Origin of the sequence: Paraburkholderia unamae (assembly GCF_003268775.1) — a bacterium.
Taxonomy (GTDB): Bacteria; Pseudomonadota; Gammaproteobacteria; order Burkholderiales; family Burkholderiaceae; genus Paraburkholderia; species Paraburkholderia unamae.
Genome location: NZ_QLSU01000008.1, coordinates 1 through 113996, shown reverse-complemented (window position 1 = coordinate 113996; position 113996 = coordinate 1). Strand labels below are relative to the sequence as shown.

Here is a 113996-nt window from a genome sequence, read left to right as displayed (position 1 = left end):
CTCGCCGCGCACGCCTCGCCGGGTTACTCGTTCTCGGCGCGCCGGGGCGGCGGCGCGGCGTGCGCGGCCGCGCGCGCTTTCGCCACGTCGGCGGCCTTGACGGCCGGCGCATGGTTGCCCCAGCTTGCCCGCACGAAGGTCAGCACGTCGGCGATATCGCGGTCGGTGAGGCGCGCCGCGAAACCGGGCATGGCGTAGTGCGTGGGCGCGGCCTGGGTCGACGGCATTTCGCTGCCGAGCAGCACGATGCGGATGAGCGAGGCGGCGTTGTCGCTGTTCACCACAGAGCTTCGGGCGAGCTTCGGGAAGGTATCGTCGTAGCCGGCGCCGCTCGTGCGATGGCAGGCCGCGCAGTTGTCGACGAAGGTGAGCGCGCCGTTGCTGCGGTCCGCGCCCGAGCGCAGCGCGGTGGCGGCGGTGTCGTCGGCCATCAGCGCGTCGCCGTTCGGGTCGAGCGGCGAGAGCGACTTGAGGTACGCGGCGATCGCGGCGAGGTCCGCGTCGCTCATGTACTGCGTGCTGTGCGCGACCACTTCGGCCATGCCGCCGAACGCCGCTGCATCGTCGGAGCGGCCGCGCTTCAGGAAGGCCGCGATGTCGTCCTCGCTCCATGTGCCGAGCCCGTTTTTCGGGTCGCCGCGCAGGTTCTTCGCGAGATAGCCGTCCACCACGGCGCCCGAGAGATACGTTTTCGTCGTGTCGCTCAGGGCTTTTTCCTGCAACGCGAAGCCGCGTGGCGTGTGGCATGCGCCGCAGTGCGCGAGGCCTTCGACCAGGTAGCGCCCGCGCAGGACGGGGTCGTCGCTCGCGGGCTCGCTTGTATTGGCGTTGCCGTCCATGTTGCCGTCGGCACTGGCTTGCACGGGCCTGGGCGCGAACGCCATGCGCCAGAACCGCAACGGCCAGCGCATGGAAAGCGGCCAGCGGATGCCCTCGGCCTTGTTGGCCTGTTCGACGGGAGCGACCGCGTGCATGAAGTACGCATAGAGCGCCTGCACGTCCTGCGGCGCGACCTTCGAGTACGACACGTAAGGCATGGCGGGGTAAAGCGTCGTGCCGTCCTTCGCAATGCCGTGGCGCAGCGCGCGATCGAAGTCCGCGAGCGTGTAGCCGCCAATGCCGGTGCGCGGGTCGGGCGTGATGTTGGTCGAGTAGATCGTGCCGATGGGCGAGGCGATGCCGCGGCCGCCCGCGAACGGCTTGCCGCCCTTCGCGGTGTGGCAGGCCGCGCAGTCGGCGACGATAGCGAGGTAGCGGCCCTTTTCGATGCGCGTCGTGTCGGCCCCCGCCGCGGCCTGTGTGCACCAGCCGGCCAGCGCGAGCGTCAAGCCGGTGGCGGTGAATCGTAGGTAATTCGTCATCCGTATTAATTTCATTGTCATGCCTGGACCAGTGGGCCGGGCTGCTTCAGGTATTGCTCGCGGATCGCCTTGGCCGTGTGCCAGGCGAGCGCCGCGACGAGGCCGGTGGGGTTGTAGCCCATGTTCTGCGGAAACGCCGATGCGCCCATCACGAACACGTTGGGCACGTCCCAGCTTTGCAGGTACTTGTTGACCACGCTCGTGCGTGGCGACTCGCCCATCACCGCACCGCCTGTCGTGTGCGTCGACTGGTAGAGCCGCGTGTCGTAGTGCTCGCCCGGCTTGCGGATCGCGCGGTAGTACGCCTCGTGCGGCATTGCCCGGGCGATTTCCTCCACGCGTGTGCCTACGTGATCCAGCATGCGGTATTCGTTCTCGTGCCAGTCGAAGGTCATGCGCAGAAGCGGGAGCCCGAGCGCGTCGCGGTAGGTCGGGTCGAGGTCGAGGCAGGCGTCGCGATAGGGCATCACCGAACCCGAAATGCCGATGCTCAGGTAGCGCTGGTAGGCGTCGGCCACGCCTGCCTTCCATTGGCCGCCCCACGCGGGCGTGCCGGGCACGGCGGCGGCCTGGCCGATCGGGCGGCCGCCGGTGCGCACGTGCCGCACGCTCGCGCCGCCCAGAAAACCGAGCGCGCCGTGGTCGAACTGGTCGCCGTTGAGGTCGTCCATGGCCACGCCGCCCGCGCCCGAGCCAATGAACGGGTTGAGCAGCGTGCCTTTGGGCAGCAGCACGTTGATCGCGCCGTTCATCTGGTAGGCGTAGTTGCGGCCCACCACGCCTTCGCCGCTCTTCGGGTCGTAAGGCTTGCCGATGCCCGAAAGCAGCAGCAGGCGCACGTTGTGCATCTGGAACGCGGCGACGATCACGAGGTCGGCGGGCTGGTCGACTTCCCGGCCCTGGGCGTCGACGTAGCGCACGCCCGTGGCGCGCTTGCCGCTGCCGTCGAGCAGCACCTTCGTCACGTAGGCATTCGCGCGCAGCTCGAAGTTCGGCTTCTTGAGCAGCACGGGGAGGATGGTGGTTTGCGGCGAAGCCTTCGCATACATGTAGCAGCCGAAGTCTTCGCAGAAGCCGCAGAAGTTGCACGGCCCGAGGCGCACGCCGTAGGGGTTCGTATAGGCCTGCGAAGCATTGGCGGCGGGCGCGGGGTAGGGGTTGAAACCCGCTTCGCGCGCGGCCATTTCGAAGAGTTGCGCGCCGGGCGTGTTCTTCAGCGGCGGCGTGGGGTACTCGCTGCTGCGCTTGCCTTCGAGCGGGTTGCCGCCGCTCTGGAGCTCGCCGCCCAGGTTGCCGGCCTTGCCCGACGTGCCGAACACCTTCTCGGCGAAATCGAAATGCGGCTCCAGTTCATCGTAGGTCACGCCGAAGTCCTGCACCTGCATGCCCGCCGGAATGAAGCGCTTGCCATAGCGCGTTTCGTAGCTGGTGCGCAACTGCAACTCTTCGGGCAAGACGCGGTAGTGCATGCCGTTCCAGTGGAAGCCCGCGCCGCCCACTCCGTTGCCGAGCAAAAACGAGCCTTGCTGGCGGTAGGGCACCGCGAGGCCGTTCGGGTTATGGCGGATCGTGACGGTTTCGCGCGAGAGGTCCTGGAACAGCTTGCCGCGCACGGCGTACTTGAGTTCGTCGATGACCTGGGGATACTTCGCGTCGGTGGGCGTGTCGCGCACCGCGCCGCGTTCGAGCGCGACGACATGGAGCCCCGCGGCCGTGAGTTCCTGCGCGAGAATCGCGCCGGTCCAGCCGAACCCCACGATCACGCAATCGGTTTTTTTCATCGTGATGGTCATCGCTCAACCTCTGCTTCCGTCGATAGAAACCGGGCCATAGGGATACTTCGCGCCGGGCTGGTCGAGCCAGTCGGCGAAGTCGGCGCGCGCGCCGGGAAAGCCGATCGTCTTCCAGCCCGCCATGGCCTTGTTGCCGCCGTAAAGCGGATCGGCGAAAAAGCCTTCCTTCGTGTTGGCGAGCAGGAAGCTGAAAAACGTGGCGGCCGCAACGGTATCGAAATGCGCCTTGCCGTGCTCCATTTCACCGAGCAGCGCGTCCTGATCGGCAGTCGTAAGCTCTGCGAATGATTTTCCGCCGTGGTGCGCACGGCACCAGTCGTCGCAGGCCTTGATGCCGTGGCGGTACAGATCGCGTGGCGCGAGGTTCATCTGGTAGCCCAGTTCCGGCGCTTCGCTCACGTGGAACGGCCCCTGCATGTACCAGAGCTTGCCGTGGCCCCAGGGCGTCTCCATCTGGCGGTCGATGAATTCGGGCACGCCCGCCTCGCGTGCGCCAGGGCCGAGGCGGTCGGCGGGAATCAGGCGATCGACGGCGGCTTCGAGAAAGCGCCACTCGTCGGCAGTGAAATAGTCGGGCTGGTAGGGCTTCGGCTCGGAGGCGGGCGGCGCGGCGGGTTTGCAGGCCGACTGCGAGAACGCCGCGCCGGTCGCCAGCGAAGCGGTGGGGACCGCGGCGAGCATGCGCCGCAGGAATTGACGGCGGGGTTCCTGTTCGTTGGACATGGTCGGTTTCCCTCTGCGTTGTTTTCGGGTATCGGGAGGCGGCGCGGCAGGCGCGTGGCGACGCGCGTCCGGCCGGCGATCGCCGGATCGGCGCGATGGTAGGGGAATTGGATAGCGCGCATCGGTCGCGCCGCGTTATCGAGATAAGGGCGATGCGTGGCGGAAAATCCCTGTTTTCATGGGATTTTTTCTTGGGCGAAGTCGGATGGCGACTCGCGCGCCAGGCGCGTTTGCGGTAATTGCAAGTCGATCGATTGATGCGTCGCAAGCGCTCGTGATTTATCGGCGGCGCTGCGTTTGTCGAAAGGCGGATCTCCACGTGCAGACCCGCATCGAAATGCAAAAGAATGAAACGAGCAACGCGTCGATGGGCCCGATCCGGAGCAGTCGCGTTGAAGGGAAGTCAGGCGTAGGATTGGTGGAATCGCGCGGTAGTAGATGACCGCATGACTCAAGGGAGGGCCGTTATGAGACGCCTCTATTTTCTCGCTCCCGACACGACCACGGCGCAGGCGATCGTTGACGACCTCCTGCGCGCGCGCATCACGTGGCGGCATATCCATGTGCTGGCCAATCACAGCGTGGGGCTCGAACGCTTGCCCGAAGCGTCGTTGTTGCAGCGCAGCGACGTAGTGCGCGCACTGGAGCGCGGCGTGACGTTCGGCGGCGTGACCGGTGCGCTTGTCGGTCTCGTGGCGCTGGCGTTCCCGCCCGCCAATCTCGACATCGCGGGCGGCACGGTCGTCCTGCTGACCCTGGCGGGTGCGGTGTTCGGCGCGTGGACGGCCGCGATGATCGGCGTGGACGAACCCAACACGCGCCTCGCGCGCTTTCGCGGGGCGATCGGCGACGGCCAGTTGCTGGTGATGGCCGACGTGCCCGGCTCGCGCGAAGCGGAGATCGAGGAGAGCATCGCGCAGCACATTCCGCGCGCCGACGTGGAAGGCGCCGAGGCGACCTCGCCGATCTTTCCCTGAACGGGAAAGGCCCAAAGCGGCCTGAGCGGCTGCGGGACGCGGTTCCGGCCCGGCCGCTCGCGGCTTCGCGCGCACGCAAGCCGCTAATCAAACCCCATTTTTTATACCCTGCGCCCCGCGCCGGCGGCCCCGCGCGGGGCCTCGCGTGGGCTCCGAATCGCCACGCCGCGCGCGCCAATCCCCCGTTCAATCCCGCTTTTTGACCGGATCCAGCCCGCGACAAGGCAAAATACGGGTTTTGAGCCCGCGCCGGGCTCGAGTTTTCCCTGCCGGCCGCCTCCTTCCAGGCATCGATCGGGCCTCGTCGCGAGCCCGGCAGGCCGGCTCGCCTTGTCTGCGAGCCTCAAGCGATATTGGAGTCGTCTTTATGCCCGAATCGAATCTGTCTTTCTTCGGCCGCCTTTCGGTCGCGCTGGGATCGTTCTTCGCGATCCTCGGCGACGGCGAGCTCGCCGCCAACGTGCGCCGCTTGCGTGAGGGGGGCTTTACGCCCGCGCCCGCCGCCGCGCCGGTGGCCACGCCCGCACCGGCCGCCGCGCCCGTGGCACCGCCCGCGCCGGCTCCCGCGCCCACCGTTATCAAGGAAGCCACGCCCGACGCCGCGCTCCAGCTGCTCGGCCTGCTCCAGCGCAACGCGCGCTTTGTCGATTTCGTCGAGGAAGACATCGCCGGTTACGCCGACGCCGAGATCGGCGCCGCCGCCCGCATCGTCCACGAAGGCTGCCGCGCCACGCTGCGCGACCACTTCGCGATCCGCCCGGTGCGCAGCGAGTCCGAAGGCTCGCGCGTGACGCTGCCGGCGGGCTTTGACGCCGCCGCCGTGCGCCTCACCGGCAACGTGGTGGGCGAGGCGCCGTTCAGCGGCAGCCTCACGCATCGCGGCTGGCGCGTCGAGGAGGTCAAGCTGCCGCAACTCGTCAAGACGCACGACGCGCGCATCATCGCGCCCGCGGAGGTGGAGCTGTGAGCGATTCGCGATATTCGATTGGCGTCGACCTCGGTACGACGCACTGCGCACTGTCCTACGTCGACCTCGCCGCCAGTGACGGCGAAAAGACCCAGCAGGGCGTGCTGAACGTCACGCAACTCACGGCGCCCGGCACGCTGGAGTCGCCCGACCTGCTGCCTTCGTTTCTCTACCTGCCGCACTCGGGCGAGCTGACGCCGGGCGACCTCACGCTGCCGTGGACCACCACGCGCGACTACGCCGTGGGCGAACTCGCGCGCAGCCGTGGCGCGGGCACGCCCATTCGCCTCGTCTCCAGCGCGAAAAGCTGGCTGTGCCACCCCGGCGTGGACCGCCGCGCGGCGATCCTCCCGAACGACGCGCCGCCGGAAGTCGAGCGCGTCTCGCCGCTCGAAAGCTCGGTGCGCTATCTCACGCACCTGCGCGAGGCGTGGGACCACGCGCATCCCGAAGCGCCGTTCGTCGACCAGGAAATCACCGTCACGATCCCGGCCTCGTTCGACCCGGCCGCGCGCGAGCTGACGGCCGAAGCCGCGCAGGCCGCGGGCTACGTCAACATGACGCTGCTGGAGGAGCCGCAGGCGGCGCTCTATAGCTGGATCCAGAAGAGCGGCGGCGCGTGGCGCAAGGAAGTGAAGGTCGGCGACATCATTCTGGTCGTCGACGTGGGCGGCGGCACGACCGACCTTTCGCTGATCGCCGTGGTCGAGCGCGAGGGCAATCTCGAACTGCACCGCGTGGCCGTGGGCGAGCACATCCTGCTCGGCGGCGACAACATGGATCTCGCGCTCGCACACGTGGTCGCGCGCAAGCTCGCGGCCCAGGGCACGCAAGCCGATCCGTGGCAATTGCGCGCGCTGACCTACGCGTGCCGCTCGGCCAAGGAAACCCTGCTGAGCGACGCTTCGGTCGATACGGTGCCGCTCGTCGTGCCGAGCCGCGGCTCGAAGTTGATCGGCGGGTCGATCCGTACGGAACTCACGCGCGCCGAACTCACGCAGATCATCCTCGAAGGCTTCTTCCCGCAGGTGGACGCCGCCGCGCGTCCCGCCGTGCGCACGCGCGTGGGTCTCACGCAGCTCGGCCTGCCGTACGCGCAGGACGCGGGCGTCACGCGCCATCTCGCGGCCTTCCTCGGCCGCCAGGTGCAGGCGCTCGCCGAACTCGAAGGCTTTGGCGCGCCGCCCGAAGGCGCGACCTTCCTGCATCCCACGGCGGTCCTCTTCAACGGCGGCGTGTTCAAGTCGCCGCTGCTCTCGCAACGCGTGCTCGATATCCTGGGCGGCTGGCTCGCGGCCGAGGGCGCCGCGCCCGCGCGTTTGCTGGGCGGCGCGGACCTCGACCTCGCGGTGGCGCGCGGCGCGGCCTATTACGGCTACGTGAAGCGCGGCAAGGGCGTGCGCATTCGCGGCGGCACGGCGCGCGCGTACTACGTGGCGGTCGAGTCGGCCATGCCGGCGGTGCCTGGGCTGGAGCCGCCGGTGTCGGCGCTGTGCGTCGCGCCCTTCGGCATGGAAGAGGGCACCGATGCGGCGTTGCCGCCGCAGGAGTTCGGCCTCGTGGTGGGCGAGCCGGTGCATTTCCGGTTCTTCGGTTCGTCGGTGCGGCGTCAGGACCAGGTCGGCACGATGCTCGATTACTGGTCGGCGGAAGAACTGCAAGAGCTTGAGGAAATCCAGGCCACGCTGCCCACCGAAGGCCGCACGCCTGGCGAAGTCGTGCCCGTGAAGCTGCACGCGCGCGTGACGGAAGCGGGCACGCTGGAGCTCGAAGCCATGCCGAGCGGCACGAACGAGCGCTGGAAGGTCGAGTTCGACGTGCGCGGCACGGCAAGCGACTGAGCCCGATGAAGCAATACGTCGTCGGCATCGACCTGGGGACGAGCAACACGGTCGTGGCGTACGTCGAGCATGGCGGCGACGCCATTCGCGTGTTCGACGTCGAGCAGCTCACCGCGCTCGGCGAAGTGGGCGCGGAGAAGATGCTGCCTTCCGCGCGCTATCACCCGGCGGCGGGCGAACTCGCCGCCGGCGATCTGCGCTTGCCGTGGAGCGCGCCTGCGCCGGACGATGGCGCCGTGATCGGCCGTCTCGCGCGCACGCTCGGCGCGCAGGTGCCGGGCCGGCTCGTGGCGAGCGCGAAAAGCTGGCTCTCGCACGCGGCGGTGGACCGTCTCGCGCCCATCCTGCCGTGGGGCGCGCCCGACGACGTCGCCAAGGTTTCGCCGGTGGCCGCGAGCGCGAGCTATCTCGCTCACGTGCGCGCCGCGTGGAACCATCGATTCCCGCACGCGCCGCTCGAAGCTCAGGACGTGGTGCTCACCGTGCCCGCCTCGTTCGACGACGGCGCGCGCGCGCTTACGCTCGAAGCGGCGCGGCTCGCGAAACTGCCTGCGCTGCGCCTGCTCGAAGAGCCGCAAGCCGCGTTCTACGACTGGCTGTATCACCATCGCGCGACGCTCGATGCGCAGCTGGGCGCGTCGCGCCTCGTGCTGGTGTGCGACGTGGGCGGCGGCACGACCGACCTCACGCTCATCAAGGTGGGGTTCGAGAACGGCGAGCCACAGCTCGCGCGCATTGGCGTGGGCAACCATCTGATGCTGGGCGGCGACAACATGGACCTCGCGCTCGCGCATCTGGCCGAAAGCCGGCTCGCGAGCGCGCAAACCCGCTTGAGCGCGGCGAGCCTTTCACAACTCGTGGAACGCTGCCGGGTGGCGAAGGAGCAACTGCTCGACGCCAATGCGCCCGAGTCCGTGCCCATCACGCTGCTCGGCGCGGGCGCGCGGCTCGTGGGCGGCGCGCGCACCACGCAGCTCGGCCGCGACGAAGTCGCGCAGATCGTGGTGGACGGTTTCTTCCCGATGGGCGGCGCGGGCGACCTGCCGCGCCGCTCGCGCGCGGCGATCGTGGAGTTCGGCTTGCCCTATGCCGCCGATCCGGCCATCACACGCCATATCGCGGCCTTCCTGCAACGCTTCGCGGCGCAGTCGCGCGAGGCGTTGGGCGGCGAGGCAAGCGGCGCGCTGCCGGTGCCTGACGCCCTGCTGCTCAACGGCGGCGTATTCCGCGCGCAGGCGCTCTCGCAGCGCCTCGCGGATACGCTCGGCGCGTGGCGCGGCGAGGCGCTCAATGTGCTGCAAAACGATCAACCCGACGTGGCCGTCGCGCGCGGCGCGGTCGCCTACGCGCTCGCGCGCGCGGGCCACGCGCCGCGCATTGGCGGCGGCTCGCCGCGCAGCTACTTTCTCGTGCTCGACGAAGCCGCGAGCGATGCGCCACGCGGCGTGTGCGTGCTGCCGCGCGGCACGGAGGAAGGGCACGAACTGCATCTGGACGACCGCACGTTCGCATTGCAGCTCGGCCAGCCGGTGCAGTTCCACCTGGCGTCGACGGTGGCCGACACCGCATGGGCGCCGGGCGAGCTGGCCGATCTCGCGGCGGGCGACTTCGTGCGCCTGCCGCCGCTCGCGACGGTGGTGCCCGCGAGCGACGGCGGTGCTGCGAAAACGGCGCGAGAGCGCCCTGTCAAGCTCACGACCGCGCTGACCGAAGTGGGCACGCTGGAGATGCACTGCATCGCCACCGACGACGCCTCGCAGCGCTGGCTGCTCGAATTCGCGCTGCGCCGCGCGGAGCACGAGGGCGACGCGGCGGGCGGCGCCGCGAACCACGCGGGCCTGGGCGACGCCATCGAAGCGATCGAGCGCGTGTTCGGCGCGCGCTCCGCGAAGGTCGACGGGAAGGAAGTGAAGCGCCTGCGCGCGCATCTCGAAGAGCGGCTCGGGCCGCGCCAGAACTGGGACGGCCCGCTTCTGCGCGAACTCTTCGGCGTGCTCTGGGAACGCGCGGGCAAGCGCCGCCGCTCGGCCGATCACGAACGGCTATGGCTGAACCTGGCGGGCTTCAGCCTGCGTCCGGGTTTCGGCTATCCGCTCGACGAATGGCGTGTCGAGCAGCTCTGGACGCTGTTCGACGACGGCATCCAGTTCGTGAACGACGGCCAGGTGTGGTCGGAGTGGTGGACGCTCTGGCGGCGCGCGGCGGGCGGCCTGAACGAGGCGCAGCAGCACGAGGTGCTGGAGGCGATGACGTACCTCGAAGAGGCGGCCGGCTCGAAGCGCCACAAGCTGCCGTTCGATCCCGCGAAGCTCGGCGCGCCGGACATGATCCGGCTCTACGCCTCGCTCGAACAGATCGCGGCGCAGCGCAAGATCGAGATCGGCGAGCGGCTGTTGCAGCGGCTCCAGAAGTCTTCGGAGAATCATCAGACGTGGTGGGCAGTGGGCCGCATCGGCGCGCGCCAGCCGTTCTACGGCAGCGCGCACGGCGTGGTGCCGCCGGAAACCGCCGCGCGTTGGCTGGACGCGATTCTCGCGCTCGACTGGAAGAAGGTCGAACCGGCGATGTTCGCCGCCGCGCAGATCGCGCGCATGACGGGCGACCGCTCGCGCGATTTGCCGCCCGAGCTGCGCGAGACCGTGGTGCGCAGGCTGGAGTCGGCGAATGCGCCGCCCACATGGGTGACGATGGTGCGCGAAGTCGTGGCGCTCGATACGGCGGACACGGGCCGCGTGTTCGGCGAGGCGCTCCCGGCCGGGTTGAAGCTGATCGCGGCGGGCTGATTCGCGCCGCCTGGCTTCTGCGGCAGGCCCGGCGCGCGTATGATCGAACGCCTGATTCCAACATGAACCACAGCGAGCCTGATCTGCCCATGAATTCTCCTGCCGATGCCTCCTCGCCGCGCGCCTTGCGCGCGCTCACGCCGCTCGAGGCGCGTATCGTCGGCGTGCTGGTCGAAAAGCAGCACACCGTGCCCGACACGTATCCGCTCTCGCTCAACGCGCTCACGCTGGGCTGCAACCAGAAGACCGCGCGCACCCCGGTCATGAATGCGAGCGAAGCCGACGTGCTGGCCGCGATCGAGGACCTCAAGCTGCTCAGCCTCGTGTTCGAAGGCAGCAGCAGCCGTGTGCCGCGCTTCGAGCACAACCTGAACCGCGTGCTCGGCGTGCCGAGCCAGGCGGTGGCGCTCCTCACGGTGCTGTTGTTGCGCGGCGCGCAGACGGCGGCCGAGCTGCGCCTGAATTCGTCGCGCCTGCATGGGTTCGCCGATGTCTCGTCGGTCGAAGGCTTTCTCGAGGAACTGGCCGAGCGCGAGCCGCCGCTCGTGATCAAGCTGCCGCGCGCGCCGGGCGAGCGCGAGAGCCGCTGGATGCATCTGCTGTGCGGCGAAGTGAACGTGGCGAGTTTTGCGGGCGCGGGCGGCGCGGCTTCGAGTGCGCGCGAGGACGCCGGCGAGGGCGTCTCGCTCGCCGACTTCGAAGCGGTGCGCGCCGAGCAGCAGCGTCTTGCCGAAGAAGTCGCGCGCCTGCAAGCGCTCGTCGCGCGCATGGCCGCGGAACTCGGCATGTCGCTCGACTAAGCGGCGTTGCCCCATGGACGCCGCCGCATCCACCGCCCGGCGCCCGCGCCAGGTGCGCCAGGTCCATGATTTGCCGAGCCCGCGCGGCTTGCCGCTGCTTGGCAACCTGCATCAGTTGAACGCGCCGAAGCTGCACCGCGTGCTCGAACACTGGGCGGCCGAGCTTGGCACGCCGTATCGCTTCCAGATCTGCGGCATGCCCGTCACGGTCTGGAGCGACGCGGAACTGAGCCAGAGCGTGATGCGCGAGCGCCCGCACCGGTACCGGCGTTATGCGGCGCTCGAACCGGTGCTTGCCGAGATCGGCTGCAACGGCGTGTTCTCGGCGGAGGGCGCGGCATGGGAGCCGCAACGCCGGCTGGTGATGCAGGCGCTGTCCCTGCCGCATATCCGCGCGTTCTATCCCACGCTGGAAGCCATCACGAAGCGGCTGCACGCGCGCTGGCAACGCGCGGCCGAACGCGGCGAGGTGGTCGAGATGACCGACGACCTCAAGCGCTACACGGTGGATGTGACGAGCGCGCTGGCGTTTGGCGAGGACCCGCGCACGCTCGAACAGGAGCGCGGCGTGATCCAGGAGCAACTCGCGCAGATTTTCCCGACGCTCATGCATCGCGTGAATGCGCCGTTTCCGTACTGGCGTTATGTGCGCCTGCCGCGCGACCGCCGCACGGACCGGGCGCTCGCCGAAGTGCATCGCACGATACGCGCGATGATGGCGCGCTCGCGCGAGCGCATGCGCGACGACCCCGCCGAGGCGCCGCGCCATCTGCTCGAAGCGATGCTCGCTCTGCGCGACGCGCCAGGCGCCGACGTGACCGACGACATCATCGCCGCCAACGTGCTCACGCTGCTGCTGGCGGGCGAGGACACCACGGCCAACGCGCTCGCGTGGTCGCTCTACTATCTTTGCGCCGACGAGCCGTTGCAGGCGCGCCTCGCCAACGAAGCGCGCGCGGTGCTGGGCGAAGCGGCCGTGTGCCCCGACTATGGCCTGATGAAGGATCTCGATCGCTTCGAAGCCGTGTGCACCGAAACGCTGCGTTTGCGCCCGGTGGCCGCGATCATGGCGTTCGAGCCGGTCGAGGACGTGCAGGTGAGCGATGTCGCGCTGCCCGCGGGTTCGAAGATGTTCTTTCTCACGCGCCCGCCCATGCTCGACGCGCGTCACTACTCGCAGCCCGGCCGCTTCGATCCTGAGCGCTGGCTGCGCGGCAGCGGTGCTTCTGCCGCGCAGCACGTGCACGACTCGCGCGCGTGGGTGCAGTTCGGCGCGGGGCCGCGCGTGTGTCCGGGGCGGCATCTGGCCGCGGTGGAAATGCGGCTCGTGCTCTCCATGCTGATGAATCACTTCAAGGTGAAGCTCGCCGCCGATCCCGCGACGATCGAGGAGGTCACGTCGTTCGCGATGGTGCCGAACCGCATGCCGGTGCGGCTCGAATGGCGTGGGGGCGCTAGGGCAGATTCTCGCGCAGCACGATACTGAACTGGATCGGCTTCACATCGGCGAGCGGGTCGCGCCGCTCGGCGACGTTGCGAAAAATCTTCAGACAGTTGCCGACCATCGACTGCGGCGTTTGCGTGATGAGCGCATCCATGGTGCCGTCGATGAGCAGCGCGCGCGTGTCGGGCGTGAGTCCGTGCCCGATGAAGAGAATCTTCTGCTCCGCCTTCGCCTCGACGATCGCGCGGCCCACGCCGTCCGAGCCGCCGCCGCTGTTGTAGACGCCCGCCAGATCGGGATGCTGTTCGAGCAGCCTGCGCGTTTGCTCGTAATTGCGCTCGCTGTCGTCCTGGCCTTCGCGCAGGCCGATCACGCTCACCTGTGGAAACATCGACTCGACGAGATGCAGAAAGCCGATCTCGCGCTCCTCGTGGCCGCGATAGTTGAGGCTGCCCGCGATCATCGCGATCTTGCCGCTCGGGCGCGGGCCCATGAAGCGGCCGAGCAGCAAACCGGCCGTGCGGCCGGCCGAGCGGTTGTCGATGCCCACGTAGGCGAGGCGGCGCGCATTGGATAGATCGGAGATCAGCGTGATGGCGGGCACGCCCTGGTCGGCGAGCGTGTTGACGGCGTCGCGCACCACGGGGTGCTCGAGCGCCATGAACACCACGCCCTCCGAGCGCTGCCCGGCTTGCAGCAGGCGCAGCGCGAGTTCGTTCGGATTGAAGCTTTCCACGTACTGCACGCGGCACTTCATGCCGAGCGCGCTCCATTGCTCGTGAGCGAATTCGATATAGTCGCCGAGCATGCGCAGGTAGCGGTTCGTGCCCGCCGGCAGCAGGAACGCAATGCGCAGCGGCCGGGCGGGCTGCCCGGCGGGCGCGTCCTGCGCGAGCACGTAGCCGAGCTGCGCGGCCGCTTGCAGCACGCGCTGGGCGGTGTTGGCGCGCACGCCTTCGCGGCCGTTGAGCACGCGGTCGACCGTGGCGGTCGAGACGCCCGCCGCGCGGGCGACATCGGGGATGCGGGCGCGCGCGACGAGCGGGGAAATCGTTTCAGACATGACGTCGTTCCGATCGGAAATCAATCAAAAACCATCAGGCGCGAGGTTTGACAGCTTTTGCCGCGCCACCTAGTCTTGCAGCTATCGCGCCGCTGCATCATGCAAGGATGTGAGGATGATAGTGCAAAGCGTAGCGCGGACGGAATGATGGTTTTTGATGTGCCACGGGAAGCCATCAATCACACAATAAAACTGTTTGGAGACACGTCATCATGACCAACCAGGTGAGGCGCACCCTGCTGCGCGCCGCCGCCGCGGCGCCGATGGCCGGCGCGTTCGGCTTTCCCGCTATCGTCCGCGCCGCTTCGGCTCCCGAATTCGTCTTCAAGTACGGCAATAACCTGCCGCTCACGCATCCGTTGAACATCCGCGCGCAGGAGGCGGCCAACCAGGTCAAGGACGCCTCGAAGGGGCGCATGGAAATCCGCATCTTCCCGAACAACCAGCTAGGAGGCGACACCGACATGCTCGCGCAAGTGCGCAGCGGCGGCATCGAGATGTTCACGCCTTCGTCGCTGGTGGTTTCGACGCTGGCGCCGGCGGTGGCGATCAACGCGGTGGGCTTTGCGTTCAGCGACTACGACCAGGTGTGGAAGGCGATGGACGGCTCGCTCGGCACGTTCGCGCGCGACGCGATGCGCAAGGCCGGCCTCGAATCGTTCGAGAAAATGTGGGACAACGGCTTTCGCCAGACCACCACGAGCAGCGGCCCGATCGCGAACGCGCAGAGCATGAAGGGGCTCAAGATCCGCGTGCCGGTGAGCCCGCTGTCCATCGACATGTTCAAGGGCCTGGGCGCCGCGCCCACGAGTCTTCAGTTCAGCGAAGTGTATTCGTCGCTACAGACGCATATCGTCGATGCGCAGGAAAACCCGCTGCCTATCGTGCAGGTGGCGAAATTGTACGAAGTCCAGAAGTATTGCTCGCTGACCAACCACATTTGGGACGGCTACTGGTTCGTGCTCAACCCGCGCGCGTGGCAGCGCCTGCCGAAGGACTTGCAGGGTATCGCGAGCGACGCGTTCAACCAGGCCGCCGTCAAGCAGCGCGAGGACGTGGCGAAACTCAACGGGGCCGCCGTGGCCGACCTCAAGAGCAAGGGCCTGGCGATCAACCAGCCGGCGCCCGACACGTTCCGCACGGCGTTGCGCCAGGCCGGCTTCTACGCGCAGTGGAAGGGGCGCTTCGGCAACCAGGCGTGGGACCTGCTCGAACAGACGGTGGGCAAGCTCGCCTGAGGCCGCCAAGGTGGAACGATTGAGCCGGGAAACGGCGCGAGGAACCCGCAACATGACCGATCAGGCATTGCACCCGGCCGAAGCCGCCGATCCCCTCGACGCGGCGGCCGCGCGCGCCGCGAAAAGCGCATGGCGGCGCGCGCTGCGCGGGTTCGACCGGGCGCTCGTCGGGCTCGTGGAGGTGTGCGCGGCGGCGCTGCTCGCGGTGGAGATCGTGGTGCTGCTCGCTGGCGTGATCTCGCGCTATGCGTTTCATGCGCCCTTTGTCTGGTCCGACGAACTGACCGGCATTCTCTTCATGTGGCTCGCCATGCTCGGCGCCGTGCTCGCGCTGCGGCGCGGCGAGCACATGCGCATGACGGCGTTCGTCGGCCGGCTCTCGCCGCGAGCGCGCGCATTCGTCGATACCTTCGCGATCTGCGCCTCGATCGCGTTTCTCGCGCTGCTGCTGCAACCGGCCTATGACTTCGCCTCGGGCGAGTTGCCGATCCTCACGCCCGCGCTGCAAATCAGCGACGCCTGGCGCGCGGCGGCGCTGCCCATCGGCGCCGCGCTCATGCTGATCGTCGGGCTGATCCGCCTCGCGCAAGTGGGCCGCGCGCGCGACGTGCTCGTCATGGCCGCACTCGCCGTGGCGATTGGCGTGCTCGCGGTGCAGGCCGCGCCCTGGCTGCAAACGCTCGGCAAGCTCAATCTCGTGATCTTCTTCGTGGGCGTGGTGGCGATCGGGATCTTTTCCGGCGTGCCCATCGGCTTCTCGTTCGCGCTCGCGACCTTCGGCTATCTGAGCCTCACGACCTTCACGCCCATGGAAGTGATGGTCGGCCGCATGGACGAGGGCATGTCGCATCTCGTGCTGCTCGCCGTGCCGCTTTTCGTGTTCCTCGGACTCCTGATTGAAATGACGGGCATGGCGCGCGCGATGATCGAATTTCTCGCGGGTCTGGTCGGGCACCTGCACGGCGGTCTTTCGTATGTGCTGATCGGCGCGATGTATCTGGTCTCGGGCATTTCCGGCTCGAAAGTCGCGGACATGGCCGCCATCGCGCCGGTGCTGTTTCCCGAGATGAAAAAGCGCGGCGCGAACGAGGGCGATCTCGTCGCGTTGCTCGCCACCACGGGGGCGCAGAGCGAAACCATTCCGCCGAGCATCGTGCTCATCACGATCGGCTCGGTCACGGGGCTGTCGATCTCGGCGCTGTTCACCGCGGGCATGCTGCCGGCCGCGTTGCTCGCCGCCATCCTCTGCACCGTGGTGTGGTGGCGCTATCGCAAGGAGGACCTGAGCGGCGCGCAGCGTTTTTCGCGCCGCGAGATCGGCCGCATGCTCGTGATCGCCGCGCCCGCGCTCGCGCTGCCGTTCGTGATTCGCGCCGCGGTGGTGGAGGGCGTGGCGACCGCCACCGAGGTATCGACCATCGGCATCGCCTACACCATGACGATCGGCTTGCTGGTCTACCGGCGCTTCGAATGGCGGCGCCTCGGCCGCATGCTCGTGGACGCCGCCACGCTTTCGGGTGCGATCCTCTTCATCATCGGCTGCGCCACGGCAATGGCCTGGGCGCTCACGCAATCCGGCTTCTCGCAGGATCTCGCACAGTGGATGGGCGCGATGCCGGGCGGATCGTATGGATTCCTTGCGGTTTCGATCGTCGTGTTCACGCTGCTCGGCAGCGTGCTCGAAGGCATTCCGGCGATCGTGCTGTTCGGGCCGCTGCTCTTTCCGATTGCGCGCATGGCGGGCGTGAACGAGGTCCACTACGCCATCGTCGTGATTCTTTCGATGGGACTGGGGCTGTTCTCGCCGCCGTTCGGCGTGGGCTACTACTCCGCCTGCGCGATCAGCAAGGTCAATCCCGACGCGGGCATCCGGCCGATTGTCGGCTACATGTGCGCGCTGTTCGTGGGGCTCGTGCTGATCGCGGCGATTCCCTGGATTTCCACCGGCTTTCTCTGAACCGTTCATTACGGGTCGTGGCTTGCGGCGTCGCGCAGCGGATTGCGCCACGCCGGGGCGGCGCTCGTCCTTCAATCCTTGCAGCAGTGTGGAGAGTGTTATGAGCCGCTTCTTCGGCGAGATTCGTCAGGCCGGTTATGTCGTGCGCGACATCGAGGCCGCCATGGACTACTGGAGCCGCGTGCTCGGCGTCGGCCCCTGGTTCTACAACGAGCGCGTGCCGATCGAGAACTATCGCTATCGAGGCGAGGCCTACGAGGTGCATAACTCGGTGGCGCTCGCCAATTCGGGGCCGTTGCAGGTCGAGCTGATCCAGACGCGCAACGACGCGCCTTCCATGTACCGCGATTTTCTCGCGGCGGGGCACACCGGTTTGCAGCACAACGCCTACTGGACCACGAATTTCGACGCCGATCTCGAACGCCTGCTCGTGCAGGGCTTCAAGGTGGCGATGAGCGGCGAGGTGGGGCGCAACGGGCGCTTCGTCTACTTCGACACCGAAACGCATCCGGGCACCGTGATCGAGCTTTCCGAAGTGGCCGGGCCGAAGGGCAAACTCTTCGACCTCATCCGCTCGGAGTCGGCGGGCTGGGACGGACGTGATCCGGTACGCGCCTTTCCCGATCTGGCGGCGCTATGAGCACGAGCATCGAAGCCGACTATCTGATCGAAACGCCGCTCGACCCCGCGCGCGTGGCCGACGTGATGGCGGGCGAACAGTCGAGCGGCACCTTCGTGCGCGTGCACAACGAAACCGACGCGCTGCGCGCGCGCAGTCGCGCGAGCGTCTTGCGCATCGACGAGCACGAAGCGGCGCAACAGCCGAGCCTGGCCAGCGCGTGGCTCGCGCGCGAAAAAATCGGCGGTCCGTACCGCCGCGCGCGCGTGACACTGTCGTTCCCGGTGGCGAATATCGATGCCAACTTGCCCACGCTCGCGGCCACGGTGGCCGGCAATCTCTACGACCTTGGCGAGACGACCGGGATGCGCCTGCTCGCGCTGCGTCTGCCCGCCGCGTATCGCGCGCGCTTCGAGTTGCCGCGCCATGGTGTGCGCGGCACGCGCGCACTGACCGGCGTGGCGCGCGGCCCCGTGATCGGCACCATCGTCAAGCCGAACGTGGGCATGGACGCCATGGAAACGGCCGCGCTCGTGCGCGACCTGTGCGAAGCAGGCGTCGATTTCATCAAGGATGACGAAGTTTGTGCGAACCCCGCGCATGCGCCGATCGAAGCCCGCGTGCGCGCCGTGATGACCGAGGTGCGGCGCTACCGCGAGCGCACGGGGCGCAACGTGATGATCGCCTTCAACATCACCGACGAACTGGACGCCATGCGCCGCCACGCCGACCTCGTGGAGCGCGAAGGCGGCGCCTGCGTGATGGCGAGCATCAACTGGTGCGGCTTCTCGGCGCTCCAGACGCTACGTCGCGCCACGCCGCTCGTGCTGCACGCGCACCGCAACGGCTACGGCATGATGTCGCGCGACCCGGCGCTCGGCATGTCGTTTCAGGCGTATCAAACGCTCTGGCGGCTTGCCGGCGTCGATCACATGCATGTGCACGGCCTTGGCGGCAAGTTTGCGCAGAGCGACGCCGAGGTGATCGAGTCCGCGCGCGACTGCGCAACGCCGCTCACCGACGCGTTCGACGATGCGGTGATGCCCGCGTTTTCTTCGGGCCAATGGGCGGGCACGGCGCGCGCGACTCATGAGGCCGTGCCGAGCGCCGACTTGCTGTTCATGTGCGGCGGCGGCATTCTCGCGCACCCGGACGGCGCGGCGGCGGGCGTGACGAGCGTGCGTGAAGCGTGGGCCGCGAGCGAGGCGGGGGTCGACCTGGAAACCCATGCGCACGAGCGGCCCGCATTGCGGCGCGCGCTGCAATTTTTCGCGGCCAAACGATGAACGCGCCCGCCTATGCGTTCTACGGCGACGATTTCACGGGCGCGACCGATACGCTCGCGCATCTCGCGCGCGCGGGCCTGCGCACGCTGTTATTTCTTCGCATGCCTGATGAAATGCGACTGGCCGATGCCGGGCCGCTCGACGCCATTGGCGTGGCGGGCGCGGCGCGCTCCATGGACCCGGCGGCCATGCGCGCGGAACTCGCCGTGGCGGGCGCGCGCTTCGCGGCGCTGGGCGCACGCGTGATGCACTACAAGGTGTGCTCCACGTTCGACAGCGCACCGCAGGTGGGCAGCATCGGCGTGGCAATGGCCACGTTGCGCGCGTATTTCGCGAATCCGCTGCGCGTCGTCGTGGGCGGTCAGCCCGATTTGCAGCGCTACTGTTTATTCGGGCAGTTGTTCGCCGCGACGGGGGCTGCCGAGGGCGAACCGGTGTTTCGCATCGACCGTCATCCGACCATGAGCCGCCATCCGGTCACGCCGATGCACGAGGCCGATTTGCGTTTGCATTTGCACGCGCAGGGGCTGGCGAACCTCGGCGCGATCGACTGGCGCGCCTATGGGCGCGGGGAGGCCGCGCTGGCGGATCACGTCGACAACGCGCTACGCAGCGCGCCCGACGGGCTGCTGTTCGACGTGCAGGACGCAACGCATCTGCGTGCGATCGGCCGGTTGATGCGCGATCGCGCCGCGCGCGAGCCGCTGCTGGCGGTGGGGGCGAGCAGTGTCGCGCAGGCGTGGGTGTTGGCCGATGACGCTCGCGCACGCGCCGTGGTGAGCGAAGACGTGCGGCCGGAACTCGCGCAGGGGCCGGTTTTCGTGCTGGCGGGCAGCCTCTCGCCACGCACCGAGGCGCAGATCGAAGCGGCCGTGTCGTACACGCGCATGCGCCTCGATCCAGCGTGCTTGATCGACGAAAGGGAAGGCAATGCGTATCTGCATCGGCAGATCGACGCGATGGTGGCGTTGCTGAGGCAAGGCCGCCATGTGCTCGCCTATACGGATCGCGCGCGCTCGGCCGCAGGCGCGGGCAACGCGCTCGCGCTCGCCTGCGGTGCATTGCTGGAGGGGGTGCTGCGCCGCGCGCCGGTGCGCCGGGCCGGGGTGGCGGGCGGCGACACGTCGAGCCACGCGGTGCGCTCGCTCGGCGCCTGGGCGCTTTCGTGGCGCGCGACGCTCGCGCCCGGTGTCGCGCTATGCCGCCTTCATGCCGACGACGAAGGCCTCGACGGCATCGAGCTCATGCTCAAGGGCGGGCAGATGGGGGGCGTGGATCTATTCGAGCGCCTGCTCACAGGGTAATGCGACCGTCGCCGGTGCATTGCCCGCGCGCTTTACCGCTCAACCCTGCGTAATGAACGTGTGAACGTGGGTGTTGAACAGGTCGGGGTGCGTGCCGTTCATGCCGTGCGTGGCGCCCTTGATGGTCACGCGCCGCGCGAACTCGATCCACTCGGAGAGCGCCTCGACGTTGTTGCGGAACATGAGCGGGCTGCGCTGGCCGTCGATGAGCAGCGTGCGGCACTTGATCTCGCCGGCGGCGCGCGGCGCGTACGGCGGCAGCGGGTCCTGAAGCTGCTTGGGCAGCGTCGTGGCGTTGGCGATGGCCATCTGGCGAAAGCCCGCCGGGCTTTTCTTCCACGCGCCCGGCATGCTCACGGAGTCCACGAACAGTTCGAGCCCGGCTTCGACTTCGCCACCGTGGATCAGGTCGGCGGCGCGGTTGCGCAGCGCATTGGTCGCGCTCGGCAGCGCGGCTTCATCATCGTCCACGCGGGAGAGCGGGCCGCCAGGATCGGCGAGCACCAGCGTGCGCACGAGGCGCGGATAACGGCGCGCCAGATGCCAGGCGATGCAGCCGCCGCGCGAATGGCCCACCAGATGCACCGATTCGAGGCCCAGCGCGGCGATGAAGTCGGCCAGCTCGGCCACGTGGCTCTCCCAGCCGAAATCGCCCTGGATGCAGGCGTCCGCTGCGGGCCAGTAGTGGCTCAGGCTCGGCGCGATGCAGCGGAAATGCTCGGAAAGACCGTTCAACTGCGGCGCCCAGTACCGGTAGTCGCACAGTGAACCATGGACGAACAGCAGCGGCTCGCCGTCGCCGCGTTCGAGGAACGGCAGGGCAATGCCCGAATGCAACGTGGCATACGAGAGATCGGGCGCGGCAAGCAGTGAGGGATCGATGCGTTGGTTCAAGGAGAGACTCCGGGCGTATGAGCGTCACTTTGCCGCAACCGCATAATTAAGGGAAACTCAATTAACTGATGAGATCGATAAGGTTTTCTGATTCAAAAGGGGGCGCAACGCGGCGAGGCATGGTTGCCGGGGCTGCTGTCTTTCAAAGATGAAAGCAAGCCGATCAGGTGCGTCGGCTCGGCGTGCGCTTGGGGAGGATCCGGCGATCCGCTGATCGAGGCGCGTCCAGGCGCAAATCAGGCAGGCCGCGAGCGCGCGCGCAAAGCGCGAGTTCGACGCGCACGCCGCCCCGGGGCCAGCGGCGAGGGCCGCCTGGCGTGCCGGTCGTATGCATCAGGCGGCCCGGTTCGCGCTATTCCTTCGCGGCCACGAGATTGGCGTCGCGCGCAAGCAGCCAGCGGCCGCTCGCGTCGCGGCGCACCAGCGTGAGCGTGTAGCCCGCGCGGCGCATGGGCTGCGCGGCGCCCGGCGGCGTGATGGAGAGGTCGATGCGATTGCGCAGGAACGCCCAGTCGCCCAGCACCTGAAGCTCGACGATCTCGGCCGTGCCGTCGATGCGCATGCCTTGCTGCGCCTGCGAGGCGGCCGCGAATTCGGCCTTGCCGAAGGGCGCCTGGCCGGGGACGGTGAACACCACGTCGTCGGTCATGAGGCTCAGTACCGTGGCGGTGTCGCCTGCGCGGCTGGCGTCCATCCAGGTCTGCACCAGCTCGCGAATCGCGCGTTCGTCATCGGTCATGCTGGGCTCCGTCGTAGTCCGGTTATGGACGTCGCCACGAGCGTGAGCATGGCGGCGAGCGACCTTAAAGGCGAATGGTAGCAGGGGCGGCGCGGCTCGCGCAGGCACGCCGCGCTTCACGTCGTGTCCATCTGGCGGAAGCCGTTTGCCCGAAATTGCGGGTATTCCCTGGCGGGTAAATTTATAAGCCGTTATAAATTTCTCGTGACTCGCGAGCGCTCCGGCGGCTCGCTCATGAAACAGGGGAATGGCAATGCAAACGGTGAGGGAAGCGGCCAAGGAGGCGCGGCGCGAAGCGATATTCGCGGCAGCGGAAGCGCTCATCCGGCGCACGGGCCACACGGACTTTTCGATGCGCGATCTCGCCCAGGAAGCCGGGCTCAGTCTCGCCACGGCCTATAACCTGATCGGCTCGAAGTCGACGGTGCTCTACGCGCTGCTCAACCGGCGCGCGGACGCGCTGGCCGAGCCCGGTGTCGCACCCAAAGCCGGCGTGGCCATGCACGACCATCTGGGCAACAGCGCGCGGCGAGCCGTGCGCCAGTTCACCGGCGATCCTGAATTCTTTCGGCCGCTCATGCGCTTTCTGCTGAGCGTGCCGGACCCGGTCCATCGACCCGCCTTCATGGCGCGCGGCCTCGCGTACTGGCGCGGCGTCATGCAACCGATGGAAAGCGCCGGCCGCTTGCCCGACGGCATGCGGGCGAGCGACTTCGCGAGCGTCGTGCATCTCGTGTTCACGGGCGCGCTCGATATGTGGATTCATGAGGAATACAGCGCGAGGCGTTTTCAGCAGGAACTCGACAAGTGCCTGGCACTGCTGATGCTCGCGATCAGGAAAGACGGCAACGCGCGCCCAGGGCGTTCGGCGGATTGATTCAAACAGCAACGCGGGCGCAAGGCGTGCCCGGCAAAACAGGAAACCCATGAATAAGACTGTGGAAACCGAAGTCCTGATCGTCGGCGGTGGCGCGACGGGGCTGACCGCATCGATGCTGCTCGCGCGTCACGGCGTGAATAGCTGGCTCGTGAGCAAGTACAAGCAGACATCGATGTTGCCCAAGGCGCACCTGCTCTCCATCAAGACGATGGAGATCTACCGCGAGCTGGGCGTGGAGGAGGCCATTCGCGCGCAGTCGTGCCCCGACGCGCACATGCGCTACGTGGGCTGGTATGCGGGTCTCGCGGGCGCGGACCCGGACCACGGCCGCGAAATCGCGCGCCTGGGCGCGTTCGGACGCGGCGGCGAGGACGGCGACTGGCGCGCCGCGAGCGACAACCGCTACGCGAACCTGCCGCAAGCGCGGCTCGAACCGCTGCTGCGCACGCACGCGCAAGCCCTCGCGCCGGGCGCGGTGCATTTTCACCATGAATTTCGTGGCTTTCGTGAAGAGGCGGACGGCATCGTCGCCACGATTCTGGATCGCGATACCGGTGAGCAATACGAAGTCCATGCGCAGTATCTGCTTGCCTGCGACGGTGGCCAGATCGTCGGCCCGCAGCTTGGCGTCGAAATGGAAGGCGAAGCGGCGGTGGCGACGACGGTGTCGGTGCACTTCAGCGCCGACCTCGCGCGCTATGGCCGCGCGCACGAAAGCGAAGACGTGCTCAATCGCACCATCCTCAATCCCGAGACTGGCGAACCCGGCGTGCTGGTGCCGATGGGCCCCGACGCCTGGGGCATGCGTTCGCGCGAATGGGTGTTCAGCATGATTGCAGCGCCGGGCGACCACAAGCAGGACAGCGACGACGAAGCCGTCGCCAAGCTGCTGCGTACGCTCGGCATCGCGCGCGAGGGGCTTCAGGTGCACCAGGTCACGCGCTGGCCGCTCAACGCGGTGGTGGCGGCGCGCTTTCGCGTGGGCCGCGCCTTCATACTCGGCGACGCGGCACACCGCATGCCGCCGGCGGGCGCGCATGGCCTGAACACCGCCGTGCAGGACAGCTACAACCTGTGCTGGAAGATCGCCATGGTGCTGCGCGCCCAGGCGGGCGAAGGTCTGCTCGATTCGTACGAGGCGGAGCGCCAGCCGGTTGCGCGCGCAACGGTCGATTCAGCGTATGGGAACTGGCGCAACGCCTGGCGCATCGCGGCGTCGTTCGGCTTTTCCGCTGCGAACGGCGCGCAGCAGAACTGGCAAAACCTGCGTTTGCAATGGGCCGACGGACCCGAGGGCGAGGCGGCGCGGCGGCGCGCGACCCAAGGCATCGGCATTGCGTGCTCGACCTATCACCACCTCAACGTCAACTACGGCTACACCTACGCGAGCGGCGCGCTCCTCGCCGACGAGATCCCCGCGCCCGCGAGCCTCGACAGCCACGGCGAATTCCGCCCGAGTACGAAGCCGGGCCACACGGTGCCGCACGCCTGGCTGGAAGACACGCGTGGCCGCTATTCGATCAACGATCTGCTCGGCCAGGGACGCTTCGTGCTGATCGCGGGCGAGCAGGGCGACGCCTGGTGCGAAGCGGCGCGCGCGCTCGCCGCCGAACGCGGCTTGCCGCTCGACGCCATGACGATAAGCGTGCGCGAAGGCGAGCGCTTCGACCTGCGCTGCGAATGGCTGAAGCGCCGCGAGCATGGTCCTGCGGGTGCCGTGCTGGTGCGGCCGGACCGGTTCGTGGCGTGGCGTTCGATGACGCTCGCGCAGGACCCCAAGGCGGCGCTCGCCGCCGCGCTCGATCGCATTCTCGCGTGCGGCTGAGCGCGGCGTTGAACGGGCAGGGACAAGTGGCGCGTCAGAACGCGCTGCGATAGGCGAAGAGTCCTGGCAGGCCGCCGCTCATGATGAACAGCACGTTCTCGCCGGGCGCATGCTGCCCCGAGCGTGCGGCCTGAACGAGACCCGCAAACGCCTTGCCGCTATAGACCGGGTCGAGCAGCAGCCCTTCCTTCGAGGCCATGAGGCGCACGGCTTCGCGCATCGCATCGGTGGGGATGCCGTAGCCCTCGCCCAGTTGCGTTTCGTCGATCGCGATCGCGTGGTCTGCGATGCGCCGCGCCGGATCGATCAACGCGAGCGTGTCGCGGGCCTTGTCGAGCGTGGCGGCGTGTGCCTGCCCGGCCTTCGAATAGACCGTGTAGGCGAGCACGATGGCCGGGTCGAGGCCGAGCGCCGCGAAGCCGGCCGCGAGCCCCGCGTGCATGCCGCCGCTGCCGTTGGGCGCCACGATGCGCGAAAAGCGGATGCCCTGCGCGTGCGCTTGCGTCATGATTTCGGCCGCGCAGGCCGCGTAGCCCAGACAACCCACCGGGCTCGACCCGCCGAGCGGGCAGACATAAACCTTGCGCCCCTGGCCGCGCAGCTCGTCGGCCCGCGCCTCGGCGAACGCCAGCGCGTTCGCCGTGCCGGGCAGGTCGTGCACGCGCGCGCCCAGCAGGTCGTCGAGCAGGATGTTGCCGTTCTCCAGATACTCGCTGTCCTCGCGCGGCACGGCGCGCGTGAGCACCAGTTCGCATTGCAGGCCCAGGCGCGCGGCGGCCGCCGCGGTCAGGCGCGCGTGGTTCGACTGGCGCGCGCCCACGGTGATGATCGTGTCGGCGCCCATGGCCAGCGCCTCGCCCACGAGGAACTCCAGCTTGCGCAGCTTGTTGCCGCCGCCGCCCAGACCATTGAGATCCTCACGCTTGACATAGAGATTCACGCCCCCACATTCACGGCTCAATCGCGGTAATGGCTGGATTGGCGTGGGCCCTTCGAGCAGCGGCTGGCGGGCGTGCTTCGAGAGGTCGAGCCGGTACGGGGGCGTGGCATTCGTTTCGGTGGTCATCGGGGTCTCGTGGGTTCGATGGGGGCGTGGCGGCGTGTGACGGCGTGGCTTTAGCGCACAGCGCGCCGCATGATAACCAGGGCAATGACGCCGCGCCCGCGCACCAACATGATGCGCATTACGTCAGGGTTCTCACGTCCATGAAAATCCGTATTGCGTCGCAGCAAGGTCATTTCTTAAACTGGTCTCATTCAGGCAATCGTCCGAGACGATATTCCCACGACGGGAGGCTTTACATGAGCATATTTCAATCGCTGAGTCAGTCATCGATCCCAAGGCTGCACGTCTTCGAGCAGGAAGGCGGCTGGCACTGGGGCATCACCATTCCGCGTTCGGCGGGCTGCGGGTTCAAGGTCATCGCGTATAGCGAGAGGACGTTTCGCGCCGAAAACGAAGCACAAACCGACGGCGATCGCGCCCTCGTCAACCTGGCCGAAATGGCTTGAGCCGCGCGCCGCGCGGCTTCGAAGTCACGGCCTGTCCCCACGGTTCTTTCTTCGCGTGATTCCACGCTTGCGGTCACCTTTCTGGCGGCGCGCCGCGGCCGGTCTCTTTGTGTCTCTTCGCTTTGCTGGTCTACGTGGCTTGAACCGGTGCGCCAGGGAGCGACCATTGGTCCCGGCGGGTATCGGCTGTCTCGTGCGCGGCATTTGCTCAAAGTCAGCGTAAATACCAGGGCGCCTTGTTATCTTGAAACTTTGCCCGCGCGCGTTTCAAGCGCGCATTGCATGCCGACTGCCTTCTCGCTCATGACCTCATCCGTACCGCGCCGCGCGCCCGCTCTCGCCCCCGATTTGCATCTGGGGGAACCCATCACCGATACGATGCACGAGGAATTCGTGCAGCTGCTCAACGCGGCGGCGAGCGCCCCCGACGACGCGCTTGCCGCCGCGCTGGACGCCTGGATTGCCCACACGCGCGAGCACTTCGCGCAGGAAGAAGCGTGGATGGAGGCGATGGACTTCGGTCCGCGCCACTGCCATGCGGGACAGCACCGGCAGGTCCTCGACGTGGCCGCCGAGGTGCGCAGGCAAGTCGCCGACGAGCACCGCTTCGCCGCGGGGCGGCAACTGGTGAGCGAAGTGCGCGAATGGTTCGCGTGGCACGTGAGCGCAATGGATTCGATGATGGTCGAATCGTTGCGCGAAAGCGGCATGGTTCAGGCCGTTTGAGTCATCCCGGGACCAGTCGATTCATGCAAGCAGATATCGTAATCGTGGGCGCGGGCCCGGTGGGGCTGTGCCTCGCGCGCGCGTTGAGCGGCCAGGGGCTGCGCATTGTCGTCGTCGAGCGGCAGCGTCTTGAGGACATTGGCGAGCCGCGCTTCGACGGGCGCGAGATCGCCCTGACCCAGAAGTCGGTGCGCCTGATGCAGAAGCTCGGGCTGTGGGACGGCATCGAGCCCGATGCGCGTTCCGCGCTTCGCAGCGCGAAGGTATTCAACGGCGCTTCGCCGCATGCGCTCGATATTGGCCATGAGTTGAGCGGCCACTCGGAGCTGGGCTGGCTGGTCTCCAATCACCTGATCCGCAAGGCCGCCTATGACGCGCTGTGCGCGAGCAACGCACAGCATGAGGACGTCACGCTGCTCGCGGCCGAAACGGTGAGCGGCGTGAAAACGGGCGATGCCTGCGCGCGCGTCACCCTGGAAAGCGGCAAGACGCTCACGGCGAATTTGATCGTGGCGGCCGATAGCCGCTTCTCGGCCACGCGCAAGATGATGGGCATTCCGGCGGATTTGCACGACTACGGCAAGGCCATGCTGGTTTGCCGCATGACTCACGAAGCGGCGCACGGGCACGCGGCGTGGGAGTGGTTCGGCTACGGCCAGACGCTCGCGCTGCTTCCCTTGAATGCCGACCGGGCGACGCATGCGCCTCAGTCGTCGGTCGTGCTCACGCTGCCGGTGGGCGAAGTGAACGAAATGGCCGCGCTGTCGCCCGAGGTATTCAGCCGCGACATCGAGCGGCGATTCGCACGGCGCCTGGGGGCAATGACCCTGACGAGCACGCGCCACGTTTATCCGCTGGTTTCGGTTGATCCCGAGCGTTTCGTGGCGAAGCGCTTCGCGGCGGTTGGCGACGCGGCGGTCGGCATGCATCCGGTGACCGCGCACGGTTTCAACTTCGGGCTGCTCGGTGTCGAAACATTAGGTAGCCTGATCGTTTCCGCGCAGGGCGGCGGGCTCGACGTAGGCGCCGCATCGGTGTTGCGACGCTACGAGGATCAGCACCGCCGCGCGACCAGGCCGCTTTTCCACGCCACGCGCTTCATCACCGACGTGTTCACGAACAACACCGCGCCGGCGCGGTTCGCGCGCGTTTTCATGCTGCGCGCGGCTTCGCGGCTCGCGCCGTTCAGAAGGGCGATTGCGGCTTCGTTGACCGGCTAGGCTCACCGCCTGCCCGCGACGATGCGTTCGAGCGCCGCTACGGCGTTCGCCACGCCGTTTTCCGCACGCATCGCTCAACGCAACACGCTTTCGGCCATCCCGCCCGCAACGCAGAAAGCGACGACGGCGAGCGGCGGCACGCGCCAGCGCGTCAAGAGGATGAAGCCCACGCAAGCAATGGCGAAATCGGCCTGCGAGAGCACAGCGCTGGTCCACACCGGCGAGTAGAGCGCGCAGGCCAGCAGGCCGACCACGGCGGCATTGACGCCCGCAAGCGCCGAACCCATGGCCGGGCGGGCGCGTAGCGCCTGCCACCACGGCAGCGCGGCAATGACCAGCAGCAGCCCCGGTAAAAAAATGCCCGCGGTGGCCAGCAGCGCGCCGCCCCAGTGCCGGGGCGGTCCGGCCATCATCCAGCCGAGGAAGGCCGCGAACGTGAAGAGCGGCCCCGGCACGGCCTGCGCCGCGCCGTAGCCCGCGAGAAAGTCGGTGGGCGTGACCCAGCCCGTGGCGACCGTTTCCCGCTGCAACAAGGGGAGCACCACGTGGCCGCCGCCAAACACGAGCGCGCCGGACCGATAGAACGCCTCGAACAGGCGCACGCCCTGCGCGCCGACCGTGGCTCCGAGCGCCGGCAGGCCGAACAGCAGCGCGCAGAACACGATCAACGCGGCGAGGCCGAGCTTGCGCGACACATGAAACCCGGCGCTGTTCGCGGTTTCGGCGCGTGGCGGCTCTGCGGCATCGGCGCGGCAGAGCGCGAGACCGAGCAACGCGCCCACGCCGATCACGATGAGCTGCGCGAAGTCGGTCGACAGCACGCTCAGCAACGCGATGGCCGCGAGCGCGATGGCCGCGCGCCGCCGGTCGGGGCACAGCCGCCGCGCCATGTCCCAGACGGCTTGCGCGACGACGGCCACGGCGACGAGCTTGAGCCCGTGAATCATGCCCCCGCCTAGCGGGCCGCCGAGATCGGGTGCGATAGCGGCAAAGGCGATCATCAGGAACATCGAAGGCAGCGTGAAGCCGCACCATGCGGCCAGTCCCCCGGCCCAGCCCGCCCTGAGCCAGCCGATCGCAAACCCGGTTTGACTGCTGGCCGGTCCCGGCAGGAACTGGCAGAGCCCGACGAGATCGGTGAACGCCTTGTCGTCGAGCCAGCGGCGGCGCTCGACGAACTCGCGGCGAAAGTAGCCGATATGCGCGATCGGGCCGCCGAAGCTCGTCATGCCGAGCTTGAGAAACACGGTGAGAACTTCGAAGGCGCGGCCAGCGCGGGACTGGCGCTGCGTCGACATTTCAGTATCCATGGATGCGCGAAGCGGATGGGAAGATGAGTGATGCCGATGTTAGCGCGAGAAGGTGGCGAATCTTCGGCTCATGCGGCCGACGAGCGTCGAGCTTGCCAGGCGGTGGGCTGATGCGCGCAGGTGCGGCGGGCAGTGCCGCCGCCGGTTCGGTCGGCAATCTCGGTCAGCAATCTTCAGTGATGCCCGAAAAGCGTGTCCTGGCGAGCGCGGGCGTCTCCCGCCTGCGCGTAGGTCTGGCCGGACCACGGCCACGGGAAGCGCTTTCCGGTTCCCCCCTTGTGCTCGGCGCTGGCGAGCGCGAGCAGATGCTTCGCTTCGCGGCTCGATGCGTCGACGTTCGCCGCATGCCCCGCGTCTTGCCGCACGCAAGCCCATTGGCGCGCGTGCGCGCATTCGCGTGCGCGGCCGATCAGCGCGTCGCGCTGCTGCTCGCGCGCCACCAGGTCGGCGCGCATTTGCTGCGCCTCGGCGTTGCCGGGCTGTGCGGCGAGCGCCGTCATGATGGACCGGCGCGCGGGCCAGAGATTGTTCTTGTCGAGACTGGCGCGCGCGCTGGCAAGCTCGCGCGCGACGTCGGGACGGGTGTTTGCGAATCCAGGCGAGCCGGGGGAGCCCGGCGCGAGTTCCAGCGGCCGTGCCTTCTGTAGCGAGGCGGTTTGCCCCGGCGGCCCCTGGCGCGGCAACGCGGCCATGGGCGGCGTGCCGTGTCCGGCGGCCGGTCGGGCGCTCGGGCTCGCAAGTTTGCCGTGCGGGCCGACCACCGAGCCTTCCACGACCTGTACGCCGAGCCGGGGCTCCCACGCGGCGCGATTGGCGAACGCATAGCCGCCGAGCGCGACGATGCATACCGCCGCGCCGGCCCAGGCCAGGCGCGGCACACGCGGGCGGCGTGCCACGCGTTCTTCGTCGATCGAAGGATACTCGCCGTCGAAATCGCCGGGCCGGCCGTTCAAGTGTGTGCGCAAGCGCTGGGCGATGCCGCCGGGCCGCTCGCCCGACGCGGCGTTGCTGGCCGCCGCGATGCGCGAGGCGGCCGCGACGAGGTTCGCGCCGCACTCGGGGCACAGGACCAACTGCGCATTGAGTCTGGTCCCGCAGTAAGGACACTGCCACGGACCAGAATCATCGTGACCAGGTTCGTTGAACATGGGCTGAGGTTGTTCGCTTCGATCGCATCAGACCGGCTTTCGCCGCCAAAGGGCGTTGCACGGCGTTTCGCGACGTTTAGCGACGCACGACAACGTCACACGAAAACGGTGCCGGATTTGGCGGGACCATTTGAATATGGGCCAGTTCGCCGTGAAGATCAATCGGCGAAAACCGCCAGGTTGGCGGAATAAGACAGGCCGCGAGTCAATGGCTGACGGGCAGCGCCGAGAGCATGCGGGCGAGATCCTGAAGGCGCCGCTCGCCCCTTGCGTGAGCATGATGGACCTCGACCTCGACCTTGTTGCATTTCTGTGGGCGCGCCCCGCATCATCATCGCTTGCTGACGGGGCGCGGTCCCGCCATCGCCCATTGCACGGCGAGCACGCTGCCGAGCACGGTCACGAGGCCGAGCAGCGAGACGCCCCGCAATGCCTGGCCGAGCCACACCCAGCCCAGCACCACGGCCGTCAACGGACTCAGCAAACCCAGCGACGAAACCGCCACCGGCGAAAGCATCGCGATGCCGCGAAACCAGAGCGCATAGGCAAGCAATGCGCCCGCGAGCGACAGGTACGCGTAACCGGCGATCTGCGCCGCGCCCAATGCGGGCAAGGGCGGATCGAGCCACCACGCCGCGGGCGCGAGCAACGCGCCGCCGATCAGCAACTGCCAGCCCGTGAACGCCAGCACCGGCATGGCCGGGCGCCAGCGGCGCGCGAGCCAGGTGCCGCACGCCATGCTCAACGCGCCCGCGAGCGCGGCGGCGACGCCGATCTCGTCCCATGTCGCGCCGGGCGAGAGCAGCAGCGCCGCCATGCCCAGCACGCCGAGCGCCGCAGCGAACACGGCCATGCGTGCGGGGCGTGCGCCATCGAAGCCCCACGCGAGCGCCATGACCACGAGCGGCTGCAACGCGCCCACCACGGCGGCAAGGCCGCCCGGCAAGCGATACGCGGCGACGAAAAGACAGGCCTGGAAAAAGCCGATATTGAGTGCGGCCAGCGCAACGAGTCGCGGCCATTCGTGAGCGCGCGGCAGGCGCCGGCAATACAGCGCGAGCAGCAGGCCGGCGGGCAACGCGCGCAGCAGCGCGGCCGTGAAAGGGCGATCGGGCGGCAGCACCTGCGTCGTGACGATGTAGGTCGAGCCCCAGATGGCGGGGGCGATGGCCGTAGCGAGGATGTTGGCGCAGGTTCGCCAGGCGGGCGGAGAGGACGAGGAGGGCGAGGCAGCGGAGGTGTCCATGAATTTATCTTCACGTTGAGATAAATCGCATCTTATATAATCTTGACGTGAAGATAAATTGGTAATCGCTATGAAGACGATAGTGCGACCCGACGCCGTGGACGCGATCCTCGCGCAGTGGCGGCGCGAGCGGCCGGATCTCGATGTCACCGCGATGGGCCCGATCGGGCGGCTCAAGCGTTGTTCGGTGCTGTTGCAGCGCCGGATCGAAGACACGTTCGCGGAGTTTGATCTGAGTCGCTGGGAATTCGACGTGCTCGCCACGCTGCGCCGCTCGGGCGAGCCGTTTCGCCTCGCGCCCACCGAGCTGTTTTCGACGCTCATGATTACGTCGGGCGCCATGACGCACCGGCTCAAGGGGCTGGAAACGCGTGGCCTGATCGCGCGTGTGCCCAATCCCGACGACGCGCGCAGTCTGCTCGTGGAACTCACGCCGGCGGGCTACGCGTTGATCGAACGGGCGGTGGAGGCGCATGTGGCCAACGAGCAGCGCATTCTCGCGCCGCTCGGCGCGCGCGAGATCGCGGCGCTCGACCGGCAGTTGGCGCGCTTGCTGGCGGTGCTGGAAGCGGCGGATGGCGCCGGTATGGAAGAAGACGCGTGAGGCACGCCCGCAACGGGCGGTCTTATGAGCGGACGCGTTCGCTCACGCGGGAATAGCGACGGGCGGCGACGTATTGTTCGCCACACGCGTCGGGGCGAGGCCGCTTGCGCCGGGCAGGGTGGTTGGGGGCGCTGCGCACATCAGACAAGGGGAACCGGCGTGCGTCTCCTGCATACGACGCACGAAACGGCCAGAGCAAGCGGCGCAGCGCATCAGCGTGAGCAGGCGGCCCTCGAAAAAGCGCAGCAGCGACCATGCGCGCGTGAAGCTCAGCACGCGTTCGATCTGCGCGGACTCACAGTGTTCGAGGTAGAGGCGATACGCGCGCGTGAGCGCGTCGAAACGGCTGCACTTCGCTTCATCGCGGAGAAAGAGATAAATGTTGTAGAACAGCGAAGCATGAATGTTCGGCAGCCGCGCGAAATACCAGTCCGTTGAAAACGGCAGCGCGCCTTTGGGTGGCAACGCGCGTTTGGTTTCGCGATAAATCCGGATGATGCGATCGCGCGAAAGCGCGAGCTCTCTTTCCAGCACCGGCATGCGTGCGCCAAGCCGAATCAGCTCGATTGCGCGGAGCACTTCGCGCGCCTCTTCGGCCACACTGCCTTTGTACATGACGTTGTATTCCCAGGGACAGCCGCAAGCTGCATTGACGGCCAGGCGAATGCCTGAATTCACGGGCGATTATAAAAGCGCGTGAATAAGCGTCAAGAATAATATTTAGAAAGAATTTTCGATTTTCAGAAAGAAAAGAATCCGCGTGAATTGCACGGAAATTACGCGTTAAATGCCCGTGCGCGCTTGCGGCGAATCTCCCCGCGATGCCTCACAACCTGTTGCGTCTCCCTACGAATTATTACAGTGTTTTGCCGCGTAAACTTTTCGCGCGCATCTCGCGGTAAGCTTCGCCCTTCCTGAAAGCACGCGATTCACGACGTTGCAGCGGCTCGCTGCGTGCGCGGGCTCCTGCATCAGCCGCTCATCAATGAATCCTTTTATTTCCGCCTCAACCTCTTCCCGCGCGCGTAGGCGCGGGTGCGCGACCGGCCGCGGCGCGCCGGCCAGTCCGCCACGCCGCGCGCTGCTGAAGGGCACCGTGAGCGCGCTCGCGCTGGGCGGCTGTGCGAGCACGCTGCTGAGCGCATGCGGCGGCGATTACGCGGGGGGCGACGGCTCGCAGGACGCGGCAACGCCCGTCGTCAAGTCCGTGGCGAATTTCCGCGACGTGGGCGGCGCGGCGCCAGGCTACAGCACGAGCGACGGCGCGCACGTGCGGCGCGCGCTGCTCTATCGTGCCGACACCCTCACGCCGAACGCCGCCGACGCGGCCACGCTCGCGCGCATGGCGCTCGCCTGCGTCTACGATCTGCGCACGCCGGCCGAAACCGGCAGCACCCCCAGCCAGGTGCCGGGCACGGCCAGCTATCTCACGCTCAATGTGCTGGGAACGCTCGCGCCGCCGTCGTTCGAGGGCATGGGGGCCGCCGCGCTGGACGCCGCGATGCAAACGCAGTGGCGCACGCTGGTGACGGGCCGCGCGCAATGCTCCGGGTACGGTGCCTTGCTCGAACATATCGCGGCCACGCCGGGGCCGCAGATCATCTGCGGCGGGACCGGCGTGGATGTCGTGGGATGGGCGAGCGCCTTGCTGCTGCTGATCGCGAACGTGCCGCTCGAAATCGTCGTAAAGGACTTTCTGCTCACCAACGCGTGGCGCTCCACGAACGTGGATGCGCTCAACGCCGCGCCGCCGGTGCAGGCCAGCTATCTGCAAACCGCATTCGATGCGTTGCAGACCGGTTACGGCGACCTGAACCGCTATCTGACCGCCGGGCTCGGCCTGGCTTCGGCCACAGTGGACAGCCTGCGCAGTCGTCTCGTGGCGTGAGCCGCGCGCGCAGGCGGCGCGCAAGCGCGCTTATGCAACGGGCAGCGCAATGCGCACGCGCAGGCCGCCTTGCGGGTGATTGGACAATTCGCAGCGGCCGCCCTGATTGCGCACGAGCCGCGTGACGATCGCGAGGCCCAGCCCGCAGTGGCCTTCGCCGCCGCGTGCTTCGTCAAGGCGTACGAACGGTTTGAGCGCCGCGGCCACGCGTTCGGGCGGAATGCCGGGGCCGTGGTCGCGCACCTCGATGATCCAGTGCGCGCCTTCGCGCCACGTGGCGAGCGCCACGGGCGGCACACCGTGTTCGAGCGCATTGTCGACGAGATTCGACACGAGCCGGTCGAGGAAGGTGCGCGGCAAACGAAACGCGGGACCGGCGCGCAGGTCGAGCATGAAAAGCGCTTCATGGTCGTCGCTGTCGTCCGAGAAGAACTGCTCGCGCAGCAGCGTGTCCACCTGCACCTCGGGCCCCGACTCGGGCCGCTGGCGCGCGAATTCCAGGAACTGCTGAACGATATCGTTGAGCGAATCGACTTCGCGAATGAGCTGTTCGCGCTCGCGCTCCAGACCGAGCATGCTCGCGCGCAGCTTCAGGCGCGTGAGCGGCGATTTGAGGTCGTGCGCGACGCCCGCGAGCATGACAGCCTGATCGTCGTCGGCTTCGTTGAGCTGTTTCATCATGGCGTTGAACGCGCCGATCAACTGGCGCAGTTCACGCGGCCCGTGCTCGTCGACGGGCGCGGGGCGATGGCCCGTGCCGAACGCGCGCGCGGCGTGCGCGACGAGCGAGAGCGGCCGCTGCATTTGCCACACCGCGAGCAGCGCGAGCAAGAGCGAGATGGCGAGCATCGCGCCGAACTGCGGCAGCAGGTTGAGCGCTGGCGGCAGATCGACCGGCGCGACGATCCACGTGGGGCGGCCCGGAAAGCGTACCCACAGCGCGTCGTCACGCCGTTTGGCGGCGAGAATCTCGGTGCCCGCAGGCAGGTCATGAAGCAGTTGCCGGCGCAAGTCGGCGAGCGGCTCCACGCGCGGCTCTTCGAGCCGCACGTCGGCGGGCATGTTCCAGGTGGGCACGAGATGCACGCGCAACGCGGGCGCCAGTTCGACTTCGTTGGGCGCCGCGTTGGTGGCGGCGTGCAGCATGAGCAGCAGGCCGCGCTCGAAACCTTCCACTTCGTGGCGGCGCGGCTGCGGCGCGAACACCGCATACCAGCATGCCTGAATCGCGAGCAGCACCAGCACCGACATCAGCGCCATGCGCCCAAACAGCGTATTCAACGGGTTGTTCATGCGTTCAGGCGATCATGCCGCGCGCCGCGTGAGTGTCGCAGCGGGGATGAGTCGTGAAAATCTCGGGTAAGGCGCGATCGCCTTCGACGATGAGGACGTGTGGACTCATCGCGTCATTTTATTGGATATCGACGGCTTTCAGGACTGCAAGGGACTACTGATTTCTTGCATCTTCTTACATGTGCGAGGGAAAGGAATGGTAAGGCGCGGGGTCTATGCCGGCCAGTTTTAGTCCCTTACGATCTACGCATGACTAACAAGATTTTTCTCGTCGACGACGACCCGGTCGTGCGCGACGTCACCGCGGAATATCTCCAGACGCGCGGATTCTCCGTGACGACGCTGCCTTCCGCGCGCGCCATGCAGTTGCAGTTGCGCACGGAGCGGCCGCAGGTCGTGGTGCTCGACATCATGATGCCGGAGGTGGACGGCATCAGCGCGCTGCGCACGCTGCGTGACAGCGGCGACGACTTGCCCGTCATTTTGCTGACCGCGCGCAACGACGTGATCGACCGCGTGCTCGGGCTCGAATTCGGCGCCGACGACTACGTGGGCAAGCCCTTCGATCCGGGCGAACTCGTGGCGCGCATTCGCACGGTGATGCGCCGGCGCAGCATGGCGAACTCGACGGGCGCGCCGGAAAGCCGCGCATCGTTTCGCTTCGGTCCTTATGAGCTGGATTTTCGTTCGCGCGAACTCTATCGCGACGAAGTGCGCATTGCGCTGCGATCGAGCGAATTCACGTTTCTCAAGCTGTTCGTCAATCACGCGATGACGATTCTTTCGCGCGAGCGCATTATCGAAATCGTCTATGGCGAGACGGGCCGCTATCGCAACCGCAGCCTCGACGTCGCGATCTGGCGGTTGCGGCGGCTGATCGAAACCGATCCTTCCGAGCCGCGTTATCTACAGACCGTATGGGGGCACGGCTACGTGTTCGTGCCCGACGGCGAAGTGGGTTTCGCGCAGCGCTACGGCGATCATGCGGGCGAATTTTCCCGCGACCACTGAGCGCATGCGCGCGCCGCTTATGGGGCGATCCACTTGCCGCGCCACGCCCCGGCATCGAACGTGAAGCTGGCGCGAACATGGCCAGCCGGGTTCAGATCGAGGTAATCGATTTTCGACACGGCGACGTCGATCAGGCAGAAGTTTTCGAATCCGGCCGAGGAATCGATGTCTTCACCGGCTGTCGTTGCGTGCGCCTCGGCCGGTGACGCAACCGGCGTGGCGGGCGCGAGCGGTGTGCGGTAGACGATCAAGGTTCGTGGCCGGCTCGCATTCCAGATGTCTCGCGTTTCGTGGGGCGCATCGACGATGCGCGCGCTGCCGTGCAGGCGTATCTGAATGCCCGTGTCGAGGTCGCAGCCGACCAGTGCAATGCGCGCGTCCTGGCGCAACTCGGCGACCTTCGCGGAGCGCACGTCGGTATGGAACATCACCGAGCGTTGCTCGCGGCAGACGCGCCGAAGCACGACCGTGCGCACGCGAGGCGAACCATTGAGGCCGATGGTCGCCGCCTGGAGCATCGTGAAAGGCGAGCGCGTTTTGCCCGCATTGGCACCCGCGTTCAGCAGGCGCCATACCTCATCGGCGATCGGGTCGAGATGCGGTTTCGGCATGCCGGTCACAGCGCGCGCACGATGCCGCCATCCACGCGAATGTTCTGCCCCGTGATGTAGCCCGCGCCATCGGAGAGCAGGAATGCCACCGTCTTAGCGATCTCTCCGGTCTTGCCGAAGCGGCCAACGGGAATGCGGGCGACGATATCCGGCGTTTCGGGCCAGCTGTCGATAAAGCCTGGCAGTACGGAATTGATACGGATATTGTCTTTGGCGTAGCGATCGGCATAGAGGCGAGTGAACGAACTCAATGCGGCGCGCAGCGCGGAGGAAACGGGCATGGCCTGCTCGGGCGCGTCGGCCGCGAAGCTGGAAATGTTCACCACCGCGCCGCCGCCCTGGGCGAGAAACGCAGGCGTCACGCGACGCAGCACGCGGGCGACATTGAGCACGATGATGTCGAGCCCCAGGTGCCACTGTTCGTCGTCGATCGAGAGCAGGTCGCCCTTGGGCGGGTGGCCGGTGTTGTTCACCACGGCGTCGATGCGGCCGTATTTGTCGAGCGTTCCCTGGACGAAGCGGTCGATGTCGGTGGCCTCCGTGACCGAACCGGTCATGCCGAATCCGCCCAACTCCGTGGCGAGCGCGCTCGCGCTGCCCGACGGCGACATCAACGCGAGGCGGTAGCCCTGCGCCGCCAGTTCACGCGCGATGGCCGCGCCCATGCCTTTGCCGGCGGCCGTGATGAGTGCGACTTTTTCTACTGCCATCTTGCTTTCTCCTTGAGTGGATTGCGCGCGCCGTGAGGGCGATCTGGCCGCAATCGGCGGGTGTTCATGGGGAATTTATGGCGTTATGATCGAATTGTCGAATGATGTTTTTTACGGTCTGACAGTAGAATATCTACTGTCTCGATTCCCTGCTGCCTCATGTATACGCTGAAGTCACGCCGCCTCCCGCCGCTCAATGCCCTGCGCGCATTCGAGGCCTCCGGCCGGCACCTCAATTTCCGGCTCGCCTCCGAGGAGCTTGGCGTGACGCAGGGCGCGGTGGCGCAACAGGTGCGTCTGCTGGAAGAGTCGCTGGACCTGCCGCTCTTCGAAAGGCTATCACGGGGCCTCGCGCTCACCGCGGAAGGTCACACGTACTTCGTCGCCGTGCAACGCGCGCTCACGATCGTGTCCGACGCCACCGAGGCGCTGAACCGGCGCTCGGCTTCGCTCACCATCAGCACGACGCCGTCGTTCGCCTCGAAATGGCTGATCCCGAGGCTGGCGGACTTCGGCGAGGCGCATCCGGAGATCGATGTCCGCGTGATCGCGGACGTCGCGCTGTGCAGCTTCAAATCGGACGGCGTGGATATCGCCGTGCGGCTCGGCAAGCCGCCGTTCGCCAAGGGGCTCGTGAGCGATCTGCTGTTTCCGCTGCATGTATTCGCCGTCGCGAGTCCGCAGTTGTTCAAGCACGACGCGCCCGTCACCACGGTCGCCGACCTCGAAAAGTATGTGTTGCTGCACGACACCCATGATCTCTGGCCGGAGTTCTTCAGCGCGCTCGGCTACACCAGGCCGATGGGCGCGTTGAAGGGGCCGCGTTTTAGCCAGTCGTCGCTTGCCATCGACGCCGCCATCGCGGGACACGGCATTGCGCTGACCAGCGAGCAGTTCGTCGAGCGCGATATCGCGGCGGGCAGACTGCAACGCCTGTTCGACTTTTCGCTGCCGTTGTCGCTGGGCTATTACGTCCTGCTGCCCCAGGCGAGCGCCCGGTGGGAAACGAGCCAGAAGATGCGAAGCTGGCTGCTCGCGCAATACGCGTCCTCGCTCAAAGACAAACCGCTCGCCGGCTCGTCGGAATAACACGCTCGATCGCAAATGGTGAGCGCCGGTAGTGGCTTGCCGGTCGCTTGCCGAACGCCTCGCCCCCTCAAGCGGCGCGCGGTTTTTGCCGATATGCATGCTGGCTCCCTTATCGCGCCCATCGACCCGTTTTCCCTCGTGGTTGCGATAACCCGGCACGCTTAATCTGGCGGGCGTGAGAGATGTGCGGGACTCCCGACGCCCAAGCCGCTTTTCCCGAACTCATACGCGAGCGTGACGTGCAAGGAATCAAGTTTGCCTGGCTGCTGTCCGGACTGATCGGCTTGCTGGTTCTCGCGGGTTGCCATGAGCGCAACGCGACTCAGGGCAGCGAGCCGCCGCCCGCCGGCACGACCATCACCGCGCTGATATGGGCGCCCGACTGGCCGGAAGAGATGCTCGAGATCGCTTCCGAGTTCGGCAAGCGCAATCCCGACGTGCACGTGAACGTTCAGTTCATGATCGGCAACTCGGTCGAAGAAAATATCAAGCCGCGCGTGGCGGCGGGCACGCTGCCCGATCTCGTCAGCATCAATCCGAACGCTTACGCAGCCGAACTGGCCGACCAGGGCGTGCTGGCCGACGTCAGTCAGACGGCGGCGTGGAAGACCATGCTCGCGCCGCTCAAGGGCGACTGGACGAGCCGCCGCGGCAAGGGGTTCGGCGTTTCGGGCGGCGTTGCGACGACGATGATCTATTACAACCGCGAGATGTTCGCGAAGGCAGGCATCAAGGCGCTGCCGACGAATTTCGCGGAGTTCATGCAGGTGTGCGCCCAGCTCAAGCGCGCGGGTCTCGTCCCCATCATGTGGAACGGCGGGTTTCCGAACATGCTGGGCAACGGCCCCTTTGCTTCCGGTTTCGCCAACAACGTCGTGGCGCACGAACCCGACTGGAAAGCGAAAATGGCGGACGGCACGTTGAATCTGAATACGCCGGCCGTTGCCGAGATCTTCGCGAGGCTCGCCTTGCTGCCCGAGCGCGGCTACGTGCAACCCGCGTTCATGACCACGGGCTATGACGAAGGCATACGCCTGTTCAAGGAAGGGAAGGTGGCCATGGCGTTTCAGGGCAGTTGGGCCGCCGGGCTCATGATGCATGGCAACCGCTTTGCGGTGGGCGTATTCATTCCGCCATGGAACGCCAAAGGCGAGACAGTCGTGCCCGTGCTGGGCAGCGAAACGGGCTTCGCGGTTTGCGAAACGCCCAACCAGGCCGCCGCCATGCGCTTTCTGGAATTCATCGCCGCCAGGGGTTTTCCGATTCTTCAGAGGAAACGCCACAACATCTCGCCGTTTCAGCAAGGCGCGGGAACGGTCGTGAGCGACCCGGAAATCGTCGACTATACCAATGCGGTCAGTCGTTTTCCCGTAACGGCCAGCCCCTATTATTCGTCGCTCCCTTCCAATACGATTGAGCTCCTGCACAAACTGATGCAGGACGTGCTGCTCAGGAAAATGACGCCCAGGCAGGCCGCGCAGCGCCTGGATGAATCGGTGAAGACTGAAGCGAAGATGCATTACAAATGAATTCGATTTCCGCGCTGTTGCGGCGCGCTTTCGACCACCTGAGCCAGGACCTGCTTCGCAGCGTTGAAATCCGGTATCGGCTGATCACGGCTTTCATTTTGCTGTCGCTGTTGCCCATCTTTATTTCGGGCTGCATTTCGTATGTGAAATCGATCGCGGCGATCAAGGAGAATGCGGAGATATTCTCGAAAGAGGTCGTGCGCCAGGTTTCGAGAAACGTGCAACTGCGCATGCAGCAGATCGAAACCGAGAGCAACTTGCTGGTGCTCTCGAACCGGGTGCAGGGCGCGCTCGCGATGGCGGCGAGCGGCAGCGCGAGGGAGCAGAGCGAGGCGCGACAGGATATGGCGCGTTTGCTCCTTGAGCACTACGGGTCGGTCGATTTCATCAACCAGAAGTATTTGCTCGACGGGCAAGACCGGATTCTCGACACGCAAGCGTTTGCGCAGTTGACCCAGGGCGTGACGAGTCTCGTGCGGCGTGCGCAAGCCGCGCACGAGCGCACCTACTGGGGCAGCTACGACAACGGCGTCGGGCAGCAGAACCTGGGCATGGTGCGCGCCATCTACGACAAGAGCAACAACAGGAAGATCGGCAATCTGGTTCTGGTCGTTCGTCCGGAATACTTTTCGACCATATTCAATGACGTCGCTTCGGGCAGCGGCACGAATATCTTCGTGTTCGATTCGAGCCACGACAAACTGATCGTCAGCGCCGAGAACGCGTTGGCCGCCAGTGGCCGCGACACGCCCGAGGCGGGCCTCGTCCAGGAGATCGCGCGCAACGGCGCGTCCGGCGAGGCGAGCCGTTGCTTCGCATTCGCAGGCCGTCACGGCGAGCGCTACCTGGCCGCCTATGCGCGCATTCCCGGCACCGCCTGGTTCGTGGTGAGCACGATTGCCGAAAAGAATCTGACCGCGGAAGCGCAGGCGGTGCGCAACCAGATCGTGCTGGTGGGCATCTCCGGTTTTCTGCTGTCGATCTTTCTGGCCTGGTTTATTTCCCATAGTATTTCGGCGCCGCTTCGGGATCTCGTGCGCAAGATGCACGACGCCGGCGACGCGGCGGGCGCGGCCGAAGACGAAGCGCAGGACGCGCAAAGCCCGGCCGGCGGGCGCGATGAACTGGCGAGGCTTGCGCACCGCTTCGAGCGCATGCGCGGCGCGATCAAGCAGAAGATCGAGAAGATCAACGAGATCAACGCCTCGCTCGAACAGACGGTGGTCGATCGCACAGCGGAGCTTGTCGCGCGCGAGCGCGAGTCGCGCACCCTGATCGAAAACTCGCCAGACACGATCACGCGCTACGACCGAGACCTGCGCCGCACTTACGCGAACCCCGCGTTCTGTGCCTCGGCCGGGTGCCATGCGGCCGACGCGTTGGGCAAGCGGCCCTCGGAGCTGCCGGGTGGCCCTAACGCGCTGCTCTATGAAAAGAAAATCGGCGAAGTCCTGGCAAGCGGGAAAAGCACGCAATTCGAGCTGAGATGGTCCGGCAAGGATGGGCAGGAGCAATGCACCCACATTCGCATCACGCCGGAAATCGATCGTGACGGCACGATCACTTCGGTGCTGGCGGTGGGCCGCGATCTCTCCGACCGCATGGCGTTCGAGGCGACCATCTGGAAACAGGCCAATTTCGACGCGCTGACGAACCTGCCGAACCGGCAGATGTTTCATGATCGCCTCAATCAGGACGCGGCCCACTCGCGCCATCTGGGTCGGCGCATGGCCTTGATGCTGATTGACCTCGACCGTTTCAAGGAGGTCAACGACTCGCTGGGGCACGACACCGGCGACGTGCTGCTGATCGAGGCCGGACGGCGCATCAGCGACAGCGTGCGCGAGCAGGACACGGTGGCCCGGCTTGGCGGCGACGAGTTCACGGTGATCCTGCCCGGGCTGGAGGACATGGAGGTCGTCGAGCGCATAGCGCGCAACATCAATCGTAAGCTAACCGAACCATTCAAGCTCGGGGCGGACGAGGTCTATATCTCGGCGAGCATCGGCGTAACCGTGTTCCCCGACGACACGAGCGAGCTCGACGCACTGTTCAAGAACGCCGACCAGGCCATGTATGCGGCCAAGAGCGCCGGGCGCAACCGCTTTAGCTATTTCACGCCCGATTTGCAGGTGGAGGCGGAAACGCGCCTGCGCCTCACGAGCGACCTGCGCGCCGCGTTGCCTCGGCATCAGTTGCGCGTGCTTTACCAGCCGGTGGTCGATCTCGCCACCGGACGCGTCTGCAAAGCCGAGGCGCTGATACGCTGGCTGCATCCCGAGCGGGGCACGGTCAGTCCGCTCGATTTCATTCCGCTGGCCGAGGATACGGGGCTGATCGTCCCGATCGGCGACTGGGTGTTCCGGCAGGCGCTGGAACAGGCGCGGCAATGGCGTGAGCGCTACGACGGGTCGTTCCAGATCAGCGTGAACATGTCGCCGGTGCAGGTTCGCCAGGACAGCGCGATGTGCGCGCGCTGGCACGACTATCTCGACCAGGTGGGCATGCCGGGGCAGTGCATCGCGGTGGAAATCACCGAAGGCATTCTGTTGCACGCCGAATCGAAAATCGACGAGAAGCTGCTGGATTTTCGTCGCTCGGGCATTGGTATTTCGATCGACGACTTCGGCACGGGCTATTCGTCGCTGGCTTATCTCAAGCGCTTCGATATCGATTACCTGAAAATCGATCGTTCATTCGTGCAGAACCTGAGCGTCGACGAAGAGAATCAGGTGCTGTGCGAGGCGATGGTGGTGCTCGCGCACAAGCTGGGCATCCAGGTCATTGCCGAGGGGGTGGAAACGGTCGAGCAGCGCGATTTTCTCAAGGCGATCGGCTGCGACTTCGCGCAGGGCTTTTTGTACTCCACGCCGATTGCGCCGGATCAGTTCGAAACGCTGGTCTGGCCGTCGATCCCCTCTCACGCCGATGAAGACGGTCGCGCGCAGGCGAGGGCACGGGCGCGCAATGCGGGTGTCCTGGACGGCGTATGACGCGCCGCTCGATTCGCGAGGCTGAGATTTCAGCCTGCGAACTTCTCCGATTCTGAAATCTCAGCGTGCAGAGCCGCTGCGCCGCTCAGGGTCACATCAGAAGGATTCATATAAATCAATGGGTTAGGCGGATTTTCAGCGTTTGGACACGGGTTGGCACGACTGCTGCTTTATCAAGCTCCGGCGGCCTTCAGCCGGTCGCCTTTTTCAGAACGAGCACCGGCAAAGCGACCCGTCCGGCAGCGAAAACGAAGGAGACATCCGTGCAGAACAGTGCATCCGCATCCGCCCCATCCCACGCGCTGCCCGAGCAGGCCGCCGCCAACAAGACCCGCTTCTGGCCCGAAGGCTGGTGGAAGCTCATGGAAATCCGTATCGGCATCATTCCGCTGCCGATCTACGTGATCCTGTTCGCGCTCATCTGCGGCTTCGCCGTGACCGGCAAGGTGCCCGGCGAGATCTCGATGGCGATCGCCGTGCTCGCGTTCTTCGGCTTCACCTGCGCCGAACTCGGCAAGCGCCTGCCGCTCCTGCGCAACATCGGCGCGGCCGCGATCCTCGCGACCTTCGTGCCCTCGGCGCTCACTTACTATCACGTGCTGCCCAAGCCGATCCTGCACGTCACGGTCGAGTTCACGAAGCAGACCAACTTCCTCTACCTGTTCATCGCGTCGATCATCGTCGGCAGCATTTTGAGCATGGACCGGCGCGTGCTGATCCAGGGTTTCCTGAAGATCTTCATTCCGCTCGCGGCGGGCACCGTTGCGGCAACCATCGTCGGCACGCTGGTGGGCACCGCGCTCGGCCTCGGCGCGAAGCACACGCTGCTGTACATCGTCGTGCCGATCATGGCGGGCGGCGTGGGCGAGGGCGCGATCCCGCTTTCCGTCGGCTATTCGGAGATCATGCATGTGGCGCAGGGCGATCTGTTCGCCCAGGTGTTGCCGCCCGTGATGCTCGGCAGCCTCATTGCGATCATTCTCTCCGGCGCGCTCGACATGGTCGGCAAGCGCTTTCCGCATCTGACCGGCAATGGCCGTCTGCAAGTCGGCGAACTCGGGGAAATGGCGCAGTCGAACGAGGAAGCTCGCGGGCACGTCGACGTGGGCCATATCGCGGCGGCGGGTATTACCGCGATCACGCTGTACCTGATCGGCCTGATGGCGAACAAGCTGTTCGGCCTGCCCGCGCCGGTCGCGATGCTGTTCCTCGCCGTGCTCGTGAAGCTCGCGCGCGCCGTTTCGCCGCCGCTCCAGGAAGGCGCGTTCGTGGTCTACAAGTTCTTCTCCACGGCGGTCACGTATCCGCTGCTGTTCGCGATCGGCGTGGCAATGACGCCGTGGGACAAGCTGATGGCCGCGTTCACGCTCGTCAATGTCGTGACGATCGCGGCGACCGTCGTGACGCTGATGGGCACGGGCTTCGTGGTCGGCCGCCTGATGAAGATGTACCCTATCGACACCGCAATCGTGAACGCGTGCCACAGCGGCCAGGGCGGCACCGGCGACGTGGCGATCCTCACCGCCGCGAACCGCATGCAACTCATGCCGTTCGCGCAGATCGCCACGCGCATTGGCGGCGCGATCGTCGTGACCGTGACGCTCATCCTGCTCGCGCACTTCGGCGCTTGAACGCCGTCTGCTGTGAACGCCCTCGCGATGGCGGCGCCGGCGCATCCGGCGCGCAGCCGCTGCGCCGTCCGCTGCCCGGCGGCGGTCCATCGACGAGGGAGAACGTGCACAAGCGCTACAAGGGAATCGCATGGTGGGGATGGGCGGCGGCGGCCGTCCTGTATGTGGGGGCGGCGTTCGCCGCCGTCGAATTCGCCTGGAACCGGGCAATCGATGCGCTCGCCGATGTCGGCGCGCACCGGCTCGACCTCTACGCCTCCAGCCTGACGAGCGAGCTGGGGCGCTTCGAAATGGTGCCTGCGCTCGTCGCGCGCCAGGACAGCGTGCGCGCGTTGCTCAACGCGCCGCCCAACGAAAAGGCGGGCCTGCTGCCCGCGGTCAACACCTATCTCGAAGCCGTCAACCGTGACGTCGGCAGCGGCGCCGTGGACGTGATCGACGCGCACGGCACCGTGATCGCCGCGAGCAACTGGAACCAGCCGGTGAGCTTTGTCGGCACCAACGTGTCGTATCGCCCGTACTTCCAGGACGCGCTGGCGCGCGGCCGCGGGCGCTTCTTCGGCATCGGCACGAACACCGGTGTGCCCGGCCTGTACTTCGCGAACGTCGTGCCCGAAGGCGGGGTGGCCGGCGACATGGCGGCCGGCAGGCCGCTCGGCGCGGTGGCGGTGAAGGTCAGCGTGGACGCGCTCGAAGTGGCGTGGCGCACGCCCGCCGAGGCGGCGCTGGTGGTGGACGGTAACGGCGTGATCGTGATCTCCACCGAGCCCGCATGGAAGTTCAGCGCCATGCGCGCGATCACCGCGCAGCAGCAGCGCGGCATCCAGGCGTCGCGGCAATACGCGGGGCGCGTGGTCGAGGTGTTGCCGTACCGGCGCATGGGCGACTGGAACGGCGCGGCGTGGTTCGGCCTGTTCCCCGATCCGCATCGCGCGGGCCGCACCGCCCGCTATCTCGTGATGTCGCGTCCGGCGCCGCAGGGCGGCGACACGATCATGGTGCTGCTCGACACCGCCGGCGCGCGGCGTCAGCAGCGCATTGCGTTCGGGTTCGTGACGGGCATGTTTCTGATCGCCGTGCTCTATGCGCTGTACGCGCTCCAGCGCCGCCGCACGATTCAGGAAAAGCTCAATGCGCAGGAGGCGCTGCGCCGCGCGAACGACCAGCTCGAAACGACCGTGGTGCAGCGCACCGCCGCGCTCACCGATGCGAACGAACGGATGCAGCGGGAAATCGCCGAGCGTGAGCGCACCGAGCAGCGCCTGCGCGCCACGCAGCAGGAAGTCGTGCACGCGGGCAAGCTCGCCGTGATCGGCCAGATGGCCGCCGGTCTCACACATGAACTGAATCAGCCGCTCGTGGCGATCCGCACGCTTTGCGACAACGCGCGCACGTTCTTCGAGCGCAACCAGCCCGCGCAGGCGAACGCCAACCTGGAGCGCGTCGGCCGTCTCGTCGACAGCATGGCCGTGCTCACCGCCGAGCTCAAGGCGTTCGCGCGCAAGCCGGAGGTGGAGCGCGTGGCCGTGTCGCTGGCCGAGGCGCTTGCGCACGCGCGGCTCATCTACGACGCGCGCATTCGCGACGAAGCGGTGCGCCTCGCCGTGCGGATTCCGCCCGGCACGACCGTGTATGCGGAATCGAGCCAGCTTCAGCAAGTGATCGTCAATCTGCTCGGCAACGCGCTGGACGCTGTTCGCGACGCGCCTGCGCGTGTCATCACGATCGAGGCGAGCGAGCCCGACTCGCGCGGCATCGTCCGCTTCACGGTTGACGACAGCGGGCCGGGCATCGCGGCGGAGGTGCTCGCACATCTGTTCGAGCCGTTCGTCACGACGAAGCCGCGAGGGCAAGGCCTCGGACTCGGGCTCGCGATCACGTCGCGCATTATCGAAGGGTTCGGCGCGAAGATTTCCGCCGCCAACCGCGACGAAGGCGGGGCGCGCTTCACGATAGAATTCGCGGCAGCCGAAGCGCAAAGGACAGAACATGGAAGATGAGATTCGGGTGCTGGTTGTTGAGGATGACGAAAATGTTCGCATCGGCGTCGAACAGGCCGTCGCGCTCGCGGGCTTTCCGGTGAGCGCATATGCCTCGGCCGCCGAGGCGTACGCCGAAGTCGCGCCGGGCGCGCCGGTCGTGATCGTCTCCGACGTGCGCATGCCCGGCATCGACGGGCTGCAACTGCTCGACCACGTGATGTCGGTCGACGCGCAGATTCCGGTGCTGCTCATCAGCGGACATGCCGATATTTCCACTGCGGTCAGCGCCATGCGCGTGGGCGCCTACGATTTCATCGAGAAGCCGTTCTCTTCGGACGTGATTGCGGGCCGGGTGGCGCGCGCCGTCGAGAAGCGCCGGCTCACGCTCGAAGTCGAGGGGCTGCGCGCTACGCTGCGCAACGGCCAGGGCATCGAGGCGCTGGTGCTCGGCAAGTCGCCGGCCATGGCCGACGTGCGCAAGAAGATTTTGCGGCTCGCCAATACGTCTGTTTCGGTGCTCATCACCGGCGAAACGGGCACCGGCAAGGAACTGATCGCGCGCAGCCTGCATGATTTCAGCGCGCGGCGCGACGCGCATTTCGTCGCGCTGAACTGCGGCGGCCTGCCCGAACAGGTGTTCGAGAGCGAGTTGTTCGGGCACGAAGCGGGCGCGTTCACGGGCGCGATCAAGAAGCGTATCGGCAAGATCGAGTGGGCCAATGGCGGCACGCTCTTTCTCGACGAGATCGAAACGATGTCGGTCCCGCTACAGATCAAGATGCTGCGCGTCTTGCAGGAGCGCGTGGTCGAACGGCTGGGCGCGAATGAGCTGATTCCGGTGGATTGCCGCATCGTCGCCGCATCGAAGGCGGACCTCACCGCGCTCTCGGCCGAAGGTACGTTCCGTTCGGACCTGCTCTACCGGCTGAATGTCGCGCAGATCGAATTGCCGCCGCTGCGCGAGCGGCGCGAGGACGTGCCGCTGCTGTTCGAGCATTTCGTGCTCGCGGCCGTGCGCCGCTTCGGCACGCCCGCCCCGTTGGTGAGCGCGGCGCAGATGTCCGAGCTGATGATGCACCCGTGGCCCGGCAACGTGCGCGAACTCCAGAACGTCGCGGACCGCTTCGTGCTCGGGCTGACCGGCGACAGCCTGCTTTCGGCGGGCGAGGGCACGGCCAAAGGTGGCACGCTCGCGGATCAACTCGCGTACTTCGAGCGCATGCTGATCGAGGACGCACTGCGGCGCAATCACGGCAACGTCGCTGATGCGAGCACCGACCTCGGCATGCCGAAGAAGACGCTTTACCACAAGCTGCGCCAGTTGAAGATCGCGGGCCGCGATGCGCAGGGCGAGGGCGCCGAAGCCTGAATACGTAGCGCAGCGCGGTTCGATAATGTGAATTCGCGTTGAATATTCCTGGGCGATTTATCTGCGTCTGGAATATCGATAATTATTTTTCCGCTAAAATACCCACATCCGCCCCGGAATCGCACCGGGGCGCGAGCCGTCATATTCCGTTCATAACCCTGTTGCCGACCCCGCCAATCGCGAGGCCGCACACGTTTTATTCTTTGATGTTAAGTTAAACGCCATTCCCCCGCGCTCAATTGAATTGGCGAATATCGCCGATTTTTAGCGTGTATTTTCCGAACAATCGATTTTATTATTCGCCCTCCACCCAACAGTCATCGAATCATGAACGACCGTTCACCCATTCTCGCACCCCCACAGCACGACGAAACAACGCTGCGCCAATGGCTGTCGGTTTTTGCCGTGGCGATCAGTGCCTTTGCGTTCGTGACATCCGAGTTTCTGCCGGTGGGCCTGCTCACCCAGATCGCAAACGACCTCCACGTGACGCCCGGCACCGCCGGGCTGATGGTGACCACGCCCGGCGTGATGGCCGCGATTTTCGCGCCCGGCCTCATGATATTCGCCGGGCGCATGGACCGGCGGCAGGTGTTTCTGCTGCTCACGGCCATGCTGCTCGTATCGAATATCGTTTGCGCGATCTCGTCGAACTTCGCGGTCATGCTGATCGGCCGCGCAATGCTCGGCGCGGCGCTCGGCGGCTTCTGGACGCTCGCCACCGCCGCGGCGGGGCGCCTCGTGCATGTCAGCGACGCTGCGCGCGCCACGGCCATCATCCTCACCGGCGTGACCTGCGCGACCGTGATCGGCGTGCCGCTCGGCACCTTTATTGCAGGCTTTGCGTCGTGGCGCATGTCGTTTTTCGTGACGGGCGGGCTCGTCGCGCTGGCGCTGATCGCGCAGGCGCTGCTGGTGCCCTCGCTGCCATCGGCGGTCGCCTTGCGTATTGCGGACTTTGTCGCGCTGCTGCGTCGCCCGCATACGCGCCTGAGCATGCTGATGGTCGCGCTCGTGTTCGGCGCACACTTCTCCACCTATACGTTCATCACGCCGCTGCTTCAGCAGGACTTCGCGATGAGCGCCATCACGCTGCTGCTGCTCGCGTTTGGCGTGATCGGCTTTTTCTCGAATGCGCTGACGTCGCTCGTGATCGCGAAGCGCCTGAAGTCCTCCGTGGCGACAATGTCGGCGCTCCTGCTGTGCGCGCTCTCGGCGATGATCGTGCTCGAACATTCGCGCGTTGGCGAAATCGCCGCCATGCTGATGTGGGGCATCGCGTTCGGCGCGATTCCGCTGTGCTTCTCCGTATGGATCCAGCGCGGCACGGCCGATTTGCCGGAAGCGGGGTCGGCGATGTTCGTAAGCGTGATTCAGGTGGCGATCGCGCTGGGCTCGTCGGTGGGCGGCGCGATCGTCGATCGCTCGGGCGTGCGCGCCGACTTGCTGCTCGGCTGCGCGCTGGCGGTGTTCGGACTCGTGGCGTTGCAGCGGCTCGCGGCGATGGAGCGGCCGGCGAAAGTCGCTGAGATGGCGCGTGAATGTAGTCCGTCGCTGGACTGAAGCGGTGGGGCGCATGCCGCTCCCGCGCCACCCGGAGCAAAATGCCGCAGTCGCTCCCACATCGTGCCGATCCATATAAGATGCGTTAAAAATGCATCTTTTCATGGAGCGGCCATGAACGTCTATCGAATCGAAGAGCCCGCCCCGAAGTCACGGGGCGGTTTCGCGCTGTGGGCGCTGGGGTTCCGGCCGTTCTACCTGGGTGGCGCGCTGTTCGGCATCGCGGCCGTGCTCGCGTGGATGGCTGCTTATTCCGGTCATCCGCTGCCTGGCTTCAGCTCGTATCTGCCCGGCGTGTTCTGGCACGTTCACGAGATGATTTTCGGCTTTGGCGCGGCGATCGTGGCGGGCTTTCTGCTCACCGCCGTGCGCGCCTGGACCTCCATCACGCCCGCGCAGGGGAAATCCCTCGCCGTGCTGTGGTTGCTGTGGCTCGCCGGACGCGTTGCCGTCGCATATGGCTCGCCGCCCGTCGCGGCCGTGGTCGACAGCCTGTTCCTGCCGGTGTGTGCGCTCGTGCTGCTGCGCGTGCTGATCCACGCGAAAAACCGTCACAACATCTTCCTGCCCGTTGCGCTCGGCCTGCTTGCCGCGCTGAACGTCACGTTTCATCTCTCGATGCTGGAAGGGCGCGCGGACCTGGCGCTGCACAGCGCCTACCTCGCCGTGGGCATGCTCGTGCTCTTCATCACGATCATCGGCGGCCGCATCATTCCTTCATTCACTGCCAACGCTGTGCCGGGTTACGCGTTTCGCCGCTGGGACGCGATCGAGCGCGCGGTGATGCCCGTGAGCGCGCTGGCGTTTGTGCTCGACGCCGCGCTCGGCTCCGGCGTGCTGGTCGCGCTGGTCGCCTGTGCGGCGGCGTGTGCGCAGGGCGCGCGCCTTTGGGGCTGGCGGCCGTGGCGGGTCGGCAACCGGCCGATTCTCTCCATCCTGCACATCGCCTATGCCTGGATACCCGTGGGCTTCGCGCTGCTCGCGCTATCCGCCCTGGGGCTCGTCGCGCATACGCTCGCCATCCACGCGTTCACAGTGGGCGCGATTGGCTGCGCGATCATGGCGATGATCACGCGCACGGCGCGCGGACACACGGGGCGCAAGCTCGTGGCGGGCGGTATCGAGGTGGGCTGTTACGGATTGCTCGTGCTCGCCGCGCTCATCCGCGTGATCGGGCCCTGGCTCGCGCCGCAGTGGCTCACGTTCTGGATCGAAGCCTCGGGCGCCTGCTGGGTTGTCGCCTTCATGGCGTACTGCTATCGCTACGCGGGCTGGCTCATGACACCACGCGCGGATGGTAAGGAAGGCTGAGTTTTCAGGTTCGCTATCCGCAGAATGAAAAACCCGCGAGCAAGGCAAACAGTGTGGACGGCTTCAACCAGTTCGCGAACGTCCACACTGTAATCACGCCGATGCCAAGCACGATCGCGGTGATACTGGCGAACCGCCCGACACGATGCGCTTGCATGCTCATGCCGCCTGCAAAGCCGTACGGTCCAGACGCGCAACACGCTGATCGTCGATCGGCAGATGCAGCACGCCGGCAATCACGCCGAGCGCGATCGATCCATACCACAGCAAGTCATACGAATGCGTGGCGTCGAACACCACGCCGCCCAGCCACACGCCGAAAAAGCTGCCGAGTTGATGCCCGAAAAACACGAAGCCGAATAGCGTCGTGATATAGCGCACGCCGAACACCTGAGAGACGACACCGTTCGTGAGCGGCACCGTGCCAAGCCAGATGAGGCCCATCACAAACGAGAAGACATAGAGGCTCACGGGCGTGAGCGGCAGCGCGATGAAAAGCGCCATGGCGCCCGCCCGCACGAAATAGATCGCGGAAAGCAGATACTTGCGCCGCAGGAAGCCGCCCGCGTAGCCGCACAGGAACGTGCCCGCCGTGTTGGCGAGGGCGATGGTCGCGAGCGCGATGCCGGCTTCGCGCGCGCCGAGGCCGCGATCGAGCAGCCACGCGGGCAGATGCGCGGTGATAAAGGCAAGCTGGAATCCGCACGCGAAAAAGCCGAGATTGAGCAGCCAGAAGCCGCGATGCGAGAGCGCTTCCGTGATGGCGGCGCGCATCGGTTGTGCGTCACTCGGCGCGTCATCGAGCACGGCGCTTCGTGCGTTGCCCGCATGGGTCGCGCCGTGCGGATGCGGCGTGGGCGTGTCGCGCAGCCAGTGTGCGAGCGGCGCGGTGGCGGCCACGATGGCGGCGAGCACGACGATGGCCGCAGCCCAGCCGAAATGGCCGATCATGTCCTGCGCGAGCGGCACCATGCAGAATTGCCCGAGCCCGCCTATCGTGCCCGCGACGCCGAGCGCCCAGCCGCGCTGCTCCGCCGGATAGAGGCGTGAAAGCGCACCGTAGACCGCGCCGAATGCGGTGCCCGACAACGCGATGCCGACCATGAGCCCCACGCCGAGCGTATAGAGCCCCGTTGTCGTCGCATGCGCCATTACGAGCAAGCCGAGCGCATAGAGCACCGCGCCCACGAGAATCACGCGCGCCGAGCCGAAGCGGTCGGCGATCATGCCCGTGAGCGGCTGGGCGACGCCCCACAGCAGGTTCTGCAACGCGAGCGCAAGCCCGAACACCTCGCGCGACCAGCCGCGATCGAGCGTGACGGGCAGCAGGAACAACCCCTGCACGTTGCGCGCGCCAAGCGCCGCGCCCATCACAATGCCGCCTGCAATCACGGGCAGCCAGCGGGTTTGCCACTGCCGGATTTGCTGCTGCTTTGGCTCGCGTGTTTGGCCTGTTTCGACCGGTACGCTCATGTTCGCTCCCTGGCGCGTGCGCCGCGTGTGTCGTGTAAGGGGCGTGCAGAAGGCGCACCCAGGCGCATTCGCCGCGAGGCCATTTAAGCTCGTGCGGCGCTGGTGCTCAAGCGAGTATTTGGCGCGGTTCGCATGCGTTCAACGCATGCGAACCGGTTCTAGGCGATCAGGACAGGCCTGGCTCGCCGGGCGCGGCAGCGCCGCATTCTTCGCAGATCCAGTCGATCACCGCACGCACGTCGTCGCGCGGGACGTCGTCCGCCTGATCGAGGAAGTAGGCATAACCGGACACGCGGCTCGCGCCGTTTTTGCCGATGGTGGCGAGCCGCCCGTCCGCGAGCATCGGCTCGACGAGCGCGTGGCGGCCGAGTGCCAGGCCCCGGCCCGCGAGCGCGGCCTGGACGACCTGGTCATACTGATTGAAGCGCAGTACGCCGCGCGGCCGCGCGTCGGCAAGGCCCAGCGCGCCGAGATGATCGGCCCAGCGCAGCATCGGCCGCCTGGGCCCGTCGAATTCGAGCAGGACGTGCCGGGCGAGCGTCGCCGCGTCCAGCTTCGCGATGCGCAGCGACGGGTGCGCGACCGGCACGATGGCTTCGTCGAACAGCCGTATCGACGCCGGTGAGGCGCTGCGCGCGCTCGCGTAGCGAATGGCGAGGTCGATGCCTTCGGCGCGCAGGTCGAGCACCTTGTCCGTGGCCGCCACGCGCAGATCGATGTCGGGATGCCGTTGCTGGAGCGCGCCCAGGCGCGGCAGCAGCCAAAGTGCCGCCACGCCGATGCTGGCCGTGATCGTTACGGGCTGGCGCGCCGCGCCCTGCGTGAGCGCCTCCAGCGCTTCCTGTAGCTGTTGGACGGCACTGTCGGCGGTGCGGAACAGCCGCTCGCCCTCCGGCGTGAAGGCGATGGAGCGATAGCCGCGATGAAACAGGCTCAGGCCCAGGGTCTCTTCGAGCGCTGCGATCTGGCGGCTCACGGCCGATTGCGTGAGACAGAGATCCTGAGCCGCGAGCGTGATGCTCATGCGCCGCCCGACCGCGACGAAGCCGCGTATCAGGTCGAGCGAAGCGAGCCGGACGAGCGGGACTGCCATGCGTGCTCCTCATGCGAAGAATGCAGGAAGATTGATTGAGCGAGCGGGCGCAGTCAAGTGAAATGGCGTATCGCACATTACTGGCGGGGGAGATGTCGCATGAGCGAGGCGGATACGTATCACGATACGAGGCAGCAAGAGAGATGCGAACCGGAGCCGTTCACGGCGATGGCGGCCGACGGTTATCCCATCCGTGGATTCGCGTGGCGCCACGGCGTGCCGCGTCCCGTCGTCATCGTGAACGCCGCGACGTCGGTGCGCTGCCGGTACTACTTTCGTTTTGCCGCCTGGCTGCATGAGCACGGCTACGATGCGATCGTCTACGACTACCGTGGCATCGGCGAGTCGCGTCCGGCCGATCTCGCGCGGTTTTCGGCAAGCTGGCTCGACTGGGGCGAGCGCGACTTCGAGGCGGTGCTGTGCTACGTGGGCAAGGCGTTTGCGGGGCAGCCCGTCGATGTCGTCGCGCATAGCATTGGCGGGTTCGTCGTGGGGCTCGCTGCTTCGAATGGGCATATTCGAAGGGTGTTCACGGTGGGGGCGCAATACGCGCACTGGCGCGACTATGCGACACGCAGCAAGCCCGCGATGCTGTGGAAGTGGCACGTCGTCATGCCGGTGCTCGCCGCGCTGTGCGGCTATTTCCCTGCGCGGCGGCTCGGCTGGATGGAGGACACGCCGCGCGGCGTGGCGCTTTCATGGAGCCGCAGCGAGCGCAATTTCGAGGACACATACCGGCGCAGGCCCATCGCGCGCGCACGCGAGCAGCGCGACGCGCTCGTTCGACGCTTCGCGGCCATGCGCGCGCCGCTGCTCGCCGTGAGCACGACCGACGACGCGTTCGGCACCGTGCCGGCCATCGAACGGCTCCTGCGTTACTTCGTGCATAGCAGGGTTGCGCATCTCCGCATCGCGCCCACCGATATCGGCGTGGAGCGCATCGGCCATTTCGCGTTCTTTCACAGCCGTTTCGAGGCGAGCCTTTGGCCGGTTGCGTTGCATTGGCTCGTCAATGGCGCGATTGCGCCGGGCGCGCCGGGGCGCATCGTGTCGTCGCGCAGCGGGCTCGACGAGACCCAGGGCGAGTCGTGCGTGCCGCTACGGCGTGCTCATGAGCCTACGACAAAACCGGCCTGAAAAAGCTGCGCTCGTAGCTCATGATGCAACGCGTATCGGCTGCGTAGCGAAACGCCGCCTGGCATTCGGCGTCTTTCATCGAATCGGCGCGATACGTTTCATAGGCCGCGAGGCTCGGAAACGAAAACAGCGCGAGCGCGATATTGTTGGCGCCCTCGGAAGGCAGGAAGTAGCCATGATGCGTGCCGCCGAACTTCTCCACGAGCGGAATCCACATCTTCGCGTAGGTCTCGAATTCTTCGAGACGGTATGGATCGATCACGTAACGCAGATAGCAGGTAATCATGGTGTGTTCTTCGAGTGGTTGGAAAACGGGCCCTGTACTGTGTTGCAGGGCGTGGCGCGCGTCAAGGGCCATGAGGCCATGAGGCGCTTACTCCTGCGCCATCTCCAGAAGCTTCGCCACCGTATTCATGTTGCGCGCCGTGCCGTTCTTTGCTGCCGCGATCTTTAGCTTCGAGCGGCCAATGCCATCCTTGTAATGCACATAGATTTCCCGCACGCCTCGCGCCATTTCTTCGGACTGCTTGCCAGTCGCGCTGTCGAGTGCGTCGGCGGGCGGCGGGGTGTCAAGAAAGATCGCGACGGTGCGATCGGGCGCGGCGGCGGCAAATGGGTTGCCCTCCAGCACACCGGCAAGCTCGGCGCCCGAGCGCACCAGCACGCCGACGGGCTTGCCCGCATAGGCGTCGAGGCTTTGTTCGAGTCTCTTCTTGACGGCGGCTTCACCAAGCCGGCTTTCGAACACGACATTGCCGCTCGCGATATAGGTGCGCACGCGCGTGAATCCGAGCGCTTCGCACATCGCGCGAAGCTCCGGCATGGGCAGTTTTCCGGTGCCGCCGACATTCACGGCGCGTAGCAGGGCGATATAAACAGGCATGGATGGGAACCAGGAGTGACAGCGTGCGCCGGTTCAGGGAAAAACCGGCGCGGCGAAAGAAAAGTGGCGGAATTCCAGCGGCGACATGTCGAACGCCCGCTTGAACGCACGATTGAAATCGGACGCGCTGGCGAATCCCAGCCCATACGCTATTTCGACAACAGGCTTGTTCGGGAAGCCGCGCAAATCTTCGGCGGCCTGGGCGAGCCGCCGGTTGCGGATATAGGCCGCGAGGCCGCCTTCGTACTCGAACATGCGATAGAGCGTCGGGCGCGAAAGCGGCGAAGCGACCAGCACGCGCTCGGGCGAGAGCCCGGCTTCGTGCAGGTTCTCGTCGATGAAGCGGCGCGCGCTCGCAAACGCCGCGGCCCGAACGGCGGCGCGCGCGTTGCCGTGCAGGCGCGCCTGCTGACCGAACGCCGCGGCAATGAGCAGCGTGCAGGTGCGCATCGCGTCATGCCCCTCGGCGGCGCTCATGCGCGGCAGCGCGCGGCAAAGATGCGCGAGGTGCCCCGGAATCAGGCGGGCGAGGGGCGTGTGATAGTGGAGCAGCTTGCCGTGCACCGCTTCGGGTTCCGGCAGCACCGTCTCGATGAGCGCGCGCGGCGCGAACAGGGCGAGCACGCGGCAGTCCGTGCGCGACATGTGCATGGGTTGCGCAAGATCGAGGGCGATGATGCTGGGCTGCGTTTGCGTGGCTATGCGCTTTGGATAGAGGCCCGTGGAGGTTTCGAGCGTGCCTTCCATCACCACGTGGAAGACGTAGTTGCGCAAAGCGTCGGTGGAAATGCGCGCGGCCGTGCGCGTCTGGCTCACGGCGTCGGTGCGGCAGTCCATGAAGGTCAGGTCGCCGCTGCGGTAGCTTTCGATGGTGCCGTAAAAGCCGCGTGCGATTTGCGCGCGCGTAACCGGCACGTCGAGGAAATGGGAAAGACGATCGCGCCACGCGAGCAGTTGCCGCAGCGGCGCTTCGCGGTTCGTGCTGAACCGGTCTTGGACACAGTATGGTGGCGCTGTTGCGCCGGCAGGGAAATCCGTCGTCAAGATTTCGGCAAGCGTGTCAGGGTGGGTGGAAGCCAGGTACTTTCTCGCCGGAGTATGGCGAGTTAATCGGGGCGCGGCAAGTCCGGTGCCGGGCGTTCGTGAACGGCGATCATCGCTGGGCGCCGCCGCGTGTTGATTGCCATGAAGATCGCCATCAACACGATGAAGGCGGCGAACAGCAGCGCGCTGTTGACGATCACGTGCGCATAGCCGAGCTGGCTGACGTCGATGAATGGATAGGGGTAGAAGTCAGTCTCGCTGCCGCGCCAGAGCGTGACGACGAGATAGCCGAGCGGGTAGACGAGCCAGGCGAGGCATTCGCGCGCGCAGAGCGCGAAACGCGGCACGAACATCAGCCAGTATGCGGCGCACAGCAACGGAATGAGGCTGTGCAGGCTTTCGTTGAGCAGGCCGCGATACCCGTGCGGCGTCCATATGTGGCGCAGCAGCAAGTTGTAAGCAATGCCGACGAATACCATGTACACCGTGATCGCGCTCACGGCCGCCGGCCTGGCAAGCAAGCGCCCCGGCCACGTGCGCACGCGCAGCGCGACGCAGGAGAACGTGAGCGCGACCAGCAGCACCGTGAGATTGGTGAGGTACGCGGCGAGCCGGCCGATGGCCTCCAGCGTGTCGAAGCCGCGCGATTCCATGCGATGGATCGTGATGTTGGTCTGCACGCCGAGCGCGACCCACGCGAGGAGCGCAATGGCGCCCGCCATGGCCGTGGCCTGGAGGCCAGGTGGCTGCGCGGCGGCGGCGGACAGGGGGCGTTCGGACATCCACGGATGGTAGCGCACAAAGCTGCGGCGCGTTGGACGCCGCCGGCTATTTCCCGCCTGCGCGCTGCGAAGCCGAAACGAGGTACAAACGCACGAGTTCGCGAAGCTCGGCGAGCAACATGGCGCGCGCCGCCGGCTCTTCGTTTGCGGCGCCGGTCACGCCCTTGAGCATGTGAATCAGCACGACGGCCATGACCTTGGCCCTGGCCGGCTTGAGGCCCGCAATCGCGCCGCCCAGGATGCCGGCGACGCCTGCGCGCATGACTTCGCGAAAGCGCTGGCGCTGCTCGCTGCCGCCGCTGCGCGCATCGATGAGCGCGCTCGCATAGCTGCGTTGCGACTGCAACAGCAGCACGAAGTCGACGAGCGCATCGGCAACCGCTTCCAGCGTCATTTCCGGCACCTGCTGCTGGAGGTCGGTCAGACCGTTGCTTGCTTGCTGCGCGTAACGCTGCAACAGCGCCTCGGCCAGCGCCTCCTTGGTGGGGAAGAAGCGATATAGCGAGCCGATGGCCGTTGCGGAGCGCGCCGCGATTTCGGTCATGGTGGCCGCGTCATAGCCCTTTTCGCTGAAAACAGCGACGGCCGCGTCCATGATCGCCGCCACGCGCTGACGACCTCTTTCCCGCTTGGGCTCGGTGGCGCGCGCGGGTTCCGCGGAGGAGGAAGGTGAACGCATGCGGGTACCTGAAAATGCGAGGATTTGAGAGGAATTCCTCGCATATTACCATGCGTGAATCATGGGGCGTTATCCGGTGAAAGTGGCGTGTTTTGATGCTTGAAAGGATAGATGAATTGACTTATGCGAGGGTGTTCTCTACTATTATTTGAGAGGGTATCCTCGCATTTCAGCGGGGCGCGTGCCCATCGGACATCACAACATCGCTGTGCGCGGATCTAGCGCGCTTCCCGCTTCCACGCTTGACTTGAGGTGACGATATGCATGCCATCTGGCTCTTTTTCGCCGGAGTGTTTTTCTGCAATGCGCTTCCCCATCTGGCTTCCGGCCTTCAGGGGCTGCCGTTTCCCACGCCGTTCGCGCGGCCGCGAGGCAGGGGCGATTCGTCGCCGGTTGTGAACGTCGTGTGGGGATTTGTGAATCTCGTGATCGCGCTGGTGTTCGCCATGCGCGATCCTGCCCGGATCGGGACGGTCGAAGGCGCGCTGGCCGCGCTGTCGGGCGGGCTCGCGATCGGACTCTTTCTGGCCGCGCACTTCGGCAAGGTGCAGCGCGAGAAGCGTGCGGAATGAGCGCCGAAGATTTTTTTCGCAGAGTCGCGAAAAACAGTTGCAAGACCTAGGTGAAAACCCTATACTTCACTCGTCTCCTCCATGTCTCCTCCTGATATGGATTCAGCCCGCCCACTTAGGCGGGCTTTTTCTTTTCCGGCTCCCGATCGCGTGGGCCACCTCGCATCCCATCATCAGTCCCTCACGAACGCATATTCGCACTTGCGGGCGCTTGCGCGCGTGCCGCTGCCGGATGTCGCATCCAGTTGCACGTTGACCGAATACCTGTAGGGCGTGCTCCCGCTCGCGCGCCCCTTGGCGGAGGCCGGAGCGTTAGCGAGACCTTGCGCGATGAGTGTGGCCGACCCGTCGGGCTCGATGCTGCCGTCCAGCGTGAGCCAGCCGCCCGTTTCCCTCACGCCGTGCTCACCGTGCAGCACGCTTTCCTGAATCTCGACCGGGAACCGGTACGTGTAGCCTCTTGCGCCTTGCGCGCTTGCCGGGCAGGTGAGCGTCACGTTCCAGCCGCCGTCGAAGGTCCCTTCGGCATGGGCGGACGGCGCGCCGGCGAGGCTTGCGCAGGCAGTGGCGCACTGCGCGATCAACGTCAATTTGCTTACGCCCATCGAGGCTCCTTCGCTTGGGATCTGGCGCCATTGTGAGCGCAAGTGGCGCGCCGGTGTGGACGGCGTCGCACAGTGCGCCTTGCTGCCGCCGGATTCATTGTCATGATATGCAACTAACGGCCAATCCCGCGCGACGCACGCCATTTTGGCGAGCGCGTTCGCCAGGTATCCGTGCTTACCGCTGATCAGACCGCCTCCAGGATGGCGTGCGGCCGGATAGCGGATGCGGCAACGCGTCTCTGGTCCGGCCTGTGGCGAGGGCTATATTGGTTCTATCGCTCAACGCTCGCCGCTGCCCATCATGGCCAAGAAGATCCCGCTCTATCCGAAGCATCCCGAACGTGTTTGCTGGGGCTGCGACCGTTATTGCCAGGCCGGATCGCTCAGTTGCGGCAACGGATCGGACCGCACGCCGCATCCCATCGAGATGCTCGGCGAAGACTGGCTCGAATACGGCGACTGGGGCTTCGACGCGCAAACCGACACAACGGCCGCCGCGCAGTCCACTCCCCGCTAATCTTCCCTCCGATGCGCCCGCTTGGCGGGCGCCCCGTCATTGGCGCGCGAGGTTGCGCTTCAGGGCCGCGCAACCGGCATCCATGAGCGGTTCGACCGCACTGGCACGCTCATCGGGCTTGAAATCGCTGATCCAGACCACCCGGCATTGCTGTGGCGTTTGCGCCACGACCTGCACCGTCGCGTGATGATGCTCGAAGCGTCCGCCGACCACCGTATAGGCGATGCGCATGTGCGCATCATCCACGGCGATCACGCGTTCCTCGATCACGGTGCCGTCGGCGAACGTCACCCATCGCAGCTCGTTTTCCGTGCGCACATCGATCAGCACGCCCGCGAACACGCGAGCGACGTTGGCAGGGTCGCGCAATGCGGCCCATGCGTCTTCAGCGGCGGTTTCCACGGGAATGTCGCGGTAGAGGGTAGCCATCGCACGTGTCTCCTCGGGTTGGTGTGACGCGTGCATCGTGCGCGCGTGCCGGGCACCGGTCCTGGGAAATATTGACGTCGATTGCAGCCGTGACAGCGGTTAGCGCCGTTGGCCCGGCAACGCGTCGCCGCCGGGAGCCGCCGTCAATGTGCGTGCCGGTGATGGACGTCGGGGTAATGCGCGTGGCTGTGCGTGATCGGCGCGTGACGGTGCCCGTGCGTGTGCGGTTCCGTGCCATCCCATGCGAAGTCGTGCTCGTGCTGGTGGTGCTCGTCGTGCCGGTGCGCATGCGTGTGCTCGAGCGGCTCGTGCGTATGTGCGTGTTCGTGGCGCTCGCGCACGTGCAGCCAGACGCCGAATGCCATCAGCGCAAGCGCAAGCCAGAAGGTGAGCGCCGGCCGCTCGGGCCACAGCACCAGTGAGAGCGCCACGCCGAACAGCGGGGCGACGGAGAAGTACGCGCCGGTGCGCGCCGTGCCGAGATGGCGCAGCGCGACGACGAACAACACGAGGCTCACCCCGTACCCTGCGAAACCCACGGCCATCGCGCCGCCGCTCACGTGCCAGGCGGGCCAGTGCGCGCCTGCCAGAAGCGCGACGCCGATATTCACGGGTCCGGCCACGAGGCCTTTCGTACAGGCGACGACCATCGCATCGTTGGTCGAGACCTTGCGGGTGAGATTGTTGTCGATGGCCCAGCACAGGCACGCCGCCGCCACGAGCAGCGCGCCGGGCGCGACGTCCGCATGCGCGCCCGGCCACGAAAGCAGCACGCCGCCCGCGACGATTGCCGCCATGCCGAGCGCGATCTGCGCGTCGAAGTTCTCGCGAAAGCAGACCCACGCGATGAGCGCCGTCAGCACGCCTTCCACGTTCAGCAGCAGCGCGCTCGTGGCGGCGGGCGCGGTGTTCAGGCCGAGCATGAGGAGCGCCGGCGCGGCCACACCGCCCGCTGCGATCGCGCCGGCGAGCCAGGGCAGCTCGGCAACGCGCAATGGGTCGTGCACGGCGGCGCGGGTTGCGCGTGCCGCGAAGCGCCGCAGCAACAGCACGATCGCGAGGCCCGAGCCGCTGCCGAGATAGAACAGCCCCGCGAGCATGAACGGCGAGACGCTGCCGAGCAGTGCCTTGGCCAGCGGCGTTGTAATGCCGAACAGGGCGGCCGCGAGCAGGGCTGTGAGGATGGTGTGCCGATGGGACTTCATGGGTGGCTCGAAGCGCAATAGCGACGATTACGACGGTAACGACGAAAAAAGCGTAGGAGACCCGGCGCGGGCGCGCAAGCGCAGGGCTTCGAGCCGCGCTAGCGCGCTTACTGGCGCAGCAACGCCATCATCGCGCCGAAGCCGACGAAGACGCCGCCCGTCACGCGGTTGAACGCGCGGGCCACGCGGCGGCTTTTGAGCGTGGCGCCGATGCGTGCGCCGAAGCCCGCGTACACGAGATACCAGCTCACTTCGCAAACGGCGAAAGTCGCGACGAGCACGCCGAACTGGGGCAGCACGGGGCGGCTCGCGTCGATGAACTGCGGCAGGAGCGCCGCTGCGAAGAGGATCGCCTTGGGGTTGCTGGCGCCCACGAAAAAGCCGTTGCGATAAAGCGCCAGCGGCGAGCGCATGGGGCGCGCGGCGTCTTGCATCGCCGCGGTCGTTGCGTTCGACACCACATCGGCAGTGGACTCGGGCACGGGGGCGCCCCACGCCTTGACGCCCAGATACACGAGATAGGCGGCGCCGATGAAACGCAGTGCGTTGAACATGGCCGGCCACGCTTGCAGGAACACGCCGAGCCCGGCGGCGGAGACGGCCAGCATCAGGACAAGCGCGGAAAGGCAGCCGGCCATGGTCGCGCTCGAACGGCGCAGTCCGTACTGCGCGCCGTGCGACATGATGAGCAACATATTCGGACCGGGGATGGCGCAGACGACGAAGACAGTGACGAGAAAGAGCCACCAGGTATGCAGACTCATTGCAGCAGCCAGGAATAAGAGACAGGGGAACCCGCGATTATGCCAGTGGCGGGCACGGGCCTGGGTCCGGCGCTTGGGGAAGCAACGGCTGAACGGTGGGGAGGCGGATAAAGAAAAGCCCGCAACCGAAGCGGGCTTGAACCATGCCAGGGAGACATGGAGGAGACGAATTCAGTATAGTCAAACGATTGACGCATCGCAACAAATCAGCGGTCTCAGTATCGTTAATCATTGTCAGATTAATGAGTTGGTGGTTGCCGCTGTCATTGCGCAGGCACACAATGAAGCGGCGCGCTCGCTGGATCGGATGTGCGGCGCACGGGAGGCGAGCCATCGCCTCGTCAGCCCGCAAGCCGGGTTCAACTGGAGGGGTCAAATGGGCATTCTGGACAAGGTGGGTGAAATCGCCGGCGCAGTGGCGGCTGTCGAAGGGGCTGAGAAGCTCGATCCGAACGCGGGCTTCCTGACGAAAGCGGCCGCAGCGGTCGCGGGCTTCGAAGGCGCGAAAGAGGTGGAGCAACTCGTCGAGAAGAAGGAAGACGAAAAGCCCGCCGACGACAACACCGCGCAACCTGCGGACGGATCGGATCAGCAAGCGTGAGCGCCTCGCTGCCCGCTTGACGGATTCTCCGGGGAGTTCGTCAGGCGCTTTGGTTCGTGTCCGGATGGTAATGCGTGACCAATACAAGAGCCGCGGCTGAAATCAGCCGCGGCTTTTTCGTTTGCGCGCTTCGCGAACCGTCCGGTTCCCCGAGCGAGCCGCTATTCGCTTGCGAGCGGCGCAGCGCGATAAACGAAGCCGAGCGCGATCAGCACGAGCGTGAACGCGAGCGCGACGGCGCACACGCCGCTCCAGCGCGCCCAAGCCCACGCCGCGCCCGCCATGAGCGCCCCGGCCGCGCCGCCGATAAAGAACATCCCCACGAAAATCGCGTTCAACCGGCCTCGCGCGGCGGGGTTGAGCAGGTTGATCGCGCGCCGTCCGAGCGTCTGGTCGGCGATGACGCCCGCGTCGAGCGCCGCGGCGCCGGCCACGAGCAGGCCGAGCGCGAGCGTGGGATGCGCGGCGGGAGAAAAGCCGCCCCAACCGGCGCCCGCCACGCCCAGCAGCAGCACGGCGGCGAGCATGGTCGCGTGAGCGGCGTACTGGGTGGCGCGTTCCGCGTTGCGATCGCCGAGCCGGCCCGCCACGGGCGTGACGATGGCGCCGCTCGCCCCGGCCAGCGCGAACGCCGCAATGCCGCTCATGCCGAGCGAAAACGGCGGCTGGGCGAGGCGCAGGGCGATCGCCGTCCAGAACGCCGAGAATGCGCCGAGCGCCACCGCCGCGAGAAACGCGCTGCGCCGCAGGACGGGCTCGGTGCGCAGGAGCGTCCAGAGTGAATAAAGCAGGTCGGCGTAGCGCGCGGTGACGGCCGGCGCGCGGCGCGGCATGCGCAGCACGAGGACGAGGGCAAGCAGGGCATCCGCGCCCGCCTCGATGCCGTAGAACGCACGCCAGCCGAGCGACCCGGCAATCAGGCTCGCGAGCGGCCGCGACAGCAGAATGCCCAGCATCAGGCCGCTCATCACGTTGCCCACGGCCCGCCCGCGCTGGCTTTCGGGCGCCATGGACGCGGCCATCGGCACGAGCATCTGGATCACGCTCGACGTCGCGCCCGCGAAAAACACGGCGGCGAGAAAAAGCGCTCCCGAGTGGGCGAGCGCCGCAAGTGCGAGAAACGCTGCGCAGGCCATGAGCGTGCGGAAGATCAACCGGCGGTTTTCCAGCAGGTCGCACAGCGGCACGAGCAGCAGCAAGCCCGCCGCGTACCCCAACTGCGGCAGCATGGCAACTGCGCCGACGAAGCCGGGCGGCAGGTTCAGCGTATGGCTCACCAGCCCCGCGAGCGGTTGCGCCGCCGACAGATTCACGACGATCACGCCGACGGCCGCCGCGAAGAAAAGCGTCATCGGCAGCGTGAGCGTGGCTTGGGTGGCGGGGCTGGCGGATACATCGGTGCGTGTCAAAACGCGCGTGCAGGTTTCGGCGGGCTGCTCCATCGAAGGGCTCCGGATTGTGGCGTTCCGGTTATCGTAGGCAGCGTCACGTTATGCGACAATTGAATTATCGCGATAATCTTTATGCGGAGTTGTTGTGAACACGCGAGATCTGGAAGCGTTTGTGGCGGTGGTCGAGAGCGGGTCGCTCGTGCGGGCTTCGGAGAAGCTGTTCCTCACGCAGCCGGGCCTCACGCGCCGCGTGCAGAACCTGGAGACGACGCTCGGCATCGAACTGCTCGACCGGCAGAGCAAGCCGCTCAAGCCCACGGCCGCAGGCAACGAGGTGTATGGCCTCGCGCGCACGGTCCTGAGCGCGGTGGACGATCTGCTGGCCGTGGCCTCGCCGGAAAGCGAGCCGGCGGGCGAGCTCAAGCTCGGCGTGCCGCCGTTTCTCTCGGAACTGGCGCTCGAGCAGCCCGTGGACCGGTTGCGCAGCGAGTATCCGAAGCTCACGTTGCGCGTGCGCGCGGGCTGGTCGCCGGGGCTGCTCGACGAAGTCGCGCGTGCGCGGCTCGACGCCGCCGTCGTGCTGCTGCCCGCCGCGCTCGGACCGCCCGAAGGCGTCGTGGCGATGCAACTGGGCTACACGCCGACCCTCGTGGTCGTGGCGCGCTCGTTCGGCTTGCCCGAGGAACCCACGACGCTCGCCGCGCTCGCGCATCATCCGTGGGTGCTCAATCAGGACGGTTGCGGGATGCGCTCGGCGCTGAGCCGCGCGATGGGCATGGCGGGCCTGCCGTTCAACGTCGCGGTGGAGGCGTTCGGCTCCGAGTTGCAGCTTTCGCTGGTCGCGCGGGGCATGGGCATCGGCCTTGCCGCTCCGCAGGCGCTCGCGCGCAGCCCGCTGCGCGAGCAGTTGCAAGTCGTCGATGCGACCGACTTTCGCTCGGGGCTCAACGTGTGGCTCGTGCACGGGGCGCTGCCGGGGCGCCTCGTGCGGCCCGTCGCGCTCATTCGCGACGCGCTGGCGGCGAAGCTCGCCCCGGCCGAGGCGGCGTGACGCTCAGGCGTGCGCGTTCGCGCCGCCTGCGCCATCGTCGCCCGATTCGCGGCCAATCGCGTCCAGCTCGGCCAGCACCGCGTCCGTGAGATCGAGCCGGGCGGCCGCCACGTTCTCGCGCAGGTGCGCGAGCGTCGACGTGCCCGGAATCAGCAGGATATTGGGCGAGCGGCGCAGCAGCCAGGCGAGCGCAAGCGCCATCGGCGTGACTTCGAGGCGTGCGGCCAGCGACGATAGCGCCGACGACTGGATCGGCGAGAAACCGCCCAGCGGAAAGAACGGCACGTAGGCGATGCCCTGCGCGGCCAGCGCGTCGATGAGCGCGTCGTCGGCGCGGTGAACGAGGTTGTAGTGGTTCTGCACGCACACGATCGGCACGATGCGCTGCGCCGCCGCGATCTGCGCGGCCGTGGCGTTCGAGATGCCGACGTTGCGCACGAGTCCGCGTTCGCGCAAGCGGGCCAGGGTCTCGACCTGCTTTTCGACCGGCCCCTCGGCGGGCTTGTGCACGTCGCCCATGATGCGCAGGTTCACCACGTCGAGCGCATCGAGCCCGAGGTTGCGCAGGTTGTCCTGCACGGCGCGCTCGATGTCGGCGGGTTCGAGCGCGGGCAGCCACGCGCCCTTGTCGTCGCGCACGGCGCCCACCTTCGTGACGATCGTGAGGTTCTCCGCGTACGGATGCAGCGCCTCGCGGATGATCTGGTTCGTCACGTGCGGGCCGTAGAAGTCGCTCGTGTCGATGTGGTCCACGCCCAGTGTCATGGCTTCGCGCAGCACCGCAACGGCCTGCGCGCGGTCCCTGGGCGGCCCGAACACGCCGGGACCGGCCAGTTGCATGGCGCCGTAGCCCATGCGGTTCACCTGGCGGCCGGCCAGTTCATACGTGGGGGCGGGTTTGCGGTTCGGCATTGCGATCTCCTGGTTGGCGAATCGATGAATGACCGCAGTATGGGCGCGTTCGAATTGTCCGATAATCCCATCTGATTCGAACAGGCTGTGCGAAATATTGCACAGTGCGGCCGACGGGCGCGAGTAACGGGCGCGTGTAACGGGAGCAGGTGACTGATGGCGATGGAAATGAACGATCTGGCCGCTTTCGTTTCGGTGGCTCGGGCGGGCGGATTTCGCGACGCCGCGCGCGCAGGCGGCGTCTCGGCGTCGAGCTTGAGCACGGCCGTGCGGCGGCTCGAGGCGAAGCTCGGCTTGCGGCTGCTGAATCGCACCACGCGCAGCGTGGCGCCGACCGAGGCGGGGCAGCGGCTGCTCGAATCGATCACGCCGCTTTTTAGCGAAATGGAAGCCGCGCTCGACGTGCTCAACGGCTATCGCGAGAAGCCGGCCGGCACGCTCAAGCTCAACGTGCCCGCGAGCGCGGCGCGCACCATCTTGCCGGGCGTGCTCGCGCCGTTTCACCGCGCCTATCCCGAGATTCGCGTGGAAGTGGTGGTGGAGGACGGCTTCGTCGACGTGCTGGAGATTGGCTGCGACGCGGGCATCCGCTACGACGAGCGGCTGGAGCAGGACATGATCGCGATTCCCATCGGCCCGCGCGTGGAGCGCATCGCGACCGGCGCCTCGCCCGCGTATCTCGCGGCGCGCGGGCGGCCCGAGCATCCGCGCGAGCTGCTCGGGCACGCGTGCCTGCGCGTGCAGTTCGCGGGCGGCGCGATGCCGCTCTGGTATTTCGAGCGCGACGGCGAGATGCTGCGGCTCGATCCGCCCTCGCCGCTCGTGGTGCGCCCGGGCGCGGCGCTCGACTTGCTGATTGGCATGGCGGTCGACGGCGTCGGCATCGTGCATCTGTACGAGGAGATGCTGGCGCCGTATTTCGAGCGTGGGGCGCTCGTGCCCTTGTTCGAAACCTGGGCGGTGTCGTTTCCGGGGCCGTTTCTCTACTATCCGGGACGGCGGCACCTGCCCGCGCCGCTGCGCGCGTTCGTGGATTTCGTCAAGGCGAATGCGCACGAGGATGATTCGGCATCCTGAGCGAACCGGCTGGCGGGTTTCGGGTCGCGGGCATCAGGTGGCGGGCGGCGTCGGCCATTCGGCATAGTGCGGCGTATCGCCTTCGTCGGTGAGCCACGGCACGTCGTGCGAGGTCCAGATATGGAAGGCGGGGCGCGCGCCCGGGTCGTCGTCCAGCGTGGCCACGCGCAGGATCACGTGCGGCTGCGCGGGGCGCTCGGCCATGAGATGACTGCCGCAGGTCGAGCAGAAGTAGCGGAACTTGCCCTCCGACGACTCGTAGCGCGTGAGCCGCTCCTCGCCCGCAAGCCAGCGGAAGTCTTCGCGCATCACGCGCGCGGTGCTCGCATAGGCGCTGCCCTGGGCCTTGCGGCAGGTGACGCAATGGCAGTGTCCAATCGGCGACGAAAGCCGCGCGGCTTCGTAGCGAACGGCGCCACACAGGCAGCTTCCTTCGAGCGGCATGACAACCTCGCGAACGGGAACGGGTGGATGGGTTCGCGCAGGTCTGGCGCGAACGAGAACGAGATCGGCCAGTATAAGGGCGTGCTCCCGCACTTTCAGAGTCGGGCGATGGCCGTGCATTTGAGACGGCGATAAGTTTGCGGGTTTCGCACCGAGCGCGCCTCGATTCCAGATTCCCCATGACTCCTATGCCTGATTCCGCACGGCCAGCCGACGACGCATGGCGCGACGCCTTGGCCGCGCACGCCGAAGGGCGGCACGACGCGGCGCTCGAAGCGCTCCTGCGCGTGCTGGACGCCCAGCCCGCCAATGCGAAGGCGCTCGAACTCGCGGCCCGCACGCTTGCGGGCGACACCGAGGCGCTCGCCGACGCACACCACAATCTCGCCGCCTGGCTGTACCGCCGCGGACGCTTCGCGGCGGCCGGCCACGCTTACCGGCGTGTGCTGTCGATACGCCCCGACGACGTGAGCGCGCTCTCCAATCTGGCGCTCACGCTCATGCGCGAGGCGCGCACGGACGAAGCGGAGGCCACGCTCGCCCGTGCGCTAGCGCTCGATCCGCATGACGTCGGCGCGCTCCTCAACCAGGGCGTGCTGATGTGGCGGCTTGGCCGTCTCGCGGCGGCCGAGGCCGCGTATCGCACGCTGCTGGACCGTTGGCCGGATCATGTCGCGGCATGGAACAACCTGGGCCTGCTCTACAAGGACATGAACCGCCTGCCCGATTCCGAGGCCGCGTGTCGCCGCGCCCTGGCGCTCGACGACGGCATTGCCGAAGTCCATAACAACCTCGGCAATGCGTTGTGGCAACTGGGGCGTGTCGAGGCGTCGATCGAGGCTTACCGGCGCGCGCTCGCGCTGCGCCCCGACTACGCGGCGGCGCGCGCGAATCTGGCGTTGCCGCTGTTGTGTCTCGGCGCGTATGAGGAAGCCTGGCCGTTGTATGAAGCGCGTCACGAGCCCTCGATCGGCGAGGGCGGCGTGGCTCGCCCGCCGGTGCCGTATCCGCAATGGCGGGGCGAATCGCTCGCGGGCAAGTCGATCCTGGTCTGGCCCGAGCAGGGCCTGGGCGACAGCCTGCAATTCTGCCGCTACGTGCCGATGGTCAAGGCATTGGGCGCGGCGCAGGTGAGCGTGGCGTGCGCGCCGGCGCTGGCGCGGCTTTTTGAAACCCTGGCGGGCGCCGACCGCGTGATTCCGCTGAACGGCGAGGGACGCATCGAGGGCCACGACTACTGGTGCCTCACGATGAGCCTGCCGATGCGTTTCGGCACGACACTCGCCACGATTCCGGCGCGCGCGCCGTATCTGCATGCACGCGACGATGAGGCCCAGGCGTGGCGTGCGCGCCTGCCCGCGGGCGCATTGAAGGTCGGTCTGGTGTGGGCGGGGCATCCGCGCGAGGACCAGGCGGCCTCGAACGCCATCGACCAGCGGCGCTCGCTCGACGCGCGCTCGTTCGCGCCGCTCTTGCGCACACCGGGCGTGACGTTCGTCAGCCTGCAACTGGGCGCGACCACGCGCCCGCAGATCGCCGATCTGCCCGCCGAAGCGCGCCCGTTCGACCCGATGGACGACGTGCGCGATTTCGCCGACACCGCGGCGATCGTCGCGAACCTCGATCTCGTGATTACCGTCGATACGTCGATGGCGCATCTGGCCGGCGCGCTCGGCAAGCCGGTGTGGGTGCTGTCGCGCTACGCGGCCTGCTGGCGCTGGCTCAAAAACCGCGACGACTCGCCGTGGTATCCGACGGCCAGGATCTTCCGCCAGAGCACGCGCGACGCGTGGGGCGACGTCTTGCAGCGCGTGGAGCAGGCGATCCTCGCCATCTAGCCGTTTCGGCGTGCCGCCTGGCGTGTTTTATCGACGACGCAAGGCGGCTTTCATATCGTGCTCAGGCGTGCTTCCAGCCGTACTGGATGAACGTGCGGCACAGCAGCTCCATGCCCTTCGCGTCTTCTTCGTCGAAGCGCGCGAGCAGCGGGCTGTCCACGTCCCACACGCCAATCAGTTCGCCGTCGGGCGTGACGAGCGGCACGACGATCTCCGACTGCGAGGCCGAGTCGCACGCAATATGGCCAGGGAACGCATGCACGTCGGGCACGACCTGGGTTTGGCGCGTGGCCGCCGCCGTGCCGCACACGCCCTTGCCGATTGCGATGCGCACGCAGGCGGGCTTGCCCTGGAACGGCCCGACCACGAGCTCGGTGCCGTCGAACGAGTAGAAGCCCGCCCAGTTCAGGCCTTCGAGCGAGTGGAACACGAGCGAGGCGAAATTCGCCGCGTTCGCGATGACGTCGGTTTCGCCTTCGATCAGCGAACGCGCCTGCGCGGCGAGCGTTTCGTAGAGAGCGGGCTTGTCGGTGGGGAGGGTGTCGGAGAGGGAGAACATAATTCAGTCGATCAGGGTATGCGCCGGTTCGAAAGCCGGCGCGCAAGAGACAAGCGTGGCCAGGCGAGGCCAGCCGTAGCCAGGCGTGAGTGTAGGCGAGATCGCGCTTCGCGGGTTTTGCCTCGCGCAAATCGATCCGGATTCGCGCGCTTCCATTATGCTCGCCACCGGCATTTTGCATTGCCCTGCACGGCTGCCCGTGCATGGACCGTAGCGCCCACTCGTGCGATTATTCACGTTTCGTGTTGAATCGATCCACGCTCGCGGGGCTGGCCGCGGCCCCGTTTTCGGGCATGCTCACGCTCGTGAGGCGCGGGCCGGTCAAGGCTTGCGCCGCGGATCGACAACCCACAGAGAAATGGAGAGCGGGACATGAGCAAGACATTCAGAATCGCCGCGATTCCCGGCGACGGCATCGGCCAGGAAGTGATGCCGGAAGGCGTGCGCGTGGTCGAGGCGGCCGCCGCGAAGTTCGGCCTGAACCTCGAATTCACGCACTTCGACTGGGCTAGCTGCGACTACTACCTCCAGCACGGCAAGATGATGCCCGACGACTGGTTCGCCACGCTCAAGGAATTCGATGCGATCTATTTCGGCGCGGTGGGCTGGCCCGACAAGGTGCCTGACCATATTTCGCTGTGGGGCTCGCTCCTGAGGTTCCGCCGCGAATTCGACCAGTACGTGAACCTGCGCCCGGTGCGCCTCCTGCCCGGCGTGCCGTGCCCGCTCGCCAACCGCAAGCCCGGTGACATCGACTTTCTCGTGGTGCGCGAGAACACCGAGGGCGAATACAGCTCGGTGGGCGGCAAGATGTTCGAAGGCACGGAGCGCGAGTTCGTGCTCCAGGAGTCGGTGTTCACGCGCCAGGGCGTGGACCGCATTCTCAAGTACGCGTTCGAACTGGCGAACCGGCGCGGGCGCAAGAAACTCACGGCGGCCACGAAGTCCAACGGCATCTCGATCAGCATGCCGTACTGGGACGAGCGCGTGGCGGCCATGGCGCAGGCGTATCCGGACGTCGCATGGGACAAGCAGCACATCGACATTCTGTGCGCGCGCTTCGTGCTGCAACCCGATCGCTTCGACGTGGTCGTGGCCTCGAACCTGTTCGGCGACATTCTTTCGGATCTCGGCCCCGCCTGCACGGGCACGATCGGTCTCGCGGCGTCGGCGAACCTGAACCCCGAGCGCAAGTTCCCGTCGCTGTTCGAGCCGGTGCACGGCTCCGCCCCCGACATCTTCGGCAAGAAGATCGCCAACCCCGTCGCGATGATCTGGTCGGGCGCGATGATGCTCGACTTCCTCGGCAACGGCGACGCGAAATACAAGGCCGCGCACGACGCGATCATGCAGGCCATCGAGAAGGTGCTGGTGGAAGGCCCGCGCACGCCCGACATGGGCGGCACGGCGAATACCGAGGCGCTGGGCGCCGCGGTCGCCGCCGCGCTGTGACGAAGGCGCCGGGAGAGGCGGGCGCACCGAAAGCGCCGAAATCCACGGCGTCGCCCGAACTCGACGACTTGCGCGTGTTCTGCATGGTCGCGCGCAAGGCGAGCTTCAGCGCGGCGGCCGAGGCGCTTTCGGCGTCGCCCGCGTATGTGAGCAAGCGCGTGGGCGTGCTCGAAGCGCGCCTCGGCACGCGCTTGCTGCACCGCTCGACGCGGCGCGTGGCGATGACCGAGGCGGGCGAGCGCGTCTACGCGTCGGCGGGCAAGATCCTCGACGACGTCGAGCGGCTCGTCGAAGACCTCTCCACCACGCGGCGCATTCCGCGCGGCACGTTGCGCGTGTCGAGCAGCTTCGGCTTCGGACGCAATTTCGTCGCGCCCGCGCTCGCGGATCTCTCCGAGCGCTACCCGCAACTGGGCGTGCGCCTCGAACTGTTCGACCGGCTCGTCGACGTGGCGGGCGAGGGCTTCGATCTCGACGTGCGCATCGGCGACGAGATCGCGGGTCATCTCATCGCGCGGCGTCTCGCCACGAACTATCGTGTGCTCTGTGCGGCGCCCGCGTATCTCGCGCGCAAGGGCGCGCCGCAGCAGGTCGCCGATCTTGCTGCTCACGCGTGTCTCGCGATCAAGGAGCGCGACCATCCGTTCGGTGTCTGGCGGCTCGACGCACGCGGCGAGGCGGTTTCGGTGAAGGTGGCGGGGCCGCTTTCGACCAATCATGGCGAGGTGGCGGTGCAATGGGCGCTGGCGGGGCGCGGCATCGTCCTGCGCTCGATCTGGGACGTGGCGCCATTGCTGGAGAGCGGACGCTTGCAGCGCGTGCTGCCCGGCGTCACGCAGCCGGCCAACGTCTGGGCCGTGTATCCGGCGCGGCTCGCGCAGTCGGCGAAAGTGCGCGTGTGCGTGAATCATCTGGAGGAAACGTTCGCGCGCATCGGGCTGGGCGCGCCCGCGCCGGTGAACGAGCGCGGCTGAGCGTTTTGCCCGCGAGCGTGGGTCTCACTCGCCGTCGGCGCCCTCCAGCGCCTTGCGCTCGCGGCGCTCCTCGTTGCCGCGCCGCGCGCGCATGCGCTGGCGCGAAAGGACGGTGATGATCTGGCCAGTGGTGGCGTCGGCGGGAATCTCGTTGCGGATGGTGTTCGCCACCATCGGCAAGCCCTTGCGCTGGCGGTGCAGCGCTTGCGCGATGGACCGGCGGCACGCGGGGCCGTGGCAATCCCATTCGTCGCGCAGCTTTCCGCAGTAACGGCAGGTGTCCATGTGGCCCAGTTTACCCGGATTCGCCGGACGGTTTCGGGGCGCGATCAATGCGCGCCAATAGCGGAGGCGACGGCGGTATGATCGGCTGCGGACTTGGGATGGCGGGAGCGGCGAATGGCGGCGATCGGCGTAGTGCTGTTCGACATGGAGGGCGTGCTTTCGCGCTATGACCGCGACGCGCGCGTCGCAAGCCTCGCCGCCGCCACGGGCGCGGCGCCCGATGCCGTGCGTCACGCCATCTGGGACTCCGGGCTGGAAGCGCGCGCCGACGCGGGCGAACTCACGCCTGAAGCGTACCTGCAAGCGCTAGGCGCCATGCTCGGCTGCGAAGTGGCGCGCGATGTGTGGCTCGCGTCGCGGCGCGCCTCGATCGCGCCCAACGATGCGGCGCTCGCCCTCGCGGCGCGCGTGGCGCGGCGTTGCCGCATCGCCGTGTTGACCAACAACTGCGCGCTCGTTACCGATCATCTCGACTATCTGAATCCGCCCGTTGCCCGGCTGTTCGGCGCGCAAATCTATTCGTCGGCGGCGTTCGGCGCCATCAAGCCCGCGGCGCAGACCTACCTGGGTTGCGTTGCGCGGCTCGGCGCGCAGCCGGCGCAAACGCTGTTCATCGATGACAGCGAAGCCAACGTGACGGGTGCGCTCGCCGCGGGTTTGCAGGCGCGCCACTTTGTCGACGCCGGTGCGCTCGCGCATGATCTTGGGCGCCTTGGGTTGCTCGACGCGTGAGTGGGCCACGATCGTCGGCGCGTTCACAGCGCGAGACTATGATTATTGTGGTCGGGAGCGCGCGGAGAATGCGGCAAGCTGTCGATCTCGCGGCGGGTATTTGTGTTATGGATTCCCAGGCGAAATGCCACGTGCGATGTCATGCGGCGATCCGGCAGTGGCGGTCCGCATCCAGCACGAAGCACCGCTCATGAACGCAATCACGAACATACGGGAGCTTGCGATGAAAACGCGATGGAGTGGGAATCTGCTCGCGGCCCTGTGGCTGTGCGTGTTCGCGCCGCTCGCTGGCGCACAGGTGTTGAGCGCGCCGGCGGCGCCCGGTCCGGTGCCCGGCGCGCCGGTCGTCTACGTGACGGATTTCGAGCTCGATGCCGCCAACGTCAAGCAGGACTCGAATCCCGTGGAGAATGCGCGTCACTTTGCCGGCGGCCTGCTGCCACGGCCGCTGTCGCGCCACCAGAATCCCCAGCAGCAGGCGCAGCAGATCGTCGAGAAACTGGCCAACGCGCTCGTCAACGACTTGCGCGCGAAGGGCCTCGACGCGCGCCGCCTCGCCAGCGGCGCGCCGCCGCCCGCGCAGGGCTGGCTCGTGCGCGGCGTGTTCCTGAGCGTGGACGAAGGCAACAGCATGCGGCGCGCGGTGGTGGGGCTCGGTGCGGGCGCGAGCCAGATCGAACTGGCCGTTGCCGTCGACGATCTCGCGGCCGCGCCGCCACAGCCGCTCTATCAGGTGATCGACAGCGAGTCGAGCCACGCCGGGCCGGGTGCCGGCGCGGCGATTGCGCTCAATCCCTATGTGGCGGCGGCGAAATTCGTGCTCGCGCGCGCCGACGATCGCAAGAACGTGGACCGCGCGGCGGCCGAAGTGGCCGACGCCGTCGCGGCGCGCGTGAAGGCGCAGCCGTGACGCGCCGCGCGTGGTGCGGTGCTCAGTCGCGCGCCGGAATATTGAGGCCGCGCTGGACCGCCGGGCGCGCGAGAAACGCATCGAGCACGCGCTCGACGTTCTTGAAGTCCGCATAGCCCACGAGATCGCCGGCCTCGTAGAAGCCGACCAGGTTGCGCACCCAGCCGAAGGTCGCGATGTCGGCGATGGTGTACTCGTCGCCCATGATCCACTGGCGGCCTTCGAGACGCTGGTCGAGCACGGCGAGCAGACGCCGCGATTCGGCGACGTAGCGATCGCGCGGGCGCTTGTCCTCGTAGTCCTTGCCGGCGAACTTGTGGAAGAAGCCCACCTGGCCGAACATCGGGCCGATGCCGCCCATCTGGAACATGACCCACTGGATCGTCTCGTAGCGCGCCGCGCCTTCACGCGCGAGGAACTTGCCGGTCTTGTCGGCGAGATAGATCAGGATCGCGCCCGACTCGAAGAGCGCGAGCGGCTGGCCGCCGGGGCCATGCGGATCGAGGATCGCGGGAATCTTGTTGTTGGGGTTCAGCGAGAGGAAGGCGGGCGACGTCTGGTCGTTCGCGTCGAAGCGCACCAGATGCGGCTCATAGGCGAGGCCGCTTTCCTCCAGCATGATCGATACCTTGACGCCATTGGGCGTGGGCAGCGAGTAGAGCTGAATGCGCTCGGGATGTTGCGCGGGCCACTTCTGGGTGATGGGAAACGCGGAAAGATCGCTCATGCGAGGTCCTTGAATGTCTGCAACGCCGGGCTGAGGGCGGCGCGAACGGCGGGAACGAAGTCAGGCCGCCAAGTTTAGTGGAAATGGCGCATGCCGTGTTTTGGGCGCAGGGCGCAGGGCGCCGCGCCGCTTACACGCTGCCTTCGCGTTCGACCACGAGAATGCGCGCCGCGCCGCGCGGGTGGGCGACATGCTCGCAGCCCACGCCCGCGAAAAACACGTCGCCGGCTTCGAGCACCGCTACGTGCTCCGCGCCGCCTTCGCGGTAATGCATGTCGACCACGCCGTCGAGCACGGCGAACACTTCCTCGCCGTCGTTCACGTGCCACTTGTACGGCTGGTCGGTCCAGTGCAGGCGCACCGTCGTGCCGTTCATGTTGGCGATGTCGAGCGCGCCCCACGGGCGTGCGGCGGTGAAGGTTTTCGAGCGGATGATTTTCATGGTTTGAGGGGCCTTCCCGCAGACGCGCAGCGTCGATTCACGGGGTGGCGGCCAACGATTGCGCAAGGCTGATCATGTTGAGCGGCGCGACGCGAATGAAGCCGCCGCGCGGGCTGTCGATATCGGATATGAGCGTGAGCGACAGCGTCACCGTGACGGGCAGCACGAGCAGCAGCACGCGCCGGCCGCTTTTGCTGGGTGCGCCATAGCCCTGCATCATGTTGCTGAAGAACGCGATGACGATCATCAGCCCCCACGCCGAGACCGGAATGCGGTTGAGCCACGCGGCCTGCGTATAGCCCTGGGTGTTGATGACATCGTTCATGCCCGCCACCACGAGCGCCGTGACCGGATTGGGCTGCGCCTTCGCGGCTTCGCGCACCTCGGCCCAAAGCTGCGCTTGCAGCTCGCCGGTCGCGCGGTTGATCTGTGCAAGCTCGTTCGCGTCGCGCGTCTGGTAATTCCGGATGCGCGCTTCCAGGTAGCGCACCAGCAGCGCCTTGGTGCGCGCCGTGCCTTCGCCGCCAATGAGGTCGGCGCGCAGATACTCTGTGCCGATCGCGTTGGCCTCCTCTTCCTCGTAGTTCTTGCGCTGGTCGTAGCGGCTCACCGCCATCGAGAGCGTGAAGCCGATCAGCAGCGCGAGCAGCGTGAGCGTCGCGCCCTGCACAATCTTGTAGTTCTCGCGCCCCTCCTCGGCCAGCGGGAAGCCTTTGTGCAGCACGTTCGAGCCGAGCGCGGCACCAAGCGGCAACAGCACGAGCAACGTGACGAGGAGTACCGCGGGATGATGAAGGAGCGACGTCATGATTCTCCACGATCTGGAAGGCATGGACGAAGGCGCTGCAATGCAAATCGGCGTCGCCCCGCGCAAGACGGGGCGACGCCGATTCTACGACAGTTTCGGGCCAGAGCGCGCCGCGATGCCGCCGCTGCGGGGGGCGGGGCGTGGCGCTTTAGCGCGCCGCGCGTTGCGGCCACAACGTGCGGCCCCAGAAGGTCAGCGTGCGGTCCCACGCAAGCTGCGCCCAGACCGGGTCGTACTGCGTGATGGCGATGCGGGTCGGGCCCACGGCGGTTTCGTTTGCGAACGCGTGGTGAGCGAGATAGCGATGGAATTCGACGTCGACGTTGGCTCCCTTGAGCTTCGTTTCGAGCGTCGCCACGGTTTCGATGCTGAAGGCCTGGTCCTGGGTCGCGAAATGGCCGAGGATCGGCGCGGTGATCTTGCTCGCGTCGATGTATTCGAGCGGCGGGAAGCCGTACCACACCACGGCGCCCGAAAGGCCCGGGATCATGGTCGAGGCGAGCAGGGTGAGCGCGCCGCCCATGCAGTAGCCGGTCACGCCCACGCGGTCGGTGAGCGTCTTGAGGTAGTTGACCGCGCCGTACACGTCCTGGGAGGCCGCGTCGGCGAAGTCGAGGCCCGTCATCAGATGGTGCGCCTCTTCCTGCTCGACCGTGGTCTTGCCGCGATAGAGGTCGGGCACGAGCGCCAGATAACCCGACTGCGCGAGCCGGTCGGCCACACCGCGAATCTGGTCATTCAAGCCCCACCATTCCTGGATCACGACGATGGCGGGCGCGCCTTCGGTCTTCTCCGGCCTGGCGAGATAACCCTGGAGCGTCTGGCCGTCAGGGCGGGTAAAGGAAATCATGGATCCGGCGGACTGTGTCATTTGGGGCAACCCTCGGTGGTTCGGTTGAGCGAAAGCCGTAGCATAGCGCTTGCGCCACGCCTTTGCGCAGATGCGCCGGGCGCACGGTCACAGCGTGGGCGCTCGCCGCTTATTTGCCGCTTACTTGCCGCTTGTTCGTCGCCCGTTCGTCGCTCATTCGCCAATCAGATGCAGCACGACGTCGCGCGTGTGGGCCTCGCTGCGATGCTCGAACAGATAGACGCCCTGCCACGTGCCCAGCACGGGATGGCCGTGCTCGACCGGAATCGAGAGCTGCGTGTGCGTGAGCGCCGTGCGCAGATGCGCGGGCATGTCGTCGGGGCCTTCGGTGTCGTGCTCGTAGCGCCGCGGGTCTTCGGGCGCGATGGTCTCGAAGTAGCGTTCGAGATCGCGCCGCACCGAGGGATCGGCGTTCTCCTGGATCAGCAGCGACGCCGAGGTGTGGCGGCAAAAGAGCGTGAGCAGGCCCGTGGCGATGCGCTGCTCGCGCACGAACGCGCGCACCTGGGCGCTGATTTCCACGAGCCCGCGCGTGCGCGTGCTCACATGCAGATGATGAAGGGCCTGGCGCATGATCGGTTCTCCTGGCGTGCCGGGGCGGCGGATCTGCCCCGAGCATAGCGCACGCGCGCGACGCCCGGGGTGCGCCGCACGCGCCGTGCCGCATGCTGGTACGATGTCGGGCTTGCCGATTACGGCTGCAAACGCCGGTGAAAACCGCGATGCACGACGTCGGCCGACCGTACAGGATGGAGAAACGATTTGAACCTCACCCGCTTCGCGAAAGCCCGCCATGCCACCAAGGCGTTCGACCCCGCCCGCAAGATTCCCGCGCCCGTCATTGACGAGCTCAAGGAGCTGATCCGCTTCAGCGCCTCCTCGGTGAACTCGCAGCCGTGGCACTTCGTGCTGGCGCACAGCGACGCGGCCCGCGCGCGCATTGCGAAGGGCATGGAAGGTTTCGCATACAACGAACCGAAGGTGAGCCGCGCCTCGCACGTCGTGGTGCTGTGCGTGCGCACGGACATGGACGAAGCGCATCTGGCCCAGGTGCTCGCCCAGGAAGAGGCGGACGGCCGTTTCGCCAATGCGGAAGCGAAGGCGGGTCAGGAAAAGACGCGCTCGTTCTACGTGAACCTGCACCGCGAGCGCAGCGACCTGCCGGCGTGGATGGAGAAGCAGGCGTATCTCGCGCTCGGCACGCTGCTCATCGGCGCTGCCACGCTCGAAATCGACGCCTGCCCGATGGAGGGCTTCAACGCCCAGGCGCTCGACGAGGAACTGGGCCTGCGCGAGCAGGGCCTCACCGCGCTCGTGGTGATCGGCCTCGGCTACCACAGCGCGGACGACTTCAACGCGAAGCTGCCGAAGTCGCGCCTGCCTGCGGCAACGGTGTTCACCGACCTGGGCTGATTTTCGCGAGGGCGCGAGTCCATGCAGGGCATCAAACGCCGGATCGTCTACGTCACGCTGTTCGAGGGCCTCGCGCTTTTCATCACGAGCACGAGTTTCGCCTCGCTCTCGGGCAGCGGCATGGATCGCGCGGGCGCGGCCGCCGTGTTCTCGTCGCTGATCGCGGTGGGCTGGAACTTCGTCTACAACATGCTGTTCGAGCGCTGGGAGGCCCGCCAGGCCAAACGCGGGCGCAGCGTGGCGCGCCGCATCGCGCATGCGGTCGGCTTCGAGGCCGGCCTCATGGTGTTCCTCGTGCCGATGATCGCGCTCACCTTGCGCGTGTCCTTGCTCGAATCGTTCCTGATGGACATCGGCCTTTCGATGTTCTTTCTCGTCTACGCGTATGTCTACAACCTGATCTTCGATTCCGTGTTCGGCTTGCCGGCCTCGGCCATGCCCGTTACGGAAACCAAGCCGCGCGCGTAGCGCGGCTTCTCTCTACGCGGCACGGTGCAGCCGCGCCGGCGCGATCGGTGCAACTGATCAGGGACTGACGGCGGCGTTGTGCGGCTGATTGGCCTCGACGCTTGCCGAATGATTCGCGCTCGTGCCGCTAGCGGCAGCGTCCGAAGCGCTCGCGGCCGCGCGCGCCGGATGTTGCGCGTCGTGCAGTTCGCCGGACCAGCCGCCACCCAGATCGCCGATCAGCGAAGCCGTATCCAGCAGGCGCTGCTGTTGCACGTTGAGCGCGCTCTGCTGATTGGTCAACTGCGTGGCGAGGGCCGTTGCGACCGTTGTGTAGTCCACGGTGCCCGCTTCGTACTCGTTCTGCGCGATCTGTGCGCCGCGTGTGGCGTCGCGCACGGCGGAGTCGAGCACTTCGGCCTGCTGCGCGAGAATGCGCAGCCCCGAGAGATCGTTTTCCACGCCCTGGAATGCGGTGAGCACGGTGCCGCGATAGTTCGCCACCGCCGCGTCGTAGCTCGCGCGCGCGGCCGCCACCTGGCCGCTGCGCTGGCCGCCGTCGAAGAGCGTCTGCGTCGCGCTCGCGCCGAGCGACCATACATAGTTGCTCATATGCAGCAGGCCCGATAGCGGCGACTGCGTGAAGCCGTCGAGCGCCGTGAGCGAGATCGCGGGATAGTACGCGGCCACCGCCACGCCGATCGCCGCATTGGCCGATGCCATCTGGCGCTCGGCGGTCGCGATGTCGGGGCGGCGTTGCAGCAGCGTGGAGGGCACGCCCGTGGGGATCGCGGGCAGGGTGGGCAGTTTCGCGCTGTGCGCGATCGTGACGTCTTCGGGATTGCGACCCACGAGCACCGCAATGGCGTGCTCGTACTGCGCGCGCGCCACACCCAGTGCGATGAGGTTGGCCCGCGCGGTTTCGAGTTGCGTGCGCGCGGAAATGAGGTCGGAGGGCGCCACGGTGCCCGCGCTGTCCTGGTCGGCCACCACGCGCAGGAAGTCCGTGTACGCCTGCACGGTATGCGTGAGCAGGTCGATGTCGGCGTCGGTCACGCGCAGGTCGATCACGGCGTTGGCGAGCGCGATCTGTTCGGACAACGTAGCATTGGCGAGCGTGGCCTCGCTTGCCTGCGCCGTGGCCGACTGCTCCTCGATCTGGCGGCGCACCTGGCCCCAGAGGTCGATGTCCCAGCTCGCGTTGGCCTCCAGCGTGCCGCCGTTGACGATGCGCGCGCCGCTCGGCGTGGACGTGATGCTGCTCACGCTGCTGAGCGTGCCCGTTGAGGAACGCTCGCGCGCGGCGGAGCCGGTGATGCCGATGGTCGGGAAGAGGCTCGCGCGCGCCACGCGCACTTCGGCCAGCGCCTCCTGGTAATTCGCATAGCTTTGCCGCACGCTCTGGTTCGACACGGCCACGAGCGGCTCCAGTTCGTCGAGCAGCGGGTCCTGGAAGGCGGCCCACCATTCGCCTTTGGGGCCTTGCGCGGCTTCGGGCTCGGCCTGGGTCCAGCCGGGCAGTTCCTTCCACGTGGTGGGCACCGCCACCTGCGGGCGATGGTAGTCCGGCCCGACCATGCAGCCCGCGAGCAGCAGCGTGGCGGCAAGCGGGGCGACAAGCGGGGCAGCAAGCGGTGCGAGCGTCGACGCACGCGAAGCAGGGGGCACAAACGTTCGCGTGACGGCACGCGTGAGCGATCGGGTTAGGCGGGTCTTCATCATGATGCGCTCTCATCGGCCTGGCGATTCCACGGCAGGCGAGCGGTCCAGCGCGACACGCGCGCGCGCAGGCGGTCGAGGAACAGATAAATCACGGGTGTGGTGTACAGCGTAAAGACCTGGCTCAGGATCAGGCCGCCCATCACGGTCACGCCGAGCGGCTGGCGCAACGACGCGCCCTGGCCGATGCCGATGGCGAGCGGCACCGCGCCGAGCACGGCCGCGAAGGTGGTCATCATGATCGGGCGCAGCCGCACCACGGCGGCTTCGTGAATCGCGCTGCGCGCGTCCATGTTGTCGTGGCGCTGCAACTGGATCGCCACGTCGACCATCATGATGCCGTTCTTCTTCACGATACCGATCAGCAGGATGATGCCGATCATCGCGATCACGGAGAACGGCGTGCCGAAGATCAGCATGGCGAGCGTCGCGCCGATGCCGGCGGAGGGCAGCGTCGAGAGGATCGTAAGCGGGTGGATGGTGTTTTCGTAGAGCACGCCCAGCACGATGTACACCACGCCCAGCGCCGCGAGAATGAGCAGCGGCACGACGCCCATGGACTGCGCGTAGGCCTGCGCCGCGCCCGCGAACTCGCCGTGAATGGACGCCGGCATGCCGATGTCGCGCTCGGCCTGTTCGATGATCTTGCCGGCCTCCGAAAGCGAGCCGCCCTTGGGCAGGTTGAACGAGATCGTGCCCGCCACTTCCGTGCCCTGGTGATTGACCTGGGTGGCCGTATGGCGGGTTTTCCAGTTCATGAGCGCCATGAGCGGCACCATTGTTTCGGCGGCCGTGCTGTCCGCGCTGCCGCTGGAGCTGCCGCCCTTGCTGTTCGCGATCGAGTTGTTCTGCTGGTTGGCCACGGCGTTGGCGTTGCGGGCGTTGGTGCTGCTCGACGCGTTGCCGGCGGTGGTCACGGCCGTGAAGGGCGTGACGCCCGAGATGACGCTTGACGGCATTTGCGTTTGCGCAGCGCCGCTCGCATTGCCCGCGGCCGTGCTCAGCCAGATGTCCTGGAACGACTGCGGAAACTGCCAGTACTGCGGGGCCACTTCCATCACGACGAAATACTGGTTGATCGCGTTGTAGATGGTCGAAACAGTGCGCTGGCCGAAGGCGTCGTAGAGCACGCTGTCGATCTGGTTCGGGTCGAACCCATAGCGCTTGGCCGTGGCGCGCTCCACCGTCATGTAGGCCTCCAGACCATTTTGCTGGAGGTCCGAATTCACGTCCGTCATCTGGTCGTGGTGCTTGTTCAGCTCGTCCACGAGGCGCGGCACCCAGGTGAAGAGGGCGTCGGCGTCGTCGCTCGTGAGCGTGTACTGGTATTCCGCCGCCGACTGCCGCCCGCCGATTTGCAGGTCCTGCTGCGCCTGCATGAACAGGCGCGCGCCCGAAACGGCATTGAGCTTGGGACGCAGGCGGTTCACGACCTCGGTGGCCGAAAGGCGCCGCTCGGCAAGCGGCTTCAGTTCGACGAACACCGTGGCCGAATTGAGCGCGCGTCCGCCCGTGAAGCCCGCCACCGACTCCACGGCGGGGTCGGCCTTCACGATGGCCTGCAACTGCGCGAGCTTCTTTTCCATCGCCGTAAACGAAATGCTCTGGTCCGCGATGATCTGCCCGATCAGGATGCCCGTGTCCTGCTCGGGGAAGAAGGTGCCCGAAAGCAGCCGCGCGAGAAACACATTGCCCACGAGCAGCGCGAACAGGATGAAGATCGTGAGGCGCGCGTGGTTGAGCGCGACGTCGAGCGTGCGCGAATAGAACTGCTTGAAGCGCTCGAACTGCGCGTCGATCCACACGGCCGCGCGCGACGGCTGGCGATGCAGCACCTCGCGCTTGAGCACGTAGGCGCACATGGTGGGCGTGACCGTGAGCGAGATCACGAGCGAGATGAGGATCGCGATGGAGAGCGTCATCGCGAACTCGTGAAAGAGCAGGCCCACGATGCCGGGCATCAGCAGAATGGGCAGGAACACGGCGATGAGCGAAAGGCTCATGGACAGCACCGTGAAGCCCACTTCGCCCGCGCCTTTGAGCGCCGCCTCCTTCGGCTCCATGCCCGCCTCGATATGGCGCACGATGTTTTCCAGCACCACCACGGCGTCGTCCACCACGAAGCCGGTGCCGATGGTGAGCGCCATGAGCGAGAGGTTGTCGATGCTGTAGCCGAGCAGGTACATGGGACCGAACGTGCCCACGATGGAAAGCGGCAGCGCCACGGCCGGAATGAGCGTGGCGCGCGGCGAGAGCAGGAAGATGAACACCACGCCGATCACGAGCAGCACGGCGATGAAGAGGGTGCGCTCGGTATCGGCCACGGAGGCGCGCACGGACTCGGAGCGGTCGATCGCCACGTTCACCTTGATCGTGGCGGGCAGCGCGGCTTCGATGGAGGGCAGGCGCGCGCGGATCTGCTGCACGGTCTTGACGACGTTGCTGCCCGGCATCGGGTAGACGATCACTAGCACGGCCGACTTGCCGTTGTAGAGGCCCGCGTTGCGGATGTTTTCGTTGGAGTCGATGACCGAGGCCACATCGCGCAGGAACACGGGCGCGCCTTCGCGATAGGCGATCACCACGTCGCGAAACGGCGCGGCCTTGCTGATCTGGTCGTTCGAGAGCACCTGGTAGCGCTGCTCGCCCTGGTCGATATGGCCTTTCGCGCTGTTCGCGTTGGCCGCGCCAATGGCCGCGCGCACGTCTTCGAGACCGATGCCGTAGCTGTTGAGCTTGCCCGGCTCCAGTTCCACGCGCACCGAAGGCAGCGCGCCGCCGCCCAGCGTGATCTGGCCCACGCCGTCCACCTGCGAGAGTTGCTGCATGATGACCGAATCGGCGGAATCGTAAAGCTGCGCCTTGGTGAGCGTGTCCGAGGTGAGCGCGAGCACCATGATCGGCGCGCTCGCAGGGTTGTACTGGCGGTAGGTCGGGTTGCTGCGCAGGGTGGTGGGCAGGTCGGCACGCGCGGCCTGAATGGCCGCTTCCACGTCGCGCGCCGCGCCGTTGATGTCGCGGTTCAGGCCGAACACGACCACGATAAGCGAAGAACCCGTATTGCTGATCGACGTGAGCTGGCTCACATCGGCGATGGTGCCAAGACGGCGCTCCAGCGGCTCGGCCACGGTGGACGCCATGATGTCCGGGCTCGCGCCCGCCATGTTGGCCTGCACCACGATTACCGGATAGGCGATGTTGGGCAGCGGCGCCACCGGCAGCCGGAAAAAGGCCAGCATCCCAGAAATGAGGATCGCGATCGCGAGTAGCGAAGTCGCGACCGGCCGCCGGATGAAGAGCGCCGAGAGGTTCACGGCGAGCCCTCGGGCGCGGGTGGCGCGCTGCTGCCGCCGCTGTCCGTGTCGTCTTCAGGCTTGCGCTTGCGGCCGAAGCGTTCCGCGAGGCGGTCGAAGAACAGATAGATCACGGGCGTCGTGAAGAGCGTGAGCATCTGCGAGAGCGTGAGGCCGCCGATAATCGCAAGACCCAGCGGGCGGCGCAGTTCGGAACCCGTGCCGCTGCCGAGCAGCATGGGCAGCGCGCCGAGCATGGCCGCGAGCGTGGTCATGAGAATCGGCCGGAAACGCAGCAGCGACGCCTCGAAAATCGCCTCGCGCGCCGGCTTGCCGTGCACGCGTTCGGCTTCGAGCGCGAAGTCCACCATCATGATGGCGTTCTTCTTGACGATGCCGATCAGCAGCACGATGCCGATGATGCCGATCACGTCCAGGTCCTTGCCCGCGATCATCAGCGCGAGCAGCGCGCCAATGCCCGCCGAAGGCAGCGTGGAGAGAATCGTGACCGGGTGCACATAGCTCTCGTAGAGCACGCCCAGCACGATATACACGGCCACCAGCGCCGCGATCAGCAAATACACCTCGCTCGAGAGCGAGTCCTCGAACGCCTGCGCCGCGCCCTGGAACGACGAGGTGATCGAGGGCGGCAGGTTCACGGCCGCCTCCGCCTTGCGCACGTCGCGCACGGCGGCGGAAAGCGAGGCGCCATCGGCGAGATTGAACGAGATCGTGACGGACGGGAACTGCGCGAGGTGGCTGATCATGAGCGGCGAGCGCGTGATGCTGATCTTCGCAATGCCCTTGAGCGGCACCTGGCCTTCGCTGCTTGTCTGGCTCGGCAGATAGAGGTCGCCGATCGACTCGACCGTGGGCAGCGACTCGGGCTTGGCCACGAGAATTACGCGGTACTGGTCCGACTGCTGGAAGATGGTCGAAACGATGCGCTGGCCGAGCGCGTCGTACAGCGCGTTGTCGATGGTCGCCGCCGTGATGCCGTAGCGCGCCGCGAGCTGGCGGTTCACTTCGACGTTCACGGACAGGCCGTCCGTGTTGAGGTCGCTCGTGACGTCGCGGATCGACGCAATCTGCTTCATGCGCGCGATCAGCGCGGGCACGTATTGCTGGAACGCTTCCTGGCTCGGCCCGCGCAGCACGAAGTTGTACTGGTTGCGCGAAACCGTGGTGTCGAGCGTGAGGTCCTGCTCGGGCTGCACGTAAAGCCGGATGCCCGCCACCTTTGCCACCGACTGCTGGATGCGCCTGCCGATCTCGTCGGCGGTTTCGGAGCGGTCGTCGTGCGGCTTCAGGTTGATGAGGAAGCGCCCGTTGTTGAGCGTGTTGTTGATGCCGTCGATGCCCACGTACGAGGTGAGCGAAACCACATCGGGGTCCTTGAGAATTTCCTCGGCGAGCGCGGCCTGGCGCTGCACCATCGCGCTGTACGAGATGGAATTGTCGGCCACGCTGATGCCTTGCAGCACGCCCACGTCCTGCACGGGAAAGAGGCCCTTGGGGATCACGACGTAGAGCAGGCCGGTGAGCACCACGGTAATCACGGCCACGATGAGCGTGAGCGTCTGGTGGTCGAGCACCCAGCGCAGGCCGCGCTCGTAGGCATTGAGCGTCTTGTCGAAAAGCCCTTCGCTGAAGCGCTCGAAGCGGCTCGGGTGGCGCTCGGCCTGGGCGCGCAGGATGCGCGCGCACATCATCGGCACCACGGTGAGCGAGACCACGGCGGAGAGCACGATGGTCACGGCGAGCGTGACCGCGAACTCGCTGAAGAGGCGCCCGATCACGCCGCCCATGAAAAGCAGCGGAATCAGCACGGCGATGAGCGAAATGGTCAGCGAAAGAATCGTGAAACCGATTTGCCCCGCGCCTTTGAGCGCCGCCTGCAAAGGTTTGTCGCCTTCCTCCAGGTAGCGCACGATGTTTTCGATCATCACGATCGAGTCGTCCACCACGAAACCCGTGGCGATGATGAGCGCCATGAGCGAGAGGTTGTCGATCGAGTAGCCCAGCTCGTACATGACCGCGAGCGTGCCAATGAGCGAAACCGGCACCGAAATGCTCGGAATGATGGTGGCGGGCAGGTTGCGCAGGAACACGAAGATCACGGCCACCACGAGCGCCACGGCGAGCACGAGTTCGAACGCCGCGTCGCTCACCGAAGCCTTGATCACGCCCACGCTGTTCGACACCACTGTGACCTGCATGCCGGCGGGCAGCGTCGATTCGAGCTGCGGCAGTTGCCGCATGATCTGGTTGACGGTGGCGATCACGTTCGCGCCCGGCTGGCGCTGCACGTTCAGCACGATCGCGGGCGCCTTGTTGTACCAGGCGCCGCGCTCCACGTCCTGCGCCGCCGTGGAAACGCGCGCCACGTCGCGCATGAACACGGGCGAGCCGTTTTGATAGGCGATGACTGTGTCTTCGTAGTCCCTGGGGTCCGAGATCTGGTCGTTGGAATTGATCGTGTAGTTGAGCTCGGGGCCGTCGAAGTTGCCCTTCGGGTTGCTCACGTTGACGTTGGCGAGCAGCGTGCGCAAGTCGTCGAGATTCAGGCCGTAGGCGGCGAGCTTGTGCGGGTCGGCCTCCACGCGCACGGCGGGCACGTTGCCGCCCGCCGTGGTGACGAGACCCACGCCCGGCACTTCGGAAATCTTGGTGGCGAGACGGTTGTTGGCCGCGTCCTGCAACTGCGTGAGCGACATCGACTTCGAAGTGACCGCGAGCGTGAGAATGGGCTGGTCGGCCGGGTTGACCTTGGCGTAGGTCGGCGGCGCGGGCAGGCCGCTCGGCAGGAAGCTGTTGGCCGCGTTGATGGCCTGCTGCACGTTCTGCTCGGCGACGTCGAGGCTCAGCGAAAGATCGAATTGCAGCGTGATGACCGAGGCGCCCTCGGAGCTGTACGAGATCATCTGCTGCAAGCCCGGTATTTCTCCAAGCTGCACTTCGAGCGGCGCGGTGACGGTGGTCGCCATCACGTTCGGGCTCGCGCCCGGATAGAAGGTCTGCACCTGGATGGTGGGGTAATCCACCGCGGGCAGCGAGGAGACCGGCAGGAACTTCATCGCCACGAGGCCGACCAGCACCATCGCGATCATCAACAGCGAAGTCGCGACCGGCCGCAGGATGAAAAGACGCGAAATATTCATCGGCGCGTGGTCCGCGGCTTAACCGGCTTGCGATGCGGCGGCGCGCTTGCCGCCCGCGCCGCTGGCCGCGCCCGCCTGAGCGGCGGGGCGCGCGGCGGCGGGCTGGATCTTCGCGCCGTCGTTCAGGCGGTCGAGCCCGTCGGTCACGACGCGCTGGCCCGCCTGCAAGCCCGAGACGATCACCGTGTGCCGGCCGTCGCTCGGCCCGAGCGTGACCTTGTGGACCGACACGGTGTTGTCGGCGTTCACGAGGTACACATAGTCGCCGGGCGCGCCGGTTTGCACGGCGGGCGTGGGCACGAGCACGGCGCTCTGCATGGTGTCGACGAGCAGCTTCACGTTGACGAACTCATTGGGAAAGAGCGCTTCGTCGTCGTTGGGCACGCTCGCGCGCAGCGTGACCGTGCCGGTGGCGGTGGCCATCTGGTTGCTGAGCGCGAACAGCGTGCCGGTGGCGAGCTGGCGCGTGTTGTCGCTGCTGAAGACGGTGATCGGCAGCTTCGCGCCCGCATTCACGCGTTCCAGCACGCTGCCGAGCGAGGTTTGCGGGATGGCGAACTGCACGGTGGTGGGCTTCATCGTCGTGATGACGGCAATGCCCGTGGAACTCGACGAGGTCACGTAATTGCCCGGGTCGACGAGCCGCAGGCCCACGCGGCCCGAGACCGGCGCGGTGATGCGGCAATAGATGAGGTCGAGCTCGAACAGCCTGACGTTGGCCATGTCGGCCTTCACGGCGGCTTCGTACTGCTGGACGAGGAAACGCTGGTCGGTGTAGGTCTGCTCGGCGATCGACCGCTTCTCGTTCAACTGCGTATAGCGCGCGAGGTCGGCGCGGGCCTGGGCGAGAAGGGCCTGGTCCTTCGCGAGTTGCGCGAGCGCCTGTTCCTTGCTGATCTCGTACTGGCGCGGGTCGATCTGCGCGAGGAACTGCCCCTTCACGACATCCTGGCCTTCCTTGTAGCCCACTTCGGTCAGGTAGCCGCTGATTTGCGGCAGCACCGTGACCGTGGCGACGGGCGTGACCGTGCCGAGCGCGTTGAGCGTGACGGGCATGGGGCCGAGCGCGGCGGCAGCCACGGTGACGACCTGCGGCGTGGCGCCGTGCTCGGTTTTCTTGTTGCGCACGATATGCAGGATCACGAGCGCGATCAGCACGATCACGACGACAGCCAGAATCAGCGGGCCGCGGCTGCGGCGCTTCGGCGCCGGGGGGGGCGGCACGGGAGGCGGGGGCGGCGGTGGAGGAGCGGGTGGCTGGGGCGCGGGTTGCGCCTGCGGGACGTCGCTCATGCCTGCCTCCGGGAGGTCAAACCGTCGCGCGTTGCGGCGCGGTTCACGCGTGAAGAAAGAAACGAAGCCGGCGCTCGCGGCGTGATTGCCGCCTCGCGATGCCACCGGGGACTGTCGGGTTGCTGCATACGCATTCTCATGATTGTTATGCCGCCTTGCCATGCCGTCGAAGCCCAACTTTGCCGCGCAGCAAAGGCCAGGACTGTCAGTCTAACCAACTCGTGCGCCAATTTCGAAACGTTAGTTATTTGTAAGGTTTTGGCGCGTTACAGCCGCCGCGTCTCGTGATTGGCGGTTACAAGTCGAAAGCAAAAAGAAAGGGACGTGACCGGTGCGGTCTGGGCAGGCTATCGCGTTCCGGCGGGGCCGCGCCCTGGCATTTCTCCCGAGTTTTGAACACTCGACGCACGGATTCTGGACTGCTACCTTGCGCGGCGCAGGTGCTTGCGCGACGTCGATCACGTTCGCGATGCACGCTGCGTCCGGACCGTCCATGGCATCACTGATGTGTGACTGAGCCGGCACGGTTCGGGCCGGAACACGACCTATACCCAGAACCCAGGGGGATCCCCATGAAAAAGCTGTTTGCAGCCGTATCCGTCGCCTTGTTCGCCGCCACGGCTTCTGCCGGGGCGTTTGCGGCAGACACCATTCGCTTCGGCGTCGATGCGAGCTACCCGCCGTTCGAATCCAAGGCGGCCGACGGCAAGCTGGTTGGCTTCGACATCGACCTCGGCAACGAGATTTGCCGTCGTCTGGATGCGAAGTGCGTGTGGATCGAGAACGATTTCGACGGCATGATTCCGGCGCTCAAGGCGCGCAAGTTCGATGGCGTGCTCTCCTCGATGTCGATGACGCCGGTGCGCGAGAAGGAGATCGCGTTCTCCTCCAAGCTCTTCAATACGCCGACGCGCCTCGTCGCCAAGACGGGCTCCGGCATCCAGCCGAGCGCCGCATCGCTCAAAGGCAAGCGCGTGGGCGTGGAGCAGGGCACGATCCAGGAAGCCTATGCGAAGGCCCATTGGGCGAACGCCGGCGTGGAAGTCGTGCCGTACCAGAACCAGGACCAGGTGTATCAGGATCTGCTGGCCGGCCGTGTGGACGCCGCGCTGCAAGACGCGGTGCAGGCCGAAGTCGGCTTCCTGAAGACGCCGCGCGGCAAGGATTACAGCTTCGCGGGCGGCGACCTCGACGACCCGGTGACGCTCGGCAACGGCGCGGGCATCGGCCTGCGCAAGGAAGACACCGCGCTCAAGACGAAGATCGACGGCGCGATCGCCAGCATCATCAAGGACGGCACGTACAAGAAGATCGAGAAGAAGTATTTCGACTTCGACGTTTATGGCAAGTGACGCGCGCGCGGCGATACGCGCAACGTAGTTTGAAGTGGTTAATGAGTTGTTAATACGCGGCGCGGGGGCGAACGCCACGCCCCCGCGCCGTGCAATGCATCGAAGAAATGCTTGTTTGCGTGCGCGCGACGCACTGTCTAGATTGGAGGTGTTCAACGCTCGTCAAGGAGCACGCAATGCCCAAGCTTTCGATGCCGGCCTGGTTCACGCGGCGCGTGCAAGCGCGCCACGACCGCACGCATTCGCCGTCCGGCGCGCAAGTGGCCTCCCGGGAGCCCGAACACCTCGAACGGATCGCGAGCTACGCACGGGCCGGTTACTTCAATATGGCCTACACGCCCGACATGTATCCGCTCATCGGCGACCTGCCGCCGCATTGAGCGAGCCAGCGCGCTATGACGCCGCTGGCGCTTCCCGCGTGAATCCGAGCGTTCCCGCCGGGCGGAACTCGCTGGGCGGCATGCCCAGTTCGCGGCGGAACATGTCGCTGAAGCTGCTCGGCAGGTAGCCGAGCATGCGTGCCACGGCGCTCACCGGCTGGCCTTCCGCGAGGCGCGACACCGCCACGGCCAGTTGCACCTGACGCCGCCATTCTGCAAACCCCATGCCCAGCTCGCGAGTGAAAAGCCGCGCGAGCGTGCGCACGCTCGCGCCCACCGCTGCCGCGTGGTGCTCGAAGCTCATCTCGGCCGAAGGGTTGTCGATCACCGCGCGGCACAGCGTGGCGAGGCGGCGGTCCGACGCGTCGGGCAGCGGAATGCGCAACGTGGAGCGCGGCGCATGCGCAAGCTCGATCGTGGCGAGGCGCCAGGCGGCGGCGAGCCAGGCGTCGTCGTCTTCGCGCGTGCGCTCGGCGAGGCTCGTGATGAGCTCGCGCAACAGGCCATTGATCTCGAACACCTCGCAACTGGCGCTCAGGTGCCGGCTGTCACGCTCGTGCAGATAGAGGTTGCGCATCTCCACGTCGCTGAGCATATGAATGGCGTGCTGCGCGCCGGGCGGCAGCCACACGGCGCGCTGCGGCGGCACGACGAGCGCTTCGCGCTCCACCTCCACCCACATCACGCCGGACACGGCGTAAAGCACCTGCGCCCATGTGTGCGAGTGCGCGTCGATACGCAGCCCGCGCGGGTAGTGACGCGCGAGCGAGCGGGCGCGCCCGGGCTCGTCGTCGAGTTCGGGCGGGGTGGCGAGCGGCATGGCGGGGAGTCTCCGTGCGAGGGGCGAGGCGTTGCCGGGGCGCTGGCGGTCAATCCGGCGCGCGGCGAACGTCACGCTAGCACGCCTGGGTGCGCGCCGGAAGCTCGGCGCGGTTTCGCCTCGCTGCGCTTGCGGGACACGAGCGGTTCGCATCCGCCCCGTTTTTGCGCGCTGCGGCACGCGCGCGTAAGATGAGGCGATTGACCGCGCCGAGGGCCCACGCCCGTTTTCCCGCCGATGAACGCATCCGAACCCGCCGTGCAAGACGAAGCCCCCCTCGGTCTCTACACGCGCGGCATCGGCCCGGCGCGCGAATGGTGGCGCGTCACGCCTTCCGCACGTGCGCATATGTACCGCATCGAGCATGGTCAGGGCGAGCGCGACGAAGTGGATATCGACACCGAGATCGATCTCGACAATCTCGAAGCCAAGCTTTTGAAGTGGCGGCGCGAAGGCTTTGCTTCCGAAGCGCAGCACGCCGACGAAGTGCGCGCCGCGCAGGCGGGCAGCGTGTTTTCGGAGGCACTGCGGCAGGCCGTGGCGGCGGTGCGGGAGGCGAAAGCCGCCGAAGTCGCCGAAGCGGCCGAAGCCGCGAGGGGCGCTCACGCAGACGCGCAGCCCGCCGTGCGCATAGGCGGCGTGGACATGCCCCGCGCTCGCGCAAACGCGCTCGTGCCGCGCGTGAACGAGGCGTATCTCTTCACGGCGCGCGGCGACGATATTGTCCAGGACATTGTCGAGAATCGCCGCGTGATGCTGATCGGCCACACGGGCTCGGGCAAGACGAGTTTCATCGAACAGGTGGCCGCGCGCACGAACCACGGCGTGCTGCGCGCGAACATGAACGGCCAGACGACGCCAGGCGACTTCGTCGGTTTCTGGACCGTGAAGGGCGGTGAAACGATCTGGGTGGACGGCGTGCTGCCCGTGGCGATGCGCGAGGGCTACTGGCTCGTCATCGACGAGCTCGACTTTGCCGAGCCCTCCATTCTCGCGGTGCTCACGGCCGTGCTGGAGCCGAACGGACGTTTGCTGCTCAAGGAGCGCGGCAACGAGATCGTCGAGCCGCATGCGTCGTTTCGCCTCTTCGCCACCGCGAACGCGGCGGGTGCGATGAGCGCATATCGCCACTTGTATCAGGGCGCGAATCTGCTCAACGAGGCGTTTCTCGATCGTTGGCGCGTCTATCTCTTCGACTATCTCCCGATTGAAGAGGAAACCGAAGTATTGCTGCGCACGCTGCCGCAACTCACGCGGCCGCTCGCGCAAACGCTCGCCGCCATCGCCGCCGACTGCCGCGCCGCGTTCGCGCGCGAGGACCTGGCGAGCGCGTTTTCCACGCGGCGGCTCATCGACTGGGCCGAACTGATGCTGCGCACGGGCGATGTCGAGCGTGCGGCGGGCCCGGCGATCTACGCGAAGGTGAGTGCGGACGACGCGGCGCTGATTCGCAGCATCATCCGCCACCACGTGATCTTCGACGCCTGAGCGCCGAGGCCGCCGTGTCCAGTCCGCATCCTCACGCCGAAGGCTTCGCCGCGAGCGGCGATCCCGAAGGCGCGCTCGGCCGCGTCGCGCGCGTGCTCACCGGCGACCCGCGCGTGAGCGTGGCGTTCGGCGCCGGTGAGCCGCACGTGGAAGGCGAGCGCTTCGTGGTGCCGGCGCGCCTGGTTGACGACCCCGCGAGCGAGGCTGCGCTATTCGGTGCGCTCGACCTGCTGGCGGCGCGCTATCGCTACAGCGAGGCCGCGCGCCTCGACACGCCGCAAGCGGGCGTGACGGGGCGTATCGCGCAGGCTGTCGAGGATCGCCGCGTGCTCGCGCAACTGGCGCTTGCTTATCCGGGTGCGCGCCACTATGTCGAGCGCTGGCGCGCGCAGCGCACGGCGGATATCGCGTGGCGCTGGAACGCGCTGGCCTGGCGCGAGCGGCTCGTCTGGGCGATCGAGCGCGCGCTGTGGTCCGAAGCGGATGACCCGCCAGGGGCGCGCGAGCGTGACGCGACGGCGCTTGCCGCCGCGCTGCGCGCGATCGACGGCCCGCTCGCGGCGTCGCGCGCGAGCCGGTCCACGCGCGCGAGCGTGCGCGCGGCTGAAGCGATCGTGGCGGGCGTGCGCTCGCTTGCCTCGCGCGGCGCGAACAACATGATGCAGACGGCCGGACCGGCCGAAGGCCTGGAAGACGAAGCGGCGCGGCTCGCACAAGCTTTGGACGAATTCGGCGCGCAAGACGAGATCGAGCCGCCGGGCGGTGGTGCATCGGCGGAGCACGCCGATCGCGAGAATGGCACGGTCTCTCAGGCCGCGGCCGAGGCCGAATCCGCTGCCGGCGCAGCGCTTTCCGAAGCCGATGCGCCGCACGCTGCCGTCGCGTCGCACGGCGACGCCCACGCGCGAGCGCGCCTGTCGATCCCGCTCACCACGGCCTTCGATACCGTCACCGACCTCACCGGCCGGGGCGACGCCGCCGCCTGGCGCAAGCTGCGCGCGCTTGCCCGCGCGGAGACGGGCGCACTCAAGACCCACCTCGAACGCGTGCTCAAGGCCGACGAACTCACACACTGGAAGCGCGAGCAGGAGCGCGGCGAGATCGACCGCGCGGCGCTTGCGCGCCTTGCGGCCTCGCGCGGCTATCGCACACCGTTTCGCGTGGCGCGCCAGGCGAGCGGGCGCGACACGGTCGTCACGCTGCTGCTCGACTTGAGCGGCTCGATGGCGGGGCGCAAGATCGAACTCGCTCGGCTATGCGCGGCGGCGCTTTGCGACGCGCTCACGCAGTTGGCGTTCGACGCGGAGGTGCTCGGCTACAGCTCGGTCGAATCGGCCGAAATGCGCGAGCGCTCTGAGCGCGCGCGCGCGGCGGGCGCGGACCTGCGGCGCTATAACCGTTTTGTGGAGCGGCTCGATCTGCGCGTTTTCAAGCGCTTCGGCGCGCGCGACCTGAGCGGTCTCGCGGCCATCGAATGCGGTTTTGAGAACCCCGATGGCGAAGCGCTCGCCTGGGCCGCCGCGCGGCTCGCGCAGCGCAAGGCGCGGCGGCGGCTCCTTTTCGTGCTTTCCGACGGCTACCCCTCGACGAGCGACGGCGACGCGGCCGTGCTGCGCACCGACCTGCTCGCGCGCGTGCAGGCGGTGAAAGCGCAGGGTATCGAACTCGTGGGCATCGGCATCCTCGACGACGCCGTCGAAGCCTTCTATCCGAACGCCGTGGTCGTGCGCAAGCTGCACGAGCTGCCCACGGTCGCATTCGCCACCTTGAGCCGTCTGCTCGTGGGACGGCCGTATTGAACGCGGCGCTGTCCTTGCCGGAGGCGGCGCGGTGCGCTACCTTGAGTGAAGCAGGCGCTGCAACCCCGCCAAGCCGCCATCCACCGACGAAGACACCCAGGTCATGCCAGGCCACGATTACCGCCCCGTGGATTACGACCGCCTCTATTACCGGCTCGATCTCGAGCCGGGCGCAAGCGAGGCGGAAATCAAGCACCACTATCGCCACCTCGCGCAGATCCTGCATCCCGACAAATGGCGGCACCCCACGGCCGCTTCCATGCGCTGGGCCGACGACCAGTTCAAGCGCGTGAAGGAGGCGCGCGAGTTGCTGGAGGCCTACTGGTCGGTGCACCATGCGCCGCCGGTGAGCCGCGCGGCGCTGAGCGTCGCGCAGGCCGAGCAGTTGCACGCGCAGATGCAGTCGCTGCTGGCGCAGCGCGAGCGCGTGCGCAGCGAGCTGGACGCGCTGCGCGCCGAGCGCACCCATACGCTCGACGAGATCCGGCACATGCAGAGGGAGCGCGACGCGTTGCGCGGCGAACTTGCCGAGCTTCGCGACGACGCGCATGACAACCCGAACGGGCCGCAGCGCGAAGCCGCGCAGCAAGCCGTCGACGCGCCTGCGCGCCAGGGCGGCGTGCGCGACTTCCTCTTTGCGAAATTCGACGACCCTTCGCGCGGCTGGCTCCTCACGATTTCCGCGAGCGTGTTCGCGTGCCTCGTGATCTTCGTGGTTGCGCACCTGGCCGTCGGCCTGCTGCTCGCGCCCATCGCGCGCTTCGAGGCCGGGCGCTGGCTCGCGAACGTCGTGCAGTGGGTGCTCGTGGCGGGTGGCGTGGTGCTCGTGTTCGGCTGGGGCTGGGCGCAGCGCACGCTATATCGCGCGGCGCGCGCGGGGCGTGAGCACGCGGTGGCCTTGCCCGCCGCCGAAGCGCGCAACCGCGTGAGCGCCGCGTTGCGCCACGAGCCGCATTACGGCGCCGAATGGAGCATCGAAGGCTACGAGGCCGCGCCCGACGACGCGCAATTCGCCGTGCGCGCCACGCTGCGGTTCGCGCCAGGCTCGCACGCCGCCGTGCGCCGTTACACGGTGACGTTTCGCTGCCAGGCGCGCACGACCGGCGCCGCGCAGACGGCGCTCGCCTATGACTTCTCCGTGGCCGCGCCCAGCTGGTGGCTCGTGCCCGCCGCGCGCGTGGTGCGCGACCTGCGCAAGCGCCTGGACGCCGACCTCGGCGCGCCCCGCTAGCGCGGCGGCCCGCGCGGCCGCCTTCAATCGACGACGAAAAGCTTCGCGCCAGTGCGGGTGTACGACTGGTGCGCCTCGGCGTTGTCGCCGACCTGGTAGCTCATGCCCGGCGTGAGCACGAACTTGCGCCCGTCGTCGAGCGTGGTTTCCAGCTCGCCTTCGAGGCAAAGCAGGACGTGCCCTTTCTTGCACCAGTGGTCCGCCAGATAGCCGGGCGAGTATTCGACCATGCGCACGCGGATCGGGTTGGCCTCGTCGCCGAAAAAGCACGTGCGCCAGGTGGCCATGCCCGTTTCGCCCTTGTGTCCGGTCGGCTCGACAGTGGACCAGTCGGTCGTGCCGAAGCGAAATGCATCCATTTTCATGCGGTTTTCTCTCCCGTGCGTGTGTAGAAGAACATTGGCGATGCGCGATCAAGCGTCATCTTCCGTCGCCTGATCGCCTTCGTCCACTCGCTTCATGTTGTCCAGCAGCTTGAGCAGATAGTGGAGCGTGTGCGTCATGTCGTCCTGCGAGAAATTGGCGAGCACGTCTTCATAGTACGCGGCGATTTTCGGCGTGGCCTGCCGCAGCCATAGTTTCTGGCCGGCCGCGGTCATGCACACGAGCCGCGAGCGGCGGTCGCGCTCGTCCGCCTGCGTGCACACATGGCCGTCGCGTTCCATGCGGCTGATGAGGCCCGAGAGATTCTGGCGGCTCACCATCAGATAGCGCGCGAGATCGCCCACGCTCATCCCCGGCTGCGCCTCTTCGCGCGAAAGCGCGCCCAGCACGGCCCATTGCTGCGTGGTCAAGCCTTCGGCTTCCACGGCGCGCGTGCCCGTTTTATGCAACATGTTTGCGCATTGATAGAGCCGGAAGAACAACCGGTTGGCGAGCTCGTAGCGGCTTGATTCCTGTATTTTTGGTGTTTTAGGCAAGGGTTTCTCCTGGTGCTTCCGCGCTTGTCATCGCTCTGGGTGTTACCTAGTATACGTCAATATGTTGACGTAATTTGAGGCGAGGCCGAGAGGGTGTGAGCGTCGAAGGCGTCAATGGTACCCCGCAAACCCATGGAGGATCACAGTGCGAAAACTCGAAGGCAAGACGGTCGTGGTGACGGGCGGCGGCGGCGGCATCGGCGGGGCGACCTGCCGCCGCTTCGCGGCCGAGGGCGCGCGCGTGGCGGTGTTCGATCTCTCGCTCGAAGCCGCGCTGAAAGTGGCCGACGATATCCACGAAAAAGGCGGCCGGGCGCTCGCGTTGCGCTGCGACATCACGAACCGCGCCGAAGTGGATACGGCGCTTGCGCAAGCCGAAGCCGAACTCGGCCCCGTGGAAGTGCTCGTGAACAACGCGGGCTGGGATGTGTTCCGCCCGTTCACGAAGACGGAGCCGGCGCAGTGGGCGAAGCTCATCGACATCAATCTCACGGGCGCGCTGCACATGCATCACGCGATGCTGCCCCGCATGGTCGAGCGCAAGCGCGGCCGCATCATCAACATCGCTTCCGATGCGGCGCGCGTGGGCTCCTCGGGCGAAGCGGTCTATGCTGCGTGCAAGGGCGGCCTCGTGGCGTTTTCCAAGACCATCGCGCGCGAGCATGCGCGCCACGGCATCACGGTGAACGTGGTGTGTCCGGGCCCGACCGACACCGCGCTCTTTGCCGAGTACAAGGAAGGCGCGGGCAATCCGGAAAAGCTGCTCGAAGCGTTCCAGCGTTCCATTCCGCTCGGCCGCATCGGCCAGCCCGACGACTTGCCGGGCGCCATCGTGTTCTTCGCAAGCGACGACGCGGGCTATATCACGGGGCAGGTCCTGAGCGTGTCGGGCGGCCTGACCATGGCGGGCTGACGCGCCCGCGCTCCCTACGCATAGTGACGACGAAACAGTAAAGGCATCGATCATGAACTACGAAGACATTCTGTACGAAGTGCGCAACGGCGCGGCATGGATCACCATCAACCGGCCCGAGAAAATGAACGCGTTTCGCGGCCGCACCTGCGACGAGCTGATTCACGCCATCAACAAGGCGGGCTACGACCGCGAGATCGGCGTGATCGTGCTGGCGGGCGCGGGCGAGAAGGCGTTCTGCACGGGCGGCGACCAGTCCACGCACTCGGGCCAGTACGACGGGCGCGGCACGATCGGCCTGCCGATGGAAGAACTGCACACGGCGATTCGCGATGTGCCCAAGCCCGTGATCGCGCGCGTGCAGGGTTATGCGGTGGGCGGCGGCAATGTGCTGTGCACGATCTGCGATTTCACCATCGCTTCGGAGAAAGCCGTTTTTGCGCAGGCGGGACCGAAGGTGGGGTCGGTCGATCCGGGCTACGGCACGGCGTTTCTCGCGCGCGTGGTGGGCGAGAAGAAGGCGCGCGAGATCTGGTATCTGTGCCGCCGTTATCCGGCCGCCGAGGCACTGGCCATGGGCCTCGTGAACGCCGTCGTGCCGCACGACCAGCTCGACGCCGAGGTGCAGAAGTGGTGCGACGAGATCATGGAAAAGAGCCCCACGGCCATTGCCATCGCCAAGCGCTCGTTCAACATGGACACCGCGCACCAGGCGGGCATCGCGGGTATGGGCATGTACGCGCTCAAGCTCTACTACGACACCGAGGAGTCCAAGGAAGGCGTCAAGGCCTTCCAGGAAAAGCGCAAACCCGAGTTCCGCAAGTACGCCAAATAAACGCGTCTTCATAACGATCAGGATGACGAATTAGTCAAGCGCTCATTCAAGGAGACATCATGAATCCCTATATCGACGAAGACCTCGCCGCGCTCGGCGAGCACGCGCGGCGCTTCGCGCAGGGCCGCGTCGCGCCCGGCTTCATCGAACGCGACGCGACGCGCGTGCTCGATCGCGGCCTCATGCGGGAAATGGGCGAGATGGGCTTCATCGCGCCGGAATTGCCGGAGCAGTACGGCGGCCAGGGGATGGGCTGCCTCGCCGCGGGCGTGATTCACGAAGAGATCGCACGCGCCGACCTGAGCCTCTCGTACATCAATCTGCTCGCCTCGCTCAACGGGCAGATTCTCGCGCAGCACGCCGCGCCTGAAATCGCGCGGCCGTGGCTCGAACGTCTGACCCAGGGCCGCGCGCTGCTCGCCATTGCGCTCACGGAACCGCGCGGCGGCTCGGACGCCGCGAACCTGCGCCTGAAGATGGAGCGTGTGGGCGACCATTACGTGCTCAACGGCGAAAAGACCTCGATTTCGGCCGCCGATCAGGCCGACGCCGCCGTGGTGTTCGCACGCACCGGCAGCGTGGAGGACGGCGCGCGCGGCGTTTCGGCGTTGCTCGTGCCGATGGATCTGCCCGGCATCACGCGCAACCGCTTCGACTGCCACGGCCAGCGCGCCATTGGGCGTGGCTCGATCTTCTTCGAGAACGTGCGCGTGCCCGCGGACCATCTGCTGGGCGACGAGGGCAAGGGCTTCGTCCAGGTCATGCAGGGCTTCGACTTCTCGCGTGCGCTGATCGGCCTTCAGGTGCTTGCGGTGGCGAACGTGAGCCTCGAAGAAACCTGGGCGTACGTCGCGCAGCGCGAGGCGTTCGGCAAACCGCTTTCGGCGTTCCAGGGCGTCTCGCACCCGCTCGCCGAGTACGCGACCCAGGTGGAAGCGGCGCGCCTGCTGTGCCTGCAAACGCTGTGGCTCAAGGACCGCGGCCTGCCGCATACGGCCGAGGCGGCCATGTGCAAGTGGTGGGGGCCCAAGCTCGCTTACGACGTGGTGCACCAGTGCCTGCTCTCGTTCGGACACGGCGGCTACGACCGCGGGCCGCTGGAGCAGCGCCTGCGCGACGTGCTGGGCTTCCAGATCGGCGACGGCACCGCGCAGATCATGAAGACCATCATCGCGCGCGCGAGCGCGGGCCGCGACGCGGTGCCCGCATGACGCGCGCCGCCTGCGAGGTTTCCATCCACGCCACCGGAGGCAGCACATGGAGTTCGACGCGGTACTGATCGGGCCGCGCCGCGCGCGGGAGGACACGCGGCGCGGGTGGCCGGAGCGCACCATCAACGACGAGCTGGACGCTTGCGTGGCCGAATGCCCCGGCAAGATCGCGCTCACGGCGGTGCAGATCGAGGACGGGCAGACCACGCGCTTCACCTATGCCCAAATGGCGCAAATGGCGGACCGCATCGCCGTGGGACTCGCGCGCCTGGGCGTCACACAGGGCGACGTGGTGTCGATGCAGTTGCCCAATGCGTGGCAGTTCACACTGCTTTATCTGGCGTGCTCGCGCATTGGCGCGGTGCTCAATCCGCTCATGCCGATCTTTCGCGAGCGCGAGTTGAGATTCATGCTCAATCACTGTGGCAGCAAGGTGATGATCGTGCCGAAGCGCTATCGCGGCTTCGACTACGAGGCCATGCTGCGAGCGCTCCAGCCCGAGATCCCGTCGTTGAGGCATCTTGTCGTGGTGGGCGCAACCGATGAGAACGGAGCCGCACCCCACAGCTTCGAGGCGCTGCTGAGCGGCCCGCGGTGGGAAACGTCGAGCGACGCCGAAGCGATCCTCACGCGTCACCGCCCCGGCCCCGACGAAGTGACGCAACTGCTTTACACCTCGGGTACGACGGGCGAGCCCAAGGGTGTGATGCACACGGCGAACACGCTGTTTTCGAACATCCTGCCTTATGCACGGGCCATGCGGCTTGGCGGCGACGACGTCGTGCTGATGGCTTCGCCCATGGCGCATCAAACGGGCTTCATGTACGGCCTGATGATGCCGATCGCGCTGCGTGCGAGCGCCGTGCTGCAAGACGTGTGGCAGCCGGAGGCGGCGCTCGCCCTGATCGCTCGGGAGCGCGCGACGTTCACGATGGCCTCCACGGCGTTCCTCGGCGATCTGGCGAACGCGGCGCTCAAAACGGGAACCCAGGTGCCGTCTCTGCGCACGTTTCTGTGCGCGGGCGCGCCGATACCGGGCGCCCTGGCCGAACGCGCACGCGGGGCGTTGGGCGCGAAAATCGTCTCGGCCTGGGGCATGACGGAACTCGGCGCGGTGACGCTCACGGGCCTCGATGACGATGACGAGCGCGCCTTTACGACCGACGGTGCGCCGTTGCCGGGCGTGGAAGTCAAGGTGGTGGACGAGAACGACGGTGCGCTGCCGCCGAACGTGGCGGGGCGGCTTTTCGTACGCGCGTGCTCCGCGTTCGGCGGCTACCTCAAGCGCGCACACCTCAATGCCACCGACGACGAAGGCTGGTTCGACACGGGCGACCTCGCGCACATCGACGAACGCGGCTATATCCGCATCAGCGGACGCAGCAAGGACGTGATCATTCGCGGCGGCGAGAACATCCCCGTGGTCGAGATCGAGTCGCTGCTTTATCGGCACCCGGCCATCGCGCAAGTGGCCGTGGTCGCGTACGCGGACGAGCGTCTCGGCGAGCGCGCCTGCGCCGTGGTGGTGCCGAAAGCGGGCGAGGCGGTCGATCTGCCTGCGCTCGTCGATTTCCTCAAGTCGCACCGTATCGCCGTGCAGTATTTGCCCGAGCGCCTGCTGGTGCTCGACGCCATGCCGTCCACGCCCGCAGGGAAGGTGCAGAAGTTCCGCTTGCGCGACATGCTGCGCGAGATCGATGAACGGCAGTGCTAAACAAGGAGCGAAGATGAGTGAACCGGTGGTTCGGGTCGAAGTGACGGGGCGCGTGGGCGTGCTCACGCTGAACCGGCCGCAGCAGTTGAACGCGCTGAACGACGCCTTGATGGACGCGCTTGGCGAGGCGCTACTGCGCCTCGACGCCGACGACGCGATCGGCGCCATCGTCATCACGGGCGACGAGCGCGCGTTCGCGGCGGGGGCGGACATTGCCGAGATGGCGCACTGGTCGTATATGGACGTCTACCGCAGCGACTTCATCACGCGCAACTGGGAGACCATCCGGCGCGTGCGCAAGCCGGTGATCGCCGCCGTGGCCGGGCATGCCATGGGCGGCGGCTGCGAGCTGGCGCTCGCGTGCGACATCGTCATCGCAGCCGACAACGCGCGCTTCGCGCTGCCCGAGGTGCGCCTCGCCATGCTGCCGGGCGCGGGCGGCACGCAGCGCCTGCCGCGCGCCATCGGCAAGGCGAAGGCCATGGACATGTGCCTGAGCGCGCGTGTGCTCGATGCCGGGGAGGCCGACCGTTATGGCCTCGTTTCGCGTGTCGTGCCGCTCGACGCATTGCGCGGCGCAGCGTTGGCGCTCGCGGCGACGATCGCGGGCTATTCGCTGCCCGCGCTCATGGCGATCAAGGAGTGCGTGAATCGCGCCTACGAAGGCGCGTTGAGCGAGGGGATCGGCTTCGAGCGCCGCCAGTTGCATGCGCGCTTTGCGAGCGAAGACGCGCATGAGGGCATGAGCGCGTTCATCGAAAAGCGCAAGCCCGCATTCGGCCACCGCTAAAGCCGCACGCGCATGGCGTGTTCAGAAAATCTGCCGGAAGACCCAGTAAAGCCCTGCCGCGAGCGCGATCGACGCCGGCAGTGTGAGCACCCACGCGAGCACGAGATTGCGTACGGTGCCCCATTGCAGGCCCGAGCCGTTCGCGGCCATCGTGCCGGCCACGCCCGAGGCGAGCACGTGCGTGGTGGATACGGGCAGGCCGTAGGCGTCGGCCATGCCGATCGTGACCATGGCCACGGCCTCGGCCGAGGCGCCTTGACCGTAGGTGAGATGCTGCTTGCCGATCTTCTCGCCCACGGTCACGACGATGCGCTTCCAGCCCACCATGGTCCCAAGGCCAAGCGCGACGGCCACGGCCACCTTCACCCAGGTGGGAATGAACTTGGTTGCGTGGTCCATCTGTTTGCGGAACGTGTCGAGCACCCTGGCGTCCTCGGGTGACATCTCGGGCGCCTTTGCTTTCTGCATGAGGCGGATCGCTTCGCTTGCGACATACATGTTGTTGCGCACGTTATCCACGATCGTGTCGGGCACGGTGGCCATCGAACCCGAAAGCGCCACCTGGTCGCCGATGGTGTCGGTGAGCTGGCGCAGCGCGGGCAGCGTGGCGGGCGTGAGCTGGCGCGTGCGCACGAACGCCTCGACCTCGGCGCGCGCGTTTTCCGGCGGCGCGCCGTTTGCGTAGCGGCCGAGCGTGGCGGACGCTTCGCGCGCCACGACCACGAATGCCGTGGTTTCCTCTGGCGTGACGGCCTTGTTGAGCGCGTAGGCGGTGGGCACGACGCCGATCAGGATCAGCATGATGAGGCCCATGCCTTTTTGCCCGTCGTTCGAACCGTGCGCGAAGGACACGCCCGTGCAGGTGAGGATGAGGAGGGCGCGGATCCAGAACGGCGGCGCGCGGTTCGGTTCGGGTTCGGCGTAGAGCGCGGGCACGCGCACGAGCAGCTTGAGCGAGAGCAGCAGCAGCCCGGCCATGACGAAGCCGACCACGGGCGAGAACAGCAGCGCCTTGCCCACGCCGAGCGCCTGATCCCAGTCCACGCCGCTCGTGCCCGAAGGCCCGCTGATCAACTGGTTCATGATGCCCACGCCGATGATCGAGCCCACCAGCGTATGCGAGCTGGATGAAGGCAGCCCGAAATACCAGGTGCCGAGATTCCAGAGTATGGCGGCGATCAGGAGTGCGAACACCATGGCGAAGCCCGCGCTGCTGCCGACCTGGAGGATCAGCTCGACGGGCAGCAGTTGCAGGATGCCGAACGCCACCGCGCCGCTGGAAACGAGCACGCCGATGAAGTTCCACGCGCCCGACCAGGCCACGGCCAGATGCGGATCGAGTGAGTTCGTGTAGATGACCGTGGCGACCGCGTTGGCTGTGTCGTGAAAGCCGTTCACGAACTCGAAGCCGAGCGCGATGAGCAGCGCGAGCCCGAGCAGGACGAAGGGCAGCGCGGAGCTTTCGCGCACGGCGCGCAGGTCGACGACGAGATGATCGATTACGTAGATCGCCCCCGCCGCGATGATGGCGAGAAAGAGGGCGATGCCAATGCCGCGGCGGCGTGCGTCCGTCGCGCGGTAGGGGGACAAGGGTATGTCCGGCATGAAAGCGTGGCTCTGATGTATCCGCTTTGGGAAGCGCCTCGGCGCGGCGCTTGCGGGTTAGCAAACGTGCGCGGCGCGATGCCGCGTCGCAATGCCGCAAAGGCGATTCCAACGAGACGACGCAGTGTCGCACAATTGATCGGAATCAGATATGGACGTGACGTCGCACGTCCTGGCGCACCCACGGTCTTTGTGACTTTTCACAATCACCTTAGCCGCTTTCCCAGTTCTCCGGCGACGATCGAAGCCGTACGATGGCATGAAGCGCGGCGCGAGGCCGACAAGCCGCGCATTGAATTCATGGAGACGAACGTGCCGAAAGCCCCCTGGCTCGCCAGCTACGGCGATATTCCCGCTGACATCGACCCCGACGTGCATCCGTCGCTCGCCCATCTGTTCGACGAGGCGATGCGCCGCTACGCCCAGCGTCCCGCCTTGCGCGCGGGCGACACCGTGCTTAGCTATGCCGACGTCGACCGGCTTTCGCGCGACTTCGCGGCGTATCTCCAGCATGCGGGCGTGAAGAAGGGCGATCGCGTGGCGGTGATGTTGCCAAATCTGCTGGCGTTTCCCATTGCGCTGATCGGCATCGTGCGGGCGGGGGCGGTGCAGGTGAACGTCAATCCGCTCTATACGCCGCGCGAGCTACAGCATCAACTGGTCGATTCGGGCGCTCAGGCGCTCGTGGTGTGCGACGCCGCATTGCCCACTTTCGAAGCGATCAAGGCGAACACGGCCGTGAAGACCGTGCTGAGTGTCGGGGCAGCCGATGGCCTGGGGAACGCGGGTGGCGAAGATGGCGCGAGCGCCCCGCAGCCCGGCTCGTTCGCGGCAGCGCTCGCGCAAGGCGCGGCCTTGCCGTTCGAGCCGCCCGCGTTGTGCGGCGACGACCCGCTCTTTCTTCAGTACACGGGTGGCACCACGGGCCTTTCGAAGGGCGCGCTGCTCACGCATCGCAACCTCGTGGCCAACGTCGAGCAGTTCAAGACCTTCATGCCGGGTTTCATGACGCCCGGCGAAGAAGTGGTCGTGACGGCGCTGCCGCTCTATCACATCTTCGCGCTCACGGTGAATCTCATCACCTACTTCTCGATCGGCTCGGAGAACTGGCTCGTCGCGAACGCCCGCGACCTCGACAACCTGATCGACGTGTTCAAGGCCGCGCGCCCTACGAGTTTCATGGGCGTGAATACGCTTTATGCGGGGCTCGTTGCGCATCCTCGCATCGGCGAAGTCGATTTTTCGCGCCTGCGCCTCGCGGGCGGCGGCGGCGCGGCCATCATTCCCACGGTATCGGCGCGCTGGCAGGCCATTACGGGCGGCTTTATCCGCGAAGGCTACGGGTTGTCGGAGACGAGCCCGGTGCTCTCGTTCAATCCGGGCAGCATCGAGCGCTTCACGGGCACGACGGGTCTGCCGGTGCCGTCCACGCACGTCAAGCTGATGAACGACGGCGTGGAGGCCGCGCCGGGCGAGGCGGGCGAGATCTGCGCGAAGGGTCCGCAGGTGATGCAGGGTTACTGGAACCAGCCCGAGGCCACGCGCGCAGCCTTTACCGAGGACGGCTACTTCCGCACGGGCGACGTGGGGATGTTCGACGAGGGCGGCTTCTTGCGCATCGTCGACCGCTCGAAGGACATGATCCTCGTTTCGGGCTTCAACGTTTACCCCAATGAAATCGAGGCGGTCGTGACCGCGCTGCCGGGCGTGGCCGAATGCGCGTGCGTGGGCGTGGCCGACGAGCGCAGCGGCGAGGCCGTGCGCGTGTTCGTGGTGCCCGCGCGCGACGCCGTGCTCACCGCGGAACAGGTGATCGCACATTGCCGCGAGCAACTCGCGGCGTACAAGGTGCCGCGCGTGGTGAGCTTCGTGGAGGCGTTGCCGAAATCGACGGTGGGCAAGATCCTGCGGCGGGAACTGCGCGACGTGGCTTGAGTGCCGCGAGCGGGCGCGGGGTGCGGTGTGGTGCTCAGTGCGCCACTCAGTGCGCCGCGTCTTTTGCCTTCTTCGTGCCCGCGCGCACCTTCTTCTCCTTCTTGCGCGCGTCATGCCCGGCGGCGCTCGTCGCCCCGCGCAGCTTCAGCGCGATATCGAGCCGCGCGATCCAGTGCGCGTCGTCGAGCTTCGCGCCCAGCAGCGTTTCGATCCGCTCCAGCCGGTAGTCGAGCGTGTTCGGGTGCACGCCCAGCGCCTCGGCGGTCTGCCGCCGGCGCTGGCCGCTCGCGAACCACGCTTCGAGCGTGGCGAGCAGGTCGGCTTCCGTGGCCAGTTGCTCGGCCAGCGAGACGAGATAGCGCAGCACGTTGGCGCTGCTGCGCACGCTCTCCTCGATGGCGATCGACGAAAAGCGGTGCACGCGCGTGGCCGGTTCGTCGTCCGTGCCTTTGGCACGCGGCGCGAAATCGACGGCCTTGAGCGCTTCTTCCACCGAAGCCGCCCAGCCGCGCGCGCCTTCGTTCATGAGCCCGATGCCGATGCTGAGCACGCGCGGTTCCGCACGCGTGAGCGCGGCGGCATGATCGGCGGTGCGCTGGTCATTGCGCGTCATCGAGTCGCCGCGCACGCAGGGCAGCCAGAACACGAGCCGTTCGCGGTGCCAGACGCGCACCAGCGCATCGGGCTTGATTTCGAAGTGACGCGCGGCGCCCAGTGCGAAGCGGTCGAGCGCTTCCTCGCGCACCGAAGGCGCGTGATCGCGCAAGTCCAGATCGACGGCGAGCGCGATGCGCGGCAGCGTGGCGTCGAGGCCGAGCGCCTCGACCGTCTCGCGAAAGCGTGCGGCGTCGTCGGGTGCGTGGAACACGAGGTCGTAAAGCTGCTGCAACAGCGAGCCGCGCCAGCGCGCCTGCTGGTGCTGCTCGTCCAGATACGCCTCGGCGATGTGCTCGGCCATGGCGTCGAAGTAATCGAGCAGATAAGGCGAAACTTCGAACAGCAGTTCGTGCGCAAGCGCCGGGTCGGCTTCGGCCAGTTCCGTGCAGGTGCGCCAGAGCTCGCGCGCGCCGAGCCGGAACGCGCGCAGCAGCGAGCGCAGCGGCACGTTCTGATGCACGCGGCGGCGCGCGAACGCGGCGGTCCGGTCCATGACCGGATCGGCGGGCGGTTTGCCGGCGAGCAGGCACTGGAACCACAGGTCGGCCGAGAACGCGATCGAATCGAATATGTCCTTGCGCGCCGCCGCCGTGAGTGCGTTATAGCCTTCGAGCGAGAGCAGCGTGGCGTAGGTGCGCTCGACCGCCTTCGACTGGGTTTTGGCGAGCGTGCGCAGCTTGCTGCGCAGGCGCGGGCTGATGGCGGGAACGGGTGGCGGCATGGTGAGTTCGCGGAATTCGTGGAGACGATCTTCGCGAGTGTACTCAGCGGCGTGCCGCCGCGTCGAGGGTGTGTGCAAAAGGGTGTGCACAAACGGCGGGGCTCGCGCGGCCCCGCCGCCGTATCAGAACAGCAGTGCGATGCCGGCCATGCCGACGAACTGCGAGCGCGTGGACGAAGGCGTGGCGTTTTGCGAGTCGCCCACGGCGGGGCTCGCGTTGACGATATTGCCCGCGCCGTTCGCGCCGAGCGTCTGGCCGCCCGCGTGCTGGTAGGCCTGGAGCGCGTAGAGCGTGGTGCGCTTGGAGAGGTGGTACGACTCCTTGAGCGAATACTGTTGATACTGCGCGGCGCTCGTGATGCCGTTGGCCTGCGAGGCCATCGTGTAGGCGAAGCCGCCGCCCACGTCGAAGGCGGGCGTGAAGCGGTAGACCGCGAGCGCGGCCCAGGTGTTGAAGATGGCCGTGTCGTGGAAGATCGACTTGCCGCCCGCGATGTACTGGACATTCGAATACGAAGCGCCGAGCAGCAGGCTGCCGAGCGTGTAGTTGCCCGCCACCGCGATATGCTGGACCGCGCGCGCCGACACGTAGCCCTTGTTCAGCGAGGACGTGCCGAAGCTGCCGGTGGAAGCGCTGTCGAAGCCGGTAGTCTGCTGGGCGTTGTCCATGCGCAGGTACGCGGCCGCGAGGCTCACGGGGCCGGTGGAATAGCGCAGCGCGGCGCTCCACGTCTGACCCTTGCCGGTGCTGCCCGCAATGCCGCCGAACGCGTACATGGCGCTTGCCTGCACGCCATACCAGGTCGGCGAGGTGTACGTGGCCGAACTGTTGATGCGCACGGTCGTGTCGAGCCCGTCGATGTCGCCGGGGTGCGCGCCGGTCGCGCCGGTGAGCCACGAACTGCCCGTGAGCGGGCCGACGAACAGGTAATACGGCGTGTACTGGCGGCCCGCCGTGAGCGTGCCCGCGCTCTGGTTCTGAAGGCCCACATATGCCTGGCGGTTGAAGATCAGCCCGCTCGAGGAGAGCGCGCCGCTGTTCAGATCGAAGCCGTTTTGCAGATCGAAGATCGCGAACGTGCCGCCGCCCAGATCTTCCTTGCCTTGCAGGCCGAACTTCGACGCATACAGGTTGCCCTGGCGCATGTAGACGTTCGAGTGGCCATTCTGATTGTTGACGTAGGTGATCGCGTCGTCTACCGCGCCGTACAGCGTGACGCTGCTTTGCGCGAACGCGGGGTTGGCCACCAGGGCGGCGCTAGTCGCGAGAAACGTTCCAAGACCGAGGCCTGCTTTTTTCATCGTTGTGTGTCTCCATTGAAATTTGGACTGCTTATTTATCGTTTTTTCGCTACGCCGCGAGCGGACTGGCTGCTGCGGCGTGCGTACGGCGGCGAGAAGTGACGGATAGCGACTGCGGGTGACAGCGTTTGTTTCAGTCCTGCGATGCGCTCCCTTCCTGCGCGGCGAGCGCGCGCTGGCGTGCCTGCGCCGCGAGGCGCACGGCGGCATTGGGCGCGCCGTAGCCGTCGTAGCCGCCGCGCCGCTCCACGATTTCCAGGAAGAAGCGCTGGTCGAGCGTTTCCGTGTAGGCGTGCAGGAACTCGCCGCCGCGCTCGTCGCGGTCGTAGAGCAGGTTGTGCGCGCGCAGCGAGTCGAGGAAGGCCGGATCGAGCGCGTGGCGGGCGTCGAGATCGTCGTAGTAGTTTGCGGGCACGCGCAGCAGCGGCACGCCCGCCGCCTCGAATTCGGTCACCGCGCGGAAGATGTCGCCCGTATTGAACGCCACATGATTCAGGCCCGTGCCGTGATAGGCGCGCACCGTTTCCGCAGCGGCCGTGTGTTGGTCCACGGAGGCATTGAGCACGACGCGCAGCCCGCGGTCGCGGCTCATGAGCGCGCGGCTGCGCACGAGTCCGTACGGATCGGGGACCAGCACGGCGGGGCTCGCCTCCAGACCGAACACCGACTTGAGGAACAGCACCCACGAATCGAACGAGCCGGCGGGCAGCGAAAGGCTCACGTGATCGATGCCGATGATCGGACCGACTTCAACGGGACCGTCGATATCGGTGAGCGAGAAATCGGCTTCGAAGAGCGTGGGCTGGCCCGGCTCCTCATTAACGAAATAGTTAAGACTGCCGTCCGGACCCTGAACGGCGGGCACCACGCGTTCGTTCGGACCCACGCGGCCCGAGAACGGCAGATAGCCGAAGCCGGCCGCGCGTTCGAGCGCGAGGCGCGCATCGTCCACGCGAAACGCCGAGGCGCACAGCGAGAGGCCGTGGCGCTGGAAAAACGCGCCGGCGAACGAGTCGGGCTCGGCGTTGAGCACGATGGCCGCGAGGCCATGCTGATAGAGCGTCACGTCCTTCGAGCGATGCTGGCCCGCGCGGCGGAAATGCAGCTTTTCGAGCCAGTTGGCCACGTGCGCGCGCGCCGTGTCGTCCACGGCGAATTCGAGGAATTGCCACTGCGCGTTGGCGGGCGCGGCGCTCGGGTGGTAGAGCGCGTCCGCCTCGACATGCTCCACTGCCAGAGTTTCGCGCGTGAGGGCTTCGAGCAGCAGCAGCGAGCGGTGGCCGTCGGCGGCTGTGGCGGCGGGCGGCGCGCCGCGAAAGCCGTCATTGAAGATTTCGAGCGAAAGCGGACCCGTGTAGCCGCTTTTCACCACTTGCGCCGTGAAGTCGGCGAGGTCGAAATCGCCCTGGCCCGGGAAGCAACGATAGTGGCGGCTCCATTCGAGCACGTCCATCTGCATTCTCGGTGCGTCGGCGATCTGCACGAAGCCGATGCGCTCGCCCGGAATCGCGGCAATGCCGTCGGGCGTGTCGTCGAGCGAGAGCGTGTGGAAACTGTCCAGCGCGAGCGTGAGGCTGGCGTGGTTGACGGTGTTGACGAGCCGCCACGCGTGGCCATAGGTGCGCACGTGGCGGCCCCATGCAAGTGCTTCATAACAGATCGTCACGCCCGCTTCCCCGGCCGCTTTTGCGAGCGCGCCCAGTTGCTCGGCGGCCAGCGCGTCGTCGCAGATCGTTTCGGGCGAGACATTGCTGCACACCAGCAAACGGTCCGTGCCCAGTTGATGCATCACGTCGAACTTGCGCTTGACGCGTTCGATGTTGCGCGCAAGGCGCTCGGGCGCGACGCCCTCGAAATCGCGAAACGGCTGGTACAGCACGATATCGAGACCGAGATCCCCGGCCATGCGGCGCACGTCGGCGGGCGAGCCTTCGAAATAGAGCAGGTCGTTCTCGAAGATCTCGACGGCGTCGAAACCCGCGGCGCGGATCGCGGCGAGCTTTTCGGCCAGCGTGCCGCTGACCGACACCGTGGCGATCGAGCGGCGCAGTGCACGAGAGGGGACTTGGGTCGGCTTGGACATGGGCATGAAATGGCCTGGCTACAGCAACGGCGTTGAAAAAGGTCCGGCGCGGCGGCGTGGGGCGAATGCTTAACTAACTGGCGCACCGCAGACACACTTGCCGCTGGAGTTTCCGAAGAATACGCCAAACTAACTAGTTAGTACAAATTCTCGCAAACCCCAGGTGACCGGTGGGGCGCTTCGCGGCACACTGGCGGCCATGCGGTGAAGCGTGCAGCGATTCTTGAGTATGCGCCGTGCCGGTCGTCAAGTTGTTGTGGAGTGTGAGTCATGGGAATGCCTTCGGTGCTGGTCCTGAACGGACCCAACCTGAATCTGCTGGGAACGCGGGAACCCGCGATCTACGGCGCTGAAACGTTAGATGACGTTGCCGCCCTGTGCCGCGAGGCGGCGGGGCGTCTTGGGATCGAGATCGATTTTCGCCAGTCGAACGCCGAGCATCAGTTGATCGACTGGTTGCACGAAGCGCGTACGCACGTGGACGGTATCGTCATCAATCCGGCTGCCTATACGCACACGTCGGTGGCGATTGCCGATGCGCTTTCGGCCATCGCCAAGCCCGTGATCGAGGTCCATATCTCGAACGTGCACAAGCGCGAGGCGTTCCGGCACCATTCCTTCGTTTCGCCCATCGCGGACGCCATCATCGTCGGCTGCGGCACGCAGGGCTATGTGCTCGCGCTGGAGCGCATGGCCACGCTGCTCGCGAAGAAGGTGGCGCAATGAGCGCCCCGAAGAACGCGCTGGGCGCGCGCGCAACCGCCCAATCGTTTCTCTGCGGTCTGATCGGCTCGGGCATCGGCGGCTCGCTCACGCCCGCAATGCAGGAGCAGGAAGGCCGCGAACTCGGCTTCCACTATGTGTACCGGCGCATCGATCTCGAAGCGCTGAAGCTCACGCCCGCAGCACTCCCCGAGCTGCTGCTCGCCGCCGAGCGCATGGGCTTCGACGGCCTGAACATCACGTATCCCTGCAAGCAGGCCGTGATCGAACTGCTCGACGAACTCTCCGACGATGCCCGCGCGCTCGGCGCCGTGAATACGGTGCTGTTCCGCGACGGCAAACGCATCGGCCACAACACCGACTGGTCGGGCTTCGCGAGCGCATTCCGGCGCGGCCTGCCCGACGTCTCGCTCGCGGAGGTCGTGCAACTGGGCGCGGGTGGCGCGGGTGCGGCGGTCGCGCATGCGGCGCTGCAAATGGGCGCCCAGGCGCTCACGCTGTTCGACGTGGACGCGTCGCGCGCCGCGTCGCTCGCCGCCGAATTGCAGGCGCGCTTCCCGGCGGCGTGCGTGAACGCGGGCGGCGATCTGCGCGAAGTGCTCCAGCAGGCCACGGGTCTGATCCACGCCACGCCTACCGGCATGGCGAAGCTGCCGGGCATGCCCTTGCCTGCGGAGTACCTGCACGAGCGCTTGTGGGTGGCGGACATCGTCTACTTCCCGATTCGCACGGCGCTGCTCGAAGCGGCCGAGGCGCGCGGCTGCCGCACGCTGAGCGGTGGCGGCATGGCGGTGTACCAGGCAGTGGATGCGTTCCGGCTTTTCACGGGCGTCGAGCCCGACGCGGAACGCATGTATGCGCATCTGCAATCCATGCTGGCGGCGAACGCCTGCGAATAACAAACGACCTGGAGAGAGACATGGCACCACCGGTATCCACGGGGCGCGGCGACGCGCCGACCCTTTCCGCCGCGACGCCCGCCGAGGGCGCGATGCGCCGCTCGCGGGCGCGCTATCGCATCCTGGGCCTGCTGGCCGTCGGCACGATGATCAATTACCTCGATCGCACCGTGCTCGGCATTGCCGCGCCGCAACTCACCAAGGAACTTGGGATCAACGCGGCGCTCATGGGGCTCGTGTTCTCGGCGTTTTCGTGGAGCTATGTCGTCGCGCAGATTCCGGGCGGCGTGTTCCTTGACCGCTTCGGCAGCAAGTTCACGTACTGGATCTCGATGACGCTCTGGTCGATGTGCACGCTGGCGCAGGGCTTTATCGGCGGCGTGGGCGCGCTGTTCGCGTGCCGCCTGGGTCTGGGCGCGGCGGAGTCGCCGTGCTTTCCGACCAACAGCCGCGTGGTCGCCACCTGGTTCCCGCAAAGCGAGCGCGCGTTCGCCACGGGCACGTATACGGTGGGAGAGTACATCGGTCTCGCGTTCTTCAGCCCCTTCCTGTTCGCGCTGATGGGCGCGTATGGCTGGCGCTCGCTGTTCTATGTGGTGGGCGCCGTGGGCATTGCGTTCGGCGCGGTGTGGTGGTTCCTCTATCGCGAGCCGCATGAGCATCCGGCGGCCAATCGCGCCGAGCTCGATTACATCGAGGCAGGCGGGGGGCTCGCGCGCCACGAGCGCAAGGCCGACGCGCAGCCTGAGGGGAAAAAGCAGGGCTTCGACTGGCGCATGGCCGGGCAGCTCGTGCGTCGCCGTCAGCTTGCAGGCATCTGCCTCGGACAGTTCGCAGGCAACTCCACGCTCGTGTTCTTCCTCACGTGGTTCCCGACCTACCTCGCCACCGAGCGCCACATGGGCTGGCTCAAGATCGGCTTCTTCGCGATCATGCCGTTTATTGCCGCTTCGATTGGCGTGATGTTTGGCGGCACGTTCTCTGACTGGATGCTGCGTCGCGGGATTTCGGCCAATGTGGCGCGCAAGCTGCCGATCATCGCCGGGCTGTTGCTCGCTTCGACCATCATTCTCGCGAACTTCGTGGAGAGTAATGTTGCGGTGATTGCGATTCTTTCTGTGGCGTTCTTTGCGCAGGGTATGGCCGCGCTTGGATGGACGCTTGTTTCGGATATCGCGCCGGCTGGCATGCTCGGTCTTACCGGTGGCATCTTCAACCTTGCGGCTAATCTTGCGGGCATTATCACTCCGCTGGTTGTGGGGCTGATTGTCGGTGCGACGGGGTCGTTTGTCTGGGCGCTCGTGTTTATTGGCGTGATCGCGTTGGTCGGTGCGGCTTCTTATATCTTTGTTGTTGGTGATATCAAGCGGATTGAGCTTTGACGTTGGTTGGGGGGCTTGCCGGGGCTTTCGCGTTTTCTTGTTTTCGTGTCGGTCTGCCTGGGTTGCCCCTGTGCGGGAACCTATCCGCATTTTTGTGTGCAAGGCGGTTTAACAGATCCTAACCTCGGGCGAGCGTAAAGCGCTCGCCAAACAGGATGGCAAACTGGTTCATCGCGGATTTCCAGTCGAAGGTTGCCCGTACCGACTTGGCCAGCACATTGCGCAGCGCCAGCCAGAGTAGTTTGATGGCAGCCTCGTCGGTGGGGAAGTGGCCCCGGGTCTTGATGATCTTGCGTAGCTGCATGTTCAGACTCTCAATGGCGTTGGTCGTGTACACAACCCGTCGAATCTCGGGTGGAAACACGAAGAACGGCGTGACGTGCTCCCAGGCTCGCTGCCAGCATTGCACAATC

The 113996-nt window shown here is 66.8% G+C and carries 101 protein-coding genes; 54 read left to right on the top strand and 47 right to left on the bottom strand.

Annotated features, from left to right (window positions below; genetic code table 11):
- Window positions 1-23: 23 nt before the first annotated feature.
- From C7401_RS15220 to C7401_RS15210, 3 genes are read right to left on the bottom strand one after another with little or no spacing between them, the layout of a single operon-like run.
- Window positions 24-1361: a cytochrome c gene (locus C7401_RS15220; protein WP_112172217.1), complete on the bottom strand. Its 1338-nt coding sequence runs from the start codon at window positions 1359-1361 to the stop codon at window positions 24-26.
- 17 nt (window positions 1362-1378) lie between these two features.
- Window positions 1379-3142: a GMC family oxidoreductase gene (locus C7401_RS15215; RefSeq protein WP_258397077.1), complete on the bottom strand. Its 1764-nt coding sequence runs from the start codon at window positions 3140-3142 to the stop codon at window positions 1379-1381.
- A gap of 15 nt (window positions 3143-3157) precedes the next feature.
- Entirely contained in the window at window positions 3158-3877 is a 720-nt protein-coding gene (locus C7401_RS15210) for a gluconate 2-dehydrogenase subunit 3 family protein (protein ID WP_112172215.1), read from the bottom strand.
- 467 nt (window positions 3878-4344) lie between these two features.
- Here C7401_RS15210 and C7401_RS15205 point away from each other — a divergent pair, with 467 nt between their 5' ends.
- From C7401_RS15205 to C7401_RS15180, 6 genes are all read left to right on the top strand, one after another.
- Window positions 4345-4854 (top strand): DUF1269 domain-containing protein, encoded by a 510-nt coding sequence (locus C7401_RS15205; protein ID WP_112172214.1) that lies wholly within the window; start codon window positions 4345-4347, stop codon window positions 4852-4854.
- Between the two features lie 367 nt (window positions 4855-5221).
- Entirely contained in the window at window positions 5222-5821 is a 600-nt protein-coding gene (locus C7401_RS15200) for a DUF2760 domain-containing protein (RefSeq protein WP_112172213.1), read from the top strand.
- Window positions 5818-7662 carry an Hsp70 family protein gene (locus tag C7401_RS15195; RefSeq protein ID WP_112172212.1) on the top strand — a complete coding sequence of 615 codons (1845 nt, stop codon included), beginning with the start codon at window positions 5818-5820 and terminating at the stop codon, window positions 7660-7662. The genes C7401_RS15200 and C7401_RS15195 overlap by 4 nt, the downstream gene beginning before the upstream one ends.
- A gap of 5 nt (window positions 7663-7667) precedes the next feature.
- Window positions 7668-10445 (top strand): Hsp70 family protein, encoded by a 2778-nt coding sequence (locus tag C7401_RS15190; RefSeq protein ID WP_112172211.1) that lies wholly within the window; start codon window positions 7668-7670, stop codon window positions 10443-10445.
- Window positions 10446-10534: 89 nt separating this feature from the next.
- Window positions 10535-11245, top strand: coding sequence for a YceH family protein (locus tag C7401_RS15185; RefSeq protein ID WP_112172405.1), 711 nt, complete (start codon window positions 10535-10537; stop codon window positions 11243-11245).
- Between the two features lie 13 nt (window positions 11246-11258).
- Window positions 11259-12731: a cytochrome P450 gene (locus C7401_RS15180; RefSeq protein ID WP_112172210.1), complete on the top strand. Its 1473-nt coding sequence runs from the start codon at window positions 11259-11261 to the stop codon at window positions 12729-12731.
- Here C7401_RS15180 and C7401_RS15175 read toward each other — a convergent pair.
- On the bottom strand, window positions 12700-13752 hold the full coding sequence (locus tag C7401_RS15175; protein WP_112172209.1) for a LacI family DNA-binding transcriptional regulator: 1053 nt from the start codon (window positions 13750-13752) through the stop codon (window positions 12700-12702). The genes C7401_RS15180 and C7401_RS15175 overlap by 32 nt on opposite strands.
- A gap of 212 nt (window positions 13753-13964) precedes the next feature.
- Between C7401_RS15175 and C7401_RS15170 the strand changes: the two genes are divergently transcribed.
- The 5 genes from C7401_RS15170 (at window position 13965) to C7401_RS15150 (ending at window position 20156) form a co-directional block, all read left to right on the top strand.
- Window positions 13965-14990 (top strand): TRAP transporter substrate-binding protein, encoded by a 1026-nt coding sequence (locus C7401_RS15170; RefSeq protein WP_112172208.1) that lies wholly within the window; start codon window positions 13965-13967, stop codon window positions 14988-14990.
- 52 nt (window positions 14991-15042) lie between these two features.
- Window positions 15043-16947 carry a TRAP transporter large permease gene (locus C7401_RS15165; protein ID WP_112172207.1) on the top strand — a complete coding sequence of 635 codons (1905 nt, stop codon included), beginning with the start codon at window positions 15043-15045 and terminating at the stop codon, window positions 16945-16947.
- Window positions 16948-17047: 100 nt separating this feature from the next.
- Window positions 17048-17587: a VOC family protein gene (locus C7401_RS15160; RefSeq protein WP_112172206.1), complete on the top strand. Its 540-nt coding sequence runs from the start codon at window positions 17048-17050 to the stop codon at window positions 17585-17587.
- Window positions 17584-18852 (top strand): ribulose-bisphosphate carboxylase large subunit family protein, encoded by a 1269-nt coding sequence (locus C7401_RS15155; RefSeq protein WP_112172205.1) that lies wholly within the window; start codon window positions 17584-17586, stop codon window positions 18850-18852. Before C7401_RS15160 ends, C7401_RS15155 begins: the two co-directional genes overlap by 4 nt.
- A complete protein-coding gene (locus C7401_RS15150; RefSeq protein WP_112172204.1) occupies window positions 18849-20156 on the top strand; it encodes a four-carbon acid sugar kinase family protein in 1308 nt (435 codons plus the stop codon). Before C7401_RS15155 ends, C7401_RS15150 begins: the two co-directional genes overlap by 4 nt.
- Window positions 20157-20195: 39 nt before the next feature.
- Here C7401_RS15150 and C7401_RS15145 read toward each other — a convergent pair whose 3' ends face one another.
- Together C7401_RS15145 and C7401_RS15140 are read right to left on the bottom strand one after the other, a co-directional pair.
- Window positions 20196-21050, bottom strand: a complete 855-nt coding sequence (locus tag C7401_RS15145) for an alpha/beta fold hydrolase (protein WP_112172203.1) — start codon at window positions 21048-21050, stop codon at window positions 20196-20198.
- Window positions 21051-21402: 352 nt separating this feature from the next.
- Window positions 21403-21789, bottom strand: coding sequence for a YybH family protein (locus tag C7401_RS15140; RefSeq protein ID WP_112172202.1), 387 nt, complete (start codon window positions 21787-21789; stop codon window positions 21403-21405).
- Between the two features lie 247 nt (window positions 21790-22036).
- Between C7401_RS15140 and C7401_RS15135 the strand changes: the two genes are divergently transcribed.
- Both C7401_RS15135 and C7401_RS15130 read left to right on the top strand, forming a co-directional pair.
- A complete protein-coding gene (locus tag C7401_RS15135; protein ID WP_112172201.1) occupies window positions 22037-22666 on the top strand; it encodes a TetR/AcrR family transcriptional regulator in 630 nt (209 codons plus the stop codon).
- Between the two features lie 49 nt (window positions 22667-22715).
- On the top strand, window positions 22716-24494 hold the full coding sequence (locus C7401_RS15130; RefSeq protein WP_112172200.1) for an FAD-dependent monooxygenase: 1779 nt from the start codon (window positions 22716-22718) through the stop codon (window positions 24492-24494).
- A gap of 34 nt (window positions 24495-24528) precedes the next feature.
- On the opposite strand, the gene C7401_RS15125 is transcribed toward C7401_RS15130, so the two are convergent.
- Window positions 24529-25560, bottom strand: coding sequence for a D-cysteine desulfhydrase family protein (locus C7401_RS15125; protein ID WP_112172199.1), 1032 nt, complete (start codon window positions 25558-25560; stop codon window positions 24529-24531).
- A 140-nt stretch (window positions 25561-25700) separates the two neighbouring features.
- Here C7401_RS15125 and C7401_RS15120 point away from each other — a divergent pair, with 140 nt between their 5' ends.
- The 3 genes from C7401_RS15120 to ubiM all read left to right on the top strand — a co-directional run bounded on the left by C7401_RS15120 (window position 25701) and on the right by ubiM (window position 27952).
- On the top strand, window positions 25701-26006 hold the full coding sequence (locus tag C7401_RS15120) for a hypothetical protein (RefSeq protein WP_372460504.1): 306 nt from the start codon (window positions 25701-25703) through the stop codon (window positions 26004-26006).
- 303 nt (window positions 26007-26309) lie between these two features.
- Window positions 26310-26732, top strand: a complete 423-nt coding sequence (locus C7401_RS15115; protein ID WP_112172404.1) for a hemerythrin domain-containing protein — start codon at window positions 26310-26312, stop codon at window positions 26730-26732.
- 23 nt (window positions 26733-26755) lie between these two features.
- Window positions 26756-27952 (top strand): 5-demethoxyubiquinol-8 5-hydroxylase UbiM, encoded by a 1197-nt coding sequence (gene ubiM, locus C7401_RS15110; protein WP_112172197.1) that lies wholly within the window; start codon window positions 26756-26758, stop codon window positions 27950-27952.
- Between the two features lie 74 nt (window positions 27953-28026).
- Here the strand turns inward: ubiM and chrA are convergent, their stop codons facing one another.
- The 3 genes from chrA to C7401_RS15095 form a co-directional block, all read right to left on the bottom strand.
- Window positions 28027-29262 carry a chromate efflux transporter gene (gene chrA, locus C7401_RS15105; RefSeq protein WP_112172196.1) on the bottom strand — a complete coding sequence of 412 codons (1236 nt, stop codon included), beginning with the start codon at window positions 29260-29262 and terminating at the stop codon, window positions 28027-28029.
- 173 nt (window positions 29263-29435) lie between these two features.
- The gene (locus C7401_RS15100) at window positions 29436-30335 is read right to left on the bottom strand and encodes a hypothetical protein (protein WP_112172195.1); all 900 of its coding nucleotides are present in this window, start codon (window positions 30333-30335) and stop codon (window positions 29436-29438) included.
- Between the two features lie 406 nt (window positions 30336-30741).
- The gene (locus C7401_RS15095; protein WP_112172194.1) at window positions 30742-31656 is read right to left on the bottom strand and encodes an EamA family transporter; all 915 of its coding nucleotides are present in this window, start codon (window positions 31654-31656) and stop codon (window positions 30742-30744) included.
- A gap of 70 nt (window positions 31657-31726) precedes the next feature.
- Here C7401_RS15095 and C7401_RS15090 point away from each other — a divergent pair, with 70 nt between their 5' ends.
- The gene (locus C7401_RS15090) at window positions 31727-32260 is read left to right on the top strand and encodes a MarR family winged helix-turn-helix transcriptional regulator (RefSeq protein ID WP_181565587.1); all 534 of its coding nucleotides are present in this window, start codon (window positions 31727-31729) and stop codon (window positions 32258-32260) included.
- Between the two features lie 42 nt (window positions 32261-32302).
- Here the strand turns inward: C7401_RS15090 and C7401_RS15085 are convergent, their stop codons facing one another.
- Window positions 32303-32875 (bottom strand): FlhC family transcriptional regulator, encoded by a 573-nt coding sequence (locus C7401_RS15085; protein WP_112172193.1) that lies wholly within the window; start codon window positions 32873-32875, stop codon window positions 32303-32305.
- A gap of 481 nt (window positions 32876-33356) precedes the next feature.
- Here C7401_RS15085 and C7401_RS15080 point away from each other — a divergent pair, with 481 nt between their 5' ends.
- Window positions 33357-34148 carry a tyrosine-protein phosphatase gene (locus tag C7401_RS15080; protein ID WP_181565586.1) on the top strand — a complete coding sequence of 264 codons (792 nt, stop codon included), beginning with the start codon at window positions 33357-33359 and terminating at the stop codon, window positions 34146-34148.
- A gap of 30 nt (window positions 34149-34178) precedes the next feature.
- Here the strand turns inward: C7401_RS15080 and C7401_RS15075 are convergent, their stop codons facing one another.
- On the bottom strand, window positions 34179-35441 hold the full coding sequence (locus tag C7401_RS15075; RefSeq protein WP_112172191.1) for an ATP-binding protein: 1263 nt from the start codon (window positions 35439-35441) through the stop codon (window positions 34179-34181).
- 249 nt (window positions 35442-35690) lie between these two features.
- Here C7401_RS15075 and C7401_RS15070 point away from each other — a divergent pair, with 249 nt between their 5' ends.
- Window positions 35691-36452: a response regulator gene (locus C7401_RS15070; protein ID WP_112172190.1), complete on the top strand. Its 762-nt coding sequence runs from the start codon at window positions 35691-35693 to the stop codon at window positions 36450-36452.
- Between the two features lie 17 nt (window positions 36453-36469).
- Here C7401_RS15070 and C7401_RS15065 read toward each other — a convergent pair whose 3' ends face one another.
- Window positions 36470-37063 carry a pyridoxamine 5'-phosphate oxidase family protein gene (locus tag C7401_RS15065; protein ID WP_112172402.1) on the bottom strand — a complete coding sequence of 198 codons (594 nt, stop codon included), beginning with the start codon at window positions 37061-37063 and terminating at the stop codon, window positions 36470-36472.
- A 5-nt stretch (window positions 37064-37068) separates the two neighbouring features.
- Entirely contained in the window at window positions 37069-37773 is a 705-nt protein-coding gene (locus C7401_RS15060; RefSeq protein ID WP_112172189.1) for an SDR family oxidoreductase, read from the bottom strand.
- Window positions 37774-37932: 159 nt separating this feature from the next.
- Between C7401_RS15060 and gcvA the strand changes: the two genes are divergently transcribed.
- From gcvA to C7401_RS15020, 8 genes are all read left to right on the top strand, one after another.
- Entirely contained in the window at window positions 37933-38862 is a 930-nt protein-coding gene (gene gcvA, locus C7401_RS15055) for a transcriptional regulator GcvA (protein WP_112172188.1), read from the top strand.
- 239 nt (window positions 38863-39101) lie between these two features.
- Window positions 39102-40391, top strand: a complete 1290-nt coding sequence (locus C7401_RS15050) for an ABC transporter substrate-binding protein (RefSeq protein ID WP_258397076.1) — start codon at window positions 39102-39104, stop codon at window positions 40389-40391.
- A complete protein-coding gene (locus C7401_RS15045) occupies window positions 40388-43384 on the top strand; it encodes a bifunctional diguanylate cyclase/phosphodiesterase (RefSeq protein WP_112172186.1) in 2997 nt (998 codons plus the stop codon). The genes C7401_RS15050 and C7401_RS15045 overlap by 4 nt, the downstream gene beginning before the upstream one ends.
- 302 nt (window positions 43385-43686) lie before the next feature.
- Window positions 43687-45015, top strand: coding sequence for a 2-hydroxycarboxylate transporter family protein (locus tag C7401_RS15040; protein WP_112172401.1), 1329 nt, complete (start codon window positions 43687-43689; stop codon window positions 45013-45015).
- 104 nt (window positions 45016-45119) lie between these two features.
- Window positions 45120-47015, top strand: a complete 1896-nt coding sequence (locus C7401_RS15035) for a sensor histidine kinase (protein ID WP_112172400.1) — start codon at window positions 45120-45122, stop codon at window positions 47013-47015.
- Window positions 47005-48366 carry a sigma-54-dependent transcriptional regulator gene (locus C7401_RS15030; RefSeq protein WP_112172185.1) on the top strand — a complete coding sequence of 454 codons (1362 nt, stop codon included), beginning with the start codon at window positions 47005-47007 and terminating at the stop codon, window positions 48364-48366. Before C7401_RS15035 ends, C7401_RS15030 begins: the two co-directional genes overlap by 11 nt.
- 327 nt (window positions 48367-48693) lie before the next feature.
- Window positions 48694-49929, top strand: coding sequence for an MFS transporter (locus tag C7401_RS15025; protein WP_112172184.1), 1236 nt, complete (start codon window positions 48694-48696; stop codon window positions 49927-49929).
- Window positions 49930-50043: 114 nt separating this feature from the next.
- Window positions 50044-51240, top strand: coding sequence for an NnrS family protein (locus C7401_RS15020; protein ID WP_112172183.1), 1197 nt, complete (start codon window positions 50044-50046; stop codon window positions 51238-51240).
- Between the two features lie 159 nt (window positions 51241-51399).
- On the opposite strand, the gene C7401_RS15015 is transcribed toward C7401_RS15020, so the two are convergent.
- Entirely contained in the window at window positions 51400-52713 is a 1314-nt protein-coding gene (locus tag C7401_RS15015) for an MFS transporter (RefSeq protein WP_112172182.1), read from the bottom strand.
- Between the two features lie 166 nt (window positions 52714-52879).
- Window positions 52880-53806, bottom strand: a complete 927-nt coding sequence (locus C7401_RS15010) for a LysR substrate-binding domain-containing protein (protein ID WP_112172181.1) — start codon at window positions 53804-53806, stop codon at window positions 52880-52882.
- 99 nt (window positions 53807-53905) lie between these two features.
- Here C7401_RS15010 and C7401_RS15005 point away from each other — a divergent pair, with 99 nt between their 5' ends.
- A complete protein-coding gene (locus C7401_RS15005) occupies window positions 53906-54943 on the top strand; it encodes an alpha/beta hydrolase family protein (RefSeq protein ID WP_112172180.1) in 1038 nt (345 codons plus the stop codon).
- Here C7401_RS15005 and C7401_RS15000 read toward each other — a convergent pair.
- From C7401_RS15000 to C7401_RS14980, 5 genes are all read right to left on the bottom strand, one after another.
- The gene (locus C7401_RS15000; protein ID WP_112172179.1) at window positions 54924-55229 is read right to left on the bottom strand and encodes an NIPSNAP family protein; all 306 of its coding nucleotides are present in this window, start codon (window positions 55227-55229) and stop codon (window positions 54924-54926) included. The genes C7401_RS15005 and C7401_RS15000 overlap by 20 nt on opposite strands.
- 87 nt (window positions 55230-55316) lie before the next feature.
- Window positions 55317-55826, bottom strand: coding sequence for a DUF1697 domain-containing protein (locus C7401_RS14995; protein ID WP_112172178.1), 510 nt, complete (start codon window positions 55824-55826; stop codon window positions 55317-55319).
- A 33-nt stretch (window positions 55827-55859) separates the two neighbouring features.
- The gene (locus C7401_RS14990) at window positions 55860-56870 is read right to left on the bottom strand and encodes a helix-turn-helix domain-containing protein (RefSeq protein WP_258397073.1); all 1011 of its coding nucleotides are present in this window, start codon (window positions 56868-56870) and stop codon (window positions 55860-55862) included.
- A 62-nt stretch (window positions 56871-56932) separates the two neighbouring features.
- Window positions 56933-57652 (bottom strand): Pr6Pr family membrane protein, encoded by a 720-nt coding sequence (locus C7401_RS14985; RefSeq protein WP_146757928.1) that lies wholly within the window; start codon window positions 57650-57652, stop codon window positions 56933-56935.
- Window positions 57653-57698: 46 nt separating this feature from the next.
- On the bottom strand, window positions 57699-58331 hold the full coding sequence (locus C7401_RS14980) for a TetR/AcrR family transcriptional regulator (RefSeq protein WP_112172175.1): 633 nt from the start codon (window positions 58329-58331) through the stop codon (window positions 57699-57701).
- 260 nt (window positions 58332-58591) lie between these two features.
- On the opposite strand from C7401_RS14980, the gene C7401_RS14975 reads away from it, so the two are divergent.
- The gene (locus tag C7401_RS14975) at window positions 58592-58903 is read left to right on the top strand and encodes a hypothetical protein (protein WP_112172174.1); all 312 of its coding nucleotides are present in this window, start codon (window positions 58592-58594) and stop codon (window positions 58901-58903) included.
- 173 nt (window positions 58904-59076) lie between these two features.
- Here C7401_RS14975 and C7401_RS14970 read toward each other — a convergent pair whose 3' ends face one another.
- Window positions 59077-59508, bottom strand: a complete 432-nt coding sequence (locus C7401_RS14970; protein WP_112172173.1) for a hypothetical protein — start codon at window positions 59506-59508, stop codon at window positions 59077-59079.
- 301 nt (window positions 59509-59809) lie between these two features.
- On the opposite strand from C7401_RS14970, the gene C7401_RS14965 reads away from it, so the two are divergent.
- Entirely contained in the window at window positions 59810-60025 is a 216-nt protein-coding gene (locus C7401_RS14965; RefSeq protein WP_112172172.1) for a DUF3079 domain-containing protein, read from the top strand.
- A gap of 36 nt (window positions 60026-60061) precedes the next feature.
- Here the strand turns inward: C7401_RS14965 and C7401_RS14960 are convergent, their stop codons facing one another.
- The 3 genes from C7401_RS14960 to C7401_RS14950 all read right to left on the bottom strand — a co-directional run bounded on the left by C7401_RS14960 (window position 60062) and on the right by C7401_RS14950 (window position 62423).
- Window positions 60062-60454 (bottom strand): SRPBCC family protein, encoded by a 393-nt coding sequence (locus C7401_RS14960; RefSeq protein WP_112172171.1) that lies wholly within the window; start codon window positions 60452-60454, stop codon window positions 60062-60064.
- A gap of 143 nt (window positions 60455-60597) precedes the next feature.
- On the bottom strand, window positions 60598-61659 hold the full coding sequence (locus tag C7401_RS14955; RefSeq protein WP_112172170.1) for a DMT family transporter: 1062 nt from the start codon (window positions 61657-61659) through the stop codon (window positions 60598-60600).
- 107 nt (window positions 61660-61766) lie between these two features.
- Complete coding sequence (locus C7401_RS14950; RefSeq protein ID WP_112172169.1) at window positions 61767-62423, bottom strand: LysE family translocator; 657 nt, start codon at window positions 62421-62423, stop codon at window positions 61767-61769.
- A gap of 376 nt (window positions 62424-62799) precedes the next feature.
- Between C7401_RS14950 and C7401_RS14945 the strand changes: the two genes are divergently transcribed.
- Window positions 62800-63024 (top strand): hypothetical protein, encoded by a 225-nt coding sequence (locus C7401_RS14945; RefSeq protein WP_112172168.1) that lies wholly within the window; start codon window positions 62800-62802, stop codon window positions 63022-63024.
- A 161-nt stretch (window positions 63025-63185) separates the two neighbouring features.
- Here the strand turns inward: C7401_RS14945 and C7401_RS14940 are convergent, their stop codons facing one another.
- The gene (locus C7401_RS14940) at window positions 63186-64466 is read right to left on the bottom strand and encodes an MFS transporter (protein ID WP_112172167.1); all 1281 of its coding nucleotides are present in this window, start codon (window positions 64464-64466) and stop codon (window positions 63186-63188) included.
- Window positions 64467-64560: 94 nt separating this feature from the next.
- On the opposite strand from C7401_RS14940, the gene C7401_RS14935 reads away from it, so the two are divergent.
- On the top strand, window positions 64561-65466 hold the full coding sequence (locus C7401_RS14935; protein ID WP_112172166.1) for a LysR family transcriptional regulator: 906 nt from the start codon (window positions 64561-64563) through the stop codon (window positions 65464-65466).
- Window positions 65467-65469: 3 nt separating this feature from the next.
- On the opposite strand, the gene C7401_RS14930 is transcribed toward C7401_RS14935, so the two are convergent.
- The gene (locus C7401_RS14930) at window positions 65470-66378 is read right to left on the bottom strand and encodes an aldo/keto reductase family oxidoreductase (RefSeq protein ID WP_112172165.1); all 909 of its coding nucleotides are present in this window, start codon (window positions 66376-66378) and stop codon (window positions 65470-65472) included.
- 162 nt (window positions 66379-66540) lie between these two features.
- Here C7401_RS14930 and C7401_RS14925 point away from each other — a divergent pair, with 162 nt between their 5' ends.
- Window positions 66541-67455, top strand: coding sequence for a LysR substrate-binding domain-containing protein (locus C7401_RS14925; protein ID WP_112172399.1), 915 nt, complete (start codon window positions 66541-66543; stop codon window positions 67453-67455).
- 33 nt (window positions 67456-67488) lie between these two features.
- Here C7401_RS14925 and C7401_RS14920 read toward each other — a convergent pair whose 3' ends face one another.
- Window positions 67489-67899 (bottom strand): GFA family protein, encoded by a 411-nt coding sequence (locus C7401_RS14920; protein ID WP_220092827.1) that lies wholly within the window; start codon window positions 67897-67899, stop codon window positions 67489-67491.
- A 179-nt stretch (window positions 67900-68078) separates the two neighbouring features.
- On the opposite strand from C7401_RS14920, the gene C7401_RS14915 reads away from it, so the two are divergent.
- Window positions 68079-69737, top strand: coding sequence for a tetratricopeptide repeat protein (locus tag C7401_RS14915; RefSeq protein ID WP_258397072.1), 1659 nt, complete (start codon window positions 68079-68081; stop codon window positions 69735-69737).
- Window positions 69738-69798: 61 nt separating this feature from the next.
- Here the strand turns inward: C7401_RS14915 and msrC are convergent, their stop codons facing one another.
- Window positions 69799-70296 (bottom strand): free L-methionine (R)-S-oxide reductase MsrC, encoded by a 498-nt coding sequence (gene msrC / locus C7401_RS14910; RefSeq protein WP_112172162.1) that lies wholly within the window; start codon window positions 70294-70296, stop codon window positions 69799-69801.
- A 372-nt stretch (window positions 70297-70668) separates the two neighbouring features.
- Here msrC and C7401_RS14905 point away from each other — a divergent pair, with 372 nt between their 5' ends.
- Both C7401_RS14905 and C7401_RS14900 read left to right on the top strand, forming a co-directional pair.
- On the top strand, window positions 70669-71748 hold the full coding sequence (locus C7401_RS14905; protein WP_112172161.1) for a tartrate dehydrogenase: 1080 nt from the start codon (window positions 70669-70671) through the stop codon (window positions 71746-71748).
- A complete protein-coding gene (locus tag C7401_RS14900) occupies window positions 71745-72722 on the top strand; it encodes a LysR family transcriptional regulator (RefSeq protein ID WP_224045358.1) in 978 nt (325 codons plus the stop codon). Before C7401_RS14905 ends, C7401_RS14900 begins: the two co-directional genes overlap by 4 nt.
- A 24-nt stretch (window positions 72723-72746) precedes the next feature.
- On the opposite strand, the gene C7401_RS14895 is transcribed toward C7401_RS14900, so the two are convergent.
- On the bottom strand, window positions 72747-73007 hold the full coding sequence (locus C7401_RS14895; RefSeq protein WP_112172160.1) for a hypothetical protein: 261 nt from the start codon (window positions 73005-73007) through the stop codon (window positions 72747-72749).
- Window positions 73008-73121: 114 nt separating this feature from the next.
- Between C7401_RS14895 and C7401_RS14890 the strand changes: the two genes are divergently transcribed.
- The gene (locus tag C7401_RS14890) at window positions 73122-73739 is read left to right on the top strand and encodes an HAD-IA family hydrolase (RefSeq protein WP_112172159.1); all 618 of its coding nucleotides are present in this window, start codon (window positions 73122-73124) and stop codon (window positions 73737-73739) included.
- A gap of 223 nt (window positions 73740-73962) precedes the next feature.
- Window positions 73963-74649, top strand: coding sequence for a DUF4410 domain-containing protein (locus C7401_RS14885; protein WP_112172397.1), 687 nt, complete (start codon window positions 73963-73965; stop codon window positions 74647-74649).
- A gap of 22 nt (window positions 74650-74671) precedes the next feature.
- Here C7401_RS14885 and C7401_RS14880 read toward each other — a convergent pair whose 3' ends face one another.
- The 5 genes from C7401_RS14880 to C7401_RS14860 all read right to left on the bottom strand — a co-directional run bounded on the left by C7401_RS14880 (window position 74672) and on the right by C7401_RS14860 (window position 78070).
- Window positions 74672-75376, bottom strand: coding sequence for a glutathione S-transferase N-terminal domain-containing protein (locus tag C7401_RS14880; protein WP_112172158.1), 705 nt, complete (start codon window positions 75374-75376; stop codon window positions 74672-74674).
- A 130-nt stretch (window positions 75377-75506) separates the two neighbouring features.
- Complete coding sequence (locus C7401_RS14875; protein ID WP_112172157.1) at window positions 75507-75818, bottom strand: cupin domain-containing protein; 312 nt, start codon at window positions 75816-75818, stop codon at window positions 75507-75509.
- Window positions 75819-75855: 37 nt separating this feature from the next.
- Window positions 75856-76626: a bestrophin-like domain gene (locus C7401_RS14870; protein ID WP_112172156.1), complete on the bottom strand. Its 771-nt coding sequence runs from the start codon at window positions 76624-76626 to the stop codon at window positions 75856-75858.
- A gap of 148 nt (window positions 76627-76774) precedes the next feature.
- Complete coding sequence (locus C7401_RS14865) at window positions 76775-77497, bottom strand: dienelactone hydrolase family protein (RefSeq protein WP_112172155.1); 723 nt, start codon at window positions 77495-77497, stop codon at window positions 76775-76777.
- A gap of 153 nt (window positions 77498-77650) precedes the next feature.
- Window positions 77651-78070 carry a secondary thiamine-phosphate synthase enzyme YjbQ gene (locus C7401_RS14860; RefSeq protein WP_112172154.1) on the bottom strand — a complete coding sequence of 140 codons (420 nt, stop codon included), beginning with the start codon at window positions 78068-78070 and terminating at the stop codon, window positions 77651-77653.
- 189 nt (window positions 78071-78259) lie between these two features.
- On the opposite strand from C7401_RS14860, the gene nfsB reads away from it, so the two are divergent.
- Window positions 78260-78910 (top strand): oxygen-insensitive NAD(P)H nitroreductase, encoded by a 651-nt coding sequence (nfsB, locus tag C7401_RS14855; protein WP_112172153.1) that lies wholly within the window; start codon window positions 78260-78262, stop codon window positions 78908-78910.
- A gap of 21 nt (window positions 78911-78931) precedes the next feature.
- Window positions 78932-79378, top strand: coding sequence for a PACE efflux transporter (locus tag C7401_RS14850; protein ID WP_112172152.1), 447 nt, complete (start codon window positions 78932-78934; stop codon window positions 79376-79378).
- A gap of 57 nt (window positions 79379-79435) precedes the next feature.
- Here C7401_RS14850 and C7401_RS14845 read toward each other — a convergent pair whose 3' ends face one another.
- From C7401_RS14845 to C7401_RS14830, 4 genes are read right to left on the bottom strand one after another with little or no spacing between them, the layout of a single operon-like run.
- The gene (locus C7401_RS14845) at window positions 79436-81079 is read right to left on the bottom strand and encodes an efflux transporter outer membrane subunit (protein WP_258397071.1); all 1644 of its coding nucleotides are present in this window, start codon (window positions 81077-81079) and stop codon (window positions 79436-79438) included.
- On the bottom strand, window positions 81076-84390 hold the full coding sequence (locus C7401_RS14840; protein WP_112172151.1) for an efflux RND transporter permease subunit: 3315 nt from the start codon (window positions 84388-84390) through the stop codon (window positions 81076-81078). Before C7401_RS14840 ends, C7401_RS14845 begins: the two co-directional genes overlap by 4 nt.
- Window positions 84387-87530, bottom strand: coding sequence for an efflux RND transporter permease subunit (locus C7401_RS14835; RefSeq protein WP_112172150.1), 3144 nt, complete (start codon window positions 87528-87530; stop codon window positions 84387-84389). Before C7401_RS14835 ends, C7401_RS14840 begins: the two co-directional genes overlap by 4 nt.
- An 18-nt stretch (window positions 87531-87548) precedes the next feature.
- Window positions 87549-88823, bottom strand: coding sequence for an efflux RND transporter periplasmic adaptor subunit (locus tag C7401_RS14830; RefSeq protein WP_112172395.1), 1275 nt, complete (start codon window positions 88821-88823; stop codon window positions 87549-87551).
- Window positions 88824-89395: 572 nt separating this feature from the next.
- Between C7401_RS14830 and C7401_RS14825 the strand changes: the two genes are divergently transcribed.
- Window positions 89396-90175: an ABC transporter substrate-binding protein gene (locus tag C7401_RS14825; protein ID WP_112172149.1), complete on the top strand. Its 780-nt coding sequence runs from the start codon at window positions 89396-89398 to the stop codon at window positions 90173-90175.
- Between the two features lie 176 nt (window positions 90176-90351).
- Complete coding sequence (locus C7401_RS14820) at window positions 90352-90555, top strand: hypothetical protein (protein ID WP_112172148.1); 204 nt, start codon at window positions 90352-90354, stop codon at window positions 90553-90555.
- A gap of 13 nt (window positions 90556-90568) precedes the next feature.
- On the opposite strand, the gene C7401_RS14815 is transcribed toward C7401_RS14820, so the two are convergent.
- Complete coding sequence (locus C7401_RS14815) at window positions 90569-91375, bottom strand: AraC family transcriptional regulator (RefSeq protein WP_112172147.1); 807 nt, start codon at window positions 91373-91375, stop codon at window positions 90569-90571.
- 237 nt (window positions 91376-91612) lie between these two features.
- On the opposite strand from C7401_RS14815, the gene C7401_RS14810 reads away from it, so the two are divergent.
- From C7401_RS14810 to C7401_RS14800, 3 genes are all read left to right on the top strand, one after another.
- A complete protein-coding gene (locus C7401_RS14810; protein WP_112172146.1) occupies window positions 91613-92863 on the top strand; it encodes an AAA family ATPase in 1251 nt (416 codons plus the stop codon).
- A 14-nt stretch (window positions 92864-92877) separates the two neighbouring features.
- Entirely contained in the window at window positions 92878-94662 is a 1785-nt protein-coding gene (locus C7401_RS14805) for a cobaltochelatase CobT-related protein (RefSeq protein WP_112172145.1), read from the top strand.
- Between the two features lie 103 nt (window positions 94663-94765).
- Window positions 94766-95893, top strand: coding sequence for a J domain-containing protein (locus C7401_RS14800; protein WP_112172144.1), 1128 nt, complete (start codon window positions 94766-94768; stop codon window positions 95891-95893).
- A gap of 23 nt (window positions 95894-95916) precedes the next feature.
- Here C7401_RS14800 and C7401_RS14795 read toward each other — a convergent pair whose 3' ends face one another.
- Both C7401_RS14795 and C7401_RS14790 read right to left on the bottom strand, forming a co-directional pair.
- Entirely contained in the window at window positions 95917-96258 is a 342-nt protein-coding gene (locus tag C7401_RS14795; protein WP_112172143.1) for a DHCW motif cupin fold protein, read from the bottom strand.
- Window positions 96259-96306: 48 nt separating this feature from the next.
- On the bottom strand, window positions 96307-96729 hold the full coding sequence (locus C7401_RS14790; protein WP_112172394.1) for a MarR family winged helix-turn-helix transcriptional regulator: 423 nt from the start codon (window positions 96727-96729) through the stop codon (window positions 96307-96309).
- A gap of 229 nt (window positions 96730-96958) precedes the next feature.
- On the opposite strand from C7401_RS14790, the gene badH reads away from it, so the two are divergent.
- Genes badH through C7401_RS14765 form a run of 5 tightly spaced genes read left to right on the top strand, consistent with a single transcriptional unit; the run spans window position 96959 to window position 102276 of the window.
- Window positions 96959-97726 (top strand): 2-hydroxycyclohexanecarboxyl-CoA dehydrogenase, encoded by a 768-nt coding sequence (gene badH / locus C7401_RS14785; protein WP_112172142.1) that lies wholly within the window; start codon window positions 96959-96961, stop codon window positions 97724-97726.
- Window positions 97727-97778: 52 nt separating this feature from the next.
- Window positions 97779-98561: a 2-ketocyclohexanecarboxyl-CoA hydrolase gene (gene badI / locus C7401_RS14780; RefSeq protein ID WP_112172141.1), complete on the top strand. Its 783-nt coding sequence runs from the start codon at window positions 97779-97781 to the stop codon at window positions 98559-98561.
- Window positions 98562-98620: 59 nt separating this feature from the next.
- Window positions 98621-99772: a cyclohexanecarboxyl-CoA dehydrogenase gene (gene aliB / locus C7401_RS14775; RefSeq protein ID WP_112172140.1), complete on the top strand. Its 1152-nt coding sequence runs from the start codon at window positions 98621-98623 to the stop codon at window positions 99770-99772.
- 46 nt (window positions 99773-99818) lie between these two features.
- Complete coding sequence (gene aliA, locus C7401_RS14770; RefSeq protein ID WP_112172139.1) at window positions 99819-101486, top strand: cyclohexanecarboxylate-CoA ligase; 1668 nt, start codon at window positions 99819-99821, stop codon at window positions 101484-101486.
- A gap of 13 nt (window positions 101487-101499) precedes the next feature.
- Window positions 101500-102276, top strand: coding sequence for an enoyl-CoA hydratase (locus C7401_RS14765; protein ID WP_112172138.1), 777 nt, complete (start codon window positions 101500-101502; stop codon window positions 102274-102276).
- Between the two features lie 21 nt (window positions 102277-102297).
- Here the strand turns inward: C7401_RS14765 and C7401_RS14760 are convergent, their stop codons facing one another.
- Window positions 102298-103881 carry an inorganic phosphate transporter gene (locus tag C7401_RS14760; protein ID WP_112172137.1) on the bottom strand — a complete coding sequence of 528 codons (1584 nt, stop codon included), beginning with the start codon at window positions 103879-103881 and terminating at the stop codon, window positions 102298-102300.
- A 312-nt stretch (window positions 103882-104193) separates the two neighbouring features.
- Between C7401_RS14760 and C7401_RS14755 the strand changes: the two genes are divergently transcribed.
- The gene (locus C7401_RS14755; RefSeq protein ID WP_112172393.1) at window positions 104194-105816 is read left to right on the top strand and encodes an AMP-binding protein; all 1623 of its coding nucleotides are present in this window, start codon (window positions 104194-104196) and stop codon (window positions 105814-105816) included.
- A gap of 46 nt (window positions 105817-105862) precedes the next feature.
- Here C7401_RS14755 and C7401_RS14750 read toward each other — a convergent pair whose 3' ends face one another.
- From C7401_RS14750 to C7401_RS14740, 3 genes are all read right to left on the bottom strand, one after another.
- Window positions 105863-107194, bottom strand: a complete 1332-nt coding sequence (locus C7401_RS14750; RefSeq protein WP_112172136.1) for a PucR family transcriptional regulator — start codon at window positions 107192-107194, stop codon at window positions 105863-105865.
- Window positions 107195-107317: 123 nt separating this feature from the next.
- Window positions 107318-108496 (bottom strand): porin, encoded by a 1179-nt coding sequence (locus C7401_RS14745; protein WP_112172135.1) that lies wholly within the window; start codon window positions 108494-108496, stop codon window positions 107318-107320.
- Between the two features lie 133 nt (window positions 108497-108629).
- The gene (locus tag C7401_RS14740; RefSeq protein ID WP_112172392.1) at window positions 108630-110546 is read right to left on the bottom strand and encodes a bifunctional sugar phosphate isomerase/epimerase/4-hydroxyphenylpyruvate dioxygenase family protein; all 1917 of its coding nucleotides are present in this window, start codon (window positions 110544-110546) and stop codon (window positions 108630-108632) included.
- Window positions 110547-110849: 303 nt separating this feature from the next.
- Between C7401_RS14740 and aroQ the strand changes: the two genes are divergently transcribed.
- The 3 genes from aroQ (at window position 110850) to C7401_RS14725 (ending at window position 113583) form a co-directional block, all read left to right on the top strand.
- Window positions 110850-111305 carry a type II 3-dehydroquinate dehydratase gene (gene aroQ / locus C7401_RS14735; RefSeq protein WP_112172134.1) on the top strand — a complete coding sequence of 152 codons (456 nt, stop codon included), beginning with the start codon at window positions 110850-110852 and terminating at the stop codon, window positions 111303-111305.
- Window positions 111302-112201, top strand: coding sequence for a shikimate dehydrogenase (locus C7401_RS14730; protein ID WP_112172133.1), 900 nt, complete (start codon window positions 111302-111304; stop codon window positions 112199-112201). The genes aroQ and C7401_RS14730 overlap by 4 nt, the downstream gene beginning before the upstream one ends.
- 92 nt (window positions 112202-112293) lie before the next feature.
- Window positions 112294-113583, top strand: a complete 1290-nt coding sequence (locus tag C7401_RS14725; RefSeq protein ID WP_224045371.1) for an MFS transporter — start codon at window positions 112294-112296, stop codon at window positions 113581-113583.
- Window positions 113584-113701: 118 nt separating this feature from the next.
- On the opposite strand, the gene C7401_RS14720 is transcribed toward C7401_RS14725, so the two are convergent.
- On the bottom strand, window positions 113702-113996 hold a 295-nt coding region (locus tag C7401_RS14720), incomplete at its 5' end, for a transposase (protein WP_146757927.1).

Coding starts and splice junctions, on each gene's coding strand:
- C7401_RS15220 (WP_112172217.1), bottom strand. CDS start 1,361: ATGACGAATTACCTACGATTCACCGCCACCGGCTTGACGCTCGCGCTG.
- C7401_RS15215 (WP_258397077.1), bottom strand. CDS start 3,142: ATGAAAAAAACCGATTGCGTGATCGTGGGGTTCGGCTGGACCGGCGCG.
- C7401_RS15210 (WP_112172215.1), bottom strand. CDS start 3,877: ATGTCCAACGAACAGGAACCCCGCCGTCAATTCCTGCGGCGCATGCTC.
- C7401_RS15205 (WP_112172214.1), top strand. CDS start 4,345: ATGAGACGCCTCTATTTTCTCGCTCCCGACACGACCACGGCGCAGGCG.
- C7401_RS15200 (WP_112172213.1), top strand. CDS start 5,222: ATGCCCGAATCGAATCTGTCTTTCTTCGGCCGCCTTTCGGTCGCGCTG.
- C7401_RS15190 (WP_112172211.1), top strand. CDS start 7,668: ATGAAGCAATACGTCGTCGGCATCGACCTGGGGACGAGCAACACGGTC.
- C7401_RS15185 (WP_112172405.1), top strand. CDS start 10,535: ATGAATTCTCCTGCCGATGCCTCCTCGCCGCGCGCCTTGCGCGCGCTC.
- C7401_RS15180 (WP_112172210.1), top strand. CDS start 11,259: ATGGACGCCGCCGCATCCACCGCCCGGCGCCCGCGCCAGGTGCGCCAG.
- C7401_RS15175 (WP_112172209.1), bottom strand. CDS start 13,752: ATGTCTGAAACGATTTCCCCGCTCGTCGCGCGCGCCCGCATCCCCGAT.
- C7401_RS15170 (WP_112172208.1), top strand. CDS start 13,965: ATGACCAACCAGGTGAGGCGCACCCTGCTGCGCGCCGCCGCCGCGGCG.
- C7401_RS15165 (WP_112172207.1), top strand. CDS start 15,043: ATGACCGATCAGGCATTGCACCCGGCCGAAGCCGCCGATCCCCTCGAC.
- C7401_RS15160 (WP_112172206.1), top strand. CDS start 17,048: ATGAGCCGCTTCTTCGGCGAGATTCGTCAGGCCGGTTATGTCGTGCGC.
- C7401_RS15155 (WP_112172205.1), top strand. CDS start 17,584: ATGAGCACGAGCATCGAAGCCGACTATCTGATCGAAACGCCGCTCGAC.
- C7401_RS15150 (WP_112172204.1), top strand. CDS start 18,849: ATGAACGCGCCCGCCTATGCGTTCTACGGCGACGATTTCACGGGCGCG.
- C7401_RS15140 (WP_112172202.1), bottom strand. CDS start 21,789: ATGACCGATGACGAACGCGCGATTCGCGAGCTGGTGCAGACCTGGATG.
- C7401_RS15135 (WP_112172201.1), top strand. CDS start 22,037: ATGGCAATGCAAACGGTGAGGGAAGCGGCCAAGGAGGCGCGGCGCGAA.
- C7401_RS15130 (WP_112172200.1), top strand. CDS start 22,716: ATGAATAAGACTGTGGAAACCGAAGTCCTGATCGTCGGCGGTGGCGCG.
- C7401_RS15125 (WP_112172199.1), bottom strand. CDS start 25,560: ATGACCACCGAAACGAATGCCACGCCCCCGTACCGGCTCGACCTCTCG.
- C7401_RS15120 (WP_372460504.1), top strand. CDS start 25,701: ATGAAAATCCGTATTGCGTCGCAGCAAGGTCATTTCTTAAACTGGTCT.
- C7401_RS15115 (WP_112172404.1), top strand. CDS start 26,310: ATGACCTCATCCGTACCGCGCCGCGCGCCCGCTCTCGCCCCCGATTTG.
- ubiM (WP_112172197.1), top strand. CDS start 26,756: ATGCAAGCAGATATCGTAATCGTGGGCGCGGGCCCGGTGGGGCTGTGC.
- chrA (WP_112172196.1), bottom strand. CDS start 29,262: ATGGATACTGAAATGTCGACGCAGCGCCAGTCCCGCGCTGGCCGCGCC.
- C7401_RS15095 (WP_112172194.1), bottom strand. CDS start 31,656: ATGGACACCTCCGCTGCCTCGCCCTCCTCGTCCTCTCCGCCCGCCTGG.
- C7401_RS15090 (WP_181565587.1), top strand. CDS start 31,727: ATGAAGACGATAGTGCGACCCGACGCCGTGGACGCGATCCTCGCGCAG.
- C7401_RS15085 (WP_112172193.1), bottom strand. CDS start 32,875: ATGTACAAAGGCAGTGTGGCCGAAGAGGCGCGCGAAGTGCTCCGCGCA.
- C7401_RS15075 (WP_112172191.1), bottom strand. CDS start 35,441: ATGAACAACCCGTTGAATACGCTGTTTGGGCGCATGGCGCTGATGTCG.
- C7401_RS15070 (WP_112172190.1), top strand. CDS start 35,691: ATGACTAACAAGATTTTTCTCGTCGACGACGACCCGGTCGTGCGCGAC.
- C7401_RS15065 (WP_112172402.1), bottom strand. CDS start 37,063: ATGCCGAAACCGCATCTCGACCCGATCGCCGATGAGGTATGGCGCCTG.
- C7401_RS15060 (WP_112172189.1), bottom strand. CDS start 37,773: ATGGCAGTAGAAAAAGTCGCACTCATCACGGCCGCCGGCAAAGGCATG.
- gcvA (WP_112172188.1), top strand. CDS start 37,933: ATGTATACGCTGAAGTCACGCCGCCTCCCGCCGCTCAATGCCCTGCGC.
- C7401_RS15045 (WP_112172186.1), top strand. CDS start 40,388: ATGAATTCGATTTCCGCGCTGTTGCGGCGCGCTTTCGACCACCTGAGC.
- C7401_RS15030 (WP_112172185.1), top strand. CDS start 47,005: ATGGAAGATGAGATTCGGGTGCTGGTTGTTGAGGATGACGAAAATGTT.
- C7401_RS15025 (WP_112172184.1), top strand. CDS start 48,694: ATGAACGACCGTTCACCCATTCTCGCACCCCCACAGCACGACGAAACA.
- C7401_RS15020 (WP_112172183.1), top strand. CDS start 50,044: ATGAACGTCTATCGAATCGAAGAGCCCGCCCCGAAGTCACGGGGCGGT.
- C7401_RS15015 (WP_112172182.1), bottom strand. CDS start 52,713: ATGAGCGTACCGGTCGAAACAGGCCAAACACGCGAGCCAAAGCAGCAG.
- C7401_RS15010 (WP_112172181.1), bottom strand. CDS start 53,806: ATGGCAGTCCCGCTCGTCCGGCTCGCTTCGCTCGACCTGATACGCGGC.
- C7401_RS15005 (WP_112172180.1), top strand. CDS start 53,906: ATGAGCGAGGCGGATACGTATCACGATACGAGGCAGCAAGAGAGATGC.
- C7401_RS15000 (WP_112172179.1), bottom strand. CDS start 55,229: ATGATTACCTGCTATCTGCGTTACGTGATCGATCCATACCGTCTCGAA.
- C7401_RS14995 (WP_112172178.1), bottom strand. CDS start 55,826: ATGCCTGTTTATATCGCCCTGCTACGCGCCGTGAATGTCGGCGGCACC.
- C7401_RS14985 (WP_146757928.1), bottom strand. CDS start 57,652: ATGTCCGAACGCCCCCTGTCCGCCGCCGCCGCGCAGCCACCTGGCCTC.
- C7401_RS14980 (WP_112172175.1), bottom strand. CDS start 58,331: ATGCGTTCACCTTCCTCCTCCGCGGAACCCGCGCGCGCCACCGAGCCC.
- C7401_RS14975 (WP_112172174.1), top strand. CDS start 58,592: ATGCATGCCATCTGGCTCTTTTTCGCCGGAGTGTTTTTCTGCAATGCG.
- C7401_RS14970 (WP_112172173.1), bottom strand. CDS start 59,508: ATGGGCGTAAGCAAATTGACGTTGATCGCGCAGTGCGCCACTGCCTGC.
- C7401_RS14965 (WP_112172172.1), top strand. CDS start 59,810: ATGGCCAAGAAGATCCCGCTCTATCCGAAGCATCCCGAACGTGTTTGC.
- C7401_RS14960 (WP_112172171.1), bottom strand. CDS start 60,454: ATGGCTACCCTCTACCGCGACATTCCCGTGGAAACCGCCGCTGAAGAC.
- C7401_RS14955 (WP_112172170.1), bottom strand. CDS start 61,659: ATGAAGTCCCATCGGCACACCATCCTCACAGCCCTGCTCGCGGCCGCC.
- C7401_RS14950 (WP_112172169.1), bottom strand. CDS start 62,423: ATGAGTCTGCATACCTGGTGGCTCTTTCTCGTCACTGTCTTCGTCGTC.
- C7401_RS14945 (WP_112172168.1), top strand. CDS start 62,800: ATGGGCATTCTGGACAAGGTGGGTGAAATCGCCGGCGCAGTGGCGGCT.
- C7401_RS14940 (WP_112172167.1), bottom strand. CDS start 64,466: ATGGAGCAGCCCGCCGAAACCTGCACGCGCGTTTTGACACGCACCGAT.
- C7401_RS14930 (WP_112172165.1), bottom strand. CDS start 66,378: ATGCCGAACCGCAAACCCGCCCCCACGTATGAACTGGCCGGCCGCCAG.
- C7401_RS14925 (WP_112172399.1), top strand. CDS start 66,541: ATGGAAATGAACGATCTGGCCGCTTTCGTTTCGGTGGCTCGGGCGGGC.
- C7401_RS14920 (WP_220092827.1), bottom strand. CDS start 67,899: ATGCCGCTCGAAGGAAGCTGCCTGTGTGGCGCCGTTCGCTACGAAGCC.
- C7401_RS14915 (WP_258397072.1), top strand. CDS start 68,079: ATGACTCCTATGCCTGATTCCGCACGGCCAGCCGACGACGCATGGCGC.
- msrC (WP_112172162.1), bottom strand. CDS start 70,296: ATGTTCTCCCTCTCCGACACCCTCCCCACCGACAAGCCCGCTCTCTAC.
- C7401_RS14905 (WP_112172161.1), top strand. CDS start 70,669: ATGAGCAAGACATTCAGAATCGCCGCGATTCCCGGCGACGGCATCGGC.
- C7401_RS14895 (WP_112172160.1), bottom strand. CDS start 73,007: ATGGACACCTGCCGTTACTGCGGAAAGCTGCGCGACGAATGGGATTGC.
- C7401_RS14890 (WP_112172159.1), top strand. CDS start 73,122: ATGGCGGCGATCGGCGTAGTGCTGTTCGACATGGAGGGCGTGCTTTCG.
- C7401_RS14885 (WP_112172397.1), top strand. CDS start 73,963: ATGAAAACGCGATGGAGTGGGAATCTGCTCGCGGCCCTGTGGCTGTGC.
- C7401_RS14880 (WP_112172158.1), bottom strand. CDS start 75,376: ATGAGCGATCTTTCCGCGTTTCCCATCACCCAGAAGTGGCCCGCGCAA.
- C7401_RS14875 (WP_112172157.1), bottom strand. CDS start 75,818: ATGAAAATCATCCGCTCGAAAACCTTCACCGCCGCACGCCCGTGGGGC.
- C7401_RS14870 (WP_112172156.1), bottom strand. CDS start 76,626: ATGACGTCGCTCCTTCATCATCCCGCGGTACTCCTCGTCACGTTGCTC.
- C7401_RS14865 (WP_112172155.1), bottom strand. CDS start 77,497: ATGACACAGTCCGCCGGATCCATGATTTCCTTTACCCGCCCTGACGGC.
- C7401_RS14860 (WP_112172154.1), bottom strand. CDS start 78,070: ATGCGCCAGGCCCTTCATCATCTGCATGTGAGCACGCGCACGCGCGGG.
- C7401_RS14850 (WP_112172152.1), top strand. CDS start 78,932: ATGCAGGGCATCAAACGCCGGATCGTCTACGTCACGCTGTTCGAGGGC.
- C7401_RS14845 (WP_258397071.1), bottom strand. CDS start 81,079: ATGATGAAGACCCGCCTAACCCGATCGCTCACGCGTGCCGTCACGCGA.
- C7401_RS14835 (WP_112172150.1), bottom strand. CDS start 87,530: ATGAATATTTCGCGTCTTTTCATCCTGCGGCCGGTCGCGACTTCGCTG.
- C7401_RS14830 (WP_112172395.1), bottom strand. CDS start 88,823: ATGAGCGACGTCCCGCAGGCGCAACCCGCGCCCCAGCCACCCGCTCCT.
- C7401_RS14825 (WP_112172149.1), top strand. CDS start 89,396: ATGAAAAAGCTGTTTGCAGCCGTATCCGTCGCCTTGTTCGCCGCCACG.
- C7401_RS14820 (WP_112172148.1), top strand. CDS start 90,352: ATGCCCAAGCTTTCGATGCCGGCCTGGTTCACGCGGCGCGTGCAAGCG.
- C7401_RS14815 (WP_112172147.1), bottom strand. CDS start 91,375: ATGCCGCTCGCCACCCCGCCCGAACTCGACGACGAGCCCGGGCGCGCC.
- C7401_RS14810 (WP_112172146.1), top strand. CDS start 91,613: ATGAACGCATCCGAACCCGCCGTGCAAGACGAAGCCCCCCTCGGTCTC.
- C7401_RS14800 (WP_112172144.1), top strand. CDS start 94,766: ATGCCAGGCCACGATTACCGCCCCGTGGATTACGACCGCCTCTATTAC.
- C7401_RS14795 (WP_112172143.1), bottom strand. CDS start 96,258: ATGAAAATGGATGCATTTCGCTTCGGCACGACCGACTGGTCCACTGTC.
- C7401_RS14790 (WP_112172394.1), bottom strand. CDS start 96,729: ATGTTGCATAAAACGGGCACGCGCGCCGTGGAAGCCGAAGGCTTGACC.
- badI (WP_112172141.1), top strand. CDS start 97,779: ATGAACTACGAAGACATTCTGTACGAAGTGCGCAACGGCGCGGCATGG.
- aliB (WP_112172140.1), top strand. CDS start 98,621: ATGAATCCCTATATCGACGAAGACCTCGCCGCGCTCGGCGAGCACGCG.
- aliA (WP_112172139.1), top strand. CDS start 99,819: ATGGAGTTCGACGCGGTACTGATCGGGCCGCGCCGCGCGCGGGAGGAC.
- C7401_RS14765 (WP_112172138.1), top strand. CDS start 101,500: ATGAGTGAACCGGTGGTTCGGGTCGAAGTGACGGGGCGCGTGGGCGTG.
- C7401_RS14760 (WP_112172137.1), bottom strand. CDS start 103,881: ATGCCGGACATACCCTTGTCCCCCTACCGCGCGACGGACGCACGCCGC.
- C7401_RS14750 (WP_112172136.1), bottom strand. CDS start 107,194: ATGCCGCCACCCGTTCCCGCCATCAGCCCGCGCCTGCGCAGCAAGCTG.
- C7401_RS14745 (WP_112172135.1), bottom strand. CDS start 108,496: ATGAAAAAAGCAGGCCTCGGTCTTGGAACGTTTCTCGCGACTAGCGCC.
- aroQ (WP_112172134.1), top strand. CDS start 110,850: ATGGGAATGCCTTCGGTGCTGGTCCTGAACGGACCCAACCTGAATCTG.
- C7401_RS14730 (WP_112172133.1), top strand. CDS start 111,302: ATGAGCGCCCCGAAGAACGCGCTGGGCGCGCGCGCAACCGCCCAATCG.
- C7401_RS14725 (WP_224045371.1), top strand. CDS start 112,294: ATGCGCCGCTCGCGGGCGCGCTATCGCATCCTGGGCCTGCTGGCCGTC.